Origin of the sequence: Micromonospora sp. NPDC048986 (genome assembly GCF_040649335.1) — a bacterium.
Taxonomy (GTDB): Bacteria; Actinomycetota; Actinomycetes; order Mycobacteriales; family Micromonosporaceae; genus Micromonospora; species Micromonospora alfalfae.
In genome coordinates this window covers 184,646-295,725 of record NZ_JBEZFJ010000009.1, presented here as the reverse complement: position 1 = coordinate 295,725, position 111,080 = coordinate 184,646, and the positions used below count along the sequence as shown (strand labels likewise).

Here is a 111,080-nt window from a genome sequence, read left to right as displayed (position 1 = left end):
TTTGGCCCTGCGGTTCGGGAGTGAGCAGGATAGAGCTTCGGCTCTGCGCGCGGCTGACAGCCCACGCTGACACCCCACCAGCCCGGGCGCCAGACGTTCGATGTTCGCCGATACGGCTCCTGTGCAGACGGCGGCGGGCGGCCGAGACTGTAGCGATGTCATCCGTTGGTGCGGGCGCCCCACGCAGGCAGGTCGTCACCGCCGCTCTGCTCATCGTCGTCGGTGTGCTGGTCCTCTTCGTCCCGGCCGGTGACGAGGGCAGGGTTCTCGTGCCCATCAGCGAGGGTCACGGACTGTCCGCTGTGGACGGCGTCGGTTCGGCGCTGCTGACGGCGGGCGGCACCTGGTTGGAGGTGCTGGTGATACGACGCCTGCCGTACCTCGCCCTGCCGCCACGGGCCCTGTTCACACTCGGGCTGCTGGCCGGTCTCGGCGTGGGGCTCCTGGTCGCGTCGGCCTTCTCGGGATTCTTCTGGTGGTGGGCTGTCGGCGCGGCAATGCTGGGCATCGCCGCCCTCGTGCTGGTGCCCCTCACGGCGCGCCGCTGAGGCGGACGCGCCGTCTACCGGTTACGAGACTCGCGCCGTCGGCGCGCAGGCGTCCACCGCCAGCAGGGCGCCCTTCCCGACCAAGAGCAGGACACCCGGCGTACCCCGCTGATCTGCTGTTCGACCAGACGGCGCTCGCGGGGCGGCCGGGATCAGCGACGAACAGCAACATGCCGGGTCGCGCGGAGGAACCGGGCCACGCCGTCGGCCGGATCGAGACAGACCAGACGGGTCGAGCGCTCGTGCACCGGCACACCGTCGGTGTGCTCGCCACCGCGGTCGGGCTGGCCGGTTGGTGCAGTCCGCGACGCCAGCGGATGTTGAAGATCAGCCAGCCCAACCCGGGTAAAGGCGCGGCGGACGCCCGATCACCTTGACAGTTGTCGATCTGTGCACTGGTGTAAGGACCAAGCACATCGACGTCCGTCACAGGAGGGCACATGATCGTCCGACGACGGTGGACAGCTGCCGCCACCACAGTGATCCTGTTCAGCGCAGTGTTGTCCCATCCCGCTTCCGGCGCGGCGGCACCCGCCGATCCGGCAGCCCCGATCACCCTGAGCGCCACCGAAACCGCAGTGGTCCGAGTCCAGCTGCGCGATCAGGCCCAGTTGGACCGGCTCGTGGCCACCGGCGCGGACCTGGCCAACCGGCCCCGGGCACGGGACGGCCGGATCATCGCCGACCTGGTGCTCAGCGGCGCGCAGCTCGATGAACTGACAGCGCAGGGCGCGACGGCCGTGCAGATCGTGCAGCGCGCCGGGGACGGCAACCGGCACTACGCCGACAGCGTCCGCGCGGCTCAGGCCCGCACCGCCGCCGGGCTGCGTGTGCCGGCCGCAGGCCAGCGGTCCACCGCCGCCGCCGCTGCCGTGGACACCCTCCAGGTACAGCAGGCGTACTGGTGGACCACCAACGGACAGACCTTCCTGCAGGCCCAGGTGGCCACCACCGCCACCGACGACCCGGACGTGGAGATCACCGTCAGTTGGCGGACGGCGGACGGCGTCACCGGCTCGTTCCCGCTGTACCGGTTCGAGGACTCCGGCGAGTACCAGTACCACTACGCGCTCCCCCAGCCGGTGCCGAGCCGACCGGTTCACCTGAGCGCCACCTCCAGTCTCGGCGGGGTCAGTCGGGCGATCACGCCGACGCTCTGGCCGAACGCCTCCCCACCGCCGCTGCCGGCCGGCTACCAGAAGGACTTCATCGACGCGTACCTGACGCCGGTGGACATCCAGGCGCGGATCAAGCGGCTGGCCCGCCAGTACCGGGACCTGGTGGACGTGATCGACCTGCCGAACAAGACCCAGGGGTACCGACGCAACGCCGCCGGCTACCTGGGCGACCCGACGGTCGCCGCCGTGGTGGTCGAGTCGGTCCGCTTCGGCGACCAGAACATGAACGGCGTACAGGTGCGGACTGTCGACCCGGGTCGGGCGAACCGGCCACTGACCGTCGGCTACCGCGACCGCGTCCTCACCGTGTCACTGGCCACCGACACGGCGGGCAAGACGGTGAGCACCACCGACGAGGTCGCGGCGGCGATCAACGCCCGCCAACCGGACCGGTTCCGGGCCACCGTCGAGGACGGCTCGGCCGGGCTGCCGATGCCCGTCGCCGGCCCCACCCGGCTCGACGACGGCCTGCAGGGCACCGAGGTGCCGGCGCGACCGTGGACGGTGCAGGCCCTGCGCCTCGGCGTACACCGGGACGGCTCCCGGGTCGGGGTGCTCGCGTACTCCCAGGAACACGCCCGGGAGTGGGCCACCCCGCTGGTGACGCTGGAGTTCGCCGAGCGGATGCTGGCCAACGCCCGCACCGACGCGGCCACCCGTGAGCTGCTGGAGCAGGTCGACATCTTCGTCATCCCGACGGTCAACCCGGACGGCGCGAACTACTCGTTCAACGACTTCAACTTCCAGCGCAAGAATCTCGTCAACCACTGCACCGGGGCCGCCCGCGACCCGAAGAACCGCACCTCGTGGGGCGTCGACATCAACCGCAACTACACAGTCGGGTCGTACTTCGACGGCTACGTGGGCGCCAGCGCCAACTGCCTGTCCGGCAACTTCGCCGGCACGGCGGAGCTGTCCGAGGCGGAGAGCGGCAACGTGATCGCGCTCGCCCAGGCCCACCCGAACATCAAGTTCGCGATGAACGTGCACTCCTACGGCGGGTACTTCATGTGGCCCCCGGGGGCGTACCGGGCCGACGGCAGGGTCACCCTGCCGCGACCGTCGATCGACGAGTCGACGCTGTTCCTCAACAGCGCCCGGCGGATCGTCGGCGCCATCGCCCAGGAGCGCGGCACCGTCACCTGGCCGTCGCAGACCGGACCGGTCGCCGACGTGCTCTACTCCGCCGCCGGCAACTCGGCCGACCAGCTCTACTACGAGCTGGGCATCTTCGCCTGGGACTTCGAGGTCGGCAACGACCTGTGGAACCCGGAAACCAACCAGTGGGAGGGCGTCGGCTTCCAGCCGCCGTTCGACGAGGCGCACGGCGAATCCCAGGAGTACGCCGGCGGGCTTGTGGAGATGGTCCGGGTGGCCCGCGACTACGCCGCCGCCGAGGCGGCCGCCGGCTGACCCGCGGGTCCCGTACCGCCGCCGGCAGCAGCCGGCGGCGGTACGGCCCATGACGCGACCCCCGGTGACGGACGGTAAGCCGATGGTGATCACAGACGTTGACGTGTTTTCATGTCAGCAAGCCTGCGCCAACCCGGGACATCGATGACTGAGCAACCCGCACCTGATCACCTCGTTGTGGTCGACGTGTTGACGCAGGGTCTGAGCCACCTGCTACGCGACGAGGATCCGGAACTGGCCCGATGGATCGAGGAACTGGTCGCGACACTGAAGAGTCCCCGGCAGACGACGCTGGCCGGCTGGAACAGCTTCCTCGACCCCGGCGTCGACTCCAGCTGACCCACTCGGAGTTCACCCGCCTGGCCGACGGCCGGGCTGGCCCGGCTGCCATCCGCGCTCTGCGGCGGACGCAACGCAACCGCACGATGCTCGTCCTCAAGAGCCTCGCCGACACCGACGACGCCCTGGCGGCGTCGGCGCATCTGCTCGGCCACGCCCACCGCGTCGACCCGGCCGCCGCCGACGTGCTGCTCGATCATCCGTGGCTGGCCGTCTGGGCAATCGATCGGGTCCGGCACGGCGACACCGGCCGACCCGACTACCTTTCGTTCGCGGCGCTCGCGGCGGCCGCCCTCAGCGGTCGGTCGGACGCGGCGGTGCCGGTCACGCCCCGTGCGGGCCTGGTGCCCGTGCCGGGCCTCGGGGTGCTGCGCCGCGGCGGCGGCAGCACAACTGTGACGCCGGCCGACCTGACCGGGCGCCAGTGGACGCCCACCCGCTGGTGGCGCTTCACCGACCAGTCGGTCACCCTCGACCTCCGCGTCGACGACCTGGACCCCTACCGCGACTGCTTCGGGCTACCGGTCGCGGCCCGGCTCTCCGCACCGCAGGCCGCCGAGCTGGAACGGTCCGTCGGGCACGCCTGGCACCTGCTCGTCGGGTACGCCCCGACGCACGCCGCCGAGGTGGCCGCCGGAATCAGCACCTTCGTGCCGTTGGCCGACGGCACCGAGCGCGGGCACAGTGTCACGCACGCCGACGCCTTCGGAGCGTTGGCCGCCGACGCCAACCTCGACCCGGTGGATCTGGCCGTAACGATGGTGCACGAGCTGCAACACAGCAAACTCAACGCTGTCCTCGGCCTGGTCCAGCTGCACGAACCCGCAGACCCGGTGCGGTACTTCGCGCCCTGGCGTCCGGACCCGCGTCCGATCGGCGGGCTGCTGCACGGCACCTACGCGTTCACCGCCGTCGCCGAGGTGTGGGCCGCGCTGCGCGCCCATCCGGAACTCGCGGCCCAGGCCACCGCGCGGTTCGCTGTGGTACGGGCGCAGTTGGAGCGCGCCCTGGTCGAGCTCGACCGGGCCGCGAGTCTCACCTCGGCCGGGCGGCTCTGGGCAGATCGCCTGGCCGAACGGATCGGCCAATTGGCCGCCGTGCCGGTCCCGGCGTCCGCCGACGACGCCGGGCGGCGCGAGGTGGCGGAGGCAGAACGCGCCCGCCGACACACGATCCCCAGCGGATGAACCCAAAGCTCGGTACGGCCGCTATCGGTGGACGAGGCGTCAGGTCAGCCCGACGGTCTCGATGTCGCACTCGATGCGCCGTTGACCCCGCGCGGCGTCCACCTCCGGGTGGTCCGGCCCGAACAACGCCTCCAGCGCCGCGGCAGCCTCGTCGAGCAGCTCGCGGCCCCGAGCCTCCTCGCCGACCTCGATCAGATCGACCGACGCGTTGACCGCACAGTAGAGCGTGTACGGATGCCCCGGCCCACGCAGGCGACGCGAGTCCTCAAGGATCGCCTCGGAGAGCACCTGCGCCTGCTCCAGCCGGTGTGACCGGACCAGGTTGATCGCCTGCGCGGAGCGCGCGCTCAGCAGGTACGGATGGGTGGGCGGCAACGCCTCGCCCATCGCCTGCAACGTGGCCGCGCCCAACTCCCGCGCCTCACGGTCGAAGTTGCGCGCCCGCAGGATCACCCCGAGGTTGACCGCGGCGCAGAGCGTGACCGGATGCCGCTCCCCGAAGACGGCTCGGAAGGTGGTGTGTCCCTGGGTGGCCAGGGCGTACGCCTGGGTCGCGTCGCCCGCTGCGCGCATGGCGTTGGCGCAGGTCATGCCCGCCTCCGCAGCCAGCACATGATCGGTGCCGAAGCGGCGGGTCACCAACCGGTAGTTGGCCGCGCCCTCGGTCACGGCGGCGTCGAGCTGCCCGGTCTTGCGCAGGCAGGCGATGTGGATGCAGGTGGCTCGCAGCACTGTGAGGTGCTCGGCGCCCAGCAGCAACCGCTGCACCGGCAGGGAGCTGTCCAGCAGTTCCAGCGCGTCGGCGTACCGGCCCAGGAGGTAGAGGTCGCGCGCCTGGGCCTCCTGGGCCAGCACCAGCGCATAGGTGCCGTCCTCCGCGGCCGCACCGGCGTGCCGCGCCACTTCGAGGTTGAGTTCGTACGCCCCTTCGAAGTCACCGATCAGGCGAAGGTTGATCGCCATCGAGTTCATCACCCGCAGCGTGCTCGGATGCCCGTCGCCGAGCACCCGGCGGTGCACGTCGAGGTTGCGCCGGTCCAGGTCGGCGGCGGCCGCGAAGTCGCCGAGCCGCCGCAGGTCAGCGCCGACGCTGTTCGCCGCGCCCAGGGTGTACTCGTGCTCCTCACCGAGGCTCGTCCGCATCCGCTCCAGCGCTTCGAGGCCGAACGCGGCCGCGCGCGGGTCGGCGAGCAGCCGCAGGGCGTCCGCGTACCGGCGCATCGCCAGCAGGGTCAGCGGATCGCCGCTGCGCTGGCCGTCCGGACCGGGCTGGTCCCAGGCGGCCAGGATCTCCTCCGCGAAGTCCCGACAGCCCTCGAAGTCACCCAGGTTGTAGATGTAGCGCAGTTGGTCCATAGCCGTCCGGCGGGCGTCGATGTCACCGTGGATCAGACCGGCGACACGGACGTGTGGCGCGATGTCGGCGTGGCGGGGCCAGGTGCTCCGGTCGTCGGGGAAGCCCGGGTTGGCGGCGGCGAGCAGCCGGCGGGCATTCGTCAGCGGGCCGTCGTCGCCCTGCTCGGCGAGCCCTTCCCGGATGACCGCCTGCACCAGTCGGTGCACCTGTACGTGCCGGCTGGCATTGTCCGCCTTCGCGAGCCCGAGCGACGCCAGTTGCCGGATGGCCCGGGCTATGTCGTTGCGCTCCTGGAGGCTGGTGCGCAGCGGTTCGTCCAACCCGGCGCGGCGCCCCTCCCAGAGCAGGCGCATCGGGACCGGGTCGGGGCTGAGGAAGGCGAGGAGCTGGATCAGCTGCGCGGCGGCCGGGTTCTGCTCGCGTATCGCGGCGAGTGCCATCGACACCACCGTCAACACGGTGCCCCGGTACTGCCGGGGTTGCCCCTCACCCAGCAGCTCCCGGGCGTGTTCCTTGAGGTCGACGAGGTACTCGTCGACCGACGACAGCATGGTGAGCAGCCAACTGACTGCCTGCTCCAGGGCGAGTGGCAGGTCGCCGAGCTCGGCGGCGAGCCGGCGGGCCTCCTCAGCGCTGGTCGCGGGACGCCGCTTGCGCAGCAGTTCCACGCTCTCGGCTCGGGTGAACACGTCGATGTCCAGGGTCAGGGCGCTCGCCGACCAGGCCATGTTCCGTGATGTGACGAGGACGTGGCCGCGTTCGCCGACGAGGTTCGACGAGGGCATGAGTGGAGCCAGCTCGTGCGGGTCGTCGGCGTTGTCGTAGACCAGCAGCCAACTGAGCGAACTCGTCGACAACGAGTCGAGGACCGTCCGCACGGTCTGCTCCAGGCTGGCGCTCGCGGCCAGGCCGAGCCGCTCGCCCAGGGCCGCGATCGAGCTACGCAGCGCACTGAGATCCTCGGCGGCCATCCACCAGATCAGCTGGTAACGGTCCGCGTACCGGTAGGCGAACTCGACAGCGAGCTGGGTCTTGCCGACCCCACCGACACCGCGCAGCGCCGCTTCCGGCAGCACCGAGGCCCGGTGCTGTGACGACAGCAGCTCGTCGAGCGCGACGAGCTGCTTCTCCCGGCCGGTGAAGTACAGGTTGCGCGGTGGGACGCCGCCCCGGATGAGAGTTCGGGATCGCTGGGGCGTCGTCTCCTCGATGATGATCGTCCTGCGCATGTCGGAATCAGGTTCCTCTCCACCGGTCTCGGCCGGTGCCGCCTGGTGCGGGGATCGTAGCGACGTCCAGTGCGCCTTCGCAGCCATGCGCGATTCGTCGAGATCGGCGGTGGTGAGCCGCAGGGCCGCCGCCGCGTCCCGCAACCACTGCTCGAGCGGCTTGCTGTCCGACTCGACGCCGGTGAGGACCAGGACCGCCAGCGCCACGGCGGCCGGCACCCGCCAGTCACCCACCGGTTGCCAGCCGACGGCCTCCACCAGGCCGGGCAGGTCCTCCGGTGACAGCTGATGATCCGCGACTGCCGCGACGGCCCCGGTCAACACCTCGGGCGGGACGTCGGTGAGCAACTGCGCGAGGAGCCAGGAGAGGTAGATCTGCTGGGCGGAGGTGACCGCGCTGGCACCCGGGTGGAAGTTGGCGATGACCTGCAACAGCGTCGCCATGCCCCGGGGCTCCTGGGCGCAGGTGCGCACGATGCGGTAGACGTCGTACCGGACCTCGGAGTGCCGGGGCACCGACAGTCGCTTGCGCAGCTCCCCCTCGACCTCGTCGAGGTAGAGCGAACGGGTGCTCCCGTCATTGATCGAACTCATCGAGAGCAGTGCGTCGCAGATGGCTTGCACCTGGGCGCTCGGCATCCGGGGCGTCGTCACCGATTGTCCTCCGTACCCGTCAGCAGACCGAGGCTCTCGGCAAGGTCACGGAAGGCCCGCAGTGGCCTACTCGTCGGCCCTTCCGTCAACAGCAGGACGCGATAGAGAGCAGCGATCCCGTCCTCGTATTCTAAGCCCGTCCGAATCAGGCCGAACATGTCTAGACCCAGTGGCCCGAATGGGTTCACCATCCGACCGATGTGTGGCGGCAGCGACTGAATGACCAATTGACGGCTGTCGGGGTGCCGGAGTACCGGGATTTCCTCCAACAGTCGGGCCAGCGCCATCTTCTGCGCGAATGAGAGCGTCCGGGGCGTCGCCCGGGCGACGGCCGCCAACGGGCCGGGCGGCAGCAGGGCAGGCGGCAACAGGCCGGACGGCAGCAGGGCACGCCACTGCCCGACTGGCAACATCCAGCCGACCAACTGCTGGCCGACGCTCGCGCGGGCCAGCACCATGCCCACCACGGCGCCATCCGGCGCGTACACCCCGGAACCGCTGAACCCCCTGTCGATTCCGGCCGTGGCAGAAGAAATTCGGTCGAGTTGCCGCCATCCGGTGCCGACGTCGACCGGGCCGACGGCCCGCGCCAGCACCATGACGGACGCCGGGGTGTTGGCCGGAAAACCCACGATCCGCACGTCGAACTCGTCGTCGCCACGGTCGGCCAGGGTGGCGGGGGCGGACGGCAGCGGTGTGGCGCAGCGCAGGACCGCCAGGTCGCCGTCGCCGGCCGGGCCGACACCCCGGGACCAGGTCACCGCTGCGGCGACCCGGGTGCCGGGGTGACTCGGTGTGTCGACGAGCACCCCTGCCGGGCCGCCCCCAGCGCCGTCATCGACCACATGCCAGCAGGTCAGCACCAGGTCACTTGTCAACTGGATGCCCGCGCCGACGACCGACGAGGAGTGGCCACCGAGTATCCGCACCCGGCCGGCGAGCGACCGGGTGCCGGTCATCCGTGCTCCGCCGACCACTCGGCCCGGACGGCCGGCGGCCGGATACCGCCGCTGCGGTCAGTCATGCGCGGCGGTCTCCTGCGCGGCGGCCCCGTCCTCACCCGGCGACGGCAGCGCGGGGACGGGCGAGGTCCAGATCAGCTTGACCTTGAGGTGGCCCTGCGCGCTGGTACGAGCGACGACCGCACCAGCCTCCGCGGTGAGGGTGACGCCGATCTCGACCTCCACCTGATCGGGGCGCACCGCCACCCCGCGGACCACGCCCAGCGCGGCGTCCAGCGCGGGCTTGATGTGGGCCAGTGCCATTTCCAGCGTCTGCCGGGCGGGGCGGATCCGGTCGAGCAGACCGACCCGTTCCAGATCGGTGCCAGCGTGTTCCTCGACGAGGAGGACGCCCTGATCAGTCTCGAAACGAAGGAGATCCGCCACGTGACGAATTCTCGCCGAAAGATCGTTCGGAATTGGTGTCAGATCACTGACAGGAGTCATTGCGTGCACAGTGCGCCGACACCTGACACATCTGCTTGCCATCACCACTGCGGCCTGTCAGCCTGACGCAATGCAGGACACGACGACCTTCCAGGATCTGCTCCGCGAAGGTGTCGACGCATCCGTGGACGGTTGGGACTTCTCCTGGTTCGACGGCCGCGCGACAGAACAGCGGCCGTCCTGGGGTTATTTGAAACTCATGTCAGCCCAGATGAGGGTGGCCCGCGCCGCACTGGACATCCAGACCGGCGGCGGCGAGGTGCTCTCCGAGGTGCCAGCATTCCCCCCGGTGACGGTGGCCACCGAACACTGGCCGCCCAACCTCCAACTGGCCCGGCGCGCGCTCGAACCGCGCGGCGTGCGGGTGGTCGACGTTGCCGAGGACGCTCCGTTCCCGTTTCGCGACGAGACGTTCGACCTGGTGGTGAGCCGGCATCCCAACGTCGTGCTCTGGGACGAGATCGCACGGGTGCTCACTCCCGGCGGGCGGTACCTGGCCCAGCAGATCGGCCCCGGCTCGAACCGCGAGCTGGCCCAGTTCCTCACGGGTCCCCGCGAGATCGGTGACGAACGCAGCCCGGCCCGCGCCGCCGCCGACGCGCGAGCCGCCGGCCTGGTCATCGACGAGCTGCGGCACGAAACGCTGCCGACCACCTTCAACGACGTGGCAGCGGTGGTGCACTTCCTCCGCAAAGTCATCTGGACGGTGCCGGACTTCACCGTGGACCGCTACCGGGGCCGCCTCGCCGATCTGCACGACCACATCCGTCGCCACGGTCCGTTCGTGGCCCACGCCCAGCGCATCCTGGTCCGGGCGCACAAGCCCGAGCACTGAGCGAACACCGCCGCCACCGGTGGGCCGAGCAGGTCCCACGAACGGGGACCTGCTCGCAGCGGCCGGCCACGGATGAACCGCGGCCGGCGGGGTAAGCAGCGACCTTGCCTGGTGGGGAGACGACCGGGTGCACGGGTGGGCGGTCCTGGACCGGCCCACCCGTGCACGCCTCGGTCAGTTCGAGGAGATCCAGTTCCAGGCCGAGACGACCCACTCGGTCTGCTGGAGCCACGCCACCCCGAGGCCGACGAGGAACACCGCCGTCGCCAGGTGCGCGCCTCGGGCGCTGCGCCGGACCCGGCCCAGCTGCCGCTCCAGCACCACCCTGCCGACCAGCCGGAACAGGGCGAACAGGCCGGCCGCCACCAACAGGCTGAGCACCAGCACCAGCAGCGGGCCGCTCAGGTCACCCTGGCCGGACAGCGCCCAGATCCCCCAGCACACGAACGCGAAGAGGCCTGCCGCAGCGCTCCATTCACCGCCGCGCCGCAGCTGCGCCATCCGCGAGCTGAGCGAACGGCGGGGCACCGGCTCACCGGGCCAACCGGTGCCGGTCGGCTCCTGCTCGACCACCGGGAACGGCTCCGTCCGCGGGGTGCGCGGCTCACCCACCGGAGCGACCCCCCGGCGAAACCCGTCACGCTGCGGCGGCACCCCGACGCCGGCCTGCGGTGGCACCTCCACGGTCCGCTCCGCCCACGGCTGCGTCTGGTCTGCCATCTCGTCCTCCCCCTGACCGACGGCAACAGCACCGCCTTGATTCGAGGGTAGCCAGCCGGCAAATCGGTCGCCGACCCCGGCCGGGGCGCGCGGCCCCGCGACGGTGCCGGATCGAACCCGGCCAGGGTACGGTCGGCTGATGGGTGACCCCGAGCGACGACGGCGACGGCTGCGCCACCACCCCGACACCGAGACGGCCCGACCGGGTGCGGACGGCCCGACGGTCAGCACGCCGGGCGTGCACGACGGTGACGAGCCGCCGCCGCGACGCAGGAGCACCGGCGGCGACGAGCGCGACGGTGAGCGGGGGCTGCGCGGGTTGGTCGGCTCCGGCTCGTCCCAGGTGGGACTGAGTGCCGCGCTACGGGCCCGCGACGCGGCCCGCCCCACCGACGACGACCTGGCCGAGGCGGAGGCCCGGGTGGTGGTCGTCCGGCGAAACTGGGTGCCCCGCGAGGACCTGCCCCGCTCGCCGCGCTGAACGCCGCACTGTCAGGGCAGGTCGGGCAGCTTCCGGGTCCGCTCGTACTCGGCCACCTGGGTGATCCGACGAGCGTGCCGCTCGTTGCCGGAGAACGGCGTGTTCAGGAACGCCTCGACGATGCCGGTCGCCTCGTCCAGGGTGTGCTGGCGGGCACCGATGGCGACGACGTTCGCGTCGTTGTGCTGGCGGGCCAGCTGAGCGGTCTCGACGCTCCAGGCCAGCGCGGCGCGGACACCGGCGACCTTGTTCGCGGCGATCTGCTCACCGTTGCCGGAACCACCAATGACCACTCCGAGGCCCGTCTCGTCGGCCACCACCTGGTCGCCTGTGTGCAGGCAGAACGTGGGGTAGTCGTCGTCCGGGTCGTAGCTGTGCGGGCCGACGTCGACCACGTCGTAGCCCTGCATGGCCAGGTGGTTGGCCAGGTGCACCTTCAACTCGAAACCGGCGTGATCGGATCCCAGGTAGACGCGCATACCGGGCAGTCTGTCAGGCCGCGCTCGGGGACGTCACAGCGGCGGCGTCCCCGAGCCGGGTTCGTCACACGGTCGTGGGGATGAGGCTCAACGCGGCAGCTCGGCGACGACCAGCCCGCCGCGCGCCTTCGGGGTGAACCAGGTGCTCTTGCGGGGCATCTTTTCCCTGGCCAGGTTGACGGCGACGAAATCTGCCACTGTCACCGGCGCGATCAGGATGGCCAACTCGGCCCGGCCGGCGTCGACCTCACCGGTGAGCCAGCTCGCCGGGTAGTCGCCGCCGACGTAGGTGATTCGCTTGTCGCCCGGTTCCAGACCGAGCGCGTCGCGCAGCACCAGCCGCTCGACCAGGGCGTGGTCCAGGTTTTCCAGGCGGGCGGAGGCGGTGGCGGGCAGGCGTACCGCGTACCCCTGGCCGTCGAGGCGGAGGTGCACGGTGCCGCCGGCCGCCGGGACCTCGACCGGGCCGTTGATCGGCTCGACCTCGGCGCCCGCGGCCCGCAGCCGGTCGAGCAGCTCGGCCGGGGTGGTGGTCAGCTCGCTGACCAGCCGGTTGTACGGCTGGATGGCCACCGACGCGGGGGTGGTGACAACGGCCAGGAAGCGCGGCAGCCCTCCGGTCTGCGCGGCCAGGCTGCGGTGGTTGCCGTCCGCGACGACCAGGTCCCCACCACCGGCGAGAGCCGTCAGCGTGGCCTGCTCCGGGCCGGGGCCGAGCAGCCAGATGGCGTGCGTGCGCCCCGCCTGGTCGGTGTCCGTCGCGGCGGGCGCACCGGCCGTGTCGGTCGCCGCCGCGAGCGCGGCGTGCAGCTCGTCGCCACGCCCCGTCTGAAGCAGGAGTACGGGTGAGAGCAGGTGGCCCAGCGCGTCGGCCAGCGCCACCCGCTCGCGCACCTTGGCGATGAAGACGTCCTCGTTGCGGATGACCAGGCCCGGCTCGTCCGCCCGGGTGGAGATCTGGTCGGTGTCCACCATCGCGAACAGCCCGTACGCCGGCTCCTCGCCGGGCGCGCTGATCCGGTAGAGGACCACCACCTGCTCGGCGGGGGTGTAGCTGCCGTCGGCCTTGGCCTCGGCGAGGCGGGCCACCGCGTCCGGCAGCGCGTCGAGGAACGACCTGCCCAGGCTCTGCGCGGCGCGATGCGGCATCTCGATGCCGAGAGCGCTGTGCGGGTTCGACTCGATGATCGCGGTGATCTCCGCGTCGTCGGCGAACTCGTCGTAGTTTTGCGCGCCGGTGCCGCCAGTGGTGACCCAGGCCCGGGTGATCGGATGCACGACCGTCATGCCCACTGACGCTACCGGCGACGGTGTCGCCGCCGACGGGGACCCGCGGGGCGTCCACCAGATGAAAGCGACAGGTGGGGCCCAGCCGGTCAGCCGGCGCGGTCGGAGGTGCCCCGGCGATGCTTACCCGCGCTCACCGGCCCGCCGTTGCCACGCCGACCGGTCCCGACAGGCCCGGTGTTCAGGGCGCGGCGGGGCGACGCGGGCGGCCCCGGCACGGGACGGTCGGGAGGAGGCGTGGGCACGGGCCGCGGGCTCAGCGGCGGGGTCGGCACCGGCCGCGGAGGAGCCGGCGCCGGCGGCGGAGGCGCCGGTTCGGCCGGCGCCGCCCCCGACGGCACCAGCGCCGACGCGTTGGTCGGCACCGCGTCGACGGACGACGGCAGTGGGTCGACTGCCCTGGGCGGGGTGAGCCGGGAGGTCACCGGAACCCGGGCCACGCCCACCACGATGGGCGGCGCGAGTAGATCCACCAGGTGGGCGGGCAGGTCCGGGCGGACCGTCGGCCAGCGGGAGTCGTCAACGGACCAGTAGTCAGCGCCGGGAGTCTCGATCACCCCCTGCCGGGTCAACTGATCGTCACCGGACGCACGGTGCTTGGCCATCGGGATTTGCCTCCACGAACTGCGGCGTGCGGCCCTTCGGGTCGCTGCGGCGGACACCGAGGGAAACGACGCCGCCCGCCTCCCGGTGACGCCACGACCCTGCGCCGACCTCGGCATCGGACGAGAAACGCCCCCGTCCGCGCCACTGAGGCAGGCACGGACGGGGGCGCGGTGGTCGTCGCTCAGTCGAAGATCGGGCTCTGCTCGCGGGTGCGCTTGAGCTCGTAGAAGCCCGGCGTGCCGGCGACCAGCAGCACGCCGTCCCAGAGCCGGCCGGCGGCCTCCCCCTTCGGAGCCGGAGTGATCACCGGGCCGAAGAACGCGACCGGGGCGCCGTCCGGGCCGGGCGCGTGCACCACCGGAGTGCCCACGTCCTGCCCGACCGGGCGCATGCCCGCCTCGTGGCTGGCCCGCAGCGCCTCGTCGTAGTCGGTGCTGTCGGCGGCCGCGGCCAGTGCCGGGTCGAGGCCGGCCTCGGTGAGCGCGGCCACGTACAGCTCCGGACCCCGCTCCTGCTTCTGCAGGTGGATCCGGGTGCCGAGGGCGGTGTAGAGCGGGCGCAGCACGTCATTGCCGTGCAGCTGCTCGGCGGCGATGCAGACCCGCACCGGGCCCCACGCGGTCTTCAGGAACTCCTTGTAGTCCTCGGGCAGTTCGTCCCGGCCGTCGTTGAGCACGGCCAGGCTCATCACGTGGAAGCGGATGTCCACATCCCGGATCTGCTCGACCTCGAGCAGCCAGCGGGAGGTGATCCACGCCCACGGGCAGGCCGGGTCGAACCACATGTCGGCGGTGACACGTTCGGTCACTGTGAGATCCCTTCGCGACGGGTGGCGCCGACAGGTCGGCGTCTCAGGTGAATCTTCACCCCGCAGCGCATTGACCGGCACCCGAATGAGAGCGTGACCTCGGCCACCGCGGGCTGCCCGTACATGGAAGACTCGATTCGGGCCAGCCGTCACGAGCGGTAGGCGAACGGGCGCCGCCGGGCGTACGGCGACATGTGGGATGGAGACGAACAGTGCCGGGAGTGCGCAACCTGACGCAGGTCGAGGCGACCGAGCGGGCACGCCTGCTCAACGTGACGGGGTATGACATCAGTCTGGACCTGTCCAGTGCCGTGCTGGCGGCCGACGGCCGCACGTTCAGGTCGACGACCGAGGTCCGGTTCCGCTGCTCCGAACCGGGCGCGAGCACCTTCATGGAGGTGGCCGCCGAGTCGGTGCGGTCCGCGACGCTGAACGGCACGCCCGTCGACCTCTCCGACTGGTCCGCCGAGAAGGGCCTGACCCTGTCCGGGTTGGACAGCGACAACGTCCTGGTGGTCGACGCCGACTTCGGTTACTCCAGCAGCGGGCAGGGTCTGCACCGGACAGTCGACCCGGTGGACGGCGAGACCTACCTCTACAGCCAGTTCGAGACGGCCGACGCCCAGCGGGTGTACGCCTGCTTCGACCAGCCCGACCTGAAGAGCGTCTACACCTGGCACGTCACAGTGCCGGCGCACTGGCGGGCGGTCTCCAACATGCCGGTGCAGCGGGAGGAGCCGGCGGGTGCGGCGCTCAAGACGCTGCACTTCACCGAGTCGCCCCGGATGAGCACCTACATCACGGCGATGTGCGCCGGGCCGTACCACGAGGTGCGCGACGCGCACGACGGCATCGACCTGGGGGTGTTCTGCCGGGCGTCGATGGCCCAGTACCTGGACTCCGACGAGCTGTTCCTGATCACCAAGCAGGGCTTCGACTTCTTCCACGAGAAGTTCGACGTGCGCTACCCGCTGCCGAAGTACGACCAGCTCTGGGTGCCCGACTTCAACGCCGGTGCGATGGAGAACTTCGGCTGCGTGACGCACGCCGAGTCGCACTACCTGTTCCGCTCGCAGGTCACCGACTTCGAGTACGAGCAGCGGGCCAACACGATCCTGCACGAACTGGCCCACATGTGGTTCGGTGACCTGGTCACCATGCGCTGGTGGAACGACCTGTGGCTGAACGAGTCGTTCGCCGAGTGGGCCAGCCACTGGTGCAACACCAACGCGACCCGGTTCACCGAGGCGTGGACGACCTTCCTGTCCATCCGGAAGAACTGGGGCTACCGGCAGGACCAGCTCTCCTCCACCCACCCGGTCTACACGGAGATGCCGGACATGGAGGCCGTGGAGGTCAACTTCGACGGCATCACCTACGCCAAGGGCGCGAGCGTGCTCAAGCAGCTCGTCGCGTACGTGGGTGAGGAGCCGTTCGTGGCCGGGCTGCGGGCCTACTTCGGCAAGCACGCCTGGGGCAACGCCACCTTCGACGACCTGCTCACCGAGCTGGAGGCCGCATCCGGTCGGGAGCTGCGCAAGTTCGCCGCGCAGTGGCTGGAGACCGCGCAGGTCAACACGCTGCGTCCGGAGGTGACCATCGGGGCCGACGGCACGTACGAGCAGGTGCTGGTGCGGCAGGAGGCCCCGGCGGCGTACCCGACGCTGCGGACCCACCGGATCGGCGTGGGCCTGTACGACCTGACCGACGGGCGGCTGGTCCGTCGGGAGCGGTACGAGGTGGACGTGACCGGCGAGCACACCGATCTCGCCCCGCTGCGTGGCGTCCGGGCGGCCGACGTGTTGCTGCTCAACGACGACGACCTCAGCTACACCAAGCTGCGCCTCGACGAGCGCTCGATGGCGACGGTGGTGCAGCACATCGGGGGCTTCGACTCGTCGCTGGCCCGCGCGCTCTGCTGGACCGCCGCGTGGGACATGACCCGCGACGCCGAGCTGTCCGCCCGCGACTACGTGGCGCTGACGCTGAGCGGGCTGCCCGCGGAGACCGACATCAACCTGGTCACCGCCACCCTGCGGCAGGCGACCACCACGCTCACCCTGTACGCCGACTCGGCGTGGGCGCCGACCGGCTGGGCTGACCTGGCCCGTACCGCCCGCGACGCGCTCGCCGCCGCCGAGCCCGGCAGCGGGTTCCAGTTGGCCTGGGCCCGCGCGTTCACCTCGGCGGTCCGCTCCGAGGAGGACCTGGCCACGCTGCGCGGTTGGCTGGACGGCACCGGGATGCCGGCCGGGCTGACCGTCGACACCGAGCTGCGCTGGTCGGTCCTGGCCGCGCTGGTGGCCAACGGTGGCGCCGGGGCCGCCGAGATCGAGGCGGAGCTGAGCAACGACCGCACTGCCAGCGGCGAGCGGGAAGCCGCGTACGCGCACGCGTTGGTGCCGACGGCCGAGAACAAGGCCGCCGTGTGGGCCCTGCTCACCGGCCCGGACGCGCTGCCCAACTGGCGGCACCGGGCGCTGTTGCAGGGCTTCGCCCACCCGGCGCAGGTGGAGCTGGTCACGCCGTACCGGGAGCGGTACTTCGCGGCGATCGGGCAGGTGTGGGCCACCCGGGACAGCGAGCCGGCGCAGGAGTTCGCCCAGCTGGCGTACCCGACGTACCTGGTGGATGACGACACGGTCGCGGCCACCGACGCGTGGCTGGCCGCTGACGGGCACCCGGCCCCGCTGCGTCGGCTGGTGGCCGAGGGCCGCGACGGTGTGGTGCGGGCGCTGAAGGCCCGCGCGAAGGACGCCCAGAGCGCCTGAGCAGCGTTGTCCGGCCCGGGGCCGGCGTGGGTGTGAGCCCGCGCCGGCCCCGGACCGTCGGTGGCGAAGATCGTGCTCGAACATGGAAAGAGGGGCCTCAGCCGCAGCCGAGGCCCCTCTTTCCTGGATCGGGCACGATCGTGCATGCCCGTGCGTCGTGTGTCGGTCAGCCCTTGCCGGCGTGGCTGGCGAGCTGGTCGAGGCCGTTGATGATGCCACCGGCCAGGTCACCGCCGCTGAACGCGCCGACCATGGAGAGCGCGGCCAGCTTGGCGTACGTGTCCGGGATGCGCTTGCGGGCGTACCGCCCGGTGATGATCTCCAGCTGACGCTGGTTGGGTGACACGGCGATCAGCACCGACTTGTCGGGCTCGGCGAGCTGACGGTGCAGCCGCTGGGCGTGCTCACGGATCGGCTCGTCGAGACCACCGACGAAGACCGAGAAGACCAGACCCGTGCCCTTGTCGGCCAGGCGCAACGCCTCGTCGATGCGCAGCAGCTGGCGGGTCGAGAACGGCCCGTCGAGCACCTCGGGCGGATTTTCCGACCCGGCCTGCTTCTCACCAACGGTCACTTGCGCCTCCGGTTCCACCGGCCGGCGCCTCGACGCTGGCCTGCTCAAGCTTGTGGCTGGTCAGCGCGGGCGCCTGCGCCCCCGCCGTCAGCGCGGTGCCGGCCGAGTCGGCCAGCTGCTCCGGACGGCCCAGGAACCAGACCGGAGTGAAGTCGAAGGGCCGGCCCGGCCGGTAGCGCTTCGCGCCACCGCCACCACCGGTGGCACCCCCACGGCTACCGGCGTACGACAGGCCGGCGATGACCAGCACCGCGGCCAACGGGATGCCGACGAAGACCAGCAACGTCTCGGTAACAGACAATCCCAACGCCCCCAGGCGGAAGAAGGACGACCTTGAACAACCGGGTCGGATGGACGATCACGCTGCCGACCGCCCGACTCCGTCACCATTCACGTTAGCGGAGTCGACGGCCCGCCAGATTGCGGGGTGCCGATCCCATCCGTCACTGGAGTTCTCCAGTTGCGCAGCGGTAGCGATAAGCCGCGCGTCGTCGCCGTACCGACCGGTGAGCAGCACCCCGACGGGCAGGCCGTCGGTGGTGGTACCCAGTGGCAGGGAGACGGAGGGATCGCCGGTGACGTTGAAGATGGCGCAGTAGGGCGAGAACCGGCGTTGCCTGTCGAAGTCGGCCGCCGGGTCCGCGTCGGCGGTGAACCAGCCGACGGGTGCCTGCGGGGTGGCCAGGGTGGGACAGAGGAGCAGGTCGCAGCCGGCGGTGCGGCGGGCACCGAGGCGCACCTGTGCCTGCAACTCCCCGAGGGTGGCGGACAGGGTGCCAGCGGAGAGTTCGGCGCCCCGGGCCCGGAGCAGCCGGGTCAACGGCAGCAGCTCCGCCTCCCGCTGGGGTGGCACCGGGGAGAGCGCCAGCACGTACCAGAGGATCTCGAACAGCGGCCACGCCGCCGGCCCGAGCGGCGGCGGCACCTCGACCACCTCGTGGCCGGCCGCCGTGAGCAGCGCGGCGGCCCGGTCCACCACGGCCACGCAGTCGGGATGCACCGGTTCGTCGGCGAGCATCGGCGTGGTGAACCGGCCGATCCGCAGCGGGCCGGGCTCGGCCCGGCGCGCGACGGCCAGGTAGCCGCCGGACGGCGCGGGCGGCGGCAGGTAGGGCTCACCGGGGACCGGAACGGCGATGACGTCCAGCAGTGCCGCGACGTCGGTGACCGTCCGCCCGAGCGGGCCGCTGGTGGGCAGGCCGAACGCGCCGGAGCCGATCGGCCCGCCGGAGACGAGGCCCCGACTGGGCTTGTAGCCGACCAGGCCGCACAGTGACGCCGGGATGCGCAGCGACCCACCGCCGTCGGACCCCTGGGCGACCGGGACCAGCCCGGCCGCGACCGCCGCCGCCGCGCCGCCGCTGGACCCGCCCGCTGTGTACGCCAACTGCCACGGGTTGCGGGCCGGCGGCGCGACCCGGCCCTCCGAGTAGAGCGAACAGCCCAGCTCGGAGGTGGTCGTCTTGCCCAGGCTGACCAGACCGGCGGCCTTGATGAAGCGGACCACGTCGGCGTCGACCGGCGGGACGAAGTCGAAGAAGGCGGCCGAACCGAAGGTGGTGCGAATCCCGGCGGTGAGCGTCAGGTCCTTGATCGCGGTTGGCACGCCGTGCAGCGGGCCGCGCTCCTCTTTCGGCACCGCGTCGGCGGCGCGCGCGGCCTGCCGGGCGAGGTCGGGTGTGACGGTGACGAACGCGCCCACCGTGTCGCCAAGCGCCGCCACCCGGCGCAGGGAATGCTCGACCAGGTCGACGCTGGACAGCTCGCCGCGGGTCATCGCGGCGGCCTGCTCCAGCGCGGTCAGGTCGTGCGGCTCGGCCATGCCGTCATCCTGCCGGCAGTCGGCCCTTCGCGCAGCCGACACGCGCTGGCGATCGGAAACGGGCCAACCGGACACCCGCTGCCCGCTTGCCGGGTCGAGCCGCAGATCTTGGACAGTCTCCGTTCACTGCTGACGGAAACTGTCCAAGATCTCCTCGCGCCGACGAGGCCGTGCTCAGCCGTGCAGGAAACGGAGGGCGTTGGCGGACAGCAGCTTGTCGCGTTGGCCCTCGCTGAGGAAGTCGGCCGCGTGGACCACGGCGCCGGCCGGCCGTTCACCCAGCGGGTACGGGTAGTCGCTGCCGACCAGCACCCGATCCTCCCCCAGGGTGTCGACCAACAGCCGCAGGGCGGGCGGCGCGAAGACCACCGAGTCGACGCTGAACCGGTCGAGGTAGCTGCTGGGCGGGCCGGCGGACGCGCCCCGGACCAGGTCGCCACGGCGGTGCCAGGCGTTGTCGGCGCGGCCGAGCCAGAACGGGAAACTGCCACCGCCGTGCGCGAAACAGATCCGCAGCGTCTCGGGCACCCGGTCGAAGACACCACCGAGAATCATCGCCAGCACCGACAGGTGCGTCTCGGCGGGCATCCCGGTGAGCCAACGGGCCATCCAACGGTCCAGTCGTGGCCCGCCCGGCATGTCCCACGGATGGACGAAGACGGGTGCGCCCACCTCGGCGCAGTGCTGAAGGAAGGTGACCACGCCGGCGTCGTCCAGGTCCCGGTCGCCGACGTGGTTGCCGATCTCCACGCCCACGTGCCCGGCGGCGAGGCTGCGGTCCAGCTCGGCACACGCGGCGTCCGGGTCCTGGAGCGGCACCTGGCAGAACGGCACCAGCCGGTCACCCCCGGCCGCGGTGACCTCCAGGGTCAGGTCGTTGAAGATCCGGGCGACCTTCACCGCCTGGTCGGCCGGGCGGTCGTAGCTGAAGAAGACCGGGGTGGGCGAGACCACCTGCACTGCCACGCCGTCGGCGTCCATGTCGGCCAGTCGGCGCGACGCGTCCCAGCACTCGGCGCCGACCGGGCGGAACTCCGTCTCCCCCACCATGATCATGGCGGCGCGCTCGGAGTCGACCCGCAACCACGGCCAGCCGGACCCACCGCACGCCGCGCCGAGGTCCGGCCAACCGTTCGGTACGACGTGCGTGTGCACGTCGACCACGCCTGCGGGCATCAGCCCTTGCCCGGGTGCAGGGTGCCGCAGTTGGCGCAGGTGCGTGCCGCCTCGTCGGCGTAGAACGCCTGGAACACCGGGGGCAGGTCGGCGGCGATGTCGCGGACCTGCAACTCGACCTCGTGCACCTTGCTGCCGCACTCCGGGCAGTACCACTGGAACGTCTCCAGGGTGCCCTCCTCGCGGACCCGCTCGACGACCACACCGATCGAGCCGGCCTCCGGCCGCTGCGGCGAGTGCGGGGTGTTGCGCGGCAGCATCCACATCTGCCCCTCGCGCACGTGCACGGTGCGCGGCCCCTCCGGGGTGACCAGGTTGATGTGCATGTTGCCCTTGACCTGGTAGAAGAACTCCTCGTACGGGTCCACGTGGAAGTCGGTGCGCTGGTTGGGCCCGCCCACCACCATCACGATGAAGTCGTCCCCGCCGGGGAACATCTCCTTGTTGCCCACCGGGGGCTTCAACAGGTGCTGGTTGTCGGCGATCCAGCCCGGAAAGCTGAACGGCTCGGCGATCTCACTCACGACTGACCTCCCGAGGGAAGAAGGGCCACGGCCTGGATTTCGATCAGCAGGTGCGGGTGCGGCAGCTGGTGTACCGCCACCGTCGTACGGGTCGGTCCGGAGGCGTCGAAGAACTCGGCCCACACCTCGTTGTAACCACCGAAGTCGTTCATGTTGACCAGATACGCCGTCACCTGCACCAGGTCGGTGAGGTCCGCGCCGACCGAACGCAGCAGGTCCCGCACGTTCTCGATGACGGCCCGTGTCTGCACACGGATGTCGAGGTTGGTGGTGCCGAACCCGTCCACCTCGACACCGGCGAAGGTGTTGTCCGCGCGCCGCGACGACGTACCGGAGACGAAGACGAACCCACCGGCGACCTTGACGTGCGGAAAGGCCCCCCGCGGGACGGCCTTGCCGGCCACCACCCGGGCGGTCATGACGACGCCCGCAGCGAGGCGGTTCCGAGCTTCTCGACCACGGCGCGGACGTGCGCGCCGGGGCGCAGCGGAACAGCGGCGGTGGCGGCACCGGCCAGGAAGACCCAGCCGGACTCCAGCCGCACCCCGTGCCGGCCCGCCAGCCGGATGCCCTCGTCGAGCGCCCGGCGCGGATCACCGAGGATCGCCGCCGTCGAGCCGACCTGCGCCACCCGCCCGTCGACCTCCAGCAGCACGCCCAGGTTGTCCAGCCCCGCCGGCACCGGCGACCACGGCCCGATCACGAAGGCGGCGGCCGAGGTGTTGTCAGCGACCACGTCCGGCAACGAGAACCGGAAGTCCGCGTACCGGGAGTCGATCAACTCGATGGCCGGGGCGACAGCGCGGACCGCAGTGGCGAAGTCGCCGACCGGCTCGCCCGGCTCGGGCAGCCGGTCCAGCAGGAACGCCACCTCCGGCTCGACCCGGGGATGGATGTACGCGGCCGGGTCCACGGTACCGCCGTCGGGCACCCGCATCGCGTTGGTGAGCCGCCCCCAGATCACCTCGTCCACGCCGACCTGGGCCATCTTCGCCCTGCTGGTCAGCCCCATCTTCAGCCCGACCAACCGTTCACCGGCGTTGAGCCGGCGTTGCAGCAGCGCGGCCTGCACGGCGTACGCGGTGTCCACGTCGAGGCCGGTCTCGGCGGCGAGTTGCGGGATCGCGGTGGCCGTGTCGGCCGCCGCGCCCAATTTCCCGGCGATCCCAACGATGTCCACGCCGATCATGACTGCTGCTCCTTGTCGGCCAGGTCGAGTGCCACGTCCACGATCATGTCCTCCTGACCGCCGACCATCCGGCGACGGCCCAGCTCGACCAGGATCGACCGGACGTCCACGCCGTACTTCGCCGACGCCCGCTCGGCGTGCCGCAGGAAGCTGGAGTAGACCCCGGCGTACCCGAGGGAGAGCGTCTCCCGGTCCACCTGGACCGGCCGGTCCTGCAACGGGCGGACGATGTCGTCGGCGGCGTCCATCAGCGCGAACACGTCGCAGCCGTGCTTCCAGCCGTGCAGCTCGGCCACCGCGACGAAGACCTCCAGCGGCGCGTTGCCGGCGCCCGCGCCCATGCCGGCAAGGGAGGCGTCGACGCGGACCGTCCGGCCGTGCACCGCGTCGGGGCCGACCGGCGCGGACCCGGTGACCCGGCCGTGCTCGACGGCGAGCACGCTGTTGGCCACCCCGAGCGACAGGTTGTGGTGCGCGTGGATGCCGATCTGCGTCTCCGGGGCGAGGACCTGCCGGTACGCGTCGACCCGCTGCGCCACGTCGGACATCAGCAGCCGACCGCCGGAGTCGGTGACGTAGACGCAGTGCGCCCCGTACGACTCCATGAGCTTGGCCTGCCCGGCCAGCCCGGCCGCATCGGACATGTGCGACATCATCAGGAACCCGGCCACGTCCATGCCGTTCTCCCGGGCCCAGGAGATGTGCTGGGCGGAGATGTCCGCCTCCGTGCAGTGGGTGGCGATCCGGACGCTTGTCACCCCGAGCGCCTTCGCGGCCTTCAGGTCGGCGATCGTGCCGATGCCCGGAAGCAGCAGGGTGGTGAGCTTCGCCGTGGTCAGCACCTCGGCCGCCGCGGAGATCCACTCCGCGTCGCTGGCCGCGCCGTGGCCGTAGTTGACGCTGGAGCCGGCGAGACCGTCACCGTGTGCCACCTCGATGGCGGCCACCCCGGCGGCGTCCAGCGCGGCGGCGATGGTGCGTACCTGGTCGACTGTGTACTGGTGGGCGATGGCGTGCATGCCGTCGCGCAGCGTCACGTCCTGGATGTACAGGTCGGTCATGGCGCGGCCACCTCCGAAGAACGCAGGGCGACCAGCCGCTCCGCGGTGCGCAGCGCGGCGGAGGTCATGATGTCCAGGTTCCCGGCGTACGCGGGCAGGTAGTGCCCGGCGCCGGAGACCTCCAGGAAGACCGACACCTGAAGAGCGCCGAGCCGCCGCCCGAGCGTCGGCAGGTACGCCTCGACCCGGTCGAACTGCACGTCCTGCTTGAGCCGGTAACCGGGCACGTACTCCTGCACCGCCGCCACCATCTCGGCGACCGAGGCGGCGATGGCGTCGGTGTCGGCGTCGGCGTCCGGGCAGAGGCAGTAGACGGTGTCGCGCATCAGCAGCGGCGGGTCCGCCGGGTTCAGCACGATGATCGCCTTGCCCCGTTCGGCCCCGCCCACCACCTCGATGGCGCGGGCCGTGGTCTCGGTGAACTCGTCGATGTTGGCCCGGGTGCCCGGCCCGGCGGACTTCGACGCGATCGAGGCGACGATCTCCCCGTACGCCACCGGGGTCACCCGGCGAACTGCGGCGACGATCGGCACCGTCGCCTGCCCGCCACAGGTCACCATGTTGACGTTGGGCTGGTGCAGGTGCTCGTCGAGGTTGACCGGCGGCACCACGTACGGGCCGAGCGCGGCAGGGGTCAGGTCGACCACAGTGCGGCCGAGGGCGCGCAGCACCTCGTCGTGGCGTCGGTGCGCGCCGGCCGAGGTGGCGTCGAACACCAGCTCGACGTCGGCGAACTCGGGCATCGCGACGAGCCCGTCCACTCCTTCGGCGGTGGTGGCGACGCCGAGCCGGCGAGCGCGCGCCAGGCCGTCGGAGGCCGGGTCGATGCCGGCCATCGCCACCATGCGCAGGCTGTCACTGAGTCGCAACACCTTGATCATCAGGTCGGTGCCGATGTTGCCGGAACCGAGCACCGCCACGTTGGTGGTCACTGACCGCCCCTGTCGCTGAAGGATGTCCGTACCGAACCAAGACCGGAGATCCGGGCCTCGTACGCGGCACCCGGGGTGACCGGGACCATCGGACCGAGCGCCCCGGAGAGCACCACGTCCCCGGCGCGCAGCGGGTCACCGGCGCGGGCGAGGGTGCCGGCCAACCACTGCAGGGCGTGCAGCGGGTTGCCCAGGCAGGCGGCGCCCGCGCCCACCGAGACCGGCTCGCCGGCGTGCTCCAGCACCATTCCGCACAGTCGCAGGTCCACGTCGGCGAGCCGACGCGGCGTGGTGCCGAGCACGAAGAGCCCGCTGGAGGCGTTGTCGGCGACGGTGTCCACTATGGAGATGTCCCAGGCGGCGATCCGGGAGTCGACGATCTCGATCGCCGGCAGCACGTGGTCGACCGCGCGGATCAGGTCGACTGTGGTGAGCTGCGGGTTCGGGAGATCCTTGTCGAGCACGAAGGCGATCTCCGCCTCCACGCGGGGCTGGAGCAGCCGGTCGATGGGCACCTCGACCCCGTCACCCACCGCCATCGCGTCGGTCAGCATGCCGAAGTCCGGTTGGAACACCCCGAAGGTCTCCTGCACGGCCCGGGAGGTCAACCCGATCTTCGCGCCGACCCGGCGTTCGCCGCGACCCTGCCAGGCCCGCGCCTGGAGTTGCTGCACCCGGTACGCGGCCTCGACGTCGCCCGCCGGCAACAGCCGGCCCCGAAGCGGAGCGCACGGCTTGCCGGTGCTGCGAGCGTCGGCCAACTCCCGGTTGGCGGCCTCGATGTCAGCTTCCATGCCCGCTCCCTCGCTACGGCTCACGACAGGTCCACGCAGACGTTAGTGAGTTCGGAGTAGAAGTTCAGCGAGTGCACGCCGCCCTCGCGACCGATCCCGGACGCCTTCACCCCGCCGAACGGGGTCCGCAGGTCACGCAGGAACCACGTGTTGACCCAGACGATGCCGGCGTCGAGCCGAGCGCCGGCCCGGTGCGCGACGCCCACGTCCCGGGTCCACACGGTCGCCGCCAGGCCGTACTCGGTGCCGTTGGCGAGGGCGTACGCCTCGTCCTCGGTGTCGAAGGGCGCGATGTGCACCACCGGGCCGAAGATCTCCTCCTGATTGGTGCGGGCGTCCGGGCCGAGCCCGGTGAGGACCGTCGGCTGCACGTACGACCCGCCGTCGCGGGTGTCGCCGAAGGTGGGCGTGCCGCCGCCGGTGAGCACCTCGGCGCCCTCCGAGCGGGCCAGCTCGTACGCGCCGAGCACCTTCGCCCGGTGCTGGTGGGAGATCAGCGGCATGGTGGCGGTGGCCTCGTCGGTCGGCCAGCCGTACGCCAGCTCGCCGGCCCGCTCCGCCAGCCGGGTGGTGAACTCCTCGAAGACCGGGCGCTGCACGTAGATGCGCTCGGTGCAGAGGCACACCTGCCCGCCGTTGGTGAAGCTGGACCGCACCGAGCCGGCCACCGCGGCGTCCAGGTCGGCGTCGGCGAAGACCAGGCCGGCGTTCTTGCCGCCGAGTTCGAAGCTCACCGCCTTCACCCCGTCGGCGGCGGCCCGCATGATCGCGCCGCCGGTGGCCGACTCGCCGGTGAAGGTGATCGCGTCGACGCCCGGGTGACGGGTGAGGAACTCACCAGCCGAGTCCGGCCCGAAGCCGTGCACCAGGTTGAACACCCCGGCCGGCACGCCAGCGGCGGCCATCACCTCGGCGAGCACCGTCGCCGAGGCGGGAGTCTCCTCGCTGGGCTTGACCACGACGGCGTTGCCGCAGGCCAGCGCCGGAGCCACCTTCCAGGTGAGCAGCAGCAGCGGCAGGTTCCACGGCACGATGACCGCGACCACGCCGACCGGCTTGCGCAGCGCGTAGTTGAGTGCCCGGCCGCCGGTCGCTGTGACAGTCGTGAACGACTCGGTGGGGGCGGTCGCCACGATCTCCGCGAACGCCCGGAAGTTCGCCGCGCCGCGCGGGATGTCCAGGGTGCGGGCCTGGGCGATGGACTTGCCGGTGTCGGCGACCTCGGCGGTGACCAGGTCGTCGAAGCGGCGCTCCAGCTCGTCGGCGACGCGGCGCAGCACCTCGGCGCGCTCGCGCTCCCCCATCCGGCCCCACGGCCCCCGCAGCGCCGCCCGGGCGGCGGCCACCGCGTCATCCACAGTGGACTGGGACGCCTCGTTCACCTCGAAGACCTGCTCCCCGGTGACCGGGCTGGCCTTGGCGAACGTACTTGCGCCGTCGACGAACTCGCCGGCGACGAAGTTACGCAACCGCTGCGGGCCACTCGGCGCGTGGCCGGCCATCAGCCGCGGATCCCAGTTGCCGGTCATGCCCGCCCCCCTCGGCTCAGTGCCGCACCGACCGCGCCGACCAGCAGCAGCGCCGCCCCGCCGACGACCGCCCCGAGCACCCGGTGCTGTCGGCGCACCCGGCGGCGCACCTCCGCGTACGGGGTGGTGGAGAACGACACCAGCTCGTACTGGGAAACGTACCGGCCGGGCAGGGCCCGTTCCAGTGCGTGCTCCACCCGCCGCCGGGTCTGGAAGACCGGGGAGGCGACCTTGTCCCGCATCTCCACGAAGTTGGTCAGCGCCATCGTCGCGATGGCCTCGGCGTTCTCCTGTCGGCGCCGCTGGAACAGCGGCAGCGCCGCCAACCAGTCGTCGGCGCACTCGTCCAGGCAGCGGTCCAGCTCCACCACGTCCTCGAAGGCGCAGTTGGCGCCCTGGCCGTAGAACGGCACTATCGCGTGCGCCGCGTCGCCGAGCAGGCCGACCTTCCCGTTGACCTGCCACGGGGTGCAGCGCACAGTGCCGAGCACGCCCACCGGGTTGTGCTGGTAGTCGTCGACAAGGTTCGGAGCCAGCGGGACCACGTCCGGGTAGTGCTCGGTGAAGTGCCGTTCGATCTCCGCCGGGCTGGTCAGCGAGGCGAAGCTGCCGGCGCCGTCGTTGGGCCAGAACAGCGTGCAGGTGAAGGAGCGGTCCGGGTTCGGCAGCGCGATCATCATCGAGGTGCCGCGCGGCCAGATGTGCAGCGCGTCCGGGTCCAGGGCGAAGTCCCCGCCCAGCGGCGGAATCGTCAGCTCCTTGTAGCCGTAGTCGAGGAAGTCCACGCTCTCGTCCAGCAGCCCGTACGCCAGCAGTTGCCCGCGCACCGCGGAGCCGGCGCCGTCGGCGCCCAGCACTACCGACGCCTTCGCCGCGACCGGGCCCTGTGGGGTCTCGAAGCTCAGGGCGCCGTCGGTCGGGTCGAGCCCGACCAGCCGGTGGTCGAAGACGACCCGCACGCCCGGCAGCGCTGCGGCCTCGTCCAGCAGGGCGTTGTTCAGCGCACCCCGGCTGATCGAGTTGATCGCCCGGTCGCCGGCCGCGCTGTACGACTGGAACTGCTGCTCGCCCTCGACCGGGTGGATCATCCGGCCGCGCATCGGCAGCGCGTCGGTCATCACCTGCTCGGCCAGCCCGATGCGGCGCAACGCGTCCAGGCCGCGCTCGGAGAGCGCCAGGTTGATCGACCGACCGCGTTCGGCGGTGCCGACGCGCGGGTCGGAGCGGCGCTCGTAGAGGGCCACCGGGTAGCCACGCCGGGCCAGGAAGCAGGCCGCCAGACAGCCGGCCAGCCCGGCACCGATGATCGCAATCTCGTCACGTCGCGCGGTCATGAGGTCGCCCCCACCGTGGCGGCGAGCGCGGCGGCGGCCCGCCAACAGTCGAGGTACGTGGAGTAGAGCGGCACCGGAGCGAACCGCACGACGTCGGGTTCGCGGGCGTCGGCGATGACCCCGTGTTCGTACCGTAGGCGTTTGGTCAGCTCGGCGGCGCTGCCCGAGCCGATGCGCACGGAGAGCTGGCAGCCTCGGCGGACCGGGTCGCGCGGGGTGACCACCCGCAGCGGCCGGCCGACTGTCACCTCGTCGAGCAGTGACTCCAGCCAGCCGGTGAGGCGCTGACTGCGCACGCGCAGCGCGGTCATCCCCACCGCGTCGAACAGCTCCAGTGAGGTACGCACCGGGCCCATCGCGAAGATCGGCGGGTTGGAGATCTGCCAGGCCTCCACAGTGGCCGGTGGCCGGGACACCGGCGTCATCTCGAACCGGGTGGCCGCCGCGGTGCTCCACCACCCCTCGAACCGGGGCAGGTTCGCGTCGCCGAGGTGCCGCTCGTGCACGAAGACGCCCGCCAGCGCACCCGGGCCGGAGTTCAGGTACTTGTAGGAGCACCACGCGGCGAAATCGACGTCCCAGTCGTGCAGGGCCAGCGGCACGTTGCCCACCGCGTGGGCCAGGTCCCAACCGACCACCGCGCCGGCGGCCCGGCCGGCAGCCGTGATCGCCGGGATGTCCAGCAGTTCACCGGTGAGATAGTTGACCCCGCCGAGCAGCAGCAACGCCACCCGGTCCCCCTCGGCGGCCAGGTAGTCGGTCACGTCCTCGGTACGCAGGGCGTCCTCACCCGCGCGCGGACGCAACCGGACCACCGCGTCGTCCGGGTCCAGGCCGTGAAACCGGGCCTGGCTGCGCACGGCGTAACTGTCCGAGGGGAACGCGGCGTCCTCGATGACGATGCGGGTGCGCGCGCCGGCCGGTCGGTAGAAACTCACCATCAGCAGGTGCAGGTTGACGGTGAGCGAGTTCATCACCACGGCCTCCGCGGGCCGGGCGCCGACCAGTCGTGCGGCCGGCCCGGTCAACAACTCGTGGTACGGCAGCCAGGGGCGCTCCGCCTCCAGGTGACCCTCCACGCCGAGCCGCCCCCACGCGTCCAGGTCGGCCAGGAGTTCGTCGCGGGTGGCCCGAGGTTGCAGGCCGAGCGAGTTGCCGGCCAGGTACGCCGACTCACTGTGCTCGCCGCCGTCGGCCGGCGGCACGTGGAACAGGTGCCGGTGACCGGGGTCGGCCTCGTCACGGCGGTGCGCCTCTTGTTCTGGGGTTTGCATGTCTCGCTCTCCGGTCACATCGCGGTGCGGGCCGACCACAGCTCCGGGAAGACCACCCGGGCCATGCTGCGCTGCAACCACGCCAGGCCGGCGGAGCCTCCGCTGCCGACCTTGGCGCCCATCGTCCGCTGCACCGCCTTGACGTGGTTCCAGCGCCAGTCGCCGAACTCCTCGGCGACAGCGCTCAGCGCCTCGCCGAGCAGCCGCAGGTGATTGTCCGGGCTGGCGTCGTCGTAAATTCGTACCCAGGCCGCCTCGACCAACGGGTGCGGGTCGTGTTCGACGGCAACGTCCCGGTCGAGCAGGTCGGCGGGCAGGTCGAAGCCGCGCCGGGCGAGCAACGCGAGCACGTCGTCCCAGAGGCTCGGGGAGGACAGCGCGGCGCTCAACTCGGCATGCACCTCGGCCTGCCGGCGGAACGGACGGATCAACGTCGGGTCGCGCAGCCCGAGCAGGAACTCCAACTGCCGGTACATCGCCGACTGGAAGCCGGAGGCTTCACCGAGCAGATTGCGGAACCGGTTGAAGTCGGCCGGGCTCATCCAGCGCAGGCCCTGCCAGGCGGCGTTGAGCCCCTCCAGGTGCAGCTTGGCTCGGCCCAGCGGGGCCAACGCCTCCCAGATCTGATCGGCGCGGATCAACCGCTGGGTCTCGCGCAACTCGTGGCAGGTCAGCCCGAAGTACAGCTCCATGATCTGGCTGACCATCAGGAAGGACATCTCGCCCGGGTCGCTGCTGAGCGGGTGCTGCATCTTGTGCAGGGCGCTGGCCTGCACGTACGCGTCGTACGGCACCATGTCGGCGAACTCCAGGGTCGGCTCACCGCCGGTGCGCTCCGCCTGCGCGACGCGCTGTCCGGGGGTCACCGGCTGCACCGTGGCACGGCGGTTCGGCGCCCGCCGCTCCGTCTGATCCACCATCTCGTCTCCCTCCCCCGGACTAGCCGACGTCATGATCTCGCGGCCGGATCGGCCTGCGGAATGCCGAATCAACGGCTCTCGCCGCCTTCTCCTGGCAAACCAAAGGCAACTAGGCGAAGTCGGTTCACGAAAGTAAGGTCTGAGCGTGGACGACATGGACTGGGCGCTGCTGCGCGAGTTGCAGGCCGACGCGCGGCTCTCCTTCAGCGAGTTGTCCCGCCGGGTGCACCTGTCGCCACCGTCCGTCGCGGAGCGGGTCCGCCGGCTGGAGGAGGCCGGAATCATCACCGGCTACCACGCCCACGTCGACCTGGGCCGCGCCGGCCGTACCGTTGTCGCGCTGATCCGGATGTCCTGCTACGGCGCGCGGTGCATCCTGCACGACCCGGCGGTGGCCGACTGGCCGGAGATCCTGGAGATCCACCGGATCACCGGGGACGCATGCAGCGTGCTGAAGGTGGCGGCCGGCTCGATCGGCGCGTTCGAGGGAGTCATCGACCGCCTCGCCCCGTACGGCCAACCGTCGAGCACGATGGTCCTCTCCTCCCCGCTGAACTGGCACCCCGTCACCCCCCTCCCCACCACCGGGCCCGCCCCCCGCCCCCGCTAACCCCGCCCCGCCCCCCGCCCCCGCCCCGCCCCGCCCCGCCCCCGCGATCTTGCAGTTTCTGTTGGCGAAATGTCGGCTGAGAGACGTTTCGTCAGCGCAGAAAGTCCAAGATCGCGAGGGTGGGTGGGTGGGGTGGGGCGGGTTTGCCTCCGGGCCAGCGGGAAAGCAGCGCGCGTGCCCAGGGGAGGGTTCCGGCGGTCGTCGCCGGTTGGGGGGAAATCATGCAGGCAATCCGCACGATCAACCGCGCGCTCTCGTCCGCACTGACACTGGTGGGGCTGGTCGGGGCGTTCGTCCTGTTGTCGGTCGCGCCGGCGCGAGCCGGCGAGAACGTCTTCGTCGAGGTGACACCGAACAGCGCCCAGGCCGGCAGTCGGGTCAACATCAAGGCGAGCTGCGACAACGACAACAACAACCGGCAGTCCAACGTGCACTCCGACGCGTTCGGGCACGTGATGCTCAAACCAGACAAGGGCTTTCTGACCGGGCAGGTAACCATTCCGAGGGACAAGGCGGCCGGTGACTACCCGGTCGACCTGAGCTGCGAGAACGGCCAGACGGCGTCGACCACGTTGACAGTGTTGAACATGGCCTCACCCAGCAAGGGCCCGGCGACCGGTGGCGGTGGGATGGCCGGCGGGCGTGGCACCGGCTCGCTGCTGGTGCTCGGTGGCGTGGCGTTGGTGGCCACCGCGATAGTGCTCGGGATGGCCGGCGGTCGACGTCGATCGGGGGCCGGCTCCTGAGCCGGATCACCAATGACCCGCAGATCCGCGCGTGCGCGGCCGGAGCGCCGCGCCCGCCTCCGGGCCGGGCCGGCGCTACGCGCGTCCGGCCGGCTGGTGGCCCGCGTCTCCGGGCGGCTGCGCCGGGTCGCCGGGCAGGCCGTGTCGGCCAGCGTCACCACCACCGATCCGGCCGCCGGCCCGCTGCCACCGCGGCGTCCGGCCGGGCCGTCGTCGGTCCGACACCGCTTCGGTACGAGCCCCGGTTTTCCGGTGCTGGCCATCGCCGCGCTGATGGTGCTGATCGTGGCGATGCTCGGCGTCGAGCAGGTGACCGGGATGAGCCTGCTGCCGGACCGGCTCAGCGCCGGCCTGCGACCGCCTCCGAAGAAGTTCCCGGTACTGCCGGCCAGCCATCCCACCAGCCTCACCATCGAGAAGATCGACGTGCGGGCGCCCGTACACGACGTGGGCATCGCCCCGGACGGCACGATCGCCGTGCCGGACGCGGCCCGCGCCCAGGAGGCCGGCTGGTACGACCAGGGGCCCACCCCGGGCCAGTACGGCCCGGCCGTGATCGTCGGGCACGTCGACACCACCAGCGGGCCGGCGGTCTTCCACAAACTCCGCGAGCTGCGCTCCGGTGACGAGATCGAGGTCACCCGCACCGATCAGCGCGTGGCGGTCTTCGAGGTCAACTCGGTGGAGAAGTTCGACAAGGACGGGCTGCCGGTGGACGAGGTGTACGGCGACTTCAGTCGCCCGAGCCTCCGACTGATCACCTGCGGCGGCCAGTGGGTAGGCGGCGAGACCGGCTACGCGGACAACGTGGTGGTCTTCGCCTCGCTGGTCAAGGCGCGTTCAGGCGGTTGACCGGCCTCGACGTACTCGGTGAGCCGGGCGGCCCCGGTGAGCATGGCCAGGCCTCGCTCGGTGAGCCGTTGCCGCCACTGGCGCAGCGACGCGGCGAGCGGTTCGGCACCGCCAGCGTCGCGCACTCGACGCAGCACGCCAGCGATGTGGTCGAGCCGGTACCCGCCGCGGCGCAACAGGTGCGCCAGTTCGGCGTCCCGGACGTCGTCGGGACGGTAGAGCCGGTAGTGGGTCAGCGGATCACGTACCGGTCGCAGCACCCCCGCCCGCTCCCATTTGCGCAGCGTGGCCGGCTGTAGGCCGAGCCGGTGAGCCAGCACGCTGATCGGCACGGCTTTCTGGCTCTGCGGCTGCGGTCTCGTTCCGGTGAGCGTCGCCACCGCCGTCTCGACCGCGTCCAGGGTCTCCCGATCGCGCTGGAGCAGGGCATGGCCCTGGTCGATGATGCGCAACGCCGTGTCGATCTCACCCCGGTTGACGGCCCTCATGATCTCGCCACTGGCCGCATAGCCGTGGCCCGTGATCAACGCGAGGTAGGCACGCAGCGCGTTGGCGTGCGGCTCGGTGAAGCGACGGTAGCCGTTCGGGGTGCGCTGGGCCGGAGGCAGGACGCCGTCTCGTTCGTAGTTGCGTACTGCCTGCGCGGAGAGACCGTGGGCGCGCGCGAGGTCGACCGGTCTGCGTACCCCCGTGTTTGAAGGTTTTGTGGCTGTCACCGCGCTCCAAGGCTCGTGAGTCTCAATCGCTGGTTCAACGATACGGTTCATGGAATGCCACAATTTCTCGACCTGCTGGCGGTATCCCCGGACCTGCTCGCACTCGGCGAACCGACGCACGGTGAGTCCGCCTTCCTCCAGCTCCGCAACGAGGCCTTTCTGTCACTGGCCGAGCACGGTTACCGCTCGATCGCCGTGGAGAGCGACCGGACGGCCGGGCTGATCGCCGACGACTTCGTGCAGGGCGTCGCCGCCGTGACGCTCGACCGGGCGCTCGCCGAAGGGTTCAGCCACGGATTCGGGGCGGCCCCGGCCAACCGCGACCTCCTACTGCGGATGCGGGAGTGGAACGCCGGACGGCCGGTCGCCGAGCGCCTGACGTTCCACGGCTTCGACGCCCCGGTGGAGTTGGAGAGCGCCCCGAGCCCGCGCCGTCACCTCTCCCAGGTCTGCCAGTTCCTCGACCTGGACCGGGCTGCCGAGATCGACGACCTGATCGGGGACGAGGCGCGGTGGAGCGACCCGGCCGCGATCTGGGAACCGGGGCGATCGGTCGGGCGCTCCACCGACGCCCAGCGACTGCGGGTGCTCGCCGACGACCTGCTGACCGAGCTGTACCTGCGGGCACCGTGGAGGTCAGCGGGCTGGCCGGCGGCGTTCGTGCACGCCACGGCCGCTGTCGCGTTGCTGCGTTACCACGCCGCAGCCGCCGCACCACTGGCCCAGGAGGAACGTTTCGCCCGCCTGGCCGCGGTCCGGGACGCGCTGATGGCCGAGAACCTGCTCGCGATCCGATCGGCCGAGGCACATCGCGGACCCACGCTGGTCTTCGCGCACAACACGCACCTGCAGCGGCACCTGAGCACGATGACGCTCGCCGACACCCAGGTGTCCTGGGCCGGCGCCGGCGCGATCGTCGCATCGTTGCTGGGCGACCGGTACGCGGTGATCGCCGGCAGCCTCGGCGCGAGCCCGGCACTCGGCATCGGACCGCCCGCCGCCTCGACCTACGAGGGCCGACTCCAGCAGGAGACCGACCTTCCCCGGTACCTGCCGACGTCCGACATCGCAGCGGCCGAGCAGCGGACGCACGACTACCGTTACTTCCCGCTGGACCAGGCCACCATCGAACACGCCGACGCGATCCTGCACATCCCGACCGGTGTCGACCCGGCAGTGCTCGCCGATCGGATCGCCGCACTGCCCGGCGTCGAGCAGGTAGTGGCGAGCGAGGAGAACGGATCACCCGAGCCGGCCTGGGGCGACCGGTTCTTCTCCGTCGGCCCGGACCGCCGCCAGCCGTTCGCCACCATCGTCGAGCACGACGTGCCCGGCTTCGACGAGGCCGCACAGCTTGACCGCCCCGGCGTCTTCCGTCTCAACCTGGACCTGGGCCGGGCCGAGTTCGAGCGGCTGTTCGGCTTCCCGCCCAAGGCATTCGATGAGCACCGGCACGAGTTCGACTTCGCCCGACTGGACACCCTCGTACCGCACCCGGGCTACGCACAGTACGGCTTCGCCAGCATCGTCATGCCCGGTCCGCACCTGCTGCCCGAGATCGACCGGCTACTCGCTATCGCGTACCGCCGAGCGGTCGACCGCCACGAACGCGCGGCGCGCCGGGCGATCCGCCCGCAATCCGGAACCTGACGAAGCCCCGCCGGGTCAGGCGGCTGCCTCGGGCTCCCGCAGGTCCAGCCAGTCGGCCCAGCGGGGGTCGGGGGCGCGGTGGCCCAGCACCCGCCAGGCGGTGCCCTTCGGGGCGGTCGGCAGGGCGTGTAACCGCCACCCCATCTCGGCCGGGGTCTTGTCGCCCTTGGTGTGGTTGCACCTGGCACACGCGGCGACCACGTTCTCCCAGGCGTGCCGGCCACCCCGGCTGCGCGGAAAGACGTGGTCGATGGTCTCGGCCGGGCCTCGGCAGTAGGCGCACCGCCACCCGTCCCGCGCGAAGATCGCCCGGCGGGACAGCCCGACGTGAGTTCGGTACGGCACCCGGACAAAGCGCGTCAGCCGGACCACCGATGGCACCGGGAGCGCGTCCCGGGCGCTGTGCAGGATGCCGTCACCGTCGGCGACGCAGACCGCCTTGGCGGAGAGGACGAGGATCGCGGCGCGACGCACCGACACGACACACAGCGGCTCGTAGGTGGCGTTGAGGACCAACGCGCCGGAGCCCACAGTGGGTCGTATGTCAGGCATCGCGCTCACCCTCCCGGTTCAGCGGCTGCTGGGGACCGCCGCCGACCGGGGCCGGGCACAAGGGCCCACACGGTCGACGCCGGGCCGATCACCGACGTCCGTTGCGCCAATAGTCCCTGATCGGACCCCGGATTGCACGTACTAATCTCTCTTCTGGTAAGCGGATCACCCACGCCGGGACGGGCAACTGCTCCAGCCTGGGCGGACACTGACGTGTGGCACCCCGCCGCCGGTCCCACCGGTGCCGGGCCCGCGCCGGCCGCCTGATCGCCACCGGTCTCACCAGCCACCTCGGTACGACGCTCCAGCGCTCAGCCTCGACCGATCGGCCGACAGGTCCAGCAGCCATCCACCCCTATGGTCAGCGGCATGATCGACAAGCTTGCCGACGCGATCGTGCGCCACCGGCACGTCGTCCTGGCACTTGGGCTTCTCCTGGTCGGCGTAAACGCCGTAGCCTCGGGGCCTACGTCCGTCGTGGGGCAGCGCCTGTTGATCCTCATCTCCCTGGCGGCGCTGATCCTGGCGATCGTCATCATGGGGGTCCGTCCGGCCTACTTCGTGGTGTGGACGCAGATCCCGGCCTTCGCCACACCCGGGCCCGCCTGGACGGTGCTCTTCGCCCTGGGTTACCTCGGGCCCGCGTCCACCCGCGTCGACGCGATGCTGCGCTCGTCCAGACAGGGCACCCTGTCGACGTTCGACGTGGTTCTCGATGTTCTCTGGATCGTCCTGGCCGCGCTGCTGGTGACGTGGGCGTGGCGGGGTCACGGGGTGCGGCTGCATCCGTCCGGGGTACGGCAGACCTGGCCGCTGGGCTCGCTCACCGTGCCGTGGGAGGCCCTCCTGGCCCCGCAGATCCCCCCGGCTGCTGACCGCCGCCAGTGGCTCCCGATGAGGATCACAGAACCCCGGCTGGTTCGGCGACGCGGCATTCCGCGGAGCCGGGGGGCGTTGCGGACGGACATCGTCGACGCGGGGTTCCTCGCCGCGGTCATCGGGCACTACGTCGCCCACCCCGAACACCGGGCGGCGATCGGTAGTCAGGCCGAGTACGAAAGGCTGCGCGCCGCGTTGCCCCGGAGAGGGTGAGCAACAGGCAGCGGACGTCCTGCCCTCGACGGTAGGTCTCACCCGGCCGGTGGGTCGGCGACGGGCGCTCGGGCCCCTTGCGGTACGAAGACAGGGTGAGTGCCCCCAGCGTGACGCCCCTAGCCCTGTCCGACGCCGTCTCGGTGAGCTGCCAGGGCAGCACCTCCTGCGAGTGGATCTACCGGATCACCGGGTCGGCCTGGTTCGCCGAGGGAAGCTACTGGATCCTGCTCAAACCGCTTCGGGTGCTGCTGATCCTGGCACTGGCGATGGTGGCCCGCTGGGCGCTGCACCGGACGATCGACCGGTTGGTTCGAACGACCACCGACGGTGCGGTGCCGACGATGCTGCGGCCGCTGCGCGAGCGGGTACCCACCGCCGCCGTCGACCCTGCCGAGTTCGTGCCCGAACGACGGAGGCAGCGGGCCGAGGCGATCGGGTCGGTGCTGCGCAGCCTGACCACCGCGTTCGTCTTCGGCATCGCGCTGCTGATGATCCTGCGGGAGTTCAGCTTCGACCTGGCTCCGCTGCTGGCCAGCGCGGGGATCGCCGGCGTCGCGCTGGGCTTCGGTGCGCAGAGCCTGGTGAAGGACCTGATCGCCGGCCTGTTCATGCTGATCGAGGACCAGTACGGCGTGGGTGACAACGTCGACCTGGGCGAGGCGATGGGCGTGGTCGAGTCGGTCGGCCTGCGGGTCACCACTGTGCGCGACGGCCGCGGCGTGCTCTGGTACATCCGCAACGGCGAGATCATCCGGGTGGGTAACAAGAGCCAGGGTTGGGCCCTCGTGGTGGTGGACCTGCCCATCGGTTTCAACAGCACCGAGGAGGCCACCGCGGTGCTACGGACAGCTGCCGCCTCGGTCGCGATGGACCCGGAGCTGTCACCGGAGATCGTGGAGGCGCCCGAGGTGCTGGGTGTCGAGCAGGTGACGGTGGACGGCGCGGTCATCCGCACGGTGGTGAAGACGACAGCTGACGGGCAGTTCGCGGTGGGCCGGGAACTGCGTCGGCGTCTCGCCGAGGCGCTGGAGAATTCGGGGATCACCGCGCAGATCGCCGCGGCCCGCATCTATCCCGGTCTGTCGACCCGGCCGTTGTCCGAGGGCGAGACCGGTCAGGGCGGCGCCACCTGACACCGTCGACACTGTCCGGCAATTCAGGGGTCGCGGGCCGGCCGGCCCCTCGGGTATCGTCCGTTCGTTCAGTCGGGGAGGCGACGAACGGCCCGTTCGACCTAGCTAGTTGTCAGACGATCGGGCAGAATCCGGAGCACGCGTTCCCACCAAAGCGTGATCACATCCTCGCTGATCCGTAGATCTGACGAGCGCTTCCGGCCGGGCTGCCACGAGCGGCTGAGCCGGGGCCGATGGAGGCGACGGTGCCTGACGAGCGACCTTCTGCGGAAGGCCCCGCCACATTCCGCGAAGTCTTCGCCCAGCACGAGTTTCGTGCTGTGTTCGTGGCTGGCGCTCTCTCCTGGATCGGCGACTATGTCGCGAAGGCCGCCGTCACCCTGCTCGTCTATCAGCAGACCCGGTCCGTCGCGCTGTCCGCGGCTGCCTTCGCGGTCAGCTTCCTGCCCTGGCTGCTCGGCGGTCCCGTGCTCGCCGCGCTCGCGGAGCGGTACCCGTTCCGACGGGTGATGGTGGCGTGCGACCTCATCCGGATGGCGCTGATGCTGCTCATCGCCATTCCGGGCCTGCCGTACCAGGCGGTGCTGGTGCTCATCTTCGCCTCCACACTCGCCAACCCGCCAAGCCAGGCGGCGAAGTCCGCGCTGATCCCGCAGTTGCTCACCGGGGACCGACTGGTGCTGGGGTTGTCGCTGAACAGCAGCGTCGGGCAGGCCGCCCAGGTCGTGGGGTACGTCTTCGGCGCCGCTGTCGCCGCCGTCGACCCGGAGGCGGCGCTGCTGTTCAACGCGGTCACGTTCGGTCTCTCGGCTCTGCTGGTTCGCCTCGGTGTGCGCCACCGCCCGCCGGTGATGCACCCGGAGCACCGCAGCCACCTGCTGCGCGAGACTCGGCAGGGGTTCGGCATCGTGTTCCGCACCCCGGTGCTACGGGCCATCGCGGTGCTGGTTTTCAGTTCGATGCTCTTCTCGATCGTTCCCGAGGGCCTGGCCGCGGCCTGGGCCAACGAGGAGGGCCGTGGCGCGGTGAGCGCGGGCACCGCCCAAGCGGCGATCATGGTGGCCAACCCGATCGGCTTCATCCTCGGTGGGTTGCTGGTGAGTCGGCTGTTCGGGCCGGCTCGCCGACTGAAGCTGATGCGGCCGCTCGCGGTGCTCGCCCCGTTGGTGCTCGTGCCGGTGCTACTCGACCCCCCGCCGTTGGTGGTCGCGCTGCTCGCCGCGCTCTGCGGGTTCGCGGTCGCCGGCATGATGCCGATGGCCAACGGATTGTTCGTCCAGGCGCTGCCCAACGGCTTCCGCGCTCGCGCCTTCGGGGTGATGGCCACTGGCATACAGGTCATCCAGGGCCTCTCGGTGCTGGTCACCGGGCTGCTCGCCGAACGGTTCCCCATTCCGATCGTGGTGGGGGTCTGGAGCGCAGCCGGGGTGGTGCTGATGGCGGTGGCCACGCTGCGTTGGCCGGATCGGCAGACGGTGGACGACGCGATCACCGCCGCCGCGTTGGCCAACGCCGATCCGCCGCCCTCCGGGCTCGGCGACCCGGCCGGCGACCGCCCGGCGGCGGGCGCGTCCGACCCGCATGCCGGTGACGGCCACCGCCGGCACGCTGTCACCTGAGCGTCGAACCGACCGCCAGCCGTGCAGGGCGGGTGCCCGATATTCGGGGTCGACGCGGCGTGATCCGACGCACGCCGTGCGGGTCGGGTCGGCACCTGACGCACCTGGCAGGATGGAACTGTGACTTCCGCAGGTGAATCCGACCGTCCCGGTGCGTCGATGACCCTCTTCGAAGCGGTCGGCGGCGAACCCACCTTCCGCAAGCTGGTCGACGAGTTCTACGCCGGCATCGCGAACGACCCCCTGCTGCGACCCATGTACCCGGAGGAGGACCTGGGCCCGGCCGCGGACCGGATGACACTGTTCCTGATGCAGTACTGGGGCGGGCCGAACACGTACTCCGCTCAGCGCGGGCACCCGCGGCTGCGGATGCGCCACGCGCCGTTCCGGATCGGCGCGGCCGAACGGGACGCCTGGCTGCGGAACATGCGTCGCGCCGTGGACCGGCTCGACCTTGAGCCGGAGATCGCAGGCACCCTCTGGGACTACCTGGAGCGGGCCGCGTACTTCATGGTCAACGTCGAGGACGACCCGGCCAACGGCGGCTGACCCAGCCCGCCCGCAGCGGCGTCAGAGCAGCGCGCCCTCGTCGTGCAGCCAGTCCACGAAGCTGGTGGCTACCGCCGCGCCGCAGTCGAGCATCTCGACCAGGAGCGCGTCGTGGGTGCCGGCGCCCAGGGGCACCTGAAGCTCGGCGTAGATCGGTAGCTGACCGCGCTCGGTCGGGTCACCGATGTACGCCTTGCAGAACCGGCGGGTGTGGTTCCACTCGTTGACCACCCGGTACGCCCGGTCGGCCCAGTCCGGCGGGACCGTGGCGTGCGGACGTGCCCGCATGACCAGGATCTCGTCCTCCGGCCCTTCGAGGGTGACCAGCACCGCGTGCCGCTCCCACATCGCCAGCAGGTTGCCGTCGCCGTCGGCCAGGTAACGCACGTCGAGCAGATCGAGCGCGTCACAGACCCGGCGCAGACTCACCGGCTCGACGGTGGCGGGCATCTCGGTCAGCACGGGCCGCTCGTTGGACGGGCAGTCGTCCCCCGGCTGACGGGGGCTGGGCGGCCCGATCCGGACCGCGCTATCGACTGTGACCCCGCTTCGGGTTTCCGGATCGCCGCCGTCGGCGGGACCGGGGCGCCATGACCACCACGGCATCGCTCGCGCACCTCACTCCCCAGCGGATCCAGTCGCCTACGGTGCGTTGGATCCGAGGATGGACGGTACCCGGACAGCCGGGTTGAAGCACCCCCCCAACGACCGCCCCTGACCAGAAGAATGACCCGGGGTCATCCGTTCGGACGAGCGCTCAGGGGTGTCACGGCAAGATCCGTGGCCTTCTGCAACCACGCCGCTCCGTGCGGTCCCACCAGGCCGACCCAACGACCGGCCACCCGTACCTGAACGGCGTTTCCGCCCTCGCCGGCCGGCGAGCCGTGGGCGGCGCCGAGGAAGCCCATCCGGACCACCCCCTGCACCAGCCGCTGCGGCACCTCGACCGGCGCGGCGGGCGTCCCGTCCGGGGTGATCAGCACCGCCACGTGGTCGAGCAGCGCGTCACGCAAGACCCGCTGGCCCACGGCACGGCCGGCCACACCCTGCTCGCTCGCCGTCCGCAGGGTGCCCGCCGCCGCGTCGGCGATCCGCCGCAACTCGGCGACGGGCAGCGCCTCCACCTGGCGGCTCCCCGTCGGCGGCAGCGGCCAGCGCCACTGGGCGTCCCGGCGGGTCGGCAGTGCCGCCCCGCCCCGCTCCAGCTCGGCGAGCAGCTCCGTGGCCGCCACCGTGACGTCCTCCGCGACGCCGTCGGTCGGTCCACCGGTAACAGTGCGGACCACCAGGACCTGCCACGGCAGCCGGGCCCACAGGGCGACCCGGCCCGGTGCGCCGGCCGGCCGCAGCCGGACCAGCGCGACCGGATCCAACCGGACCAGCCGGGCCAGGAAGGCGCCCGCGTCCGACACCCCGGCGACACCGTGGGTGGACGCGGCCGTCCGGCCCGGCTCGGCGGTGCCCGGCCGGGTCACGCCACACCGCCCTGCGGCGCGTACGTGAGCAGGAAGTCCCGTTCCTCGCTGGTGATCCGCCGGGGCACCTGGCGGGTCAGGTCGAACGGCACCAGCACCGAGCGGGCCCGGCTGGCCAGCACCTCACCGTCGTACAACTCGTAGGCGACGGTGAACCGGGAGGCCCGGATCTCCTCCACCCACAGCTCGATCCGCACTGTGGGTGCCGCCTCCGCGGTGGCGCGGCCGAGCGCGTAGTCGACCGGGCGCAGGTAGTCGACCTCGTGCCGGCGGATCACCACCCCGTCGGCGAACGAGCCGACGCCCCAGGCCCGGCCCCCGGCGAACATCAACGCCACCCGCGCCTCCTCGTACAGCGTGAGGAAGCGCGAGTTGTTGACGTGGCCGTACGCGTCCAGGTCGGACCAGCGCAGGGTGCAGTGGTAGACGAAGCGGTCAGACACCTTCTCGGCCGGTCAGTCGCGGGTCAGCTTGCGGTAGGTCACCCGGTGCGGCCGGGCAGCCTCCGCGCCGAGGCGGTCGATCTTGTTCTTCTCGTACGCCTCGAAGTTGCCCTCGAACCAGAACCACCGGGACGGGTCCTGGTCGTCGCCCTCCCAGGCCAGGATGTGCGTGGCGACGCGGTCCAGGAACATCCGGTCGTGCGAGATGACCACGGCGCAGCCGGGGAACTCCAGCAGCGCGTTCTCCAGGCTGGACAGCGTCTCCACGTCCAGGTCGTTCGTCGGCTCGTCGAGCAGGATGACGTTGCCGCCGATCTTCAGGGTCAGCGCCAGGTTGAGCCGGTTGCGCTCACCGCCGGAGAGCACCTTCGTCGGCTTCTGCTGGTCCGGTCCCTTGAAGCCGAACGCGGCGATGTACGCCCGTGACGGCATCTCGACCTTGCCCACCATCAGGTAGTCCAGCCCGTCGGAGACGACCTCCCAGACGGTCTTGTCGCCGTTGAGGCCTTCGCGGTTCTGGTCGACGTAGGACAGCGAGACGGTGGGGCCGACCCGGACCTGGCCGCCGGTCGGCTCCTCCAGCCCGACGATGGTCTTGAACAGGGTGGTCTTGCCGACGCCGTTGGGGCCGATGATGCCGACGATGCCGTTGCGCGGCAGCGAGAACGACAGGTTGTCGATCAACAGCCGGTCGCCGAAGCCCTTGCTGAGGTTGACCGCCTCGATCACGGTGCTGCCCAGGCGCGGGCCCGGCGGGATCTGGATCTCCTCGAAGTCGAGCTTGCGGGTCTTCTCCGCCTCGTTGGCCATCTCGTCGTACCGGTCCAGGCGGGCCTTGGACTTGGTCTGCCGGGCCTTGGCGTTGGAGCGGACCCACTCCAGTTCCTCGGTGAGGCGCTTCTTCATCTTGGCGTCACGGCGACCCTCGACGGCCAGCCGGGCGGCCTTCTTCTCCAGGTAGGTGGAGTAGTTGCCCTCGTAGCCGATGGCCCGGCCGCGGTCGAGCTCCAGGATCCAGCCGGCCACGTTGTCGAGGAAGTACCGGTCGTGGGTGATCGCCATGACGGTGCCGGCGTACTTCGCCAGGTGCTGCTCCAGCCAGGAGACGCTCTCCGCGTCCAGGTGGTTGGTCGGCTCGTCGAGCAGCAGCAGGTCGGGCGCCTCCAGCAGCAGCTTGCAGAGCGCGACCCGGCGACGCTCACCGCCGGAGAGCTGGGTCACGTCGGCGTCCGGTGGCGGGCAGCGCAGCGCGTCCATGGCCAGTTCGAGCTTGGAGTCGACGTCCCAGGCGTCGAGGTGGTCGAGCTCCTCCTGGAGCTTGCCCATCTCCTCCATCAGCTCGTCGGAGTAGTCGGTGGCCATCTGCTCGGCGATCTTGTTGAACCGCTCCAGCTTGGCCTTGGTCTCGGCGACCGCCTCCTCGACGTTGCCGAGCACGGTCTTGGCCTCGTTGAGCGGGGGCTCCTGGGCGAGCATGCCGACGGTGTAGCCGGGCATGAGTCGGGCCTCGCCGTTGCTCGGCTTGTCCAGCCCTGCCATGATCTTGAGCAGGCTGGACTTTCCGGCGCCGTTCGGACCGAGCACACCGATCTTGGCTCCCGGCAGGAAGCTCAACGTGACGTTGTCGAGCACGACCTTGTCGCCGTGCGCTTTGCGCGCCTTTTCCAGAACGTAGATGTACTGGGCCACGGTGCGGGCTACCTCCGTCGGTTGCTGTCGCTGATCGGCGGCGCGGCGCGGGCTGCGAGGACCGCCCGCCGCCGCCGGCCGGGAGCCGGCCGCGCGCACGCCATCGTCAATCCTGACAGGTACGGCGCGCTTCGCCCACATCACCCCGCCCCAGGAGTACGCGGACGCGCTTCCTTGCCCGAGCCGGTAAGGCAAATTACGGTTTAGGTATGACCAAGAAGATCACCATCAGCCTGCCCGATGATCTTGCAGATCGGCTGGCTGAGGAGCCGAACGCCTCTGCCTATGTCGCGGAATCCCTCCGACGGCGGGTGGCCGGGGAGAAGACGCGCGAGATCCTTCGGCAGGTCGGTTTTGAGATCACGGATGAGGGAGTAGCGCGGGTACACGCCGAGATGGAGCAGCTGAGGGCGAGCATCACACCCGAACTGCGCGAACAGGCGGCCCAACTCCAGGCCGAGGTCCTGGCGGCACGCGCGAGAGCCAGCCGGTGACGGACTACGGCTTGGCGTTGGATGCGACCGCCCTGCTGGCCTATTCGTCGTCGGCACGGGACGTCGGTCACCGCATCGCGGAAGCCGCCGACTATGGCGTTCACGTGCTGGTGCCGGCGCTCTGCCTCGTCCGTGCGCACCAGGAGGCCACTCCCGGCCAGTGGGAGATGCTCGAAGTGCTCGCCGCGTTGCCGCACATCCGGGTAACCCCGGTCGAGCCGAACATGTGCTCGTTTCTCGGCGGATGGTCACGCCGAATGGCCGGGCACACCGACCTAGCCCAGCTGGCGATGGATGCCGCCGCCCACCCCCTCGTGCCGATCATGACGGATCGGCGGGAGCTGCTCGGCGAGGTACTGCCGAAGGAATGGCCGATCATCGACCTCTGACCGGCGAGCTGTCGACAAGATCACCTTTAGGATTCGGTCGCGCCGAGGCGGGTAGGAGACTCCGGCACGGGGCACAAGACGCCGCAGCTACGCTCAGTACGCTCATCGCGGTGGACCCGTCAGTACCCGGAGGTAGCCGATCGTGACCGTCCGTAGCTCCTTTGTCGTAGTGGCGAACCGCCTGCCGGTCGACGAGGTGAGCACACCCGAGGGTCGGCAGTGGCGACGCAGCCCTGGCGGGCTGGTCACCGCGCTGCATCCCGTACTCGCCGAACACAAGGGCACCTGGGTCGGCTGGGCCGGTGGCACCGGCGCGGCCCCCGAGCCGTTCGACCTGGAGGGGATCCGGCTGCACCCGGTCCCGCTCAGCGCCGAGGAGTTGGAGCGCTACTACGAGGGCCAGTCCAACGCCACGATCTGGCCGCTCTACCACGACGCGGTGGAGACGCCGGCCTACAAGCGCCGGTGGCGGGAGGCGTACCGCCTGGTCAACGCCCGGTTCGCGGAGGCCGCAGCCGACGTGGCGGCCGAGGGCGCGACGGTCTGGGTGCAGGACTACCAGCTCCAGTTGGTCCCGGCGATGCTCCGCGAGCTGCGCCCGGACCTGCGGATCGGGTTCTTCCTGCACATCCCGTTCCCGCCGATCGAGCTGTTCATGCAGATGCCGTTCCGTACCGAGATCCTGCGCGGTCTGCTCGGCGCCGACCTTGTCGGTTTCCAGCAGCGGCTGGCCGCGCAGAACTTCGTCCGGCTGGCCCGGCACCTGCTCGGGCTGCGCTACGAGGGGCAGATGATCCAGGTCGACGGTCGGCAGGTGAAGGCGGGCGCCTTCCCCATCTCGATCGACACCCAGGAGATGGAGCGGATGGCCGCCGATCCGGCGATCCAGGCCCGGGCCAAGCAGATTCGCGCCGAGTTGGGCGACCCGAAGACGATAATCCTGGGCGTGGACCGGCTGGACTACACAAAGGGCATCGAGTTGCGGCTCAAGGCCTTCCGGGAGCTGCTGGCTGACGGAAAGTTGACAGTTCCCGACGCGGTGATGGTTCAGGTCGCCACACCCAGCCGCGAGCGCGTGGAGCACTACCAGGCACTACGGGTGAAGGTGGAGCGCGAGGTCGGTCGGATCAACGGCGAGTTCGGCAGGGTCGGCGTGCCGGCGGTCCATTACCTCCATCAGTCGTACAGTCGCAGTGAGCTGGCGGCGATGTACGTTGCTGCCGACGTGATGATGGTGACCCCGCTGCGAGACGGAATGAACCTCGTGGCGAAGGAATACGTAGCATCACGTGCCGACCAGGGTGGCGCGCTCGTACTCAGTGAGTTCGCCGGTGCCGCCACCGAGCTTCGCCAGGCATTTCTGTGTAACCCGCACGACCCGGACGCGGTCAAGGACGCCCTCCTCCGGGCAGTGCACGTGGAGAAAACCGAGGCACGCCGCCGGATGCGGACAATGCAACGTCACCTGCGTACCCACGACGTGGGCCACTGGGCCAAGTCTTTCCTCTCGGAGCTCGGAGTTCCCGAGGCGGAGGCCGAGTGAACACGTCCGTCAATGATGGGGCGGCAACCGCCACCGGGGTCATGGACCCCGAGTTGCGTTCCGCCATCGGCCGGATCGCCCGGGTCCCCCAGCTCCTGGTCGCCTGCGACTATGACGGCACCCTGGCGCCGATCGTGGAGGACCCGAGCACTGCCGTCCCGCTGCCCGAGTCGGTGGCAGCGGTCCGCGCGCTCGCCGCGCTGCCGCAGACCACAGTGGCTGTGGTTTCCGGTCGGGCGCTGCGCGACCTGGCCGCGCTCTCGCGGCTGCCCAGCGAGGTGCACCTCGTCGGCAGCCACGGCTCCGAGTTCGACATCGGCTTCGTCGAGCGGCTCTCCCCCGAACTGGTCGCCGTGCGGACCCAGGTCCGCAACGCGCTGCGTGAGATCGCCGCCCAGCACCCGGGCATCAGGCTGGAACGCAAACCGGCGAGCGTCGCGATGCACACCCGTGGGGTCGACCCGCAGATCGCCGCCGCCGCCATCGAGGCGGTCCGCAACGGTCCGGCCACCTTCGACGGCGTCACGGTGACCCAGGGCAAGGAGGTCATCGAACTCTCCGTCGTGGCCACCCACAAGGGCACCGCGCTCGACCAGTTGCGGACCCAGCTCGCCTCCAGCGCGGTGCTGTTCATCGGCGACGACATCACCGACGAGAACGGGTTCGCTCACCTGCACGGCCCCGACCTCGGCATCAAGATCGGCCCCGGCGACACCCAGGCCAGCTACCGGGTCGCCGACCCGCTGGAGGCCGCCCGCGCGCTGGCGCTGCTGCTGGAGACCCGGCGGCACTGGCTGTTCGGTGAGCGGGCGGTGCCGATCGAACGGCACTCCATGCTGGCCAACGGTCGTACCGTCGCGCTGCTCACCCCCGAGGCCAAGGTGAGCTGGCTCTGCCACCCCAAGCCGGACTCGGCGGCGATCTTCGCCGACCTGGTCGGTGGCAGCCCGGCCGGCCACTTCAGCGTCGCCCCGGAACGTGGCGGCATCCCGCTGGGCCAGCGCTACCGTTCCGGCACGATGACAGTGGAGACCCGCTGGTCCGGGCTCACCGTCACCGACTGGCTGGACAAGCCCGCCCGGGAGACCACCCCGGACGACAGCCCGGCGGTCATCACCGGCGACTCGACGCTGGTCCGGGTGCTCACCGGCAGTGGCAAGGCCAAGGTGGAGTTCGCGCCGAGGCCCGAGTTCGGCCAGGTGGCCGTCCAGTTGCAGCCGCTCGGCGACGGTCTGCTGGTGCTCGGCTCCAACGAACCGGTGGCGCTCTACGCCCCCGGTGTGCAGTGGGAGGTCGGCAACGACGGAGGGTACGAGACCGCCAAGGCGATCGTCGACCTCTCCGCCGCCGGTGGGCAGGTCGTGCTGGAGCTGCGCTTCGGCACGCACAGCCTGGAGCACCACCGAGTGCCGATCCACGAGCGGCAGGCCGCCGCCGAGCAGCCGTGGAAGGACTGGGTCGCCTCGCTGCGGCTGCCGTCCACCGCCCGTGACCTGGTCGCGCGCAGCGCCCTCACCCTGCGCGGGCTCTGCCACGAAGCCACCGGCTCGATCCTGGCCGCAGCGACCACCTCGCTCCCCGAGGAGCTGGGCGGCGTCCGCAACTGGGACTACCGCTACTGCTGGCTGCGCGACGCCGCGTTGACCGCCCGCGCACTTGTCGACCTGGGTTCCGTCGAGGAGGCCGAGGCGCTGCTGCGCTGGGTGGACGGCTGCATCGAGCGCACCGGCGGGCACCCGGAGCGGCTGCACCCGCTCTACACCATCGACGGCTACGAGCTGGGCGCCGAGGCGGTCATCGACACGCTGCCCGGGTACGCCGGCTCCCGGCCGGTCCGGGTCGGCAACCTCGCCAACCACCAGTTGCAGCTTGACGTCTTCGGCCCGATCGCCGACCTGATCGCGGCCGTCGCCGACGCTCGCGGTTCGGTGCGCGACGACGAGTGGCGGGTCCTGGAGAACATGGTCGAGGCGGTCCGCCGCCGCTGGCACGAGCCCGACCACGGCATCTGGGAGGCCCGGCTGCCACCTCGGCACCACGTCTTCTCCAAGGTGATGTGCTGGATGACGGTCGACCGCGCGCTGCACGTGATGCGCGAGCACGGCGGCGAGGACCGGCCCGAGTGGAAGGACCTGCGCGACCGGATCGGCGCCAACGTGCTGGAGCACGGCTGGCACTCCGACGTCGAGGCGTACAGCGTCGCGTACGGGGACGAGGACATGGACGCCTCGTCGCTCTGGATCGGCCTCTCCGGTCTGCTTCCGGGCGACGACCCGCGCTTCCTCTCCACCGTCCTGCGGATCGAGGCGGACCTGCGCAGCGGCCCGGTCGTCTACCGCTACCACTGGGACGACGGCCTGCCCGGCCGCGAGGGCGGTTTCCACATCTGCACGGCGTGGCTGATCGAGGCGTACCTGCGCACCGGCCGCCGCACCGACGCCGAGGAGCTGTTCGCGCAGATGGTGCTGACCGCCGGCCCGACCGGGCTGCTCCCCGAGCAGTACGACCCGCTCGCCGAGCGCGGCCTTGGCAACCACCCGCAGGCGTACAGCCACCTCGGGCTGATCCGCTGCGCCCTGCTGCTGGACAACATGCTCAAGCAGTAGTCGACCGACAGACCACGACGGGCCGGAGCAGCGCTGCTCCGGCCCGTCGTCCGTGCCGGCACCTCTACGCGGTTTCGGGGACACCGACCCGCTTCCTCGGGCCACACCGCCGATGTTCTGACCGGCGCTTCGCCGGAGATCACCGCCGCGCTCCGCCGCCTCAGCCGTCGAGCGCGCCCACCACGTCGCCCACCACCACGACGGCGGGCGGGCGCAGGTCGGCCGTTAGCGCGTCGGCGGCCACCGCGTCGAGGGTGGACCGCAGCACCCGTTGGGTGCCTGTCGTGGCTTCCTGGACGACGGCGGCCGGTGTCTGCGGCGGCCGTCCGTGCGCGATCAGGGTGGCAGTGATGGCGGCCAGGTTTTTCAACCCCATCAGGATCACCAGGGTGCCGTGCAGACCGGCGAGGGCGTCCCAGCGCACCAGCGAAGCTGGAGCGTCGGGTGCCAGGTGCCCGGAGACCACGGTGAACTCGTGCGCCACCCCCCGATGGGTGACCGGGATGCCGGCCGCGGCCGGCGCGGCGATCGAACTGGTCACGCCGGGCACCACTGTCACCGGCACGCCGGCGGCCGCGCAGGCCAGCAACTCCTCACCGCCGCGCCCGAAGACGTACGGGTCACCGCCCTTGAGCCGCACCACGACGGCGCCGGCCAGGGCCCGGTCGACAAGGATCTGGTTGATCTCCTCCTGGGCCCGGGACGGGCCGTAAGGGATCTTCGAGGCGTCCACCAGCTCGACGTCCGGGCGCAGCTCGTCGAGGAGCAGCCCGGGTACCAGCCGGTCGGCGACCACCACGTCGGCCTCGGTGAGCAGCCGCCAGCCCTTCACTGTGATCAGTTCCGGGTCCCCCGGCCCCGCCCCGACCAGCGCCACCCGCCCGGTCTGCCGCCAGCCGGTCGTGCCGGTGGAAGCGTCGGGCCGGCCGGCGATCCGGTCCGGCGCCACGCGCACGGCGAGGAGGTCACGGATGGCGTCGCGGACCGTCATCGCCCGGCGCGGGTCGCCGCCGCCGAGCACCGCCACGGTGACCGGGCCGTGCCGGGTCACGGCCGGGGTCCAGGCGGTGGCGGCCGTCCGGTCGTCGGCCCGGACGCAGAAGATCCGCCGCTCGGCGGCGACGGCGCTCACCGAGGCCGCCGCCATCGGGTCGTCGACAGCGACCTGAACCAGCCAGGCGCCGTCCAGGTCCTCGGGCACGAACCGGCGCGGCACCCAGTGCAGCCGACCCGCGTCGGCCCGGGCGCGCAACGCCGGAGTCAGCTCCGGGGCCACCAGCAGGACGTCCGCACCGGCGTCCAGCAGCGCGGGTACGCGCCGGGTGGCGACCGCGCCGCCACCCACCACGACCACCCGCCGCCCGTGCAGCCGCAAACCCAGGGGGTACGGATTGGCGCTCACGCCGCACCACCGGGGCGGACGGCTCGTTCGCTGCACGTGCTCACTTCTCGACCACCCCGGCCGAGTCGAAGGTGGCCACCTCGTGCAGCACCCGGACCGCGCCGGTGACCACCGGCAACGCCAGCAGCGCGCCGGTGCCCTCGCCGAGGCGCAGCCCCAGGTCGATCAGCGGGTCGAGGCCGAGGTGGCGCAGCGCGACGGTGGCGCCGGGTTCGGCCGAGCGGTGGCCGGCGACCATGGCGCAGACCGCTTCCGGGGCGAAGGCGGCGGCGGCGAGCGCTGCCGAGACCGCGATCACGCCGTCCAGCAGCACCGGCGTGCGGCGTGCGGCAGCCCCCAGGATCAGCCCGGCCAGGGCGGCGTGCTCCAGACCGCCGACGGCGGCCAGAACCCCCAGCGGGTCGGCCGGGTCGGGGGTGTGCCGGGCCAGCGCGGCCCGCACCACGGCCACCTTGCGCGCGTACGTCGGATCGTCGACCCCGGTGCCCCGACCGGTGGTGTCGAGCGGGTCGGCGCCGGTGAACGCGGCGATCAGCACGGCGGCCGGGGTGGTGTTGCCGATGCCCATGTCGCCGGTGAGCAGGATGCCGGCGCCGGCGTCGATCAGCTCGTCGGCGATCCGGATGCCGGTCTGCACCGCCGCCAGCGCCTCGTCCCGGGTCAGCGCGGCGGTCGCGGTGAGGTCGCGGGTGCCCCGGCGGACCGACGCGGCAACCAGCCGAGGCACGGCCGGGTCGCGCACCGCCGGCTCGGCGGCAGGTTCGGTGGGCAGCGGGGTGGCCACACCGACGTCGACCACTGTGACCGAGGCGCCGGCCTGTCGGGCGAACGCGTTGACCACCGCTCCACCGGCCAGGAAGTTGCCGATCATCTGCGCGGTGACCTCCTGCGGCCAGGGGCTCACCCCCTGGGCGTGCACACCGTGGTCGCCGGCGAAGATCGCCACCGCGGCCGGTTCGGGCAGCGGTGGTGGGCAGACCCCGGCCAGGCCGGCGAGGCGTACCGAAAGCTCCTCCAGCGCGCCCAGCGATCCCGCCGGCTTGGTCAGCCGGCCGTGCAGCTCCCGGGCGGCGGCCATGGCCGCTTCGTCCGCCGGGCGGATCGCCGCGACAGTGGTCTCCAGCATCATGCCTCCATGGTCTCGCGCAGCACGTCGATGAACGCGTCGGTGGTGTTTCGGTCGCGTACCGCCACCCGCAGCCAGTCCGGGCCGAGGCCGGGGAACGTGTCGCCTCGGCGCACCGCCCAGCCGCGCTCACGCAGGGCGGCCCGGATCGCTGTCGCGCCCGGCAGGTGCAGCAGGACGAACGCGCTGGCGGGCCGGCCGACGACGCGTACACCGGGCAGTTCGGCGAGGCGCGCGGCCAGGTGCTCGCGGTCGGCGGCGAGGTCGGCGGCGATCGCGCGTTCGGCCTGGACCGCGACGGCGCTGGCGCAGGCCGACGCTGCCGCCAGCGCGGGCGTGGAGACGGCCCAGAGCGGTTGGACGGCGGCCAGCCGGGACAGCAGCTCCGCGTCGCCGAGCAGGTAGCCGATCCGCAGCCCGGCCAGGCCCCACGTCTTGGTGAGGCTGCGCACCACGAGCAGCCCGGGCAGGTCACGGCGTTCGGCCAGCGATTCCGGTTCGCCGGGGTGCCCGAGAGCGATTGTGGTGTCGGCGAACGCCTCGTCGACCACCAGCACCCGGCCGGGGCGGGCCAGCGCGGCCACCGTCTGGGCGGGGTGCAGCACCGACGTCGGATTCGTCGGGTTGCCGATCATCACGAGGTCGGCGTCGGCGGGCACCCGGGACGGGTCGAGCCGGAAGTCGTCGGCGGCGTCGAGCAGGACCCGCTCGACCGGGTGTCCGGCGGCCCGCAGCGCCGCCTCCGGCTCGGTGAACTGGGGGTGCACCACAACGGGGCGCCGAACGCCGCGCAGCGCCTGGGCGATCAGCACGAACCCCTCGGCGGCGCCGGCGGTGAGCAGCACCTCGTTCGGGTGACGGCGGTGCCGGGCGGCGACCGCCGCGCGGGCCGGTGCCGGGTCCGGATAGCGGGCCAGGTCGATCAGGGTCGCGGCGATCGGGTCGGCCAGCCAGGCGGGCGGTCGCGCCCGACGGACATTGACGGCGAGGTCGATCAGACCGGCTGTCGCCTCCGCGTCGCCGTGGTGGGCGAGGTCCGGATCGCCCTCAGCGGGTGGGGCGACAGCGCTCGGCTGATCAGACATGTCCGCGATCCTGCCGGGAAGGTGGCCGGTGGGACAGTCCATCCCAGCGTAAGCCGCGTCACCACTCGCCGGTTTAAGAGTTCTTCTCATGTACGAATCGGAAATGTCATAACTTGACCAGGTGAGCAACCGACCCCTTGCTGCCGCTGGTCGACTCGTCCCTCTCCTCCGCGCCGGACTGATCGCCGGAATCGTGATCGCCGCCGCCGCCTATCCACTGGTCGCCCTCACCGGGCTCGGCGCGAAGGCCACCGCGCACGCCGTGGACCAGAAGACCCGGGTGCTGAAGACCGCCCTGCCCGCCGAGACCTCGTACGTCTACGGCCCGGACGGCAAGACCGTGCTGACCATGTTCTACGAGGAGTACCGGCAGTACACCAAGCTGTCGGACATGTCGCCGAACATCCAGCAGGCGATCGTCGCCGCCGAGGATTCCCGCTTCTACCAGCACCACGGCGTCGACCCGAAGGGCGTGGCCCGGGCCTTCGTCTCCAACGCCCGCTCCGGCGGCTCCCAGGGCGCCTCCACGCTGACCATGCAGTACGTCCGGATGGCCCTGCGGGACAGCGCGACCACGCCCAAGGAGGTCCAGGAGGCCACCCAGCAGACCAGCCTGCGCAAGGTCAAGGAGATGCGGATGGCGCTGGACCTGGAGAAGGAGATCAGCAAGGAACAGATCATGGAGCGCTACCTGAACTCGGCGTACTTCGGGCACCGGGCGTACGGCATCTACGCCGCCAGCGAGATCTTCTTCTCCAAGACCCCGAAGGACCTCACCCCGGTCGAGGCCGCCACCCTCGCCGGACTGGTCAAATCCCCCTCCGAGTACGACCCGGCCGACTCCGACCAGAAGGAGGCCACCGGGCGGCGCAACTACGTGCTGGACCGGATGAGCCAACTCGGCTACCTCTCCCCCGACTCGGCAGCCGCCGCCAAGTCCGAACCGATCCGGCTCAAGCTGACCACCCCACCGCACGACTGCGCCGCAGTGGCGGACAAGTACAACAGCTGGGGCTTCGCCTGCGACTACCTGAAGAACTGGTGGAGCGCGCAGCCCGCGTTCGGGGCGAACCGGCTGGAACGGATGGACAACCTGCGCCGGGGCGGCTACCGCATCGTGCTCAGCCTCGACCCGAAGATCCAGGAGGCCGCGGAGAAGAGCGTGGGCGCCAAGGAGGCCACCGGCAGCCCGTTCGCCAACGGCATCGTGGTCTCCGAACCGGGCACCGGGCGGGTGAAGGCCATGGCGGTGAACCGGACGTACTCGCTGGACCTGGCCGAGAACCCACAGAGCTCCAACCCGGAGGCCGGGCCGAAGGTGAAGGCCAACTACCCGAACACCGTGGCACCACTGCTCGGCGGCGGTGACCTGGCCGGCTACCAGGCCGGGTCGACGTTCAAGATGTTCCCGATGCTGGCCGCGCTGGACTCGGGCATGACCCTGTCCACCTCGTTCAACGCCCCATACCGCTACCGCTCCGAGGTCTACGACGGCTGGGCGCCCTCCAACGCCAGCGGCGCCATGACCGGTCAGCAGACCATGTGGTCCGGCTTCGGCAAATCGGTGAACACGTACTTCGTCTGGCTGGAGGAGAAGGTCGGCGCGGACCGGGCGGTCCGGTTGGCCGAACAGCTCGGGCTGCGGTGGCGCACCGACGTCGACCGGGACCACGCCTCGCCGGACAAGGCGAAGAAGTGGGGTGCCTTCACCCTGGGCGTCTCCGACGCCACCCCGCTGGAGATGGCGAACGCGTACGCCGCCATCGCCGCCGACGGCCGCTACTGCGAAGCCATCCCGGTGCAAGCGATCATGAACCGGGACGGCACGCCCGCCACCTACGCCACCCCCGGCGGCCTGCACCGTGAGGTGGCCAAGCCGCGCTGCCGGCAGGTGGTGAGCGCGGACGCAGCACGGGCGGCCACCGACGCGGCCCGCTGCCCGACCGGAGACACCCCGGCGCGCGGCAGCTGCGGCGGCTGGTCCACCGCCGACAGCGTGCGGGGCACCGTCGGACGCCCGGTGGCCGGCAAGACCGGTACGACCGACAGCACCCGGTCGGCCTGGTTCGTGGGCTACACCCCGGAATTGGCCGCGGCGAGCTTCATCTCCGACCCGGACAACCCGTTCAACGCTGTCGGTGACGGGCAGTCCCAGATCCCGATCAAAGCGGTTTCGGAGACCCTGCGCGACGGCCTGAAAGGCACCCCGACCCGCCAGTTCACCCCACCGTCGGACGCCATCGTCGGCTGACCGGCGCGGGGCTCAACGCAGGTCGGCGGCCACGAACGACCACAGCTCCAGATCCACCCGGCCGCCGCTGACGAACCCGGCGTTGCGCAGCAGACCCTCGTAGCTGAACCCGGCCTTCTCGGCGACCCTGCGCGAGGCCAGGTTGCCGGGAGCCACCCGCAACTCGACCCGCTGGAAGCCGTGCTCCAGGATCAGCGCGATGGCCACCGCGTCGACCGCCTCGGCGGCGAAGCCGAAGCCCCGCGCGTGCGCGGCCATCGCGTAGGAGATCTCGGTGAGGCGGGCACCCCAGTCGGTACGCCGGGTCCACAGCGAGCCCACCACCTGGTCGTCCTCCCGCCGGAGCACCGCGTAGTGGTCACCCTCCCCACTGTCGCGCCGCTGCCGGGCCAGATCGGTGCACCAGGCCAGCCCGTCGATCGGGCCGGAATCGTCGGGCAGCGGAAGCCACCGCCGGGTCAGTTTGTCGGCGAAGATCTCCCCGGCCGCCGCCGCGTCGGCCGCCGTGAGCTGACGCACCTCAGTACGCGGGGTGGAGACGGTCAACGCCGGGAACCGGCGCACCGCCACCTGACCGATCACACCGACACCTCGCCCGACTGCGCGGGTACCACCTCGCTCGTCGGGTCGGCCGCCGCAGCGGCGACCAACCGAGCCGCCATCTCCGGATGGCTCGCCCAGTGCAGTGTGAGCTGCGAGGCGTGCACGTTGCGCCAGACGAAGCCCTCCGGCGCGCCGCCGTCCCAGCTCCAGGCCGGGCGCTGACCGGCGCGGGGGGTGAGCACCGCACGGTGTGCCTTGTGCCCGACCAGCACCGTGCCGGTGGCGGCGACCACGCTGTCGGTCTGGGCGGTCGCCTCCCGGTAGCCGGCCACCACACCGTCGCGGCTGACGCCGACAGCGTCCAGGACACCGCACATCGGCAGCCCGTCCAACTCCCGGGCCAGCCAGAGCAACCCGGCACCCTCGGCGATCACCGGACGCCCGGTCCGCGCCAACTCGGCCACCGCGATGCAGAGCCGCCGGTTGGCAGACAACTGCTCGGCGTACGCCTCGGGCAGCGCGCCGCCGACGACCAGCGCGCGGGTGCCGACCGGCAGCGCCTCGTCGCGCAGCGGGTCGACGACGACGACCTCGGCGCCGGCGGCCCGGAGCAACTCGGTGGTCTCCGGGTGGCTGAAGCTGCCGCCCGGCCCACCGGCCACCGCCACCAGTGGGCGGTTAGCCGGGGGTGTGAACGTGCCGAGGGCCTCCTCGGGAGACCACGCCGGCGCCGGCAGCGGCGGGGCGGAGCGGGCCAGCCCGAGCAACCGTTCCAGGTCGACAGTGGCGGCGACGGCCTCGCCCAGCCGGCGGACCGCGCGGACGGCGTCGGCCGAGTCGTCGACCACCGGCGCCACCCCGTGCCGCCGCGACGGCAGCACAGCCGGCAGGTCCTGTCGACGCAGCGCGCCGTAGACCGGCACCCCCACGTCGTCCAGCGCCTCGCGCAGCATCCCCTCGTGCCGCGACGACGCCACCCGGTTGAGGATCACCCCGCCGAGCCACAACTGCTCGTCATACGAGCGGAAACCGTGCACCAGGGCCGCCACCGACTGACCCATCGCGGCCACGTCGACAACGAGCACCACAGGGCTGCGCAGCGCGGCGGCCGCAGCGGCGGTGGACTCCTGCTCGGGACGGCCACCGACCGAGTCGTACAGCCCCATGCTGCCCTGCACCACCGCCAGCCCGGCACCGGCGGCACCGTGCGCCACCAGCGGGGCGAGCCGGTCGAGGCCGACCAGTCGGGGGTCGATCACCCGACCCGGCCGACCGGAGGCGAGGCCGAGGTAGGCGGCGTCGACGTGGTCCGGCCCGAGCTTGAACCCGGCGACGTCGACCCCTCGCTCGGCCAGGGCGGCGAGCAGCCCGATCGCCAGCGCGTTCTTACCGTGCCCGGAGGACGGCGCGCTGAGCACCAGGCGCGGCACGACGGTCATCATCGACTCCTCGCGAGCGGCGGCGGGTACGCGACGGGACGACCAAGGCCGATCCGTCGGCGTGACGATACCCGCCCGGCTGAAGGCGCGAGCACCGCCAACCGGGGTGGGCGGCCCGGCCCTGGCAGCGCCCCGGAGCATCCGCCCGGCCCGGTCCGGCCCGGTCCAGGTCAGTGGCGCCGGTCATACGGGTAGCCTCGGTCGCGTGTACCGGTTCCTGCTGAGCCCACGCTGGCTGGGCGCCCTCGCGCTGACCCTGGTCGCGGCCGCCGTCATGGTGTTCCTCGGCAACTGGCAGCTGGACCGCTACCGGGGGCGCACCGAGGTCAACGAACGGATCGACGCGGGCCAGCGGATGGCGCCCGTGCCGATCGCCGACGCGCTGCGCGCCCCCACCGGCGGCGGGGGGACGGCCGGTCCGGCCCCCGCCGAGGACAAGGTCTGGACCCGGGTCACAGTCACCGGCCGGTACGACCCCACCAACACAGTGCTGGTGCGTGGCCGCACGGTGGACAGCCGGGTCGGTTTCGAGGTGCTCACCCCGCTGGTGCTCGCCGACGGCACGGCGCTGCTGGTGGACCGGGGCTGGATCCCGCCGGCGCCCGGTGGCGCGACCGCCCAGCCGTCGGTGCCGGCCGCGCCGACCGGCGACGTGACTGTGGTCGGCCGGGTGCATGAGACCGAGAGCGGCGCCGGCGCGGTGACCCGACGCGACGGGCTGTTGGAGATCCGGCGGATCGGGGTGTCGCGGCTGGCCGGCGAGCTTCCCTACCCGGTCTACGGTGCGTATCTGCTGCTCGACGAGCAGACCCCGGCAGCAGATCCGGTGTTCAGGGCGGTCCCGGTCGGGCACGCCAACAACTGGCAGAACTTCGGCTACGTCGTGCAGTGGTGGCTGTTCGCGGTGATGGCCCTCTTCGGTTATGGCTGGGTGGCCCGTCGGGAGGCCCGCCGGGCCGCCGGCATCGGCACCACCCCGGCTCCCCTGGACCGGGCCGCCGAGCCGACGCCGACCGCTTCCGCCTGACCTCGCTCGGTCAGCCGGTCACGCGGCCGGCGTGGATGGCGCGGACAGCGTCGATGGTGTCCGCCTCCGCTGCGGACTTGTCGTCGCGATAGCGCACCACCCGGGCGAACCGCAGCGCCATCCCACCGGGATAGCGCGAACTCGTCTGCACCCCGTCGAAGGCGATCTCCACCACCTGCTCGGGCCGGACCCGGACCACCCAGTCGCCGCGTTCCACGGCGAGGCCGAGGAACCGTTCGGTCTGCCACCGCAGCAGCTCGTCGGTGAGCCCCTTGAACGTCTTGCCGAGCATCACGAAGTCACCGGTGCGCGGGTCACGCGCACCCAGGTGCAGGTTGGACAGCCAGCCCTTGCGTCGGCCGCTGCCCCACTCGACGGCGAGCACCACCAGGTCGAGGGTGTGCCGCGGTTTGACCTTCACCCAGGCGGCACCGCGCCGGCCGGCGTCGTAGGGGGCGTCCGGCGCCTTGACCACCACGCCCTCCTGCCCGGCGTCGAGCGCTGCGGCGAACGCGGCGGCGGCCTGCTCCGGGCCGTCGACCTCCATCCGACCGACAAGCAGCGACGAATCCACCGAACCGGCGAGGGCGGCCCACCGCTCCCGGCCGGGGCTGTCGATCAGATCCTGGCCGTCGAGGTGCAGCAGGTCGAAGAAGTACGGGGTGAGCACCGTCGCGCCGGTGCTGGCAGCCGCCGCGAGCACCGCCGGAGCGACAGGTGTGCGCCCGGTGGTGCTGGGGGTGGTGCGTCGGGCGGCCCGGCTCGACGTCTGCTGGAACGGCAGTGGACGACCGGTCTCGTCCAGGCCGATGGCCTCGCCGTCGAGGACCAACTCCCGGCCCGGCAGGGCACGAACCGCGGCGACGACCTCGGGCACCCGGGTGGTGATCTCGTCGAGGCTGCGGGTGAACACGGCGATGTCGGTGCCGGAGCGGTGCACCTGGATGCGGATGCCGTCGAGCTTCACGTCGACTACCGCCGGCGTGCCGGTGGCGGCCAGCGCCTCGTCGACCGAAGGGGCGCTCTGCGCGAGCATCGGCGCCAGCGGACGGCCGACCTGCAGACCGAACCCGGCCAACTCGGCGGCCCCTCCGGCCAGCGCGGCCACCGCCACGGCCCGGAGATCACCGGCGAGCAGCAGCGCCCGGCGGACCGCCGCCACCGGCACCTCGGCGGCCCGGGCCACCGCGTCCGCGAGGAGACCGGCCTGGGCGCCCTGCCGTAGCTCACCGCTGAACAGGCCGGTGAGCAGCCGCTGCTCGTCGGCCGTCGCCGCCGCGTAGAGAGCGCCGAGCAACGCCCGACGCCGAGCCTGTGAGCCCGAGCCGTGCACCGCGGCGATCTGCGCCACAGCCGCGTCAACGGCGGCCACCGTCAACGTCGGCTCGGCGGCCGGTGGCGGCAGGTCACGCAGGCTCGCGTAGCCGACCCCGGTCTGCCGTTGGCGCAGCTCACCGGCGAGATAGCCGGCACCGGGCTCAACCTCGCCGGGGTCGAGCCGGCGCAGCGCGTCAGCGAGCAGCTCCACCTTGGCCCGTCGGCCGCTGGTGGCGGCGACGGCGGCGGAGGTGGCTGCCAGATCGAGGAACCGCACGCAGCTCATCCTGCCAGTCCCCTCCGACACCGCCCGGGCATTGCCGTGCCCGGGCGGTGTCGGCAGGGTGCCGCCCACTCACGCGGACGACGGTTCAGGCGGAGACGGGTTCCTCGATGCGCAAACCTCGGGCGCGGACCTCGCCGGCGACCCGGGAGAGCACCGAGTCGAGGGCGACCAGTGCGGCGGAGAGCTCACCGAGCTGTTCGTTGAGCGTGTCCTCGGACCACGCGGAGACATCGACATCTCCCAGCGCGCTGACAGCGGCCCCCAACCGGGCCATCACCTCGTTCGTACTCATGTACGAAAGGCTATAACAGCTGACCATCCGACACGCCGTAAACTCCCAGATCAGGCCCAAAGTTGCCGTTCTGACACCTAACTGCTCACCGCCGCCACGTTGCGCAGAAGCAGCGCCTCGGCGAGGCAGACCCGGGCGAACTCACCAAGGTGCAGGCTCTCGTTCGGGCCGTGCGCGCGGGCGTGCGGGTCCTCCACGCCGGTCACCAGGATCGCCGCCTTCGGGAACATCTCCTGGAAGGTGGCGATGAACGGAATCGAACCGCCGATGCCGATGTCCACCGGGTCGGTGCCGTCCCAGGCGGTCCGGAAGGCCGAACGGGCGGCGTCGAACATCGGCCCGGACGTGTCGATCACGCACGGGTCACCGTCGTGTTCGACGGTGACCGTCACCTGCGCGCCCCACGGCGCGTGCTGCTCCAGGTGCGCACGCACCGCCGCGTACGCCCGCTTGGGGTCGTCGCCCGGAGCGAGGCGGATGCTGAGCTTCGCCTTCGCGGCCGGGACCAGGGCGTTCGGCGCCTCGCCGGTGGACGGCGCGTCGACACCGAGAATGGCCAGCGCCGGCTTGGTCCAGAGTCGGTCGGTGATTCGGCCGGTGCCGATGAACCGCACACCGTCGGCGAGCCCGGCCTCGGCCCGGAATCGGTCCTCCGGATAGTCGACGGTGGCGCCCTCCCGGCCGACCAGGCCGTCCACCGCCACGTCACCGGCGTCGTCGTGCAGCGTCGCCAACAGCCGGACCAGCGCGGTGAGCGCGTCCGGCACGGCGCCACCGAACATGCCGCTGTGCACCGCGTGGTCCAGCGTGCGCACCTCGACGAAGCAGTTGACGATGCCCCGCAGCGAGGTGGTCAACGCCGGTACGCCGATGTCCCAGTTGGCGGAATCGGCGATCACGATGACGTCCGAGGTGATCACGTCGCGGTGCTCGACCAGCAGTTGCTCCAGCGAGTCGGAGCCATACTCCTCCTCGCCCTCGATGAAGAGGACCACGCCGACCGGCAGCGCGTCACCGTACGCGCGCAGCGCCGCCACGTGCGCCATGACGCCGGCCTTGTCGTCGGCCGCGCCCCGGGCGTAGAGCCGGCCGTCCCGTTCCACCGGCTCGAACGGGTCGGACTCCCACAGCGACCGGTCGCCGACCGGCTGGACGTCGTGGTGGGCGTAGAGCAGCACGGTGGGCGCGCCGGGCGGGGCGGCTCGACGGCCGATCACCGCCGGCTGGCCGCCCGATCGCACGATGTCGACGTCCAGGCCACAGCCGCGCAGCAGCTCGGCGACCGCCTCGGCCGAGCGTTCCACGTGCGAGTGGTCGAAGCCCTCGAAGGCGATGCCGGGGATGCGGACGAGGCGCTCCAGGTCGGCCCGGACGCCGGGCATCTCCCGCTCGACGGCGGCCCGCACCTCGGACTCGGACATGATCGGTGAGGTCATGACCGGCATCGTATGCCGGCCTTACCGGGGCGTGTCGGCGGAGCCCGTACCGTCACCGCTGTCGGCGGGGCCGGTGCCGGCCCGCGCGCCCGGGGCGGCCCGCCCGGCGCGGTGTGCGCGGCCCGCCGCCTCGGTGGCGGCGTCCATCCAGGAACGGGCCCGACCGGCGGTGCCGCCCACCCACTCGCCGACGTCACTCGCGCCGTCGCCGAGCCGGCGCAGCAACCCGACCAGCGGGTCAGTCGACCGGCTGAACTCCTCCCGGTACGACTCGGCAGCCGCCTTGATCTCCTCCGACACGCTCGTCGAGCTGTCATCCTCGCGGCGCGGATAGTCCCCCGCCAGCACCCGCCCGTACTCCCCGGAGTCGATCCACTGGCGCAGCGACGCCGCGCGCGCCACCGGCACCGGGTGGGTGCTCCACGCTGTCATCCGGATCTTGTGCAGGCTGTCGCGCAGGTCGCCGCCACCGGCGTACTCGGCGGCCTGCTCCAGGAAGGCGGTGGTGTCGACCTGGGACAGGTCACCGCCGCCGGCGAGCTTCATCAGCAGCCGCAGCGCGGCACCCGGGTCCTGCCCGGCGAGCAGGCCGGCCCGGTCGGCGGAGAGTTCCGCCTTGCGCCACCACTCCAGCATCGCCGCGATGATGGCGCGCAGCGCGATCGCGCCGACCGGCAACCAGCTCAGGTTGGCCGCCCACCGGGTGAGAATCATGAGCATGGTCTTGTAGACCGCGTGCCCGCTGCCCACGTGCCCCAATTCGTGGCCGAGCAGGCAGCGCAGCTCGTCCTCGTCGAGTTGCTGCACGCAGGCGGAGTTCAGCACGATGAACGGCCGCTCCAACCCGACCGCCTCGGCGCCCAACCAGGGCGACTGCGTCACGTACAACTCGGGCAGTTCGGCCACGTCGAGCGCCGCCGCGGCCTCGGTGTAGCGCTGCCACACCGCCGGGTACTGCCTGTGGTCGACCCGGATGCCGGAGGCCAGCACGGACAGCCGGAAACCCCGCTCGTTCCACATCCCGAAGAACGCCCGCAGCACATCGTCGAAACCGCGCAGCTCCCGCAACGCGACCAGGGCACCCCGGTCGGCCGGATGCTCCCAGGCCCGCGAGCTGATGCCGGTGAGGGTGATCCGACGCCGCGCTGGCGCGTCCGCTGCCGTCATTGTGGCTCCCCGTTCGCCGTGGCTCTCCGCATCGTGCCGCAGTCGGTGGCCCACGTCCATGCCCCGCTCATCGGAGCCGCACGTAGTACCGATCCGCGTCGTACGGCAGTGTCGGCGCGCCATCCACCAGCAGGTCGGCGTGGACAGCGGTCTCGTCGACGGCGAAGTGCGCCCGCTCCCCGTCATGCCAGCGGCGCAGCTCGGGCAGGATCTCCGGGCCGTCCCGGGCGACAGCGCGAGCCAGCCGCAGCGGCGCGGGCGCGGTGACGAACACGGCCAGCGTCAGCTCCGGCCGGACGACCGCCCGGGCGGCGCTGACCCCCTCGACCACCAGCACCGGAGCCACCGGCACCGGCACCGGCCGGAGCAGGAAGCACCGCCGGACCCAGCTGTACCGCCGGTAGGCGCCCGGCTCCCCGTTACGCAGCGGGCCGAGCACCCCCTCGTCGAGCCGGGGCCAGAAGGTGACCTGGTCGTCCCACCCGTCGAGCAGGTCGTCGGTGTGCACCACCGGCGGTGGGCCGCCGAGCGGCCCCGCCAGGGCATCCGCGAGCTGCGCGGCGAACCGGCTCTTACCAGCGCCACTCGGCCCGTCGACGGCGACGAGCCGGGTCCGCCCCAACCGCGCCGGGCCCGCGAGCACCCGACGAGCCAATTCGGCGTACGCCTCGACAACCGCCACCGTCGGTCGGACAGTTCCCGGGTTCAGCGCAGCCTCCCGTGGTGCATGACCGAAGTATGCCGCCACCGCTGGTGGGCAGGGTGATCGACTCGGGTTCATCGAAGTCGCGGTATCCCTGTCGGCTCGTGTCGATCGTGCCGGTTGCGGGGTCGGCGTGGGCCACGTTGACACGTCCGGCTGACCGCCCCGGCCGGCCACCGTCACGTCCGGGGGAATTGGGGCGGCGACGGGTGACGGGCGGCCCGTTCGCCGCCCGGGGTGCCACCGAATCGGCATGATCGGGTGGTGCTCCGAGACGTGATGAGCCCCGGTATAGACGCCCTACTCGAACAGGCCCGCGCCGGGCTGCACCGACTGACTCCGCAGCAGACCGTCGAGGCGGTCCGCGGCGGCGCGTTGCTGGTCGACACCCGTACCGAACTACAGCGCCGCGAACAGGGCGACCTGCCTGGCGCGGTCGTCATCGACCGGACCGTACTCGAGTGGCGCCTCGATCCGGCCAGCGCCTGGCGGATCCCGGAAGCCACCGGGTACGACCGGGAGATCATCCTGGTGTGCCGACAGGGCTACAGCTCCAGCCTGGCCGCAGCCAGCCTGCAGACCCTCGGGCTACGCCGGGCCACCGACATGATCGGCGGCGTGGACGCCTGGCTCGCCGCCGGCCTGCCCACCACCGACCGTCCCGCCGACATCCGCCCCTGACTGCCCCGACCCTGCCCCGCAGGTTCCAGTCCCTGAGCGGTCGGTCCTCGCGAGATCGTGCTCGAACCAGTGGACAGCCCCTCCTTGCGGGGACCACACGATCACCCTCCCCAGGGGACGGCGCACCGGTCAGGAGGGTGGAGGACCGGGTGGGATGAAGGGCAGGTCGGCGGGTGGACCGGCTTCGATGAGACGCCAGAGGGCATCGGTGTCCAGGTGTTCCTCGACCAGGTCGCCGAGCAGGTCCAGTGAGCGTTCCCGGGCGGCGGCGAAGCTGGTGGCCGGGGCCACCCGGAACCCACTGCGACCGGCCAGGCGAGCCGCCTCGGTGAGGAACCAGCGGCGGAACTCGTCGGACTCGAACGCCCCGTGCCAGTGGGTGCCGTGCACCGCGCCGAGCACGGCACCCTCTCCGACACCCTCGTCGCTGGTCAGCAGCGGGGTCAGGCTCGGGTCGGCCTGTGAGACGTACCCGTGGTGGATCTCGTAGCCGCGCACCGGGAGGCCACCGTGGCCGGTGCCCACCGACTGGCGGACGGTCTTGCGCGGGTCGAAGGTGATGTCCATGGGCAGCAGCCCGAGCCCCGGCACGCTGCCCTGCCGGCTTTCCACCGGATCGTGGATGGCGCGGCCGAGCATCTGGAAGCCGCCGCAGAGACCGAGCAGCGGCTTGCCTGCCGCCACATGGGTGACTACCGCGTCGGCGAGACCCGTTTCGCGCAGCCACCCGAGGTCGGCGACCGTGGATTTGGAGCCGGGTAGGACGACCAGGTCGGCGGCGGCCAGTTCGGCCGGTTCGATGGTGAGGCGTACCCGGACGCCCGGCTCGGTGGCGAGCGCCTCCACGTCGGTGGCGTTGCTGATCCGGGGTAGGCGGACGACCGCCACGTCCAGCCATTCAGTGCCGTGCGGGGCGGCGGGCCGGCCGAGCACCCGACCATAGGCGAGTGAGTCCTCCGCGTCGAGCCACAGGTCCAGTGCCCAGGGCAGCACCCCGTACGTGGGGCGGCCGGTGACCTGACGCAGCATGTCCAGACCCGGCTGGAGCAGCCCGAGGTCGCCCCGAAACTTGTTGATCACGAATCCGGCGATCAGCGCCTGGTCGGCCGGGTCGAGCAGGGCCACGGTGCCGAACATCGAGGCGAAGACTCCACCCCGGTCGATGTCGCCGACGACGATGGTGGGCAGGTCGGCGTGCCGGGCCAACCCCATGTTGACGTAGTCACCGGCCCGCAGGTTGATCTCCGCTGGGCTGCCGGCACCCTCGCAGATCACCACGTCGTACGTCTCGCGTAGCTCGGCCAGTGCGGCGTAGGCGGTCTCGGCGAGCCGGGGACGTAGCTGCCGGAAGGTGCCCGCGGTGATGGTGTCGACCGCCTCGCCCAGCAGCACCACCTGACTGGCCAGGTCGCTGCCCGGCTTGAGCAGCACCGGGTTGAACCGCAGGTCGGGTGCGATCCCGCACGCCGCGGCCTGCATGGCCTGGGCGCGCCCGATCTCGCCGCCGCGCCCGTCCGGCCCGACGACCACCGCCGAGTTGTTCGACATGTTCTGCGCCTTGTACGGCGCCACCTTCACGCCCTGCCGGTGCAGCCAACGACAGATGCCGGCGGTGAGCACGCTCTTGCCGGCATCTGACGTCGTACCGGCCACCAGCAGCCCGCCGCTCACCTCCCACTCCCCCGCCGCACCCCGACGCCCCCGGCCACCCCGACAGCCCTGCCCATACCGACGCCCTCCAGCCCATGCTCACCGGCACCGCCCAGCCGCAGGGCACCGGCCACGCCGCCCAGCCCGCGCCCGCCGGCCGCACCTGCCGGCCCTCGCCGGCCCACGGCACCGATCAGCGCACGCCTGCTCACCGCGCCCACCAGCCGGCCGAGCGTCACGGGGTACGCGGCGGCCAGCCCGACGGCGGCCAATCCCACCGCGCCGGAGATCCGGGCGGCCCGCTTCAGGTGCCGCGCCTCCGGGCGGGGACCGTCGCCGAGGAACGGCCGCACCTCGGAGCGCCCGAAGTAGACGTTGCGACCACCGAGGCGGACCCCTAGCGCACCGGCCATCGCCGCCTCGCACTGACCGGCGTTGGGGCTCGGGTGGTCGTTGCGGTCCCGCCGCCACACCTGCCAGGCACGCCGCCGGTCCCCGTGCGCTACCGGCGCGACGGCGATGGTGAGCAGCCCGGTCAGCCGGGACGGCACGAGGTTGAGCGCGTCGTCCAACCGAGCGGCCGGCGTGCCGAACCGCGCGTAGCGCGTCGACCGGTGCCCGACCATCGCGTCGAGCGTGTTCGCCGCGCGGTAGCCCAGCAGCCCGGGCAGACCAGCGACCGCACCCCAGAGCAGCGGAGCGACCACCGCGTCGGAGGTGTTCTCCGCGACCGACTCGACTGTGGCGCGGGCCAGCTCCGACTCGCCCAGCGTCGACGGGTCCCGCCCGCAGAGGTGACCGAGGCGTCGCCGGGCAGCGGGCAGGTCGCCGTCACGCAACGTACGACCCATGACGGTCGCCTCGTGTCGAAGCGTGCGGCCGCCCAGCACGGCCCACGTGCCGGCCGCCACCAGCACCGCCCGGGTCACCGGCCGGTGCCGGGTAGCCACCGCGGCGACCGCCCCGAGCAACACCGGCCCGCCCACCGCCAGCGCGGTGAATGCCGTGCCCGCCGTTCGGTCCGGGCGGTAGAGGCGGCGCTCCAGCGCGCCCGCTGCCTGCCCGAAACCGGCCACGGGGTGCCACCGGCGGGGGTCGCCGAGCGTCCTGTCCAGCGCATACCCGGCCAGCAACCCCACCGCGTTCGCCATCGGCGCTGTCCGTCGCACCCGCACCACCTCCGGCCGGCCAGCCTAGACGAGCACGCCGTGAACCAGCCCGACCCACTGTCGCGCACCGGCATCGAGAACCCGTGGAGCGAACAGGTAGGCCAACCTGCTGACACCTGTCACGCGGGGTGACGACGCTTGTCGCGCCGTCACCCCGCCCCCGTCGTGCCGCACCACACCGCACCGGCCGGGCCGCACCGGCCGGTCAGGCTGGTTGCGGCATCCGGCCCCGACCACGCCGCAGTCGACCGGGCTGCGCCGGCTGCGGCTGCCCCTCGTCGGGCACCGGCCCCAACTCGATGTCCAGGTCACCGTCGGCGTTGTCGTCGTCCGCCTCGGGCGGAGGGGCCAACTCGTCGTCGAGCTCCGGCGGAACGTCGGCCTGCCCGCTGCTCGGGAGCGCTCCGCCGTCACCGAGGACCCCGCCGCTCGGGGAGTTTTCGTCCGCCGGGACGTTGCCGAACGGGCTGGTTCGCAGCTCCGCGTAGTCGGGCAGCTCGAAGTCGTCGTCCAGCGGACTGTGGTCGGGCAGCACTGGCGCCTGCCCGGCCGGCACCGGCTCGGTGGGCTCGCCGTGCACCCGGCTCTCGGCCTCCGCGTCCTCCACGGTGCTGGTCGCCATGCTCGGCCGGTTGCGCAGGAAGCGGGCGCGACCCCGGGACAGGTCATGGCCGACGGCGACCGCCTCCAACTCGTAGAGCGTGCGGTGGTTACCGCCGTCGTCGGTCCAGTCGCGGGTGTAGAGCCGCCCGCAGACCACCACCGGATCGCCGACCATGACGGAGGCGGCCACCCCCTCGGCGAGTTTGCGCCAGCAGTTGACGCGGACGCGGAGCGAATTTCCGTCAACCCACCGGCCGGTGTCCCGATCGAGTCGGCGGGCGGTGGAGGCGACCTTGAAGTTGGCCACCAGAGTGTTGCTCTGGGTCGTACGCCGCCACTCGGGCGTAGTCAGCACATTGCCGACGATTGTCACGTAAGTGTCGAACATCGTCCCTCCAGGGGGATCGGGGCCTGCCAGCGCGAGTCGACTCGACTCCGAGCATCGACACTGAGGACGCACTTCGTGAGCGCCCATCCCCGACCTGTGGATGACGAACCCACCTGTGGACAACGCCCTGATCAAGCCCGGATGTGGTACGCCCGACCCAGCCGACCCGCCGTCCACGGTTTCCCAGGCCGCCCGAACTGGGTAAGGACTTGATCAACGCACCACCGACAGCTCCACGTCGACGAGAGGTCAGCGCCATGATGATCACTACCATCGGCTCCGCGAACGCTTTCGAGGCGCAGCGATGAGCGCCGTGGCGAACCCGGCCACGGTGGCTGAGTGCCTGCGGGTGGGCGCCGGGTTCTCGCAGGGCGATCGCAACTGGATCGCCGAGCAGTTCGGCACCCTCGACGCCCGGCTCGCCAGCTTCCACGCCGACGCCACCGAGTTGGAGGTGTCGGTGAAGGACCGGGAGGCGCGTGGTCAGAAGGTCACCCTGGAGTGCTGGATCGCCGGCCGGCAGAAGATCGTCACCACCTCCGCCGAGGAGGACCTGCACGCCGCGCTCAATGACGTCCGTGACGACCTGCGTCGGCGGCTCAACGACGCCAAGACCCGCCAGGAGCCCCGGCACAACAAGCACCTGCGCGACCTCCCCCAGCCGCAGCTGGAGGCCGACGAGTCGGACAACCCGGCCCCCCGCGCCGACGCGGAAACGGCCTGACCCACGCCCCAGCCCCGCGATCTTGCACTTTCGGCTCCCCGTCAGCGGCTATTGCCCCTTTTTGTCGGGACAGAGAGTGCAAGATCGCGGGGGTGAGTCGGGCCCCGGGACGGGCGCGGCGTGGGCTACCGCTGGGTAGGTTGGCGGCGTAGCGTCGCGTTCGTGGAACCGGACGTGTTGGGGCCGCCGTACGAGCGGCAGACGATCGACCTGGGCACCGACGACGAGGGCCCCGTTGTCGCGACAGTGGTCCGGCGGCGAGCCGAGCGCCCCACCGGGCGGGCCGTGCTCTACGTGCACGGCTTCGTCGACTACTTCTTCCAGACCCATCTGGCCGACTTCTTCGCCGAGCGAGGCTGGGACTTCTACGCGCTCGACCTGCGCAAATACGGTCGCAGTCTGCTCCCGGGTCAGACCCCGAACTTCTGCCGCGACATCAGCGACTACTTCCCCGAGCTGGACGCCGCCGCCGAGATCATCCGCTCCGACGACGGGCACGACACCCTGCTGGCGATGGGCCACTCCACCGGCGGCCTGATCATCTCGCTCTGGGCGGATGCCCGCCGCGACAGCGGCACCGTCGACGGCCTGGTGCTCAACAGCCCCTTCTTCGACCTGAACGCCCCCTGGGCGGTCCGCCGACCCCTCGCGGCCGCCGCGTCCCGGCTGGGCCGCAGGGCGCCGCACCGCATCCTCCCGTTCGGGTTGGGCACCGTGTACGGCGAGAGCCTCCACTCCGACCACCGTGGCGAGTGGACCTACGACCTGGCGTGGAAGCCGCTGGCCGGGTTCCCGGTCCGGGCCGGCTGGCTGAACGCGATCCGCACCGGGCAACGCCGGCTCCGCGCCGGGCTGGACATCCAGGTGCCGGTGCTGCTGGCCTGCTCGACCCGCTCCTTCCGTGGCACCAGGTGGCACGACAACGCGACACTGGCCGACGCCGTGCTGGACGTCGAGCACATGATCCGCTACGCGCCCCGCCTCGGCCGCCACGTCACAGTGGCCCGCTTCGACGGCGGGTTGCACGACCTCACGCTCTCCGGCCCCGCCGTACGGACGAAGGTCTTCGACGAGGTGGGCCGCTGGGCCGAGGCGTTCCTCGCCGCCGGCCCCACCGCCCCGGCCGACGCAGCGCCGACCGATACCGCCCCTACCGACGCCGCACCATCAGACACGGGCCCTGCTGATGCCGCGCCTACCGACGCCGACCGCGCTGCGACTGCGCCGCCCAACGCGCAGACCGCCGACACGGCCGGGGCGGCGACGCCCACCGGCTGACCAGCCCGGACGGCGCGCGGTTCAGACGTCGCCTGGCGTTACCGGGAGGACGGCACGGATCCGGTCGAAGGTCGCCACCGGGTGCGCGCCGACACCGGGTAGGACCAGGCCCAGGCAGTACGGGGAGACCTCACCGGTGGGCTCAGCCTGGACGATGAAGACCGGCGCGCCGACGTACCCCGGTGGCAGTTCGGTGGTGATCAGCACGGCGTCCCCGTCGCGGACCACCCGCTCGATCGCGACCTCCAACGGCCGCGACCCGTCTTCGCGTACCCCATGGGCCAGCACGAAAGCGGAACTGGCGTCGGCGCCGAGGCGGGCGATGACCCCGGGCCCGGCGGCGATCCCCGCCGGCACCGGCTGGACGCGCCAGCGCCAGCCGCCGTCGCCGGCGTACCGGTGCAGGCCAGCGGTCGGCAACACCGCGACCCCGTCGCCCGCGAAACGGGCCCAACCGGGCACGATCTCAGCCTCGGAAATCACGGCCGGGGCCACCCCCGCCGGCTCGGTGACGCTCGCGCGCAGGCCCAACTCACCACCCGAACCGCTCACCAGGTCGGCCGCCGTCAGCAGCGACTCTCCCACCGGGTCGTCGCCGCCCTGGAAGAAGAACGCGGTACCGAAATCGCCCGATGACCGGTACGGCAGGATGGCGCGACCGACGACCTGGCACAGCTCGTAGGCGACGTCGCTCTCGGCGTCGGAATCCAGCAACACCAGCCAAAGGTACGGTCCACGGCCGGGCCGGTCCGCGGTAACCCGGATGCCCGCCACGAGGCGGACGTGAGACTCTGCTCGGCAACGTGGACGCGGGCACCCTTTTCGCCGTCGGGCAGTGGGACGGCGGTACCCTCTGGGCGCGACATCCACGCCACACGCGCCCGTAGCTCAGCGGATAGAGCAGGGGACTTCTAATCCCAAGGCCGCAGGTTCGAATCCTGCCGGGCGCACAGGTACTTTGCCGGTCCGGCCGGTTCGCGTGGGGCCATTCGTGGTGCGAGCGCGCTACGGCGGCGCCGCGGCAGCCTCGAACAGACGCACCAAGCGCCAGCGCGGCGAGATCGAAAACCTCCCCAGCGGGTCACTGCGGGTCACCGTCAACGACCGGCTGTGGATGGCCACCGGCAAAAACCTGCAAGTCGGGGGGACATGGCTTCCCGCACCGTCACGAGCAGGTGCCGCAGGACGGTGAGTTGGTTTGCCGGGTCGGTGATCCACTGGTCCAGGTGTGGAATGCCGAACCCGCGTTGGTCGCGCAGTTCGGGGCGGGGCCTGTCCGAATCGAGACGCACACCTCGGGTGTCGGGGTCGTCGACGCGGAGATGACCCCTCACCACCTCCGACCAAATCCGCAAGCATGTGCCCAGTTCCCAGGCAGGTTGCGGAGATGCGGAGAGGGTTCAGCCGCCACAACCAGCGTCGACCAGCGCGACCCGACTCGCGCAGACCAGCCCGCTGAGCCCTGAGGCGAAGCGGCTCCATGCCCTAGCCCAGCGATGACCAGCGTTACCGGGGCACTCCTGAACATTCAGCCAGTTGCGCCTTGGCTGAACCTGCCTTTTCAAAGACTGACCGTCATCACTGAACACGAGCTTTGGGGGGTCGCGGACTAGGCCTAGCCGGCCTACGATGCCCCCTATGGACGTGGGGAGCATGGTCGATATCGACTCGGTTGTTACAGAATACCGCGCAAGTCGCGGAACATTCGAGTCACTCACCTTCAGAGTGACAACCTTAATTAAAGATCTGCTTGCCCGCGAGAAGATAGATGTGATTCAGGTCGAGTCGCGCACCAAGGATGTGGAAAGCTTTCGGGATAGGCTAAGCCGTAAGGGGGACCGATACACCGACCCCCTTCGCGAAATTACAGACCTAAGCGCCGTTAGAATTATCACCTACTACCAGAAGGATGTCGACACTATTGGAACCCTGATCGAAAAAGAGTTCGAGATCGACACCGATAATTCCATCAATAAGGGCGCGGAGCTTGATCCGGACCGGTTTGGGTACATGTCGGTCCACTATGTGGCATCGATCTCAGATTCTCGCGGCCAGCTACCCGAGTGGCTGACGTTCCAATCAATGAAGGTCGAAATACAGGTACGGACCGCCCTGCAACATGCGTGGGCTGCGGTAAACCACAAGCTTGACTACAAGTCGGCTGACGAAGCCCCTGCCGAGCTGCGCCGCAAGCTGTTCAGGCTCAGCGCCTTGTTCGAGCTCGCCGATGAGCAGCTATCCGACATCCGAGAGGCTCGCTCGCAGATCACGCAGGAATATGTTTCCGAGGTTCAAGAAGGCAACTTCGACATGCCTTTAAACCGGACCTCCCTGCGCGCCTATCTGATCACCCATCCCTACATGAAGGAAATTCTTAGTTTCACAAAGTCAGACCTTGGCCGGAATGTAGTCGGCCTATCCGATCCGCACCCCAGCAGGTCCAGGGACCTAACCGACCTCTTGGCCACGCTGCGGCACTGCGACATCGACAGCATCTCGGCATTCGACACACTGATGCGACGCCTGATGAATCGGGCAGCCGACATCAAGAGCATTTTTGCGGGGTCGAGCGACCTCACTCCCGAGGATTCTCCAACTTTGGAGAACTTCCTGACGTACTGGATACTTCTCGATGCGGATATCGACAAGAAGTTCTTTGTATCAGTGTACGGTGATGACGCTTGGGATGACTTCGCGCAAGACGTACGCACTTATCGCCAGCCATAGGCGAAGCCGAGGGATCCAGGAATCGGCCACACGTCATTCGATGCCCTATGGATTCCAGGCTGTTGGCCGCCCGAGGGCGGGCGAGCTTGGTTCCTCTCGGCGCAGAGCAACTCGGAGCCGGTCCATGATCTGGTTGGCTGCGCCCCACGTGGCGTAGTCGTCGATCGGGCGACGTGCAGCCGCTGGGTGGGGCTGGAAGTCGGCGATGTGGTGAGGAGAGCCGTGGCTGAGCCGGTACGCCAACCAGTCGAGCCCTTGGGCCGGGTCGGTTGTCTCCTCGGCTGATCGCTCCGGGAGTTTCCAGAATTCCGCCATGTTCGGGCGTCTGAACTGGAAAAAGGCCCTGCCGAGATGCACTGATGGTTTAGCCGTGCCTTTTTGATTCCGGCTGCGCCGGCGGTGGCTCAAATCGAGTCGCCCGGCCTCAACGAGGCCTGTCAAACGGTTGAGCGCAAGGTGTACCAGGACATCCGCGAGCTTGTCACCATCGACCTGGATACCGCCATTGATCAGGAGATACGGGTGTTGACCGCCCAGATCCTGGCTGCGGCGAACGCCGACTCGTTGCCCGTACTGCCGGACGCCATTCAGGAGGCGCTGGAGGGGACTCCGGACGAGCTCCGCGCATTCCTCAAGACGGGCGTACAGAAAGCCTGGTCAACCGCTCTGCGGATCACTGCGCGTCACAGCCCACACCGACGCCGACGTCTCAGCCCACACCGAGCGTCACGCCCAGCGCCACGGCGACCGCCGCACCGGCTCCCACCGTCTCCGCCAGCCCGGGCGCCCCCGGCGACAGCGAGGGTGGCGAGGGCGGTGGGCTGCCCGTGACCGGTGCCGGCACCACGACCGTGGCCGGCGTCGGCGCTGTGCTCCTGCTCCTCGGCGGCGCGGGCTACCTGATCGGACGCCGACGCCGTTCGCGCTTCGTGGCATAGCTCACCTGACGCGCCCGGCTCGATACGTTGTCGAGCCGGGCGCGTCAACGCTGTACATGGCCGTCGCGGACGCAGCGGAGTCGCGCTGGGCGGACGCGCTAGCGGAAGTGTGTCGGACCTGCCCGCGTAGCGAACAGTCGCCGCACTGATAGCGTCGAGCAGTGTCGATGTTCCGCAGCCCTCAGGTGATTCTCTTCAGCGAGGACGTCTCCCGCGCCGCCGAGTTCTACGCCGGTCTCGGCTTCACTGAGACTTTCCGGGTGCCGGCCGAGGGCGAACCGATCCACATCGATCTTGCGCTCGATGGCTACAAGATCGGCATCGCCTCGGTGGTGTCCACCCGCGACGATCACGGGCTCGACCCGGTACCCCAGGGTCAACGAGCCGCGGTGATCCTCTGGACCGACGACACCACCGCCGCGTACGCCGAACTGACGGCGAGCGGCGCCCCCGCTCTGGCCGCACCGCACCGGTGGCTCGATCGCCTGCTGATCGCCTGGACGGCCGACCCGGACGGCAACCCGATCCAGATCGTCCAACAGCTCTAGAGGTCGCGGCGCGGCACCTGCGTCAGCGACGGGTAGGCGCGGCACGACGGCCCTGCTTCGCACAAAGCGCCCGGCAGGTGTCTACGCACGGGCCAGCCTGCGGCGTTAATAGGGCGTGACGTTCGAGGAGTACGCGTTCGCTCGCACTTCGGCGCTGGTGCGGCTCGCCCGGCTGCTGACCGGTGACGAGCACCGAGCCGAGGATCTAGTTCAGGATGTCCTCGCGCGGGCGTACGCCCGGTGGGGGCGCATCTCGCGGACGGACCGTCCTGATGCCTATGTCCGGCGCATGCTCGTCAACACCCACAACTCGTGGTGGCGGCGGCTCAGCAGCCGGGAGATCTCGGTTGCCGCAGTGCTCGATCGGGCGGGCGAGGTGGACGAGGCCGCCGGGGTCGCCGAGCGCGACGCGCTGTGGCGGTTGGTCTGTGCTCTGCCGGCGCGTCAGCGCACAGTGATCGTCCTGCGCTACTACGAGGATCTGGACGACACGTCGATCGCCGAGATCCTCGCCTGTTCGACCGGGACGGTACGCACACACGCGAGGCGGGCCCTGGCGGCGCTGCGTCAGCGACAGGTTGCAACAACCCACGCATGGGCGGGAGAGCTCTGATGTTCAGTGACCTCGATGAGCAGCTCGCCACCACGCTCAAGCACCGGGCGGGCGGTGACATCGATCCGACGCCGATCGTGCAACAGGCCCGGCATCGCGGGCGGCGGTTCCGTCTGCGGCGACGGGGACTGATCGCCGGCGGTGTGGCAGCGGCGTGTGCCGCTGTCACCTCGGTGGTTCTGGTGATCCCGGGCGGCGCGACCACCGATGATCCGACCATGCCACCCGCGGCGCTGATGCTGCCGGAGGCACGAAGCGATGGGACCGTACGCCCCGAGGAGGTCGGCGCCGATCCCGCGACCGTGCACTTCACTACCGACGCCCTGGTGAGCGGTGCCGACTTCGCGACGTGGCGCACCGGGCGCGGCATCGAGAGCGTCGAGTTCCGGGGCCCGAATAGTCAGGCTCGTTTCGCGCTGGCCCGCACCGAAGCGTTGCTGGATGGGCTCCAGCAGACGTTGTCGTCGGCGGGGCGACCGCAGGCACGGACCGAGGTGCGGGTCGGCGACCGCGCGGGGGTCGCCTGGTTCGATCCGTCCGGTGACGGGAAGTTGTGGTTCATCCGCTGGCAACCCGCCGACGGGCTCTGGGCCCAGGTGGACACGTACGCGACCACCCTCGACGAGGCGGCCGGCACGGCCGGCCGGGTCCGGTTCGACGGTGCCCACCGCTGCGTCGTGCCGTTCCGCCTGGAGTCGCTACCACCCGACGGGCGGCTGCTGGAGTGCTCGGTCACGCTCGGCCGGTCGGCGCGGGACTTTTTCGTCGAGGGCGCTCTGGTTGTCGGTGACGCATCCGGTCGGTGGCTGACCGTTCGGGCCCAACCCGCCCCGGCCGGCGACGACGCCCGCCGCGGGGATCTTGTCGCCGGGCCGTACCGGGTCCGCCGGCAAGGCAGTGACGTGCTGGAGATGGTGGTCAAGCCCTGCCACGTCGAGGCGTTCCGCAGGGGTTGGGGGAACGGTTACACCGAGGCGGAGGGCTTGGCGATCCTCGGCGGGTACCAGCCGGCCCGCGATCTCGACCGCCCAGACACCTGGTGAGGCCACCGCGTGGCGGAAGGGTGGTTCACGAACTGCGCATCAGCCGAGCCGCGCGGCTGGGCCGGTGTCTTGTTCGGGGCCCAGGAGCTGGCGCTCCACCCCGGTGATCCGCAGCACCCGCTGGGTGATTCCCCCGGCGCCCCGGATCGAGAAGCGGGAGCCGACCTGGTCCGCCCGGTCCCGCGCCAGCAGGAGGACGCGCACACCCGCGGCGCTGAAGAAGCCGACGCCGGTCAGGTCGCAACAGACTTCGGGATGGCTGTCGATCGCGTTCATCAGGGTCGTGGCCAGGCGTGGCGCGGTGTCCATGTCGACGTACCCCACCGGGGCGACGATCATCCGGTCGGCCGAGATGGTCGCGGACAGGTTGGTGGGCTCGGTGTAGCGAGTCACCCGGAACGACGGCCCGGAGGAGTCGTCGTCGATACGCCCGTCGCGCTGGCTGCCGGCGAGCGCCGCTGGCCTGACCCGCCCAAGGTCGACTGCTGTCGGGGAACTGTCGAAGTGGCTCTGGAAGAACCAGGAACGCTCAGGCATAGGGGCACACGCCTCCTGTGGAAATGCGAACAGGATTGGCGCATGGCTTGACCAACCTCGACGATAATGGGCTGCGCAGCCGGCCGCCAGTCGGCGCGTCCGCTGCTGGCCGAGGTCAGCCGACGCTGCGCTGGCGGGCCACCTCTCCTCGCCGCAGGGCAGCCCGCTGCCGAACGCTACGGCAGGTTGCCCAATCCACCGCGATCACGTTTGAGACCCGGCGGTCGGGTGGCCCTTTCCACAAGGGCGGCGGCGACCTCCCGCAGTTTGCGGTTGGAGTCCTGGGAAACCTTCGCGAGGACGGCGAACGCCTCGTCGGGGGTGCAGCGGCGCTCGCCCATGATGATGCCCTTGGCCTGCTCGATGACGGCCCGGCTCTGCATTGCCAACTGCATCTGGGCGGCCAGGGTGGCGGTGGCGTCGTAGAGGTGGGCGTTGGCGAGGGCGACGGCGGCGTACCCCGCGAACGTCTGTGCGAGGGTGACCGCGTCGTCGTCGAAGGCACCCGCCTTGGCCCCGTAGATGTTCAGCGCACCGAGCACTGACTCCTGGATCGGAAACCCGATCGACAGTGAACTGTGAGCGCCGCCCTGCACGGCCTCGGCCGCCCACCGCGGCCAGCGGACTTCTTCGGACATGTCGGGGACGGACACGACAGCGGCGTCTCTGGCCGCCTGCAGACACGGACCCTCGCCCTGCTCGTACTGCAGTTCGTCGAGTCGCAGCGCCATCTCCCCGCTGAACGCGGCGGTGTGCGCACCCTCCCGCTTGATCAACGTCACCGACACCTCCTCCACACCGGGGATCGTGCGTCGTGCCAACTCGGAAACCTGGGTCAACACTCCAGACAGATTGGTCTCGCCGAGCTTGATCTGGCCGAGTTCGGAGATCGCCACATTGGGATCAATGGGCTGCTGTGCCATGACTTCAAGGTCCTCGTGCCCGGGGCGCGTACCGGTTGCAGGAAGGCGACGGCAGCGCGCGTGGTGATGGCGCTCCGCGAGCACGGGGCGCCGCACGGACTCGCCAATCGGAGCCCGGGCGCCCGCTGCTGGACGCTGACTGACCGACGCCCAGGCGTCGGCTGCGGCGACAACTATACGACGCCGAGTCGAGCGTCCCCGAAGGCGCAGCCGGATCAGCTCGGGTGCGCTCGTTTGACGGCCCGGACGGCGGGGCATGGTGCTCAGACAGCGTGAACACCACGCCCCGGCTCGACATGTGCCAATGTCGGCTCAGCAGCGCGCGAGCCGGGCCTCGACCGCACCCGACAGCGGAGGTGGGAGGCACCGATGCCAGCAGGATCCAACCCGAAGAGAGAACGACAGTACGAGCACATCAAGGAGAGCGCGCAGCAGCGGGGCGCCTCCTCGGGGCGGGCCAAGGAGATCGCGGCCCGCACTGTCAACAAGGAACGGGCCCGCTCGGGTGAGTCCCGAACGGCGAGCCGGTCCTCCCGGAACGACGTGTCGTCCGGGCACCGTGGCGGTAAGCGCTCCCACAGCGGCGCCCAGGGTCGCACCAAGGAGCAGCTGTACAACGAGGCGAAGCAACGCGGCATCAAGGGCCGCTCGTCGATGTCGAAGAGCGAACTCGAGCGGGCCCTGTCGAAGTAGCGACCGGTCGGGCGTCGGGATCCGCCGAGCCGGCTCAGACGGGCCCCAGCAGGGCGACCAGCGTGTCGTCACCCTGGCCGAGCCGTGCACCGCCGGTCGCTGGTGCGATCAGGAACCGGCGGCAGCCGTCGAGTTCCACGTACCGGTCGGGGCCTGCGCCTTCGAATGGGCGTAGCACAGCGAAGCGGGTCGCCGGGGTGGCACAGTCGACCACTGCCCGCCGGTTGGACAGCGCCCGGAACACGCCCGCCTGGCGCTCGGTTGGCAGTGGCCCGCCGTACACGAAGTCGCCCGCGGGTTTCTCGCCTTCCTGAAGCGACGCGGGAACCTGGTAGACGCAGAGGCGCAGCGGCCCGGCGGCCGGCGGTAGCCCCGGCCCGGGCGGCCCGGGGCTACCGTTCCGGGTTTCCACCCACACCATGTCCGTCCACTGCTGCGCGCATCCGGCGGCCTGGGCCGCCGCGGATTCGATTTGCCGGATGGTACGGGTGTCCACAGTCGTCCACTGCGGCCCGGCCAACGCGGCGATCACCTCGGCGCGAGGCTTGCCGCAGGAGTCCGTGGGGATGTGGGGCCGCAGCCAGCGCCCCCGGTCGTCTAGCACCGCCAACCACGGCGGGACGACCATCTCGAGGGTGCAGGCGACCTCCCCGCCGGTCTGCTCGCTGGGCAGGCGCAGCGCGGCGAGCAGCGGGCCGATCTGCTCGGCGCGTCGCTCGATGGCGACCTGCTCCTGACCGCCGTTGCGGCCCGGCCGAATCTCGCGCCCGCAGATCACTGCCGCGACCGGGGTGAACGCCGGGTCGATGCGACCGACGGTCGGCTCTTTGACGGCCGGCGGCGACGTCTCAGTGGTCGGCGCCGTGATGATCTCGCCGGCCCGGGGTGCGGCCTCGGCACAGGAGGTCCATCCGTCGACGATCTGTGCCGCGCCGGGCTCTCTCGGATCGCCCGGCCTGATCACCGTGCCACCGCAGCCACCCAGCGCCATGCCGAGCAGTGCCACCGCCAGTACCGTCCGGGACGAGCGCATCCGGCTCACCACCCTTCCACCCGGGGATGAGACGGACGACAGACGCGTCCGGTTCCGGCCGGGACCATGCCCGGATGGTGGCGGCCGGGGTGCGTTTGTCTGGAGGAACCGCGGCACGAGGCGTACGGTTCGGTAGCGGAGTTCGTCGATATCTACGGCAACCGCTGGGGCCTTCGTCAGCTCCGCAGCACAGAGTGACACATTAGCGACACTCCGCACGCAAAGGATCACTCGGTAACGGTCCCCATGCTATTGTCCGATGTCGATCTACGCCGTGTGGACCCGGACCGGGTCGTTGTCGGAAGGACACTTCCCGATGCCGGCCGTTGCCACCCCAACCGTGCCGCCGCCCACGCTGGACAATCCGGCCGGCGGGGCCCTGGGCCTCATCTTCACCACGTTGCCAGCGCTGCTGCGGCTGAGCTGCGGGCTGTTCGGCGCGGCGGTGGCCGTGTCGGTGCAGACCCCGCCGGTGCGGCAGGCGGTGTTGCTGCCGGCGGTGGCAGTGCTGACCGGCTGGTCCCTCTGGTACGCACACCGCGCGTTGCGCCACGGCATCGGCCCCGTCCTCGTCGGCGGCGACGTGGCGGTCACCGCACTGACCTGCCTGCTCATCCCGGTGTTGGTGGCGCCCGAGGTGCTGCCCGGCGAGGGCAGTTGGATCGCGGTGCTGGCCAGCACCACAGTGATCAACACACAGGCCACGACCTCGGCACGCTGGTCGATCCCGGCCGGGCTACTGGTGATAGCCACCTACGTGACCGGGGCGCAGGCCGCCGGCAACCCCACCGAGGCTCGGGCGCACGCGGCCACGCTACTGGCGCAGACCGCCTGCACGGCGATGATGGCGGCGGTCATGCGCCGACGCATCGGCCGGGCGGACCGCGCCTTCGTCGAACACCAGCGGCTGACCCGGGAGGCGTTGGTCGCGCGCGCCGCCCGCGAGGCCGAACGCCAGCAGAACCGCGACCTGCACGACACAGTGCTCGGGACGCTGACCATGGTGGGGCTGGGCGCGGTGGCTGGGCCTTCGGCCGTCTTCCGGGACCGTTGCGCGGCCGACCTGCGTACCCTCGTCACGCTCAGCGACGTCGGCCCGGTGGCCGGCGACGGCCCGGTGCCGCTGGACGGGCGGTTGCGGTTGGTGGTCGGCCGGCTACCCGAGCTTGAGGTACGGCTGGACCTGGCCTCCTGCGCCGTCCCGGTTGGCGTGGCGGACGCGATCAGCGAGAGCGCCTACGCGGCGCTGTCCAACGTGGTCCGGCACGCGCCCGGCGCCGGAGTCACGCTGCGGCTGACCCGCGACGCCATCGGCGTCGTGGTCGAGGTCGCCGACGACGGTCCCGGCTTCGACCTGGCCACCGTCCCACCACACCGGTACGGGTTGCGCGAGTCGATCCGTGGCCGGATGGCCACGGTCGGTGGCCGGGCCGACGTGCACTCGGCCGTCGGTTCGGGCACCCGGATTCGGCTGGAGTGGCCCGGTGTCGGCTGACCTGAACGCCCCGGCGCACCCCACCGACGCGCCGGAGACACCGCATCGGACCACCGTTCCGACGCCCCGGGAGCCGGACTCCCCCGCGACGCTCGCCGCGCCGGCCGCCGTGGCGCACGCGTCCGACCGGGGTGCCCGGATCGCCGCCGTCGCCATCGCGTTGGCCTGGCACGTCGCGATCGCGCTGCCGGCGGTGCTGTCCGCCCGTGCGGAGTTCGCCGCGCCAGCGGTGGTGCTCGGCGCCTGGATACTGGTCGCCGTGACCGGCGCGGTGGCCGGGGTACGGCTGCTGCAAGGCTCGCCGCTGCCGCCGTGGCCGCTGGCCGGGCTGCTGCTTCTCGTCGACGCGGCCGTCTTCGCCGCGGCCGGTGAGCGGCAGTTGTTCACCGCCGCCAACTGGGTGTGGGGCACGCTCGGCTGGTTCTTCGTGCTGGCGGTGTGGGGTCGGCGCGTCGTGGGGCTGATCGCGCTCCTCAGCACCCACGCGTTGATCGCCCTGGTCGCCGTGCTCGGGCACGGCCCCGACCCGGCCGATATGGCCCGCTACGTGATGTACGTCTATGGCACGTTCTCCCTGCCGGTGGCGGTCTTCGTGGGCAGCACCGTCATCGTGGGCCTGGCTCGGGAACGGGCCGCCGTCTCGGCCGCCGGTCACGCGATGGCGGCGGAGCGGGATGCCGCCGAGCAGGGCCTTCGGGAACGCCGGGACCGACTCGCCCTGGTCAGCTCGGCGGCCGGGCGGGTCCTCGGGGACCTGGCCGCCGGCCAGGCCGACCCGGACGACCCGGAGGTGCAGCGCCTGTGCATGCTGGCCGCCGCCCGGCTGCGCCGGCTGATCGCCGAGTCCGACGATGTGCCCGACCCGCTGTTGCACGAGTTGCGAGCCGCCGCCGACGTGGCGGAACGCAACGGCCTTCCGATCGACCTGGTCACCATCGGCACCCCGCCGCCGCTGCCGGTGGAGGTCCGCCGCCGGCTGGCCGACCCGCTCACCGGCACCCTCGCCGACGCCCGGGGGTGGGCGCGCCTGACAGTGGTCTCCGGCTCGGACGAGGTGGTGGTCAGCCTTGTCACACCGGACCGGGAGGGGCCGGAGTCGACCGGCCCGCCTCCCGGGGAGCACGACGACGGGCCGGTGCAGTACCTCTACGAACGGGACGGGAACATCAGATGGGCGCAGACCCGGTGGCGGCGGTGACCGGCGATCGACCGGTCGGGGTGGCGATCGTCGACGACCATCCGGTGGTGGTCGAGGGGGTCCGCGCCTGGCTCGCCACCGAACCTCGCCTGACGGTGCTCGCCACCGGCGACGACCCGGACGCGGTGCTGCGGGCGGCACCGGGCGCCGACGTCATCCTGCTCGATCTGCGACTGCACGGGCGGATGGCACTGGACAAGTTGGCCGAGCTGAGCGCAGCCGGCCGGCGGGTGGTGGTCTATTCGGAGCACACCGACCCGCAGACGATGCTCGCCGCGCTGGACGCCGGGGCTGTGGCGTTCCTCGCCAAGCACGAGGGCCGGGAACACTGCGTGGAAACGGTGCTGGCCGCCGCGAGCGACCGCCCGTACGTGCCGCCGGCGCTGGCCGGTGCGATGGTCGGCGACCCACGGCCGGACCGGCCGATGTTGTCCGACAAGGAGCGTGAGGCGCTGCTGCTCTGGTTCCAGTCGATGTCCAAGGCGTCGGTGGCCCGGCGGATGCAGATCAGCGAGCACACTGTGAAGCAGTACGTCGACCGGGCGCGGATCAAGTACACCCGGGCGGGGCGACCAGCCGCCACAAAGGCGGCACTACTCGCCCGTGCGATCGAGGACGGTCTCGTCCGCCCGGAGGAGATCGGCATCTACCGGTCACAGGCGACACACGACCGGCCGACCCCCTAACAGGCGTCATGACAGGGGCGCTCCGGTCCGGAAGGCTTCAGTACACAGCCAGCTGACCGGAAGGTCGTGACGATGCACGCCGACGCGTCCCCCTTCTTCATCGGTCCCCACCGGTTCGACGCCCCCGACGACGACGTGGGCCCGACCCTGGACCGCCGCTACAACCTGCGCCCGACGCCCGGCGAGCGGTTGCTCGGGCGGCACCGGCTGCTGGTCGCGGGCTACCTGCTCGGGCCGAGCGAGGTGCGACGCCGTTGGCAGTTGCCCGAGCCGGTCGCGGTGACCGTCACCGACCAGCGGATCTGCTGGGTGGGCAGTGGCTCGCAGCTGTCGCTGGTCGCCGACGGCACCCACCGGGCCCGGCCGCCGGCTCGACTGAACGGCCTGATGAGCGGTCAGATCCGCTGGCAGTGGCCGTCCCGGTTGGAGCTGCCGACGAGCGCGCCGGACGCCCCGGCGCAGTTGCTGATCGTCTGCGACGCGCTGCGCACCATCCAGCAGCCGGCGTTGGCCCTCAGCGGAACGACCGCCGAGGTCGTGGCGCTGGCCCGGCAGGTTCGCCGGGCGGTTGCCATGTTCCGGCTCAACCGTCCACAACTTGTCGACCTCTCGGCCCAGGAGCGCGACGTGCTGCTGCTGCGGGCCGGCCCCGGCCTGCTCGCCGGCGACACCCGGATCACGCTGCCCGGCTCGTTGCCTGTGGAGTTCCACTCCCGGGACGACTACTACCGATCAAGACCGGATCCGACCTCGTGGGGCGGGCTCGCAGGCGGCGCAGCATCCGGGCATCGGTGAAACCGACAGTCGGGGCGGCCGCTTCCACTGCGGTGCCATGCCCGATCAGGTGCTCGGCCCGCTCCACCCGGAGCAGCTGCTGGTAGCCGCCCGAGGGCGGGGTCGAACAACCCGCCGGTGCCGGGCTCGGAGTGCAGGACCCGGACCACAAGGTCGCCGCGGCCCCGGGCGGCGGTCACCAGTCGGTCGACCTGGCCGAGGACTTCGACACACGCCTTCACCGTCAGGCGCTGGGCGCGCGGTGTTCGGCGGCGGCGTCCAGAGCGGCGGCCTCCTCCGGTGTGGGCGCGCTGCCGCCCAGGTGCGCGGGCTGCCACCAGGTGTCGTCCGGGCCGGCGGGGGTGTCCGGATAATTCCGCTGCGCCCGCTCGACGAGGGCGCTGAGGCGGGTGGTCAACTCGGCCGCCAGCACGTTCGGGTCCGGGAAGTCCGCCGGGTTGATCGGCTCGCCGATCAGGATGGTGATCGGCGTGTGCCGACGGGTCAGAGTGCGCGGGCGGCCCTTGGTCCAGAGACGCTGGGTGCCCCACAACGCGACAGGTAGCACCGGCACCTTCGCCGAGCGTGCCATCCGGACCGTGCCGCTCTTGAGCTCCTTGACGGTGAACGACCGGCTGATCGTCGCCTCGGGGAAGACGCCGACGACCTCGCCCCGCTTGAGCGCGCCGACGGCGGCCCGGAACGAGGCCGCGCCGGCCTGCCGGTCCACCGGAATGTGCCGCATCCCGCGCATCAGCGGGCCGGAGATCTTGTGGGTGAAGACCGAATCCTTGGCCATGAAGCGGACCAGCCGGCCCGACGCGTTCGCGCCCAGACCGGCGAAGATGAAGTCGAGGTAGCTGACGTGGTTGCTGGCCAGCACCGCCCCGCCCGTGCGGGGTACGTGGTGGGCGCCCTCGATGGTGATCTTCAGGTCGAGGACCCGGAACAGCGTCTTGGCGGCGGCGATAACGGGCGGGTACACGAGCTCCGGCATTCGCAGAATCTACCCTGACCGGCTGGGGATCGGCTGGGTGGAGAACCGGCGGCGACGCGGGTGGCGCGCCACCGCCGGCTCGACGGCCGAATCGGTCAGTCGCCGAGGTTGTGCAGGTCCAGTCGACCCCGGGCGAACGCGTCCACCCGGCCCCACCGACCGGGAATGTCCAGCACCTCGATGCGACCCATCCCCACCGGCAGCCGTGGCTCGACCGCCAGGTGACCCTCGTGCGGCTCCAGGCCGAGCATCGTGCGCAGCAGCAACAGCGGCGTACCGGTCGACCATGCCTGCGGACTGCACGCCGTCGGATACTCCACCGGGAACTTGGTCAGCTCTCGCGGATAGCCGCCGAACGCCTCCGGCAACCGGCCGTCGAAGTACGTGGCCGCGTCCAGGATGCCGTTGGCGATGGTCGCGGCCTCCTCGGCGAAGCCGTAGCGGCGCAGGCCCCAGGCGATGAACGAGTTGTCGAACGGCCAGATCGTGCCGTTGTGATAGCCGATGGGGTTGTAGCGGGCCTCCCCCTCGGCGAGGGTGCGCACCCCCCAGCCGGAGAAGAGCCGCGGTCCGACCAGGTGCGCGGCGAGCTTCTCCGCCCGCTCGGGTTCGACGATGCCGCTCCACAGCAGGTGGCCGATGTTGGAGCTGAGGATGTCGCACTGCCGGCCGTCCGGGTCCAGGGCCAGGGCGAAGTACTCGCCGTCGTCCACCCACCAGTCCCGGTTGAACCGCTCCTTCAGCTCTGCCGCCTCCCGCTCCAACTGGTCGGCGAACCCCGGGTCACCCCAGAACTCGCGCGCCAGTCGGGCCGCGCGGACCTTCGCGTCGTACGCGTACCCCTGCACCTCGCAGGTGGCCCGTGGGAACGGTGGCAGCGTGCCGTCGGAGTAGGAGATCGAGTCCCAGGAGTCCTTCCAGCACTGGTTCTCCAGGCCGGTGTCGGTGTTGCGTCGCTCGTACCAGATGTAGCCGGTGCCGACCAGGTCGGCGTAGTTGTCTATCCACCTCAGCGCCGCCCGGGACTCCTGCTCCAACTCCTTGACCAGCGCTACGTCCCCGCTCCACCGCTCATACTCGTCGAGCAGCACGATGAACAGCGGCGTCGCGTCGACCGAGCCGTAGTACGGCGAGTGTGGCTGCTCCTCGAAGGCCGCGGTCTCGCCGTAGCGCATCTCGTGCAGGATCCGCCCCGGGTCCTCATCCCGGAAGTCGTCGAACCGGCTGCCCTGCAGGGACGCCAGGATGCGCAGCGTCGTCTTCGACAACTGCGGGGTGAACGGCAGTGTCTGCAGGCAGGTGAGGATGCTGTCCCGGCCGAACATGGTCATGAACCAGGGCAGACCGGCGGCGGGCAGGGTGGCGCCGCCCAGCGACAGCGGCGAGAAGCGCAGCGCCGCCAGGTCGATCAGACTGCGCCGGTACGTGCTGGCCACCCGGCCGTGCTCGCTGTTGACCTTCGGTGCGTCGGCGATCCACTTCTCCAGGTCGTGCTGGAGGGCGAGCCGCTCGGTGCCGTGCATGCGCAGCCCGAACCGCAGGTCCCGGCCGCCGGGCCCGACCGCGTGGGTCTGGACGTCGATCGAGGCGTCCCACTGTTCGTTGGGCTCCAGGTGCACCGTGTACACGAAGCCCTTGCTGTCGTACCTGGCTCCCATCGACGACGAGATGACCGTCTCCCGCCGGAAGTTCCCCCGCCGGTACCCCAGCCGCAGCCGGTCCGACTCCACCTCGGTGTAGATCTCGCCCTTCTTGTTCAGGATCTCGTCCTTGACCTGGAACAGGTCGGCGAAGTCCGACGCCGCGTCCATTCGGACTTCCAGGTCGACCGGCTTCTCGTCGTGGTTGAGGATGGTCAACTGCTCACAGAAGCTGCCACCCACGGTGCGCTCCCGGATGATCGACAGCTTCGCGTCCACGTAGTGCGTGGCCATCCCCGGGACCAGGAAGAATCGCGACTCGAAGTACTGCAGGTCGTCGTAGGAGAGCGAGTTGAGTCGCTCGCCGTTGACGGTCAGCACCCAGGTCGACAGGAACCGGGTGTCGATGGAGAAGAGTCCGGTGGGCTCGCTCGGCGTCGCCTCGATGTCACCGGTGTCCTCGCAGACGACGAACGTGTTGCCGTCCAGGATCCGGATCGTGTTGCTCTGCCCCATCAGTGCACCTCCCCGGCGAATCGCCGACGCGGCCCCCGGGCGTCCGGGGAACCCGGAAAGATCCGCTCCACCTGGACGACCAGACGAGCGTCACCGGACACCGTCATGTCCCCCCGCAACAGCGCGGCCAGGCCGTGCTCGCGCCCCGAGGCGATGTCGTCGAAGAGGACCGGGCTCGCCCCGATCACCGTGTCGGCCTCCTGGTCCTCCTGACTGACGTTCAGCCGGCCGTGGTCGATCCGCAGCAGCCAGTGCCGGGTCTGCGCCCCCTCGTGCAGGTCGATCCGCAGCGTCCCGGAGGTCTTGGCCAGCAGGGGTTCGTACCCCCGCCGGTCCAGGTCCTCGAAGAACCTCGTGGTCGCGTCCACCATCGGGTCCACTCCTCCCAGTTGCCGGGCCGGGGATCCCACCCACCGCGCTCGCGTCGCACGGACGGCCGGCGTTGCACGTCCCCGCACGGGTCCCCGCCGCTGCCCCGCTCAACCTCGCCCAATTCGGGTGACCCGTCACCCACCCCGCCGCTGCCCCCGCCCTGCCCCTGCGGCGGTGATCAAGAGCTTTGCGTCATCGCTTTCGGCGTGTCCGGACGCGGACCTCTTGATCACCGAGGGGTGATGACGCCACAACGCCGGCCCTCCCGCTAGGGAGAGCCGGCGCGCGCCGCGGCGGACGGGTCAGTTGTTCGGGTCGTCGGCGCTGATGTCGGCCAGGACCGACTGCGGTTCGCGCTCGACCGCGAGGTCACCCATCGACACCAGGCCGATCAGGCGCCCGTCGTCGATCACCGGAAGTCGGCGTACGGCGTACGTCCGCATCAGGTCCGCGGCGGCCACGGCATCGTCGTACTGACTCACCGTGATCACGTCGCGAGTGGTGATCTGGCTCAACCGGGTCGAACCCGGGTCCATGTTCTCCGCGACACCGCGGACCGTGATGTCCCGGTCCGTGACGATGCCGACCACACTGTCGCCGTCGGTCACCACCACATCGCCGATCGCGCTGTCACGCATCTCCTGCGCGGCTGCGATGAGCGTGTCGTTGCCGTCCATCGTCACCAACCGGGTCGTCATGAACTCTCCGACCGTTGTCATGGTGCTCCCCTCTCGGTGTCGGCACGGCCCGTCTACCCGCCGCCCGGGAGCGGGTAACGCCGACGGCCCCGGCCTATCCGCGCGGGTGTCGCAGGCGTCGCAGTTCGTAGAGGCCGCTGCTGGTCAGGCTGTAGAACGCCGGCAGCAGGAGGAAGATCACCAGCGCGAACGGCGGGCCGGTCAGGAATCCGACCAGGATCGCCAGCGCGTACCCCAGGAGACCGATCGCGGCCCGGGCCCGTTCGGCCGGGAAGAACCGGGGCGGCACCGTCTGGTCGAGCAGATCGTGGTGCCGGGCGAGGTAGTGGTACAGCCCCAGCCAGCTCACCGATACCAGCACGCCGACCAGACCGTAGACGACCACGCCGGTGCGCTGGTCCGCCTGGTCGCCGTCCCGCATGGCCTGCGAGACGACCGAGGTGGCGAACGGCAGCAACGCGGTGCTGAACAGCACCGCGAGGTTGTACCACTGGAGTGCCTTTCCGCTGTTCACCACCCGGTTGAAGGCGGCTCGGTGGTTCAGCCAGCCCACCGCCACGTACACGTACGACGTGACATAGGCGAGGTACGCCGGCCACTGCTCGACCAGCGCGTGCAGAAGCTGACCGCGGCCGACCCGAGGCGGCTGGAGGTCGAGCACCAGCAGCGTGATGATGATGGCGAAGACCCCGTCGCTGAACGACAGCAGCCGGGAGGTTTCCCGCCGCAGGGTCGGGCCAGCGGGGCCCGTCCCTGCGCTGCTCGTGTCGGCTCCCATCGCCCGCCCCCTCCCCGACGTCCCGCGACGGCGAAGTGCCGCGGTATACCCGTCGACGGGCGGCACACCCGCCCACCGGCGGCGCGCGTCGACTCCGCTGCCTACCGTGGGCGGATGATGACGGGCGAGAAGGAACTGCGGGAACTGGTCGCCGGCAGCAATTGGCTGACCCGGGCGCTGACTGTGGTGCGTGACTCCGGGCTGCCGGACGCCTGGATCGGCGCGGGCGCACTGCGCGACCTGGTCTGGGGCGAGCGGTACGGCGACGGGTTCGACCCGGCGCGGGTCCGCGACGTGGACGTGGTCTTCTTCGACCCGGCGAGGCTGAGCCGCGTCGACGACGACCGGGCCACCGCCCGGCTGGCGGGGCTGTGGCCACAGCCGCCGTGGCAGGCGCGCAACCAGGCGGCGGTGCACACCTGGTACGCGGCCACGTTCGGCGGCGACCCGATCGAGCCGTACCGGAGCGTGGCCGAGGCGGTCGCCACCTGGCCGGAGTACGCGACGGCGGTGGCCGTCCGGCTGGACCCCGCCGGCCGGCTCAAGGTCTGCGCACCGTACGGCCTGACGGATCTGCTGGGTGGGGTGTGGCGGCACAACCCGGCCCGGGTGGACGTGGCCCGGTCGCGGCAGCGGTTGGCCCGGCACCGGCCGGCGCAGCGTTGGCCCGGCGTGACAGTGATCGAGCCGGGCTGATCGGCTGTGAGCGGGTCAGCCTCGAGGCGGCATGCCGTAGAGCCGCTCGACGTGCAGGCGTAGCACGATGCGTCCCTCGTCGACCATGGCCTGGCGGTACTCGTTCCAGTCGGGGTGTTCGCCGCTCAACCCCCGGTAGAGCGCCACCAACTCCTCGACTGTCTCGTCGCCGAGTTCGGTGGCCGGCGGGGACAGTTCGGCGCGACCCTCGACCACCGCGTACGCCCACCCGTCCGCACTGCCGACGTGGAAGCTGGCACGCGGGTCGCGGCGCAGGTTGGCGGTTTTGGCGCGGCCGTCGGTGACCGAGACCCGGATCAGACCCGCGTCCCGGTCGAAGGAGTAGAGCACCGTGGACAACTGCGGACGCCCGTCCCGCTTGATGGTGGCGAGCACGCCCATCGAGCGGCCGGCCACCAGATCGGTCAACGCCTGCTGGGTGTGGTCATCCGGCATGGTGTCCTCCAGGTTGGACGATCGTCTCCGACCCATCCAAGCACGACCTGCCGGCCGCCGCGGGCAACCACCCGGAACGGCAGGGCGACCACCCGGAACGCCACCGAGCCCGCACCGACGGACGGCGCGGGCTCGGCGGTTGGGTGACCGTGCCGGTCAGCGGCGCTCGGCGGCGACCAACTCGGCGAGTTGCACCGCGTTCAACGCGGCGCCCTTGCGCAGGTTGTCGTTGGAGCAGAACAGCGCCAGCCCGTACTCGACGGTCTCGTCGGCGCGGATCCGGCCCACATAGGTCGGGTCCTGGCCGGCGGCCTGCAACGGCGTGGGGACGTCGGTCAGTGCCACACCGGGCGCGTCGGCCAGCAGTTCGTGGGCGCGCTGCGGGGTGAGCGGCCTGGCGAACCGGGCGTTGATCTGGAGCGAGTGCCCGGTGAAGACCGGCACCCGGACACAGGTGCCGGAGACCTTCAGGTCCGGGACCTCCAGGATCTTGCGGCTCTCGTTGCGGAGCTTCTGCTCCTCGTCGGTCTCGAACGAGCCGTCGTCGACTATCGAACCGGCCAGCGGGAGGACGTTGAAGGCGATCGGCTGGGTGAACGAGCGGGGCGCGGGGAACTCGACTGCCGACCCGTCGAAGGCCAGCCCGGCGGCGTGCTCGGCCACCTTGCGGACCTGCTCGTCCAGCTCGGCGACGCCGGCCAGCCCGGCGCCGGAGACCGCCTGGTAGGTGGAGACGACCAGGCCGACCAGGCCAGCCTCGGCGTGCAACGGACGCAGTACCGGCATCGCGGCCATCGTGGTGCAGTTCGGGTTGGCGATGATGCCCTTGGGTCGGTCCAGTGCGGCGTGCGGGTTGACCTCGGCGACCACCAGCGGCACCTGCGGGTCCATCCGGAACGCCGACGAGTTGTCGATGACCACGGCGCCGGCGGCGGCGACCCGGGGCGCCAACTCGCGAGCGGTGCCCTTACCGGCCGAGAAGAGCACGATGTCCAGCTCGGAATAGTCAGCGGTCGCGGCGTCCTCGACGGTCACCTCGCCGTCGCGCCACGGCAGCGTTCGTCCGGCGGACCGCGCCGAGGCGAACAACCGCACCTGCTCCGCTGGGAACTCCCGCTCCGCCAGCACCTGCCGCATCACGCCACCGACCTGGCCGGTGGCCCCCACAATGCCGATCCTCATGCCCGCGAGGCTACCGACCCCACCACCGATACCGGGACCCCTTTCCCACCCTCCGGGTCCCACCTCACACCCCACCCCCCACCCCACCCCCGCACCCCCGCACCCCTCCCTCCCACCCACCCTCCCTCCCGTCGATCATGAAGTTATTGCCACGACACGCCGTGTCGAGTGACAACAACTTCATGATCAACGGCGCGGGAGGGCGCGGGAGGGCGCGGGAGGGCGGCGCGGAGGGGGTGGGGTGGGGTGGGGTGGGGTGGGGTTAGGGGAGGAGGTCTCCTAGGGCGGTGGCCTCCAGGTCGGCGCGGATCACTGCGGCGTCACCCTCGATGACCAGGGTGAGAGCTTCCGGGTGCAGGTGGGTGGCTGCCGCCGCGGAGACCTGGTCCACGTCGGCGGAGAGCAGCGACTCGCGCAACCGCGCGTGGTAGTCGTCCGGCAGGTCGTGCACCACCAGGGTGGTCAGCGCGGAGGCGATCGCCCGAGGGCTCTGCAACTCGACCGAGAGCTGCCCGGCCCGCCAGGAGCGGGCCACCTCCAGCTCGTCCTCGGTCACCCCGGTGGCCTGGGTACGGGTGATCTCGCCCACCGCCTCGACCAGGGCCGGCGCGGTGACCGCCGTCTGCACTCCGGAACTGACCGCGAACCGACCGAACCGCCGCGACGCGGCGAAGTCGCCCCGGATGCCGTAGGTGTAGCCGTGCACCTCCCGCAGCAGGTGGTTGAGTCGGGAGGTGAACGCCCCACCGAGCACCGTGCCGGCGAGCGTCATCGGCACGTGGTCGGGGTGCGCCCGGTGTGGTGACGGGTGGCCCAGCCGCAGCGTGGACTGCACCGAGCCGGGCCGGTCCACCAGGATGATCCGGCGACCGCTGTGCAGCGGCACCTCGACCGGGCCGCCCCGCTCGGCGGGGCCACCACCGGTGCCGGCGAACGCCGCAGCGGCCAGCGCGTCAAGGTCGATCCGGTCCAGGTCACCGGCGACGATGAGGGTGCCGGGGCGCAGGAACCACTCCGAGTGGAAGACGGTGACGTCCTCCACGTCCAACCCGGCGACCGACTCCGGGTCGCCGTGCATCGGGCGTCCCCAGCGGTTCTGCGCGCCGAACAGGTCGGCGCGCAGCGCGGCGTCGGCGCGCGGGCCGGGGTTGGCCCAATCCATCCGGAGCGCTGTCGCCTCGTCGTCGCGCACCCGGCGTACGTCGGCGGGATCGAGCCTGGGCGTCCGGACCGCCTCGGCGAGCAGTTCCACGGCCGCGCTCAGCCGGTCCACCGGGATCACCACGCTGGCCTGGAACGAGTCCCAGTCCAGACCGGTCGACAGAGCGGTGCCGAGCCCTTCGACGGCGAGCGCGTACGCGGCGGCGTCCCGCTGCGCGGTCCCCTCCTCCAACGCCTTGGCCAGCACGCCGGACAGACCCTCCTTGCCGACCGGCTCCTGGCCCGCGCCCACGTCGAGCAGCAGCAGGGCCACGGCGAGGTTCTGCCCCGGCAGGTGCGCGGCGACGACCTGACCACCGGCTGCGGTGCGGCGGACCACCGGCGGGAACCGGTACGGGCGGGCGGCGCCCGGGCCGGGACGGTCGGCGATCAGCGTCATGAGGTCTCCTCGGGCAGGTAGGTCAGGGTCACCCGGTCGGTGGCGAGCACGTCGGCGGCGGCCTCGGCGATCTGCTCGGCGGTGACCGCGAGCAGGGCCGGCAACTGCTCGGCGATGCGGGCCGGGTCACCGAACTGTGTGGTGTACCGGCCGAGCAGGTCCGCGCGGCCGTCGACGGTGGACAGTTGACGCCACCACCCGGTGCTGAGCAACGCCTTGGCCCGGTCCAGCTCGGCGGCGGTGACCGGCACGGTGGCCAGCTCGTCGACGACCTCGGCCAGCCCTTCGGCCAGCCGCTCGGCGCTCACTCCGGGGCGGGCGGTGGCGGTGGCGATCAGCGGTGCCGGGGCGTGTGCGAGGTCCACCCCGTACGCCCCGACCAGGTCCGGTTGCGCGATCCGCTCGCCATCGGCGAGGCGCTGGTAGAGCCGGCTGCCCCGGCCGCTGCCCAGGATGGTGGCGAGCACGGTGATCACGTTGTATCCCGGGCTGCCGAACGGGTAGCTGCGGTGGGCGATGTAGACCCGTGGCGCCGGCACGTCGGCGCTCACCGACTCGACAGCCGTCTGCCCGGTGGCGGGGACGTTGCGGCCGTCCGGTGCCGGCGGGATGTCGTCGCGGGCGGGCAGCGCGCCGAAGTACTTGTCCGCGAGCGCGAACACGTCGGAGGCGGTGGCGTCGCCGACCACTGTGAGCACCGCGTTGTTCGGCGCGTAGTAGGTCCGGTGGAACGCCTGGAAGGTGGCCAGGTCGGCGGCGTTCAGGTCGGCCATCGAGCCGATCGTCGCGTGATGGTAGGGGTGCCCCGGCGGGTAGAGCAGCGGCAGCAACCGCAGCCAGGCGTCGCCGTACGGCACGTTCTCGTAGCGCTGCCGGCGCTCGTTCTTCACCACGTCCCGCTGGTTGTCCAGCGTCTCCTGGGTGAGGGCGGGGACCAGGCCGCCCATCCGGTCGGCCTCCAACCAGAGCGCCAGCTCCAGGTGCTCGGCCGGGACCGTCTCGAAATAGTTGGTCCGGTCCGGGTTGGTGGTGGCGTTGAGCGAGCCGCCGGAGCCCTGAATCAGCTTCATGTGCTCGGTCTTCGCCACGTTCACCGAGCCCTCGAACATCAGGTGCTCGAAGAGGTGGGCGAAACCGGTCTGCCCGGCCGGCTCGTGCCGGGAGCCGACGTCGTACCAGAGGTTGACGGCCACGGCGGGCGCGGTGCGATCCTCACTCACCACCACGCGCAGGCCGTTGTCCAGTCGGGACGTCTGAATGGGCCAGGGGTAACCGCTGTCGGGCATGCCCCGACGCTATCCGATCTCGGAGGCGGAAAGGTGACGTGCCGTCGGTCGGCGAGCCGACCCGGGCGGCATCGGAGCCGCCGCGCGGGGTACCGGAGAGCAATGACCGTCACCCCGCCTCCGTCCCGGTCCGCCGGCCGGGTCGCCACCGCCGTCGAACACGCCAGCACCGCACTCGGCCGGCTGCGCCGTGGCCGACTGCTGCATCCGGCCGGTCGCTCGTTCGTCGGCGAGACGGTGATCTGGGGTACGCCCGGACCGCCCAGCGGGGTCGCTCTGCTGGACCACCCCGGCCGGTACCGGACCACCGCCCGGCTCTCCAAGGGAACGCCCACACCGGGCAGTTGGCCCGACGTCCTGGGCCTCGCGCTGCGCCTGCACCACGACGACGGCCGGCCGTTCGACCTGCTGGTCAGCTCCAGCGGCGCGGCCCCGGGGCTGCGGAACCTGCCGCTGCCCAGACGCCGCTTCACCGGCACGTACAGCACGATCACGTGCTACCGCGCGGGTCGGCGTCGCCTGTGGCTGGCCGCGCTGGCCGACCCGGACTCGGTCGACCTCGGTCGCAGCCTGGCCACGGCGGTCGCCGCGACCCGGACGGACACCCCGCGCCTGGTGCTCGCTGTCGCGTCGGCGGTGGGGCCGTGGCGACTGGTCGGGCAGGTCAGCCTCGGTGCCCAGCTCAGCGCCGAGGAGGACGCGGCGCTCGCGTTCGATCCGGTGCGCAACCTGCCACCCGAACTGCGGGTGGCAGGTCCGCTGGCCTGGCTGCGCGACCAGACCTACCGGGGGTCGCGCCGGGCACGCGGGGCGACCGCTCAGTCAGGCGGTTCGACCGCCACCACTGTCTGATCCGAGGTACGACGCTCCAGCACCGTGTCCGGTGCCGCGTTCTGGTCCGCAGCGCGGATGTCCGACTCGGCGAGGATGGCCTCCGCCTGCGCCTCCGGGTCGTCGCTGCCCACCGCCTCCTCCTCGGGCAGGAGGTGGTGCGCACGGGACTCCACCCGGTCCTGATCGCTCTGCTCGTGTGTCATGGCACCCCTGTTACCCCGACCGCGCCCCCGGCACGCGATCTTCGCCCCGCATCTTGGGACGACGGGACGGGTGACCGCGTCCGGTCGGGTACGCTGGCCCGGTGACGCGTTCCTATCGATGGTTTAGGCAGCCGGCTCGCACGCCGGTGACTTCACCATGAACTGACGTCACCACGGACCGAGCCGGCTGGGCAGGAGCTGTCGTTCCTGCCCTTTTGCGTACGAGCAGCCGGCTCGTCCCGGGCACCGGCCCCGGGCACTGTCGGCGGAAGGATGCCCACCGTGACGACCCCGGAGACCGATCGGGTCAGCGATCAGCGGATCGACCGTGTCGTGCCGCTGACCACGCCCGCCCTGCTGCACCACGAGTTGCCCCTGGACGCCCCGCTCGCGTCGGCCGTGTTGACCGGCCGCCGCGCTGTCGGTCGCGTGCTGGACCGCGAGGACGACCGCCTGCTGGTGGTGGTCGGTCCCTGCTCGGTGCATGACCCGGCCGCCGCCCTGGACTACGCGCAGCGTCTTCGGACGGCAGCCGACCGGCTCGCCGACGACCTGCTGATCGTCATGCGGGTCTACTTCGAGAAGCCACGTTCCACTGTCGGTTGGAAGGGCCTGATCAACGATCCCGGCCTGGACGGCAGCGGGGACGTCAACACCGGTCTGCGGCTGGCCCGGGCGCTGCTGCTCGACGTGCTCCGCCTCGGCCTGCCGGTGGGTTGCGAATTCCTGGACCCGATCACCCCGCAGTACATCGCGGACACGGTGGCCTGGGGCGCGATCGGTGCCCGCACTGTGGAGAGCCAGGTGCACCGCCAGCTCGCCTCCGGGCTGTCCATGCCGATCGGCATGAAGAACCGCCCGGACGGCAGCATCGGCACGGCGGTGGACGCGATCCGCGCCGCCGGGGTGCCGCACGTCTTCCCCGGCATCGACTTCTCCGGCACCCCGGCGATCATGCACACGCGGGGTAACACCGACGGGCACCTCGTGTTGCGCGGTGGGGGTGGCCGACCCAACTACGACGCCGAGTCGGTCGCCGGGGCACTCGACCTGCTCCGCGCCGCCGACCTGCCGGAGCGGCTGGTGATCGACGCCAGTCACGCCAACAGCGGCAAGGATCACCGCAACCAGCCGCTGGTCGCCGCGGACGTGGCCGCCCAACTGGCCGCCGGCCAGCGTGGGATCACCGGCGTGATGCTGGAGTCGTTCCTGCTGCCCGGCCGGCAGGAGCTCGACCCGACCCGGGAGTTGGAGTACGGCCGGTCGGTCACCGACGCCTGCCTGGGCTGGGACGACACCGCTGAGGTGCTCGACCACCTCGCCTCGGCCGTGCGGGCCCGTCGGGCCACCCTCCCGACGACTGTGTGACAGCCGACACCACCACCCGCGGAACACGAGCGGGGGTCGGCTCGTTGACTGGGGTGTCGGTGTGTCCAGTGTCCCCGGGCCTCACCTAAATAGCCTTCGCGGAATACCGTCCGGCTGGAGCCGCGTAGTGCCACTCGCCGAGAGGCGACCTGCACACCGACACCAGCGCCGCCCCCGGCCGACGAGGCCGGGGGCGGCGCTGGTTGTATTCGGCGAACTCCGGCGCAGCCGCCCGGGCCGAGAGTCCTGAGGAGGGCTCGCGGGGCCGTCGACCGAGGGCGTAGGCCGACGCCGGGGTGACGTTTGACCGATTCCGCCCCGGGTAGCTGATCGACGTGACCGACGACGCACCCGTGGCCGGCGAGCCGGACAACACCCAGGCCCTCGACGACCTGCTCGACGACGTCTTCCGGGCGCAGGAGCGGGTCGAGCAGGGGGAGATCTACCGCCGGGCGGTGGCCGCCGAACTGCCGCCGGACCTGCTCGCCCGCATCGACGCGCTCCCCGAGGGTGAGTACTCGGTGGACGAGGCCAGCGATCTGCTGGGCGGCTCCCTCGGATGAGTGAGCGCAGAAGGGACACCGACATGACCAACCACGAGGACCACGACGAGAAGGTGCCGGCGCTGGGTCAGCCCCCGAAGGGCAGGGACACCACGCCCGAGCCGGACTTCGCCAACGAGCACGACCGCACCGCGGTGGATCGGGACATCATCACCGGGGCGGACGAGGACGAACGGGAGCCGGAGTCGCCGCACGGTTGGTCCGGCATGCAACGTTGAGGCGTACGCGAAAGGGGGCCGGTGTCTGCCGGCCCCCTTTCGCGTCCTGCTCGTCAGTCGTCCTGGTGCCCACCCTCGGCGGCCTGCTGCGCCGTCGCGTAGGCCATCTGGAGGAAGTCGGACGCGGCGACCGCCGTCAGCGCGGTCGCGACCAGGCGGGTGAGCCGGGGCGCGAGCACCAGGCCACCGGTCAGCCCGGTAGCCACCCAGACCGCCAGGCAGAACGGGCAGCTCAGCAGCTCGCCGATGGCGTGCCGGGTGGGGCTGCCCGAGTCGCGGACCTGCTCCATCACCTCGCCGCTGCCGATCGGACGGTCGTAGCGGGTGAACGGCGCCCGCAACGGGCTGGTCACCGCGTCCTTGGACAGCAACCGGCTCAGCTTGTGCGTGGCGATGGAGAGCAGCACCACGTCGGACGGCGCGGGACGCTCCGGCACCGGTCGGCCGGTCGCCTTGACCAGGCCGGCGAGAGCCCCGGTCACCCCGGCGTAGGCGCCCATCGCCACCAGGTAGCCGCCGAGCGGCCGGTGCTCGTGCGGCGCGTACGCCCGGCGCAGCCGGGCCGCCTTGTGTCGCAGGCCAGTGTCGCTCACCCGATCTCCTCACGTGTGTCGTGGTGGTGCGGGAACGGTGTCCCGCGCGGCCGGCTCAGCCGGCCTGGAGGTTGTCGGCGACCTCGCGTGCCAGGTTGGTGAGCGCCTCGTCGGCCAGCTGGTCCGGACCGGGCCCGCCGGACCCGTCGGCCAGGTCCAGCTGGATCCGGGCGCCACCGGAATCGGCCGGCTCCACCCGGATCTCGGCGGACCAGTCGTCGGCGTCGACGTCGCCCCAGCGGGCACGCAGCTCCTCGCCGCTGATCTCCGCGGCGGGGCTGCCGTCGCCGCGCAGCGGCTCCGGCAGCCAGGCCGAGGCACGGTCGGGGTCGGTGGCGGTGCTGAAGACCACCTCGGGTGGCGCGGACATACCGCGCACGGCGCGCGCCGGCATCACGCGTCCCGCAGGCGGCTGGGGTCGACCTCGCGGCCCGGGTGTCGGGCCAGGTACTCGGTCTCCAGCTCCGCGGTGCGCCGGAGGTGATTGGCGAGTGCGGAGTCCGCCGCGTGCCGCAGGGTGTCCAGGCGGGTTCGGTGCAGGCTGTGCATCTCGCGGATCAGGTCCTCGTCGGTCAGCTCCGTCGGGTCGATGCCGAGCAGGTCGCCGTCGAGGCCGGGAGCGCCGGCCGGGTCGTCGAGCTGATCGCCGCCCCACTCGGGCACCCGCTGCTCCGGGCTCATATCCGCACTGCCGCTGGACGCAAAGCCGTCCTCACGTACCGATCCGGTCATGATCGCCCCCCTTGATCTCGTTTGGGCTGGCGTCTAGACGATTGCCCAGGCGCGGTGTTGCCAAACCAAGCCGGTGGGGCGACGACTACGACACGGTGTCGGAGACCGGTGGCGCCCCCGGTACCCTCAATGTCATGAGGCGGCTCTGGACCCCGGCGTGGATCGCGCGCCACGTGGCCATGGTCGTGCTGGTCGTGGGCTTTTTGGGGCTGGGCTGGTGGCAGATCAGCCGGGCCGCCGCCGGCAACAGCCTGAGCTGGGGGTACGCGGTCGAGTGGCCGATCTTCGCCGGCTTCGTGGTCTACGTCTGGTGGCGTGAGGTGAAGCTGGCCCGCCGCAAGGCGGCGGAGGCTGATGCTCCGCCTGCGGATCCGGCCATCGAGCCGGCGCCTGCGGTCAGCACCGGGTCCCGACCGGCGGTACGCCGCCCGGTGCGGGTGTCCCGGGTGCCGGCCAGCGGCGATGTCGTCGAGGACACCGACCTGGCCGCCTACAACCACTACCTGTCATGGTTGAACGCCAATCCGGGCGCCCGGCCCGGTGACTATCCCGGCTGAGCCGGGCTCGGAAGGACGGACGAAGGTGGGCGCTGCCCTTACCCGGTACCGCGTGATCGCCTGGATCGTGGGCGTGGTGCTGATCCTGCTGGTCGTGATCGGCATGCCGCTGAAGTACGCGTTCGACAACCCGGTCGTCGTGGAGACGATCGGGCCGGCGCACGGCTTCCTCTACATGATCTATCTGGTGGCCGCGTTCGACCTGAGCCGCCGAGCTGACTGGCCGCTGAAGCGGATGCTGCTGGTGATGCTGGCCGGCACGGTGCCGTTCGTCTCGTTCTACGCCGAGCGCCGGGTCAGCGCCTGGGTGGCCGCGCCGCAGGAGGAACGGGCTCCGGAGCCGGTGGCCGGCTGAGTTCGCTGAACGGCCGGTGGGCCGACACGGCTCCGGCCCACCGCCAGCGGGTCATCGGTTGGGCCGCCACGGGTCCGCTTCGGCGAGCGGGTCTACCCAACTGCCGTAGCGGTTGACCTCCCGGGCCCGCAGCAGCGACCGGGTGACCTGGCCGAACTGCCGTTCGTCATCGGCGCTGAACAGCAGCACCTCCGAGCCCTGGTGCCACCCCCACAGCTCGTGCGGCGGCGGGCGCCAGCGATCGCCGACCACTGCGAGAGCGGCCGGCAGCAGGAACACGGCGCCGAGGATCAGGTACGCCCCTGCGGTGAGGCGGTGCAGACCGCCGGTGAAGCCGAGGAGCACCCCCACGCCGCCGAGCATGCTGGCGGTGATGACCACGGCCCGGACGGCGATCCGGTCGTGCGGACCCCGGGTGGTACGCAGGTGGGTCAGGTCGGCGACCCGGTAACTGTTCCGACCGACGGTGAACCGGTCGACGGTCACGATGATGCCGGGCCGCGCGTACAACAGTGTCGACCGGGCGCCCGGCACCGTTCGCGGCGGTCGCGTCTTTGCGCCTTCACGATTCACGGTTCCTCCCGAAGGGGACGGTTGGCCGGGTGGTCCGCCGGCGACAGTCATCGCTGCCTGTCGACGGGATTCCCGGCTCCGGACTTCATTGTGTTGCGGCGTCGCCAGTCGACCTGGGCATTTACCGGGTAACGTCGGACCGCCACGACCGGGTGACATCGCCGAGAAACAGCATCCATTTCGGCTTTTATCGGTTATGGCGACCAGGGATACCACGGCATACGCCCGGAACGACGAAAGTCGTATATCCGTCAGCACGCCGCGAAAAGGGCGATGTTCCCTCGTTCCCAGGCGTCATCAGCCACGATGGCGACACCCAGCCCACGTGCCCGACCCGCAACTCTCCCAACTTTCGCCACTGCTTCAACTGCGAGCGACATCCGTCCCGGGTTAGGTTGGGCGAGCCGGTCCGGCCCAGTGCCGTCCGCCCGGATGGCCCCGGCCGGTGTCGTCGAGGGCGTCAGCAGCCCCGGCGGCCGTGGGAGAGGGGCCTTCCGCTCTTGTCATCCCTGAGAAATCTGCTGCGCACAGTGGCGCTGGTCGGCATGTCGGCCGCGCTGATCGCCCCGACGGCGGTGGCCCAGGCCGAGCCGTCCCCCGCCGACCTGACCCGCCGGATCGAGACGTCCTCGGCCGAGTTGGAGCGGGTCGTCGAGTCGTACAACAAGTTGCGTGAGGAGATCAAGACAAACGAGGCCGCAGTGGCCCGATTACAGACCCGCATCGGCCCGCTCGAGCAGCAGGTCGAACAGAGCCGGGCCGACGTGGCGGAGCTGGCCTCCACCGCGTACAAGAGTGGCGGCCTGCGCACCGCGGACGCCCTGCTGCGTCCGGGTGGCCCGGCCGCGTTGCTGGACCGGCTCGGCACGATCGAGCAGCTGACCCGCCAGCGGCAGGAGCGCATCTCCGGTTTCACTGCCGACCAGCAGCGGCTGCTCGACGAGAAGGCCCGCCTGGGCGCGACCTTGACCCGGCAGGCCGCACAGGCCCGTCAGCTCGCCGCGGGTAAGAAGCAGATCGAGCAGGATCTGGCCAAACTGTACGAGCTGCGCCGGCAGGCGTACGGGGCCGCCACCGAGCGACCCGAGCCCAAGGCGGCGACGACCGAGGCCAAGAACGTGCCCGCCGTGTCCGGTGCCGCCGGCACTGCTGTGCGTTACGCGTTCGGCGCGATCGGCAAGCCGTACGTCTGGGCGGCCGACGGGCCGAACGGCTACGACTGTTCCGGCCTGACCTCGGCCGCCTGGCGGGCGGCTGGGAAGTCCCTGCCGCACAACACCCGGATGCAGTGGAGCGCTGTGGCCCACATCGGGCGGGGCGAGCTACGCCCCGGCGATCTGGTCTTCTACAGCGGGCTCGGGCACGTCGCCCTCTACGTGGGCGACGGTCAGGTGATCGACGCGCCCAGCGCCGGTCGCAACGTGCTCAAGCGTGGCATGAACATGATGTCCATCCAGGGTTACGGCCGGGTGCGCTGACCACTGTCGAAAACGGCGAACGGCCGGCGTCCCCCTATCGGACGCCGGCCGTTCGCCGTCATTGCTACCAGGTCAGGCCGCTTGCAGCCCCTCCGCCCGAGCCAGCTCGCGGAGCCGGCCGAGGGCCTGGATCTCCAGCTGCCGGATGCGCTCGCGGGACAGCGAGAAGCGGGACGCGACCTCGGTGAGCGAGTGCTCCCGGCCGTCCTCCAGCCCGTAGCGGGCCCGCATGATGCCGGCGGACCGGTCGTCGAGGTGGTTGAGCAGCCCTTCGATGCGCTGCCGCTCCAGGCCGCTGAGGACGATGTCCTCCGGCGACGGCGCGTCGCTGTCGGCGACCAGGTCCCCGAGGTTGGTGTCGCCGTCGTCGCCCACCGGGGTGTCCAGCGAAACGGTGTCCTGCGACCAGCGGCGCAGCTCGTTCACCCGCTCGACGGTGACGCCGAGGGCGTTGGCGATCTGCTCCGGCTCCGGGTCGCTGCCCAACTCACGGGTCAGCTGCCGGGCCACGTTGCGCATCCGGTTGACGTCCTCCACCAGGTGCACCGGTAGACGGACGGTGCGCTCCTGCTGGGCGATCGCCCGGCTGATCGCCTGCCGGATCCACCAGGTGGCGTAGGTGGAGAACTTGTAGCCGCGCTCGTAGTCGAACTTCTCGACCGCCCGGACGAGGCCGGTGTTGCCCTCCTGGATCAGGTCCAGCATGGGCATCCCCGAGCGCACGTAGCGCCTGGCGATCGACACGACCAGTCGGAGGTTGGCGCGGATGAAGAGGTCCTTCGCCCGCTCGCCCTCGACGACCAGCCACTCCAGGTCGGCCCGGTCGACACCGGCGGGAACGGCTTCCTCACCGAGCAGGTGCTCGGCGTAGAGGCCGGCCTCGATCGCCTTGGAGAGATCGACCTCCTTGGCGGCGTCCAGCAGTGGCGTCCGGGAGATCTCGTGCAGGTAGACGCCGACCAGGTCGCGCTCCTCGGCAACCTCGTCGGTTCGCATGCCGATGTTCTTGTCCACGTTGCCCACGGTCCCCTCGCTCGCGCCGGTTGCCCGGTTCCTTGCCATTCCCCACACCTGTCAGCCCCTGGTAACTTCTGCTGTGCCCATCGGTGCTGACACCTACACAACAGATGAGACGTGTCGGGGATTCCTCGTCGTGAGTCGAAAGTGTCACGAATGCCTGAGTAGTAGCTGAGAGCACGGTCCATGTTTGCTGTCAGCACCCCATCGGGTGGCTCGCCAGTGGGCACCACATACCGGTTACCGCACCATGGCAACACCGCCCGCCGCGGGGGCACAGCGACCCGGGTCACCACCGCGATGCGATCCTGGTCACTGCCAGATACGCACCGGTGAACCGGTCGGTTCATTCACGGGGGTGTTATTACCCTCCGGCCAGATGAACAATCCGAGGGCCCGTTCGCTTCCCGGTGTGTGGGTGGGGCTAGGAGGCGAGCAGGGCGAGGGCGCCGCGTACCTGGTCGGCCGAGCGGGCCAGCGCGGCCCGGGCAGCGTCGATCTCAGCGCCCGAGACGAGGGCGACGAGCGCCGTCTTCAGGTCCCCGTCGGCCTCGGTGAGGGCCTGCCGGGAAAGCTCCTCCGAGCAGCCGGTGGCCTCGACCAGAATCGAGATCATTCGTCCGCGGAGTTTCGCGTTGGTGGCCACCATATCGATCATGAGGTTCGAGTAGACCCGACCCAGGCGCACCATGACGGCGGTCGAGAACGTGTTGAGCACCAATTTCTGCGCTGTGCCCGCCTTCATCCGGGTCGACCCGGTGACCACCTCGGGTCCGGTGTCCACCCCGATGAACACGTCGACCGACCGGGCGGCCTCCGCCTCCGGATTGGCGCAGAGCAGCACCGTCGAGGCGCCCTTGGCGCGGGCCGCGGCAAGCGCCCCGAGGACGTACGGGGTGCGTCCGCTGGCCGCCAGACCGACCACCAGGTCCCCGGCCCGTACGCAACTGGCCGCTTCGACCGCGCCGCCCCGGTCGTCGTCCTCGGCGTCCTCGACGGCCCGCCACATCGCGTCCGGGCCGCCCGCGAGGTGTGCGCAGAACCAGTGTCGGGGCGAGTTGAAGGTGGGGGCCAGTTCGGCGGCGTCGAGCACGCCCAGCCGGCCGGAGGTGCCGGCCCCGAAGTAGTGCACCCGGTGACCGCCGCGTAGCGCCGCGACCGCCAGGTCGACGGTGGTGGCGATCTCGTCGAGCACCGCGGCAACCGCAGCGGGCACCCGTCGGTCCGCCTCGTTGATCACGGTGAGCACGTCCCGGGTCGACATCAGGTCGAGGTCGACGCTGAGTGGATTACGTCGTTCGGTGGGGGCACCCACCCGGACCGTGGGGCGTGCGGGCCGTGCGGGCATCTCCGCACCGGCCGTCATGCCCGCCTCCGGTTGGCACCCACCCGGTGCGACTGGACCGCCTCGGCGGTCGCCTCCAGGGCCTTGCGGGCCCGGGCCCGGTTGCGGGCGGCCACCCCGACGAAGAGGCAGTCGACCACTGTGAGCTGAGCCAGCCGGCTGGCCGTCGCGCCGGAGCGGTAGGTGGTCTCCCGGGCCGCCGTGGTCAACACGAAGTCCGCCACGTCGGTGATCGGTGAACGCGGGAAGTTGGTCAACGCCACTGTCGCGGCACCGCGGGTACGGGCCTGCTCCAGCACCTCGATCACGTCGGAGGTGGTGCCCGTGTGCGAGATGCCGATCGCCACGTCTCCCCGCCCCAGCAGGGCCGCCGACGTGAGCGCGGTGTGCACGTCCGGGAAGTAGAAGGCGATCCGGCCGATGCGGTGCAGCTTCTGCTGGAAGTCCGAGGCGACGAACCCGCTGGCGCCGGCGCCGTAGATGTCGATCCGAGCGGCACCGCTGATCGCCTCGACCACCTGCTCGCAGACGGCGGGGTCGAGTTGCTCGGCGGTCTCCTCGACGGCGCGGGCGTCGTTGAACGCGATGGTGGCGATGATCTGGGCGAGGTCGGCGCCGGGCGGGATGTCGCCGCCGACCACCCGGGCGTCCGGTGGCTCGATCCGGCGGGCGGCCTCGGCGGCGAGGCGGATGCGCAGTTGGGGGTAACCGTCCATGCCCACCGAACGGCAGAACCGGATGACTGTCGCCTCGGATGTCTCGGCTGCGGTGGCGAGATCGGTGATTGTCCGCCGGGCGGCGGCCGCTGGGTCGGACACGACCAGCCGGGCGACCCGCTGCTCGGCGGGCGACAGCGATGGCAACAGCCCGCTGATGTGGACGATCAGCCCACCGGGCTCGTGACTCGCAGAAATCTTCGGACTCTTCGCCACGGATGAAACTTACTTTCAGCAGGCGTGAGCGTCAACTATGACTGTCCGAGGTGGGGGAAACTTCGATCGCCGGGATCACCGGTCCCGTACAGCCTGCCACTTCCCCAGGATCGCCGCCTCCTCCGCCGGGTCGAGTCCACCCTGCCGGACGGCCGCCGGGTGCGCGGCCATCCACGACGCGGTCGCCCGAACGGTATCCGCCAGCGGACGGACCGTCAGACCGGCGCCCACTGCCGGTCGGACGTCCCGGTCCATCAGGCCGGCGGTCTCCGGCAACCGAACCCAGAGCGGCAGCGCCCGCTCCCCCGACCACTCGCGCACGTCGTGGGACAGCAGGAACTCCTGGTCGACCCAGGTGAGGGCCGGATCGGCGACGCCCAGCCCGGCGGCCACCCCGGCCAACAGCTCGGCCCGGGACATCGCCGGAGCGGTGCCGTCGTACGTGCCGCCAAGGCGGGTGCCGGCGGCGTGCAACAGCCAACGCGCCAGATCGGCGACGTCCACGAACTGCACCCGATCGGTCGGCTGCCCGGGGGCCAGCACCTCGCCACCGGCCGACAGCCGCCGCACCCAGTACGGGAAACGGTCGCTCGGATCCTCCGCGCCGACGATCAGCCCCGCCCGGCAGATGAACGAACGCTCCACGCCCACCCGCTCCCGGACCAGTGCCTCGATGCTCACCTTGCACTCGCCGTACCAGTCGTGGTCCGGGCCGACCGGACCGTCCACGTCCGCCGGGGCCGGCGGCAGGATCGGCGCGTCCGCGGCGGTCTGGCCCGGGGTGGTGTGGTCCGCGTACACCGAGATCGTCGACACGAACGACCAGTGGTCGACGTGGTCGGCGAGCGCGGCGAGCGCGTGCCGGGCGTGGCTGATCTGGCGGGTCACGTCGACCACCGCGTCGAAGCCCTCGGCGGCGAGCGGGACGAGCGACCCGGGATCGTCGCGGTCGGCCGCCACGAACCGCGCCCCGGCCGGCACGGCGCCGGACACGCCCCGGGCCGCGCAGGTCACGTCGTGACCCTGTTCGACGGCGAGCCGTGCCGTCGCCCGGCCGAGGAACTGGGTGCCACCGAGAATGAGGATCCGCATCCGCCGATCCTGCGCCCCCGAGCTCCTGACAATCCAACCAATCTGCCCACGGCAGACCGTGATCATGAAGCTGTTGCCATTCAGGTCGGCGTGTCACTGCGACAACTTCATGATCGACGGAAGGGGTGGAAGGGGTGGGGCACTAGCGTGGGGCCCATGGGAGAGCGCAGCGTGTTGGTGACCGGGGGTTCCGGCGGGCTCGGCGGGGCGGTCGTCGCCGCGTTCGTCGAGGCGGGCTGGCGGGTGGTCGTACCGGAGCGGAAAGCCCGGCCCGGGTCGGAGCCGGCGGCGGCCGGACTGGTCCGGGTGGTCGCGGACCTTGGCGAGCCGGCGGGCGCGGCGCAGGCGGTCGAGGCCGCGGCCGGCGAGCCGGCGGCGCCGCTGCGCGCTGTGGTCAACCTCGTCGGTGGGTACGCCAGCGGCCCGTTGGTGCACGAGACACCGGTCGAGGAGTTCGAGCGGATGCTCACCGTCAACCTGCGGCCGACCTTTCTGGTCACCCAGGCAGCGCTCCCGCACCTGGTGGCGTCCGGCGGCGGCGCGGTGGTCTGCGTCTCGGCCCGCGCGGCGGTCACCCCGTTCCGCGGCGCTGCGGGCTACTCGACGGCCAAGGCGGCGGTGCTGGCCTTCGCCAACGCTGTCGCTGTGGAGTACCGGTCGCAGAACGTGCGCTGCAACACGGTGCTGCCCAGCGTCATCGACACCCCGGCGAACCGGGCCGCGCAGCCCGACGCCGACCATTCCCGCTGGGTCACCCCGGCCGAGATCGCGCCGGTGATCCGGTTCCTCGCGTCGGCGGATTCCGCCCCGACCAGTGGCGCCACAGTGCCGGTCTACGGGCGGGCCTGAGCCACCACCGGGCCGAGGTCCTCGCCGCCCGAGGCGGACGGCGGTAGCCAGGTTTCCAGGTGCGCCTGGATCTGCTCGGTCACCTCCTCGGCCGGGCGGCCCGCGTCCACAAGCACGAAGCTGGGGTACTCGGGCAACGCCCGGTAGGCGGTGTCGGCGGCGGTCAGCCACCCCATCGTCTCGTGGTCGGTGCCGCGTTCCTCGATGCGCCGGTACGCCTCCGCCGGGTCGACCGCGAGCAGGAAGGTCACCTGCGGTGTCGGGAACAGCCGGTAGCCGGCCCTGGCGAGCCGCTCCCAGCGCTGCCCGCCGTGCGCCCTGATGCTCGCGTACTGGCAGGCCGAGTAGCGGTCCATCACCGCCGTCCGACCGGTGAGCAGACAACTGATCAGGGCGATGGCGATGGCCAGCCAGCGCAGCACCGACTCCACGGCCAGCACGCCGTCGCGGCCGACGAGCCGTTGCGCGTCCGGCCGACCGAGGCGATGGGCGAGCCGGCCGAGCCAGCGGCGGCCACTGGCGTTGCGGCGGTAGGTGGCGGGGCGTCCGGCGGCGGTCAGCGCGTCGGCCAGCCGGTGTGCCTGCGTGGTCTTGCCCGAACCGTCGATCCCGATCAGGGCGACGGTGCGCAATCGGGCCTTGCGTCGTCGCATCCCCGATGATCTGGCCACTCTCCACAGGTTATCCGACCTGTGCACGTGGTCCGTGAGGTTTGTGGTGCTTCATCCCTGTTGACGCCCTACCGAGACCCCAGCAGGTGTGGACGACCGGAATGCCGGGTACCGGAGTTTGAAATCCAACCGCCGGTCCACCAACACGACGACGGAGGAACCAGATGGCTGAGCGCGGAGACGAGAGTCTGGTGCACACCCTCAAGAAGGTCGCCGCCGTGCTCAAGCAGTCCGAGATTCCGTTCGCCCTGGGCGGCAGCTTCGCGGTCTACGCCCACGGGGGCCACTCCAGCGATCACGACGTCGACTTCCTGATCCGGGAGGCCGACGTGGAAGCGGCACTGGAGGCCCTGGTGGCCGCCGGCTTCGTCGCCGAGCGTCCACCGGAGGACTGGCTGGTGAAGGTCTTCGACGACGGCCGGATGGTGGACCTGATCCACCGGCCGATCGAGACCCCGGTGACCGAGGAGACGTTCGCCGACACCGTCATCCGACCGGTGGACGCGATTCGCATGCCGGTGCTGTCCGCGACCCAGCTGATGGTGCACAAACTGCTCAGCTTCTCCCAGCACTACTGCGACTTCGCCCGCGGTCTGCCGCTGGCCCGCTCGCTGCGGGAGCAGATCGACTGGGAACGGGTACGCAAGGAGACGCAGCACTCGCCGTACGCAGAGGCGTTCCTGGTGCTGCTGGACCGGCTGGAGGTGGTGCCGGACGCCGGCACCCAGCCAGGAGAGGGGACATCGTGACCCACCATCGCGACATCGACTCCGGGCCACCTGACGAGTACGTCGAGGCGGAGATCCAACGGTTGCTGGTCGAGGACCCCGCCGTCGCCGAACAGGGGATCACAGTGGTTCGACGGGAACGCACCCTCGTGCTCTACGGCGAGGTGGAGAGTCCGCACCGGCGGGAGGAGATCCTGCGTCGGGTGTCCGAGCGCTTCCCGGACGTGCCGATCACCAGCGACATCGGGGTGATCCGCACCCAAGCGCCCACGGAGATCGAGCAACTGCCCTGAGGGAGGTTCCATGGTGATCCGGATTGCCGCTGTGGGCGACGTACATCTGGACGAGGACGTGGTCGGTCGATTCCGGCCGGCACTGGAGGAGTTGCCGGAGTGCGCCGATGTGCTGCTGCTGGCCGGGGACCTGACCCGGCACGGCACCGAGGCCGAGGCGCGCTGCGTGGCAGAAGAGTTCGGTGGGTTGGCCGTACCTGTGGTGACGGTGCTGGGCAACCACGACCACCAGTGCGACCAGGTGCCACAGGTGGTCAAGGTGCTGGAGGACGCGGGCATCACGGTGCTGGAGGGCAACGGCGTCGTGCTGGACTGCGCTGGTGGCCGGCTCGGCATCGCCGGCGTCAAGGGCTTCGGGGGCGGGTTCGCCGGGCGGTGCGCCAGTGACTTCGGCGAGCCGGAGATGAAGGCCTTCGTGCGGACCACCACCGACAGTGCGGACCGGCTCGGTGCGGCGCTGCGCTCACTGGACTGCGACATGCTCGTCGCGCTCACCCACTACTCGCCGGTGCCGGACACACTGGCCGGCGAGCCGTTGGAGATCTACCCCTTCCTGGGGTCGTACCAGTTGGGGCAGGCGATCGACTCGGCGCCCACGGCGCTGGCAGTGCACGGGCACGCGCACGCCGGCACCGAGCGCGGCACGACCCCCGGCGGGGTACGCGTCCGCAACGTCGCGCACCCGGTGATCAAGCAGGCGTACAGCGTCTTTCACGTTGGCGATCAACTCGACACCGATCAGGTTTCCCGGATCGGCCAGTCGGGTAGTCAGAGGTCATGGAGCTGATTCTCTGGATTCTCGCAGTCGTACTCGTGGTCGCCGGCATCCTCGCGCTGTTCCGCCGGCAGATCCTGTGGGGCATCGTCCTCATCGTCGTCGGGCTGTTGGTCGGCCCGGGTGGTGTCAGCATCTTCAATTAGCGCTCACACGTTCAACACCGGGACCCGCCGGGGTCGCCGCGACCGAAGCTTCGTCCTCCCGACAGAAGCATCGGTCATGGCGATCCCGGCGCTTTTTCGTGGCTGGCCGGCCCCGTGACCCACCCTCCCCGGCCGGTGGTTTGAGCCGCCCCCGAGAGGAAATATCTCGACCATGGAGATATCTCAGGACGCGCCGGCGACCTCCGGGCGGCGAGCGTGGTGGGCCCTCGCCGGTTTCGCGGCGGCGGTCTTCGTCGCGGCCGCGATCGGCGGGCTGGGAGTGCAGGGCACCACCGAGGAGTACGCGAACCTGCGGCAGCCCGGCTGGGCCCCGCCCTCGTGGCTCTTCGGCCCGGTCTGGTCGCTGCTCTACGCGCTGATCGCGGTGGCCGGCTGGCTGGTGTGGCGCCGGGTCGGCTTCTCCCCCGCCCTCTGGGCGTGGACCGCCCAACTGGTGCTCAACGCGATCTGGACCCCGCTGTTCTTCGGCGCCGGGCTGTACGGGCTGGCGTTCGCGGAGATCGTGCTGATGTGGCTGGCGATCGGCCTGACCGTGGTGCTGTTCGCCCGGGTGTCCCGGGTGGCGACGGCGCTGCTGCTGCCGTACTGGGCCTGGGTCACCTTCGCCGCGGCGTTGAACCTGTCGATCTGGCGGCTGAACGCCTGACCCGTCGGTTCCCCGACGGCGGCGACCGCCGGGGACCGTGGCCGTTGCCGGATCAGCAGCGGGGGACGTTCGGGATGTAGCCGTCGTGGCCGGTGTAGACGTACGCGTCGGCGATGAAGCGACCGGAGCCGATCCGGTCCCAGATCGAGCTGGTGCCGTACGTGCCGGTGACAGTGGTGCCGCTGGTCTGGCAGGCGATGGTCACCCGGGTGCCGTCGGCGACGGTGCCCACCGAGGCGTACCCGGTGCCGGGGCCGGAGCGGACGGTCAGCGGCGTGCCGCTGGTGTCGACAGTGCCGTTGCCGCTGCCCGAGGAGCACCCGTTGCCGCTGGTGTAGCTCTTGGTGCCCCAGTAGAGCGCGAGGCTGCCGTTGAAGCGGACCTGGATGTCGGCGCCGTTGAGGCGCTGCTCGTAGTGCAGGTGCGGGCCGGTCGACCCCCCGGTGCTGCCGACCCAGCCGATCACCTTGCCGTACCCGACCGTCTGCCCGACCGAGACGTTGAAGCCGCTGAGGTGCGCGTAGTAGGTGCTGTAACCGCCCCCGTGGTTGATTCGGACGTACTTGCCGTAACTGGTGCCGCCGAGGTCGGTCACCCGGTCGACGGTGCCCGGGGCGCTGGCGACCACCGGGTCGCCGGCGTCGTCGGTGCGGTTGAAGTCGACGGCGTACGCCGGGCTGTGGTCCGACCGGGTCTGCCCGGACCAGGACTGCCCGCACGGGAACGGCACCTTGAAGGTCGGTGCGGCCATCGCCGGGGTCGCCGGCACCAGCGCTCCCCCGACGAAAAGACCTGTCACCAGCAGGCTGATCCACCGCTTTCGCATACAGCTCCTCCTATGTCGAAAACCTTCGATCCGGTGCGCCCAGCCTGACAGATATCGTCAATCTTCGAAAGAGTCCCCAGCGTGTCCCGGGAGCGCGCCCACCAGGCAGCCCGCAGGTTTCCGGATTGTTACTCGCTCGTGTCTGACAGGGGGTGGACCGCGCCGGATGCAAGCGCTTACATGTGTGCACGCCCAATCGGACCGGCGACGGGTCACCAGCACGACCGCGCCGGCTAGGAAGGAGGACGGCATGGCGGTCTTTACCAGACCACGCCAGGCCTTCGTGATCGCCGGCGTACTCGGGCTGGCGCTCAGCGCCACCGCCTGCGGTACCGGCGACGACAAGAAGAGCAGCAAAGCGGGCTCCGCGGAGTGCGCCGCATACGACAAGTACGAGGGCCACGACGGCAAGAAGGTCTCCATCTACGCGTCCATCCGTGACGCCGAGGCCGACCTGCTGGAGCGGTCGTGGTCGCAGTTCACCGAGTGCACCGGCATCGAGATCGACTACGAGGGCAGCGGCGAGTTCGAGGCGCAGCTCCCCGTCCGGGTCGACGGTGGCAACGCCCCCGACATCGCCTTCGTGCCGCAGCCGGGTCTGGTGAAGCGTTTCGCGGACGCCGGCAAGCTGAAGTCCCTCAGCGCCGACACCAAGGCCCTCGCCGAGCAGAACATGCCGGCCGACTGGCTGAAGTACGGCACCGTGAACGGGACGCTCTACGGCGTGCCGCTCGGCGCCAACGTGAAGTCCTTCGTCTGGTACTCGCCGAAGACGTTCAAGGAGAAGGGCTGGGAGGTTCCGACCACCTGGGACCAGCTCATCGCCCTGAGCGACAAGATCGCCGCCAGCGGCGTCAAGCCGTGGTGCGCGGGCGTCGAGTCCGGTGACGCCACCGGCTGGCCGGCCACCGACTGGATCGAGGACTTGGTCCTGCGGACGCAGGGTCCCGACGTCTACGACCAGTGGACCACCCACGCCATCCCGTTCAACGACCCGAAGATCGTCGACGCGGTTGACCGCGCCGGCAGCATCCTCAAGAACGAGAAGTACGTCAACGGCGGCTTCGGCGGCGTCAAGAGCATCACCACCACCGCCTTCCAGGAGGCGGGCCTGCCGGTGACCACCGGCAAGTGCGCGATGCACCGACAGGCGTCGTTCTACGCCAACCAGTTCCCCGAGGGCACCAAGGTGGCCGAGGACGGCGACGCGTTCGCCTTCTACTTCCCGGCCATCGACCCGGCCAAGGGCAAGCCGGTGCTGGGCGCGGGCGAGTTCGTCGTCGGCTACGCCGACCGTCCCGAGGTCCAGGCCGTGCAGACCTACCTCGTCTCGGCGGAGTACGTGAACAGCCGCGCGAAGCTCGGCAACTGGGTCACGGCGAACAACAAGCTGGACATCGCCAACGTCGCCAGCCCGATCGACAAGCTCTCCGTCCAGATCCTCCAGGACAAGACGGGCACCTTCCGCTTCGACGGATCCGACCTGATGCCGGCCGGCGTCGGCGCGGGAACGTTCTGGAAGGGCATGATCGAGTGGCTGAACGGCAAGGCGACCGCCCCGGTGCTCCAGGGCATCGAGAGCAGCTGGCCTAAGTGATCCCGGCGGTGGCCCGGTCCGCGTTCGCGGGCCGGGCCACCG

At 71.3% G+C, this 111,080-nt stretch carries 112 protein-coding genes, 1 tRNA gene and 3 pseudogenes; 50 read left to right on the top strand and 66 right to left on the bottom strand.

Annotated features, from left to right (window positions below; all coding sequences use genetic code 11):
* The first annotated feature begins 155 nt into the window (after window positions 1–155).
* The 4 genes from AB0B94_RS20525 to AB0B94_RS20510 all read left to right on the top strand — a co-directional run bounded on the left by AB0B94_RS20525 (window position 156) and on the right by AB0B94_RS20510 (window position 4,665).
* On the top strand, window positions 156–548 hold the full coding sequence (locus AB0B94_RS20525) for a hypothetical protein (RefSeq protein ID WP_357282128.1): 393 nt from the start codon (window positions 156–158) through the stop codon (window positions 546–548).
* Window positions 549–988: 440 nt separating this feature from the next.
* Entirely contained in the window at window positions 989–3,139 is a 2,151-nt protein-coding gene (locus AB0B94_RS20520) for a M14 family zinc carboxypeptidase (RefSeq protein WP_357282126.1), read from the top strand.
* Window positions 3,140–3,283: 144 nt separating this feature from the next.
* Window positions 3,284–3,478: a hypothetical protein gene (locus tag AB0B94_RS20515; protein ID WP_238669031.1), complete on the top strand. Its 195-nt coding sequence runs from the start codon at window positions 3,284–3,286 to the stop codon at window positions 3,476–3,478.
* An 86-nt stretch (window positions 3,479–3,564) separates the two neighbouring features.
* The gene (locus AB0B94_RS20510; RefSeq protein WP_357282122.1) at window positions 3,565–4,665 is read left to right on the top strand and encodes an HEXXH motif-containing putative peptide modification protein; all 1,101 of its coding nucleotides are present in this window, start codon (window positions 3,565–3,567) and stop codon (window positions 4,663–4,665) included.
* 39 nt (window positions 4,666–4,704) lie between these two features.
* On the opposite strand, the gene fxsT is transcribed toward AB0B94_RS20510, so the two are convergent.
* From fxsT to AB0B94_RS20495, 3 genes are read right to left on the bottom strand one after another with little or no spacing between them, the layout of a single operon-like run.
* Window positions 4,705–7,905 (bottom strand): FxSxx-COOH system tetratricopeptide repeat protein, encoded by a 3,201-nt coding sequence (gene fxsT / locus AB0B94_RS20505; RefSeq protein ID WP_357282119.1) that lies wholly within the window; start codon window positions 7,903–7,905, stop codon window positions 4,705–4,707.
* The gene (locus tag AB0B94_RS20500) at window positions 7,902–8,864 is read right to left on the bottom strand and encodes a trypsin-like peptidase domain-containing protein (protein ID WP_357282116.1); all 963 of its coding nucleotides are present in this window, start codon (window positions 8,862–8,864) and stop codon (window positions 7,902–7,904) included. The genes fxsT and AB0B94_RS20500 overlap by 4 nt, the downstream gene beginning before the upstream one ends.
* A gap of 57 nt (window positions 8,865–8,921) precedes the next feature.
* Window positions 8,922–9,293 (bottom strand): CU044_2847 family protein, encoded by a 372-nt coding sequence (locus AB0B94_RS20495; RefSeq protein ID WP_357282113.1) that lies wholly within the window; start codon window positions 9,291–9,293, stop codon window positions 8,922–8,924.
* 130 nt (window positions 9,294–9,423) lie between these two features.
* Between AB0B94_RS20495 and AB0B94_RS20490 the strand changes: the two genes are divergently transcribed.
* On the top strand, window positions 9,424–10,188 hold the full coding sequence (locus AB0B94_RS20490; protein ID WP_357282111.1) for a class I SAM-dependent methyltransferase: 765 nt from the start codon (window positions 9,424–9,426) through the stop codon (window positions 10,186–10,188).
* Between the two features lie 174 nt (window positions 10,189–10,362).
* On the opposite strand, the gene AB0B94_RS20485 is transcribed toward AB0B94_RS20490, so the two are convergent.
* Window positions 10,363–10,908 (bottom strand): hypothetical protein, encoded by a 546-nt coding sequence (locus AB0B94_RS20485; protein ID WP_238669038.1) that lies wholly within the window; start codon window positions 10,906–10,908, stop codon window positions 10,363–10,365.
* A gap of 139 nt (window positions 10,909–11,047) precedes the next feature.
* Between AB0B94_RS20485 and AB0B94_RS20480 the strand changes: the two genes are divergently transcribed.
* Window positions 11,048–11,389 (top strand): hypothetical protein, encoded by a 342-nt coding sequence (locus tag AB0B94_RS20480; RefSeq protein ID WP_357282106.1) that lies wholly within the window; start codon window positions 11,048–11,050, stop codon window positions 11,387–11,389.
* 11 nt (window positions 11,390–11,400) lie between these two features.
* On the opposite strand, the gene AB0B94_RS20475 is transcribed toward AB0B94_RS20480, so the two are convergent.
* From AB0B94_RS20475 to AB0B94_RS20460, 4 genes are all read right to left on the bottom strand, one after another.
* Complete coding sequence (locus AB0B94_RS20475) at window positions 11,401–11,868, bottom strand: ribose-5-phosphate isomerase (RefSeq protein ID WP_238669040.1); 468 nt, start codon at window positions 11,866–11,868, stop codon at window positions 11,401–11,403.
* An 87-nt stretch (window positions 11,869–11,955) separates the two neighbouring features.
* Window positions 11,956–13,155 (bottom strand): DUF1015 family protein, encoded by a 1,200-nt coding sequence (locus AB0B94_RS20470; RefSeq protein WP_357282101.1) that lies wholly within the window; start codon window positions 13,153–13,155, stop codon window positions 11,956–11,958.
* An 89-nt stretch (window positions 13,156–13,244) separates the two neighbouring features.
* On the bottom strand, window positions 13,245–13,760 hold the full coding sequence (locus AB0B94_RS20465) for a hypothetical protein (protein ID WP_357282098.1): 516 nt from the start codon (window positions 13,758–13,760) through the stop codon (window positions 13,245–13,247).
* A gap of 182 nt (window positions 13,761–13,942) precedes the next feature.
* Window positions 13,943–14,569, bottom strand: coding sequence for a disulfide bond formation protein DsbA (locus AB0B94_RS20460; RefSeq protein ID WP_328652478.1), 627 nt, complete (start codon window positions 14,567–14,569; stop codon window positions 13,943–13,945).
* A gap of 221 nt (window positions 14,570–14,790) precedes the next feature.
* On the opposite strand from AB0B94_RS20460, the gene pepN reads away from it, so the two are divergent.
* The gene (pepN, locus tag AB0B94_RS20455; RefSeq protein ID WP_357282094.1) at window positions 14,791–17,340 is read left to right on the top strand and encodes an aminopeptidase N; all 2,550 of its coding nucleotides are present in this window, start codon (window positions 14,791–14,793) and stop codon (window positions 17,338–17,340) included.
* Window positions 17,341–17,506: 166 nt separating this feature from the next.
* Here the strand turns inward: pepN and AB0B94_RS20450 are convergent, their stop codons facing one another.
* The 14 genes from AB0B94_RS20450 to AB0B94_RS20385 form a co-directional block, all read right to left on the bottom strand.
* A complete protein-coding gene (locus tag AB0B94_RS20450) occupies window positions 17,507–17,914 on the bottom strand; it encodes a DUF5130 family protein (protein WP_124856680.1) in 408 nt (135 codons plus the stop codon).
* Window positions 17,901–18,197: a hypothetical protein gene (locus tag AB0B94_RS20445; protein ID WP_112584149.1), complete on the bottom strand. Its 297-nt coding sequence runs from the start codon at window positions 18,195–18,197 to the stop codon at window positions 17,901–17,903. Before AB0B94_RS20445 ends, AB0B94_RS20450 begins: the two co-directional genes overlap by 14 nt.
* A 75-nt stretch (window positions 18,198–18,272) precedes the next feature.
* The gene (locus AB0B94_RS20440) at window positions 18,273–19,736 is read right to left on the bottom strand and encodes an amidase (protein WP_357282092.1); all 1,464 of its coding nucleotides are present in this window, start codon (window positions 19,734–19,736) and stop codon (window positions 18,273–18,275) included.
* A gap of 174 nt (window positions 19,737–19,910) precedes the next feature.
* The gene (locus AB0B94_RS20435) at window positions 19,911–20,912 is read right to left on the bottom strand and encodes an amidohydrolase family protein (RefSeq protein WP_357282089.1); all 1,002 of its coding nucleotides are present in this window, start codon (window positions 20,910–20,912) and stop codon (window positions 19,911–19,913) included.
* Complete coding sequence (locus AB0B94_RS20430; protein WP_030488252.1) at window positions 20,912–21,436, bottom strand: 3-hydroxyanthranilate 3,4-dioxygenase; 525 nt, start codon at window positions 21,434–21,436, stop codon at window positions 20,912–20,914. The genes AB0B94_RS20435 and AB0B94_RS20430 overlap by 1 nt, the downstream gene beginning before the upstream one ends.
* Entirely contained in the window at window positions 21,433–21,855 is a 423-nt protein-coding gene (locus AB0B94_RS20425; RefSeq protein WP_238669047.1) for a RidA family protein, read from the bottom strand. Before AB0B94_RS20425 ends, AB0B94_RS20430 begins: the two co-directional genes overlap by 4 nt.
* Complete coding sequence (locus AB0B94_RS20420; protein WP_357282083.1) at window positions 21,852–22,625, bottom strand: fumarylacetoacetate hydrolase family protein; 774 nt, start codon at window positions 22,623–22,625, stop codon at window positions 21,852–21,854. The genes AB0B94_RS20425 and AB0B94_RS20420 overlap by 4 nt, the downstream gene beginning before the upstream one ends.
* Complete coding sequence (gene dmpG, locus AB0B94_RS20415; protein WP_357282079.1) at window positions 22,622–23,686, bottom strand: 4-hydroxy-2-oxovalerate aldolase; 1,065 nt, start codon at window positions 23,684–23,686, stop codon at window positions 22,622–22,624. Before dmpG ends, AB0B94_RS20420 begins: the two co-directional genes overlap by 4 nt.
* Window positions 23,683–24,618 carry an acetaldehyde dehydrogenase (acetylating) gene (locus tag AB0B94_RS20410; RefSeq protein WP_357282076.1) on the bottom strand — a complete coding sequence of 312 codons (936 nt, stop codon included), beginning with the start codon at window positions 24,616–24,618 and terminating at the stop codon, window positions 23,683–23,685. The genes dmpG and AB0B94_RS20410 overlap by 4 nt, the downstream gene beginning before the upstream one ends.
* A complete protein-coding gene (locus AB0B94_RS20405; protein WP_357282074.1) occupies window positions 24,615–25,412 on the bottom strand; it encodes a fumarylacetoacetate hydrolase family protein in 798 nt (265 codons plus the stop codon). Before AB0B94_RS20405 ends, AB0B94_RS20410 begins: the two co-directional genes overlap by 4 nt.
* A 20-nt stretch (window positions 25,413–25,432) precedes the next feature.
* On the bottom strand, window positions 25,433–26,914 hold the full coding sequence (locus tag AB0B94_RS20400) for a 2-hydroxymuconic semialdehyde dehydrogenase (protein WP_357282184.1): 1,482 nt from the start codon (window positions 26,912–26,914) through the stop codon (window positions 25,433–25,435).
* A gap of 23 nt (window positions 26,915–26,937) precedes the next feature.
* Complete coding sequence (locus tag AB0B94_RS20395) at window positions 26,938–28,275, bottom strand: NAD(P)/FAD-dependent oxidoreductase (protein ID WP_357282070.1); 1,338 nt, start codon at window positions 28,273–28,275, stop codon at window positions 26,938–26,940.
* On the bottom strand, window positions 28,272–29,549 hold the full coding sequence (gene kynU, locus AB0B94_RS20390) for a kynureninase (RefSeq protein WP_357282067.1): 1,278 nt from the start codon (window positions 29,547–29,549) through the stop codon (window positions 28,272–28,274). Before kynU ends, AB0B94_RS20395 begins: the two co-directional genes overlap by 4 nt.
* 14 nt (window positions 29,550–29,563) lie before the next feature.
* Window positions 29,564–30,466, bottom strand: a complete 903-nt coding sequence (locus AB0B94_RS20385) for a tryptophan 2,3-dioxygenase family protein (protein WP_357282182.1) — start codon at window positions 30,464–30,466, stop codon at window positions 29,564–29,566.
* 148 nt (window positions 30,467–30,614) lie between these two features.
* Here AB0B94_RS20385 and AB0B94_RS20380 point away from each other — a divergent pair, with 148 nt between their 5' ends.
* From AB0B94_RS20380 to AB0B94_RS20370, 3 genes are all read left to right on the top strand, one after another.
* The gene (locus AB0B94_RS20380; RefSeq protein ID WP_357282064.1) at window positions 30,615–31,079 is read left to right on the top strand and encodes an Lrp/AsnC family transcriptional regulator; all 465 of its coding nucleotides are present in this window, start codon (window positions 30,615–30,617) and stop codon (window positions 31,077–31,079) included.
* 221 nt (window positions 31,080–31,300) lie between these two features.
* Window positions 31,301–31,825 carry a hypothetical protein gene (locus tag AB0B94_RS20375; protein ID WP_357282061.1) on the top strand — a complete coding sequence of 175 codons (525 nt, stop codon included), beginning with the start codon at window positions 31,301–31,303 and terminating at the stop codon, window positions 31,823–31,825.
* Window positions 31,826–31,837: 12 nt separating this feature from the next.
* Window positions 31,838–32,677, top strand: a complete 840-nt coding sequence (locus AB0B94_RS20370; protein ID WP_357282058.1) for a class F sortase — start codon at window positions 31,838–31,840, stop codon at window positions 32,675–32,677.
* On the opposite strand, the gene AB0B94_RS20365 is transcribed toward AB0B94_RS20370, so the two are convergent.
* Window positions 32,620–33,393 (bottom strand): MerR family transcriptional regulator, encoded by a 774-nt coding sequence (locus AB0B94_RS20365; RefSeq protein WP_357282056.1) that lies wholly within the window; start codon window positions 33,391–33,393, stop codon window positions 32,620–32,622. The two genes, AB0B94_RS20370 and AB0B94_RS20365, sit on opposite strands and share 58 nt — an antisense overlap.
* A 54-nt stretch (window positions 33,394–33,447) precedes the next feature.
* Between AB0B94_RS20365 and AB0B94_RS20360 the strand changes: the two genes are divergently transcribed.
* Window positions 33,448–35,043 (top strand): DUF6194 family protein, encoded by a 1,596-nt coding sequence (locus AB0B94_RS20360; RefSeq protein ID WP_357282055.1) that lies wholly within the window; start codon window positions 33,448–33,450, stop codon window positions 35,041–35,043.
* Between the two features lie 15 nt (window positions 35,044–35,058).
* On the opposite strand, the gene AB0B94_RS20355 is transcribed toward AB0B94_RS20360, so the two are convergent.
* Window positions 35,059–35,595 (bottom strand): HNH endonuclease, encoded by a 537-nt coding sequence (locus tag AB0B94_RS20355; protein WP_238685452.1) that lies wholly within the window; start codon window positions 35,593–35,595, stop codon window positions 35,059–35,061.
* Between the two features lie 369 nt (window positions 35,596–35,964).
* On the opposite strand from AB0B94_RS20355, the gene AB0B94_RS20350 reads away from it, so the two are divergent.
* The 4 genes from AB0B94_RS20350 (at window position 35,965) to AB0B94_RS20335 (ending at window position 39,991) form a co-directional block, all read left to right on the top strand.
* Complete coding sequence (locus tag AB0B94_RS20350) at window positions 35,965–36,687, top strand: hypothetical protein (RefSeq protein ID WP_357282052.1); 723 nt, start codon at window positions 35,965–35,967, stop codon at window positions 36,685–36,687.
* A gap of 125 nt (window positions 36,688–36,812) precedes the next feature.
* On the top strand, window positions 36,813–37,823 hold the full coding sequence (locus AB0B94_RS20345) for a mechanosensitive ion channel family protein (RefSeq protein WP_238669081.1): 1,011 nt from the start codon (window positions 36,813–36,815) through the stop codon (window positions 37,821–37,823).
* Window positions 37,824–38,056: 233 nt separating this feature from the next.
* Window positions 38,057–39,442 (top strand): MFS transporter, encoded by a 1,386-nt coding sequence (locus tag AB0B94_RS20340; RefSeq protein ID WP_357282048.1) that lies wholly within the window; start codon window positions 38,057–38,059, stop codon window positions 39,440–39,442.
* A 159-nt stretch (window positions 39,443–39,601) separates the two neighbouring features.
* Window positions 39,602–39,991 (top strand): globin, encoded by a 390-nt coding sequence (locus tag AB0B94_RS20335; RefSeq protein WP_357282046.1) that lies wholly within the window; start codon window positions 39,602–39,604, stop codon window positions 39,989–39,991.
* Between the two features lie 21 nt (window positions 39,992–40,012).
* On the opposite strand, the gene AB0B94_RS20330 is transcribed toward AB0B94_RS20335, so the two are convergent.
* From AB0B94_RS20330 to ettA, 4 genes are all read right to left on the bottom strand, one after another.
* On the bottom strand, window positions 40,013–40,597 hold the full coding sequence (locus AB0B94_RS20330) for a YbjN domain-containing protein (protein WP_238669065.1): 585 nt from the start codon (window positions 40,595–40,597) through the stop codon (window positions 40,013–40,015).
* 131 nt (window positions 40,598–40,728) lie between these two features.
* Window positions 40,729–41,466, bottom strand: coding sequence for a hypothetical protein (locus AB0B94_RS20325; RefSeq protein WP_357282040.1), 738 nt, complete (start codon window positions 41,464–41,466; stop codon window positions 40,729–40,731).
* Window positions 41,463–41,909, bottom strand: coding sequence for a thioesterase family protein (locus tag AB0B94_RS20320; RefSeq protein WP_357202341.1), 447 nt, complete (start codon window positions 41,907–41,909; stop codon window positions 41,463–41,465). The genes AB0B94_RS20325 and AB0B94_RS20320 overlap by 4 nt, the downstream gene beginning before the upstream one ends.
* Window positions 41,910–41,921: 12 nt before the next feature.
* Window positions 41,922–43,598 carry an energy-dependent translational throttle protein EttA gene (ettA, locus tag AB0B94_RS20315; protein WP_179783536.1) on the bottom strand — a complete coding sequence of 559 codons (1,677 nt, stop codon included), beginning with the start codon at window positions 43,596–43,598 and terminating at the stop codon, window positions 41,922–41,924.
* Window positions 43,599–43,807: 209 nt separating this feature from the next.
* On the opposite strand from ettA, the gene AB0B94_RS20310 reads away from it, so the two are divergent.
* From AB0B94_RS20310 to otsB, 4 genes are all read left to right on the top strand, one after another.
* Entirely contained in the window at window positions 43,808–44,092 is a 285-nt protein-coding gene (locus tag AB0B94_RS20310) for a hypothetical protein (RefSeq protein WP_357282037.1), read from the top strand.
* A complete protein-coding gene (locus AB0B94_RS20305; protein ID WP_357282034.1) occupies window positions 44,089–44,481 on the top strand; it encodes a hypothetical protein in 393 nt (130 codons plus the stop codon). The genes AB0B94_RS20310 and AB0B94_RS20305 overlap by 4 nt, the downstream gene beginning before the upstream one ends.
* 142 nt (window positions 44,482–44,623) lie before the next feature.
* Window positions 44,624–46,024, top strand: coding sequence for a trehalose-6-phosphate synthase (locus AB0B94_RS20300; RefSeq protein ID WP_030333449.1), 1,401 nt, complete (start codon window positions 44,624–44,626; stop codon window positions 46,022–46,024).
* A gap of 41 nt (window positions 46,025–46,065) precedes the next feature.
* Window positions 46,066–48,630, top strand: coding sequence for a trehalose-phosphatase (gene otsB, locus AB0B94_RS20295; RefSeq protein ID WP_238669082.1), 2,565 nt, complete (start codon window positions 46,066–46,068; stop codon window positions 48,628–48,630).
* Window positions 48,631–48,790: 160 nt separating this feature from the next.
* On the opposite strand, the gene cobA is transcribed toward otsB, so the two are convergent.
* From cobA to cobC, 3 genes are read right to left on the bottom strand one after another with little or no spacing between them, the layout of a single operon-like run.
* Entirely contained in the window at window positions 48,791–50,032 is a 1,242-nt protein-coding gene (gene cobA / locus AB0B94_RS20290) for a uroporphyrinogen-III C-methyltransferase (RefSeq protein WP_357282031.1), read from the bottom strand.
* 40 nt (window positions 50,033–50,072) lie between these two features.
* A complete protein-coding gene (cobT, locus tag AB0B94_RS20285) occupies window positions 50,073–51,158 on the bottom strand; it encodes a nicotinate-nucleotide--dimethylbenzimidazole phosphoribosyltransferase (RefSeq protein WP_238669083.1) in 1,086 nt (361 codons plus the stop codon).
* Window positions 51,158–52,243, bottom strand: a complete 1,086-nt coding sequence (gene cobC, locus AB0B94_RS20280; RefSeq protein WP_357282029.1) for an Rv2231c family pyridoxal phosphate-dependent protein CobC — start codon at window positions 52,241–52,243, stop codon at window positions 51,158–51,160. Before cobC ends, cobT begins: the two co-directional genes overlap by 1 nt.
* A gap of 121 nt (window positions 52,244–52,364) precedes the next feature.
* On the opposite strand from cobC, the gene AB0B94_RS20275 reads away from it, so the two are divergent.
* Window positions 52,365–54,494, top strand: a complete 2,130-nt coding sequence (locus AB0B94_RS20275) for a transglycosylase domain-containing protein (RefSeq protein WP_357282026.1) — start codon at window positions 52,365–52,367, stop codon at window positions 54,492–54,494.
* Window positions 54,495–54,506: 12 nt separating this feature from the next.
* Here the strand turns inward: AB0B94_RS20275 and AB0B94_RS20270 are convergent, their stop codons facing one another.
* Both AB0B94_RS20270 and AB0B94_RS20265 read right to left on the bottom strand, forming a co-directional pair.
* Complete coding sequence (locus AB0B94_RS20270; protein WP_091405515.1) at window positions 54,507–55,076, bottom strand: GNAT family protein; 570 nt, start codon at window positions 55,074–55,076, stop codon at window positions 54,507–54,509.
* On the bottom strand, window positions 55,073–56,476 hold the full coding sequence (locus tag AB0B94_RS20265; RefSeq protein ID WP_357282021.1) for a cobyrinate a,c-diamide synthase: 1,404 nt from the start codon (window positions 56,474–56,476) through the stop codon (window positions 55,073–55,075). Before AB0B94_RS20265 ends, AB0B94_RS20270 begins: the two co-directional genes overlap by 4 nt.
* Window positions 56,477–56,681: 205 nt before the next feature.
* Here AB0B94_RS20265 and AB0B94_RS20260 point away from each other — a divergent pair, with 205 nt between their 5' ends.
* Entirely contained in the window at window positions 56,682–57,503 is an 822-nt protein-coding gene (locus AB0B94_RS20260; RefSeq protein ID WP_357282018.1) for an SURF1 family protein, read from the top strand.
* A gap of 10 nt (window positions 57,504–57,513) precedes the next feature.
* On the opposite strand, the gene AB0B94_RS20255 is transcribed toward AB0B94_RS20260, so the two are convergent.
* From AB0B94_RS20255 to AB0B94_RS20235, 5 genes are all read right to left on the bottom strand, one after another.
* A complete protein-coding gene (locus AB0B94_RS20255) occupies window positions 57,514–59,106 on the bottom strand; it encodes an ATP-dependent DNA ligase (RefSeq protein ID WP_357282016.1) in 1,593 nt (530 codons plus the stop codon).
* 85 nt (window positions 59,107–59,191) lie between these two features.
* A complete protein-coding gene (locus AB0B94_RS20250) occupies window positions 59,192–59,398 on the bottom strand; it encodes a hypothetical protein (protein ID WP_030333429.1) in 207 nt (68 codons plus the stop codon).
* A gap of 77 nt (window positions 59,399–59,475) precedes the next feature.
* Window positions 59,476–60,819 carry a dipeptidase gene (locus AB0B94_RS20245; RefSeq protein ID WP_357282176.1) on the bottom strand — a complete coding sequence of 448 codons (1,344 nt, stop codon included), beginning with the start codon at window positions 60,817–60,819 and terminating at the stop codon, window positions 59,476–59,478.
* A gap of 36 nt (window positions 60,820–60,855) precedes the next feature.
* The gene (locus tag AB0B94_RS20240; protein WP_238669075.1) at window positions 60,856–62,001 is read right to left on the bottom strand and encodes a M48 family metallopeptidase; all 1,146 of its coding nucleotides are present in this window, start codon (window positions 61,999–62,001) and stop codon (window positions 60,856–60,858) included.
* A 67-nt stretch (window positions 62,002–62,068) separates the two neighbouring features.
* On the bottom strand, window positions 62,069–62,782 hold the full coding sequence (locus tag AB0B94_RS20235) for a hypothetical protein (RefSeq protein WP_357282012.1): 714 nt from the start codon (window positions 62,780–62,782) through the stop codon (window positions 62,069–62,071).
* A 201-nt stretch (window positions 62,783–62,983) separates the two neighbouring features.
* Here AB0B94_RS20235 and AB0B94_RS20230 point away from each other — a divergent pair, with 201 nt between their 5' ends.
* A complete protein-coding gene (locus tag AB0B94_RS20230) occupies window positions 62,984–63,385 on the top strand; it encodes a rhodanese-like domain-containing protein (protein WP_112584171.1) in 402 nt (133 codons plus the stop codon).
* Window positions 63,386–63,514: 129 nt separating this feature from the next.
* Here AB0B94_RS20230 and AB0B94_RS20225 read toward each other — a convergent pair whose 3' ends face one another.
* From AB0B94_RS20225 to AB0B94_RS20215, 3 genes and pseudogenes are all read right to left on the bottom strand, one after another.
* On the bottom strand, window positions 63,515–65,056 hold the full coding sequence (locus AB0B94_RS20225; protein ID WP_357282009.1) for a cobyric acid synthase: 1,542 nt from the start codon (window positions 65,054–65,056) through the stop codon (window positions 63,515–63,517).
* Between the two features lie 191 nt (window positions 65,057–65,247).
* Window positions 65,248–66,186 (bottom strand): annotated as a pseudogene (locus tag AB0B94_RS20220) (cobalamin biosynthesis protein); the annotation flags it as partial.
* Window positions 66,187–66,409: 223 nt separating this feature from the next.
* Window positions 66,410–67,195 (bottom strand): single-stranded DNA-binding protein, encoded by a 786-nt coding sequence (locus tag AB0B94_RS20215; protein WP_357282006.1) that lies wholly within the window; start codon window positions 67,193–67,195, stop codon window positions 66,410–66,412.
* Window positions 67,196–67,499: 304 nt separating this feature from the next.
* Here AB0B94_RS20215 and AB0B94_RS20210 point away from each other — a divergent pair, with 304 nt between their 5' ends.
* Together AB0B94_RS20210 and AB0B94_RS20205 are read left to right on the top strand one after the other, a co-directional pair.
* The gene (locus AB0B94_RS20210; RefSeq protein WP_238670420.1) at window positions 67,500–67,919 is read left to right on the top strand and encodes an HPF/RaiA family ribosome-associated protein; all 420 of its coding nucleotides are present in this window, start codon (window positions 67,500–67,502) and stop codon (window positions 67,917–67,919) included.
* 162 nt (window positions 67,920–68,081) lie between these two features.
* Window positions 68,082–69,197: an alpha/beta fold hydrolase gene (locus AB0B94_RS20205; RefSeq protein ID WP_357282003.1), complete on the top strand. Its 1,116-nt coding sequence runs from the start codon at window positions 68,082–68,084 to the stop codon at window positions 69,195–69,197.
* Between the two features lie 21 nt (window positions 69,198–69,218).
* Here AB0B94_RS20205 and AB0B94_RS20200 read toward each other — a convergent pair whose 3' ends face one another.
* Window positions 69,219–69,914, bottom strand: a complete 696-nt coding sequence (locus tag AB0B94_RS20200) for a hypothetical protein (protein ID WP_357282001.1) — start codon at window positions 69,912–69,914, stop codon at window positions 69,219–69,221.
* A 160-nt stretch (window positions 69,915–70,074) separates the two neighbouring features.
* Between AB0B94_RS20200 and AB0B94_RS20195 the strand changes: the two genes are divergently transcribed.
* Window positions 70,075–70,147 (top strand) — tRNA-Arg (locus tag AB0B94_RS20195).
* A 688-nt stretch (window positions 70,148–70,835) separates the two neighbouring features.
* Window positions 70,836–71,924 (top strand): hypothetical protein, encoded by a 1,089-nt coding sequence (locus AB0B94_RS20190; protein WP_357281999.1) that lies wholly within the window; start codon window positions 70,836–70,838, stop codon window positions 71,922–71,924.
* 45 nt (window positions 71,925–71,969) lie between these two features.
* Here the strand turns inward: AB0B94_RS20190 and AB0B94_RS20185 are convergent, their stop codons facing one another.
* Window positions 71,970–72,239, bottom strand: a complete 270-nt coding sequence (locus AB0B94_RS20185) for a DUF4240 domain-containing protein (protein WP_357281996.1) — start codon at window positions 72,237–72,239, stop codon at window positions 71,970–71,972.
* 63 nt (window positions 72,240–72,302) lie between these two features.
* Between AB0B94_RS20185 and AB0B94_RS20180 the strand changes: the two are divergent.
* The 4 genes and pseudogenes from AB0B94_RS20180 to AB0B94_RS20165 all read left to right on the top strand — a co-directional run bounded on the left by AB0B94_RS20180 (window position 72,303) and on the right by AB0B94_RS20165 (window position 75,066).
* A pseudogene (locus AB0B94_RS20180) lies at window positions 72,303–72,862 on the top strand (ALF repeat-containing protein).
* Window positions 72,863–73,029: 167 nt separating this feature from the next.
* On the top strand, window positions 73,030–73,410 hold the full coding sequence (locus AB0B94_RS20175; RefSeq protein ID WP_357282172.1) for a VOC family protein: 381 nt from the start codon (window positions 73,030–73,032) through the stop codon (window positions 73,408–73,410).
* A 115-nt stretch (window positions 73,411–73,525) separates the two neighbouring features.
* The gene (locus AB0B94_RS20170) at window positions 73,526–74,023 is read left to right on the top strand and encodes a SigE family RNA polymerase sigma factor (RefSeq protein ID WP_357281994.1); all 498 of its coding nucleotides are present in this window, start codon (window positions 73,526–73,528) and stop codon (window positions 74,021–74,023) included.
* A complete protein-coding gene (locus tag AB0B94_RS20165) occupies window positions 74,023–75,066 on the top strand; it encodes a hypothetical protein (RefSeq protein ID WP_357281992.1) in 1,044 nt (347 codons plus the stop codon). Before AB0B94_RS20170 ends, AB0B94_RS20165 begins: the two co-directional genes overlap by 1 nt.
* 39 nt (window positions 75,067–75,105) lie before the next feature.
* Here AB0B94_RS20165 and AB0B94_RS20160 read toward each other — a convergent pair whose 3' ends face one another.
* Both AB0B94_RS20160 and AB0B94_RS20155 read right to left on the bottom strand, forming a co-directional pair.
* A complete protein-coding gene (locus tag AB0B94_RS20160; protein WP_357281989.1) occupies window positions 75,106–75,603 on the bottom strand; it encodes an STAS domain-containing protein in 498 nt (165 codons plus the stop codon).
* 176 nt (window positions 75,604–75,779) lie between these two features.
* Window positions 75,780–76,526 (bottom strand): GAF and ANTAR domain-containing protein, encoded by a 747-nt coding sequence (locus AB0B94_RS20155; protein ID WP_357281986.1) that lies wholly within the window; start codon window positions 76,524–76,526, stop codon window positions 75,780–75,782.
* Between the two features lie 369 nt (window positions 76,527–76,895).
* Here AB0B94_RS20155 and AB0B94_RS20150 point away from each other — a divergent pair, with 369 nt between their 5' ends.
* Entirely contained in the window at window positions 76,896–77,219 is a 324-nt protein-coding gene (locus tag AB0B94_RS20150; protein WP_357281984.1) for a plasmid stabilization protein, read from the top strand.
* 34 nt (window positions 77,220–77,253) lie between these two features.
* Here AB0B94_RS20150 and AB0B94_RS20145 read toward each other — a convergent pair whose 3' ends face one another.
* Window positions 77,254–78,252, bottom strand: coding sequence for a hypothetical protein (locus tag AB0B94_RS20145; RefSeq protein ID WP_357281982.1), 999 nt, complete (start codon window positions 78,250–78,252; stop codon window positions 77,254–77,256).
* A gap of 316 nt (window positions 78,253–78,568) precedes the next feature.
* Between AB0B94_RS20145 and AB0B94_RS20140 the strand changes: the two genes are divergently transcribed.
* The 4 genes from AB0B94_RS20140 (at window position 78,569) to AB0B94_RS20125 (ending at window position 82,426) form a co-directional block, all read left to right on the top strand.
* Window positions 78,569–79,747 carry an ATP-binding protein gene (locus AB0B94_RS20140; RefSeq protein WP_357282169.1) on the top strand — a complete coding sequence of 393 codons (1,179 nt, stop codon included), beginning with the start codon at window positions 78,569–78,571 and terminating at the stop codon, window positions 79,745–79,747.
* Window positions 79,737–80,945, top strand: coding sequence for a hypothetical protein (locus AB0B94_RS20135; protein ID WP_357281979.1), 1,209 nt, complete (start codon window positions 79,737–79,739; stop codon window positions 80,943–80,945). The genes AB0B94_RS20140 and AB0B94_RS20135 overlap by 11 nt, the downstream gene beginning before the upstream one ends.
* Window positions 80,918–81,631 (top strand): response regulator transcription factor, encoded by a 714-nt coding sequence (locus AB0B94_RS20130; protein WP_357281976.1) that lies wholly within the window; start codon window positions 80,918–80,920, stop codon window positions 81,629–81,631. Before AB0B94_RS20135 ends, AB0B94_RS20130 begins: the two co-directional genes overlap by 28 nt.
* A 72-nt stretch (window positions 81,632–81,703) precedes the next feature.
* Entirely contained in the window at window positions 81,704–82,426 is a 723-nt protein-coding gene (locus tag AB0B94_RS20125; RefSeq protein WP_357281974.1) for a hypothetical protein, read from the top strand.
* Between the two features lie 223 nt (window positions 82,427–82,649).
* Here the strand turns inward: AB0B94_RS20125 and AB0B94_RS20120 are convergent, their stop codons facing one another.
* The 5 genes from AB0B94_RS20120 to AB0B94_RS20100 form a co-directional block, all read right to left on the bottom strand.
* Window positions 82,650–83,402 (bottom strand): lysophospholipid acyltransferase family protein, encoded by a 753-nt coding sequence (locus AB0B94_RS20120; RefSeq protein WP_357281972.1) that lies wholly within the window; start codon window positions 83,400–83,402, stop codon window positions 82,650–82,652.
* Between the two features lie 95 nt (window positions 83,403–83,497).
* Window positions 83,498–85,558 carry a glycogen debranching N-terminal domain-containing protein gene (locus AB0B94_RS20115; RefSeq protein ID WP_357281970.1) on the bottom strand — a complete coding sequence of 687 codons (2,061 nt, stop codon included), beginning with the start codon at window positions 85,556–85,558 and terminating at the stop codon, window positions 83,498–83,500.
* Window positions 85,558–85,929, bottom strand: a complete 372-nt coding sequence (locus AB0B94_RS20110) for an SCP2 sterol-binding domain-containing protein (protein WP_091405597.1) — start codon at window positions 85,927–85,929, stop codon at window positions 85,558–85,560. The genes AB0B94_RS20115 and AB0B94_RS20110 overlap by 1 nt, the downstream gene beginning before the upstream one ends.
* Window positions 85,930–86,232: 303 nt before the next feature.
* Window positions 86,233–86,649, bottom strand: coding sequence for a CBS domain-containing protein (locus tag AB0B94_RS20105; RefSeq protein WP_091405600.1), 417 nt, complete (start codon window positions 86,647–86,649; stop codon window positions 86,233–86,235).
* Between the two features lie 73 nt (window positions 86,650–86,722).
* Window positions 86,723–87,406 carry a TMEM175 family protein gene (locus AB0B94_RS20100; protein WP_357281966.1) on the bottom strand — a complete coding sequence of 228 codons (684 nt, stop codon included), beginning with the start codon at window positions 87,404–87,406 and terminating at the stop codon, window positions 86,723–86,725.
* Window positions 87,407–87,520: 114 nt separating this feature from the next.
* On the opposite strand from AB0B94_RS20100, the gene AB0B94_RS20095 reads away from it, so the two are divergent.
* Complete coding sequence (locus AB0B94_RS20095; protein WP_357281962.1) at window positions 87,521–88,102, top strand: nucleotidyltransferase family protein; 582 nt, start codon at window positions 87,521–87,523, stop codon at window positions 88,100–88,102.
* A gap of 15 nt (window positions 88,103–88,117) precedes the next feature.
* Here AB0B94_RS20095 and AB0B94_RS20090 read toward each other — a convergent pair whose 3' ends face one another.
* The 4 genes from AB0B94_RS20090 to AB0B94_RS20075 all read right to left on the bottom strand — a co-directional run bounded on the left by AB0B94_RS20090 (window position 88,118) and on the right by AB0B94_RS20075 (window position 92,626).
* Window positions 88,118–88,558, bottom strand: a complete 441-nt coding sequence (locus AB0B94_RS20090) for a PPOX class F420-dependent oxidoreductase (RefSeq protein ID WP_357282167.1) — start codon at window positions 88,556–88,558, stop codon at window positions 88,118–88,120.
* Window positions 88,559–88,714: 156 nt separating this feature from the next.
* Window positions 88,715–89,740, bottom strand: coding sequence for an aspartate-semialdehyde dehydrogenase (locus tag AB0B94_RS20085; RefSeq protein WP_357281959.1), 1,026 nt, complete (start codon window positions 89,738–89,740; stop codon window positions 88,715–88,717).
* Window positions 89,741–90,002: 262 nt separating this feature from the next.
* Window positions 90,003–91,340, bottom strand: coding sequence for a pitrilysin family protein (locus AB0B94_RS20080; RefSeq protein WP_357281956.1), 1,338 nt, complete (start codon window positions 91,338–91,340; stop codon window positions 90,003–90,005).
* Window positions 91,337–92,626: a pitrilysin family protein gene (locus AB0B94_RS20075; RefSeq protein WP_357281954.1), complete on the bottom strand. Its 1,290-nt coding sequence runs from the start codon at window positions 92,624–92,626 to the stop codon at window positions 91,337–91,339. Before AB0B94_RS20075 ends, AB0B94_RS20080 begins: the two co-directional genes overlap by 4 nt.
* Before the next feature lie 102 nt (window positions 92,627–92,728).
* On the opposite strand from AB0B94_RS20075, the gene AB0B94_RS20070 reads away from it, so the two are divergent.
* Window positions 92,729–93,478 (top strand): phosphodiesterase, encoded by a 750-nt coding sequence (locus tag AB0B94_RS20070; protein WP_357281951.1) that lies wholly within the window; start codon window positions 92,729–92,731, stop codon window positions 93,476–93,478.
* Here the strand turns inward: AB0B94_RS20070 and AB0B94_RS20065 are convergent.
* Window positions 93,445–93,663 (bottom strand): hypothetical protein, encoded by a 219-nt coding sequence (locus AB0B94_RS20065; protein WP_238670446.1) that lies wholly within the window; start codon window positions 93,661–93,663, stop codon window positions 93,445–93,447. The genes AB0B94_RS20070 and AB0B94_RS20065 overlap by 34 nt on opposite strands.
* A gap of 273 nt (window positions 93,664–93,936) precedes the next feature.
* On the opposite strand from AB0B94_RS20065, the gene AB0B94_RS20060 reads away from it, so the two are divergent.
* The 3 genes from AB0B94_RS20060 (at window position 93,937) to AB0B94_RS20050 (ending at window position 95,812) form a co-directional block, all read left to right on the top strand.
* Window positions 93,937–95,031 (top strand): 3-deoxy-7-phosphoheptulonate synthase, encoded by a 1,095-nt coding sequence (locus AB0B94_RS20060; RefSeq protein WP_091405633.1) that lies wholly within the window; start codon window positions 93,937–93,939, stop codon window positions 95,029–95,031.
* A 335-nt stretch (window positions 95,032–95,366) separates the two neighbouring features.
* Window positions 95,367–95,594: a hypothetical protein gene (locus AB0B94_RS20055; RefSeq protein WP_357281946.1), complete on the top strand. Its 228-nt coding sequence runs from the start codon at window positions 95,367–95,369 to the stop codon at window positions 95,592–95,594.
* 23 nt (window positions 95,595–95,617) lie between these two features.
* Window positions 95,618–95,812, top strand: coding sequence for a hypothetical protein (locus AB0B94_RS20050; RefSeq protein ID WP_238670449.1), 195 nt, complete (start codon window positions 95,618–95,620; stop codon window positions 95,810–95,812).
* A gap of 53 nt (window positions 95,813–95,865) precedes the next feature.
* On the opposite strand, the gene AB0B94_RS20045 is transcribed toward AB0B94_RS20050, so the two are convergent.
* Genes AB0B94_RS20045 through AB0B94_RS20035 form a run of 3 tightly spaced genes read right to left on the bottom strand, consistent with a single transcriptional unit; the run spans window position 95,866 to window position 97,137 of the window.
* On the bottom strand, window positions 95,866–96,405 hold the full coding sequence (locus AB0B94_RS20045) for a DUF1360 domain-containing protein (RefSeq protein ID WP_357281943.1): 540 nt from the start codon (window positions 96,403–96,405) through the stop codon (window positions 95,866–95,868).
* Between the two features lie 55 nt (window positions 96,406–96,460).
* Window positions 96,461–96,799, bottom strand: a complete 339-nt coding sequence (locus tag AB0B94_RS20040; protein ID WP_357281941.1) for a hypothetical protein — start codon at window positions 96,797–96,799, stop codon at window positions 96,461–96,463.
* Window positions 96,799–97,137 (bottom strand): DUF6158 family protein, encoded by a 339-nt coding sequence (locus tag AB0B94_RS20035; RefSeq protein WP_357281939.1) that lies wholly within the window; start codon window positions 97,135–97,137, stop codon window positions 96,799–96,801. Before AB0B94_RS20035 ends, AB0B94_RS20040 begins: the two co-directional genes overlap by 1 nt.
* 134 nt (window positions 97,138–97,271) lie before the next feature.
* Between AB0B94_RS20035 and AB0B94_RS20030 the strand changes: the two genes are divergently transcribed.
* Together AB0B94_RS20030 and AB0B94_RS20025 are read left to right on the top strand one after the other, a co-directional pair.
* A complete protein-coding gene (locus AB0B94_RS20030) occupies window positions 97,272–97,694 on the top strand; it encodes a hypothetical protein (protein WP_357281936.1) in 423 nt (140 codons plus the stop codon).
* 25 nt (window positions 97,695–97,719) lie between these two features.
* A complete protein-coding gene (locus tag AB0B94_RS20025) occupies window positions 97,720–98,049 on the top strand; it encodes a DUF3817 domain-containing protein (protein WP_238670454.1) in 330 nt (109 codons plus the stop codon).
* Between the two features lie 51 nt (window positions 98,050–98,100).
* On the opposite strand, the gene AB0B94_RS20020 is transcribed toward AB0B94_RS20025, so the two are convergent.
* Window positions 98,101–98,622, bottom strand: a complete 522-nt coding sequence (locus tag AB0B94_RS20020; RefSeq protein ID WP_357281932.1) for a DUF6232 family protein — start codon at window positions 98,620–98,622, stop codon at window positions 98,101–98,103.
* Window positions 98,623–99,122: 500 nt separating this feature from the next.
* On the opposite strand from AB0B94_RS20020, the gene AB0B94_RS20015 reads away from it, so the two are divergent.
* Window positions 99,123–100,100 (top strand): NlpC/P60 family protein, encoded by a 978-nt coding sequence (locus tag AB0B94_RS20015; protein ID WP_357281929.1) that lies wholly within the window; start codon window positions 99,123–99,125, stop codon window positions 100,098–100,100.
* Between the two features lie 72 nt (window positions 100,101–100,172).
* Here the strand turns inward: AB0B94_RS20015 and AB0B94_RS20010 are convergent, their stop codons facing one another.
* From AB0B94_RS20010 to AB0B94_RS19995, 4 genes are all read right to left on the bottom strand, one after another.
* Window positions 100,173–101,162, bottom strand: coding sequence for a sigma-70 family RNA polymerase sigma factor (locus tag AB0B94_RS20010; protein ID WP_091405669.1), 990 nt, complete (start codon window positions 101,160–101,162; stop codon window positions 100,173–100,175).
* A 379-nt stretch (window positions 101,163–101,541) separates the two neighbouring features.
* Window positions 101,542–102,483 (bottom strand): N-acetylmuramic acid 6-phosphate etherase, encoded by a 942-nt coding sequence (murQ, locus tag AB0B94_RS20005; protein ID WP_210784546.1) that lies wholly within the window; start codon window positions 102,481–102,483, stop codon window positions 101,542–101,544.
* Entirely contained in the window at window positions 102,480–103,394 is a 915-nt protein-coding gene (locus tag AB0B94_RS20000) for a MurR/RpiR family transcriptional regulator (RefSeq protein WP_238670458.1), read from the bottom strand. The genes murQ and AB0B94_RS20000 overlap by 4 nt, the downstream gene beginning before the upstream one ends.
* Window positions 103,395–103,469: 75 nt before the next feature.
* Window positions 103,470–104,486, bottom strand: a complete 1,017-nt coding sequence (locus AB0B94_RS19995) for an NAD-dependent epimerase/dehydratase family protein (protein WP_357281924.1) — start codon at window positions 104,484–104,486, stop codon at window positions 103,470–103,472.
* 156 nt (window positions 104,487–104,642) lie between these two features.
* Between AB0B94_RS19995 and AB0B94_RS19990 the strand changes: the two genes are divergently transcribed.
* Window positions 104,643–105,335, top strand: coding sequence for an SDR family NAD(P)-dependent oxidoreductase (locus tag AB0B94_RS19990; RefSeq protein WP_357281921.1), 693 nt, complete (start codon window positions 104,643–104,645; stop codon window positions 105,333–105,335).
* On the opposite strand, the gene AB0B94_RS19985 is transcribed toward AB0B94_RS19990, so the two are convergent.
* Window positions 105,320–106,006 carry a dTMP kinase gene (locus tag AB0B94_RS19985; RefSeq protein ID WP_357281919.1) on the bottom strand — a complete coding sequence of 229 codons (687 nt, stop codon included), beginning with the start codon at window positions 106,004–106,006 and terminating at the stop codon, window positions 105,320–105,322. The two genes, AB0B94_RS19990 and AB0B94_RS19985, sit on opposite strands and share 16 nt — an antisense overlap.
* 161 nt (window positions 106,007–106,167) lie before the next feature.
* Here AB0B94_RS19985 and AB0B94_RS19980 point away from each other — a divergent pair.
* From AB0B94_RS19980 to AB0B94_RS19960, 5 genes and pseudogenes are all read left to right on the top strand, one after another.
* A pseudogene (locus AB0B94_RS19980) lies at window positions 106,168–106,755 on the top strand (nucleotidyltransferase); the annotation flags it as partial.
* Window positions 106,752–107,027 carry a hypothetical protein gene (locus tag AB0B94_RS19975; RefSeq protein ID WP_357281916.1) on the top strand — a complete coding sequence of 92 codons (276 nt, stop codon included), beginning with the start codon at window positions 106,752–106,754 and terminating at the stop codon, window positions 107,025–107,027. The pseudogene AB0B94_RS19980 and the gene AB0B94_RS19975, both read left to right, overlap by 4 nt.
* Window positions 107,028–107,037: 10 nt before the next feature.
* A complete protein-coding gene (locus AB0B94_RS19970) occupies window positions 107,038–107,814 on the top strand; it encodes a metallophosphoesterase (RefSeq protein ID WP_357281914.1) in 777 nt (258 codons plus the stop codon).
* Window positions 107,805–107,948, top strand: coding sequence for a GPGG-motif small membrane protein (locus AB0B94_RS19965; protein ID WP_007464364.1), 144 nt, complete (start codon window positions 107,805–107,807; stop codon window positions 107,946–107,948). Before AB0B94_RS19970 ends, AB0B94_RS19965 begins: the two co-directional genes overlap by 10 nt.
* Window positions 107,949–108,120: 172 nt before the next feature.
* Window positions 108,121–108,615 (top strand): TspO/MBR family protein, encoded by a 495-nt coding sequence (locus AB0B94_RS19960; protein WP_357281911.1) that lies wholly within the window; start codon window positions 108,121–108,123, stop codon window positions 108,613–108,615.
* A gap of 52 nt (window positions 108,616–108,667) precedes the next feature.
* Here AB0B94_RS19960 and AB0B94_RS19955 read toward each other — a convergent pair whose 3' ends face one another.
* Window positions 108,668–109,441: a peptidoglycan DD-metalloendopeptidase family protein gene (locus AB0B94_RS19955; protein ID WP_357281908.1), complete on the bottom strand. Its 774-nt coding sequence runs from the start codon at window positions 109,439–109,441 to the stop codon at window positions 108,668–108,670.
* 250 nt (window positions 109,442–109,691) lie between these two features.
* Between AB0B94_RS19955 and AB0B94_RS19950 the strand changes: the two genes are divergently transcribed.
* On the top strand, window positions 109,692–111,038 hold the full coding sequence (locus AB0B94_RS19950; RefSeq protein WP_357281905.1) for an ABC transporter substrate-binding protein: 1,347 nt from the start codon (window positions 109,692–109,694) through the stop codon (window positions 111,036–111,038).
* Window positions 111,039–111,080: the final 42 nt, after the last annotated feature.

Coding starts and splice junctions, on each gene's coding strand:
- AB0B94_RS20525 (WP_357282128.1), top strand. CDS start 156: ATGTCATCCGTTGGTGCGGGCGCCCCACGCAGGCAGGTCGTCACCGCC.
- AB0B94_RS20520 (WP_357282126.1), top strand. CDS start 989: ATGATCGTCCGACGACGGTGGACAGCTGCCGCCACCACAGTGATCCTG.
- AB0B94_RS20515 (WP_238669031.1), top strand. CDS start 3,284: ATGACTGAGCAACCCGCACCTGATCACCTCGTTGTGGTCGACGTGTTG.
- AB0B94_RS20510 (WP_357282122.1), top strand. CDS start 3,565: ATGCTCGTCCTCAAGAGCCTCGCCGACACCGACGACGCCCTGGCGGCG.
- AB0B94_RS20500 (WP_357282116.1), bottom strand. CDS start 8,864: ATGACCGGCACCCGGTCGCTCGCCGGCCGGGTGCGGATACTCGGTGGC.
- AB0B94_RS20490 (WP_357282111.1), top strand. CDS start 9,424: ATGCAGGACACGACGACCTTCCAGGATCTGCTCCGCGAAGGTGTCGAC.
- AB0B94_RS20485 (WP_238669038.1), bottom strand. CDS start 10,908: ATGGCAGACCAGACGCAGCCGTGGGCGGAGCGGACCGTGGAGGTGCCA.
- AB0B94_RS20480 (WP_357282106.1), top strand. CDS start 11,048: ATGGGTGACCCCGAGCGACGACGGCGACGGCTGCGCCACCACCCCGAC.
- AB0B94_RS20475 (WP_238669040.1), bottom strand. CDS start 11,868: ATGCGCGTCTACCTGGGATCCGATCACGCCGGTTTCGAGTTGAAGGTG.
- AB0B94_RS20470 (WP_357282101.1), bottom strand. CDS start 13,155: ATGACGGTCGTGCATCCGATCACCCGGGCCTGGGTCACCACTGGCGGC.
- AB0B94_RS20465 (WP_357282098.1), bottom strand. CDS start 13,760: ATGGCCAAGCACCGTGCGTCCGGTGACGATCAGTTGACCCGGCAGGGG.
- AB0B94_RS20440 (WP_357282092.1), bottom strand. CDS start 19,736: ATGGCCGAGCCGCACGACCTGACCGCGCTGGAGCAGGCCGCCGCGATG.
- AB0B94_RS20435 (WP_357282089.1), bottom strand. CDS start 20,912: ATGCCCGCAGGCGTGGTCGACGTGCACACGCACGTCGTACCGAACGGT.
- AB0B94_RS20425 (WP_238669047.1), bottom strand. CDS start 21,855: ATGACCGCCCGGGTGGTGGCCGGCAAGGCCGTCCCGCGGGGGGCCTTT.
- AB0B94_RS20420 (WP_357282083.1), bottom strand. CDS start 22,625: ATGATCGGCGTGGACATCGTTGGGATCGCCGGGAAATTGGGCGCGGCG.
- dmpG (WP_357282079.1), bottom strand. CDS start 23,686: ATGACCGACCTGTACATCCAGGACGTGACGCTGCGCGACGGCATGCAC.
- AB0B94_RS20405 (WP_357282074.1), bottom strand. CDS start 25,412: ATGGAAGCTGACATCGAGGCCGCCAACCGGGAGTTGGCCGACGCTCGC.
- AB0B94_RS20400 (WP_357282184.1), bottom strand. CDS start 26,914: ATGGCCGGCCACGCGCCGAGTGGCCCGCAGCGGTTGCGTAACTTCGTC.
- AB0B94_RS20395 (WP_357282070.1), bottom strand. CDS start 28,275: ATGACCGCGCGACGTGACGAGATTGCGATCATCGGTGCCGGGCTGGCC.
- kynU (WP_357282067.1), bottom strand. CDS start 29,549: ATGCAAACCCCAGAACAAGAGGCGCACCGCCGTGACGAGGCCGACCCC.
- AB0B94_RS20375 (WP_357282061.1), top strand. CDS start 31,301: ATGCAGGCAATCCGCACGATCAACCGCGCGCTCTCGTCCGCACTGACA.
- AB0B94_RS20370 (WP_357282058.1), top strand. CDS start 31,838: ATGACCCGCAGATCCGCGCGTGCGCGGCCGGAGCGCCGCGCCCGCCTC.
- AB0B94_RS20360 (WP_357282055.1), top strand. CDS start 33,448: ATGCCACAATTTCTCGACCTGCTGGCGGTATCCCCGGACCTGCTCGCA.
- AB0B94_RS20355 (WP_238685452.1), bottom strand. CDS start 35,595: ATGCCTGACATACGACCCACTGTGGGCTCCGGCGCGTTGGTCCTCAAC.
- AB0B94_RS20350 (WP_357282052.1), top strand. CDS start 35,965: ATGATCGACAAGCTTGCCGACGCGATCGTGCGCCACCGGCACGTCGTC.
- AB0B94_RS20340 (WP_357282048.1), top strand. CDS start 38,057: ATGGAGGCGACGGTGCCTGACGAGCGACCTTCTGCGGAAGGCCCCGCC.
- AB0B94_RS20335 (WP_357282046.1), top strand. CDS start 39,602: ATGACCCTCTTCGAAGCGGTCGGCGGCGAACCCACCTTCCGCAAGCTG.
- AB0B94_RS20330 (WP_238669065.1), bottom strand. CDS start 40,597: ATGCCGTGGTGGTCATGGCGCCCCGGTCCCGCCGACGGCGGCGATCCG.
- AB0B94_RS20310 (WP_357282037.1), top strand. CDS start 43,808: ATGACCAAGAAGATCACCATCAGCCTGCCCGATGATCTTGCAGATCGG.
- otsB (WP_238669082.1), top strand. CDS start 46,066: ATGGACCCCGAGTTGCGTTCCGCCATCGGCCGGATCGCCCGGGTCCCC.
- cobT (WP_238669083.1), bottom strand. CDS start 51,158: ATGCTGGAGACCACTGTCGCGGCGATCCGCCCGGCGGACGAAGCGGCC.
- cobC (WP_357282029.1), bottom strand. CDS start 52,243: ATGTCTGATCAGCCGAGCGCTGTCGCCCCACCCGCTGAGGGCGATCCG.
- AB0B94_RS20265 (WP_357282021.1), bottom strand. CDS start 56,476: ATGACCGTCGTGCCGCGCCTGGTGCTCAGCGCGCCGTCCTCCGGGCAC.
- AB0B94_RS20255 (WP_357282016.1), bottom strand. CDS start 59,106: ATGAGCTGCGTGCGGTTCCTCGATCTGGCAGCCACCTCCGCCGCCGTC.
- AB0B94_RS20250 (WP_030333429.1), bottom strand. CDS start 59,398: ATGAGTACGAACGAGGTGATGGCCCGGTTGGGGGCCGCTGTCAGCGCG.
- AB0B94_RS20245 (WP_357282176.1), bottom strand. CDS start 60,819: ATGTCCGAGTCCGAGGTGCGGGCCGCCGTCGAGCGGGAGATGCCCGGC.
- AB0B94_RS20240 (WP_238669075.1), bottom strand. CDS start 62,001: ATGACGGCAGCGGACGCGCCAGCGCGGCGTCGGATCACCCTCACCGGC.
- AB0B94_RS20235 (WP_357282012.1), bottom strand. CDS start 62,782: ATGAACCCGAGTCGATCACCCTGCCCACCAGCGGTGGCGGCATACTTC.
- AB0B94_RS20230 (WP_112584171.1), top strand. CDS start 62,984: ATGAGCCCCGGTATAGACGCCCTACTCGAACAGGCCCGCGCCGGGCTG.
- AB0B94_RS20215 (WP_357282006.1), bottom strand. CDS start 67,195: ATGTTCGACACTTACGTGACAATCGTCGGCAATGTGCTGACTACGCCC.
- AB0B94_RS20210 (WP_238670420.1), top strand. CDS start 67,500: ATGAGCGCCGTGGCGAACCCGGCCACGGTGGCTGAGTGCCTGCGGGTG.
- AB0B94_RS20190 (WP_357281999.1), top strand. CDS start 70,836: ATGGACGTGGGGAGCATGGTCGATATCGACTCGGTTGTTACAGAATAC.
- AB0B94_RS20185 (WP_357281996.1), bottom strand. CDS start 72,239: ATGGCGGAATTCTGGAAACTCCCGGAGCGATCAGCCGAGGAGACAACC.
- AB0B94_RS20175 (WP_357282172.1), top strand. CDS start 73,030: ATGTTCCGCAGCCCTCAGGTGATTCTCTTCAGCGAGGACGTCTCCCGC.
- AB0B94_RS20165 (WP_357281992.1), top strand. CDS start 74,023: ATGTTCAGTGACCTCGATGAGCAGCTCGCCACCACGCTCAAGCACCGG.
- AB0B94_RS20160 (WP_357281989.1), bottom strand. CDS start 75,603: ATGCCTGAGCGTTCCTGGTTCTTCCAGAGCCACTTCGACAGTTCCCCG.
- AB0B94_RS20155 (WP_357281986.1), bottom strand. CDS start 76,526: ATGGCACAGCAGCCCATTGATCCCAATGTGGCGATCTCCGAACTCGGC.
- AB0B94_RS20150 (WP_357281984.1), top strand. CDS start 76,896: ATGCCAGCAGGATCCAACCCGAAGAGAGAACGACAGTACGAGCACATC.
- AB0B94_RS20145 (WP_357281982.1), bottom strand. CDS start 78,252: ATGCGCTCGTCCCGGACGGTACTGGCGGTGGCACTGCTCGGCATGGCG.
- AB0B94_RS20140 (WP_357282169.1), top strand. CDS start 78,569: ATGCCGGCCGTTGCCACCCCAACCGTGCCGCCGCCCACGCTGGACAAT.
- AB0B94_RS20130 (WP_357281976.1), top strand. CDS start 80,918: ATGGGCGCAGACCCGGTGGCGGCGGTGACCGGCGATCGACCGGTCGGG.
- AB0B94_RS20125 (WP_357281974.1), top strand. CDS start 81,704: ATGCACGCCGACGCGTCCCCCTTCTTCATCGGTCCCCACCGGTTCGAC.
- AB0B94_RS20120 (WP_357281972.1), bottom strand. CDS start 83,402: ATGCCGGAGCTCGTGTACCCGCCCGTTATCGCCGCCGCCAAGACGCTG.
- AB0B94_RS20115 (WP_357281970.1), bottom strand. CDS start 85,558: ATGGGGCAGAGCAACACGATCCGGATCCTGGACGGCAACACGTTCGTC.
- AB0B94_RS20110 (WP_091405597.1), bottom strand. CDS start 85,929: ATGGTGGACGCGACCACGAGGTTCTTCGAGGACCTGGACCGGCGGGGG.
- AB0B94_RS20105 (WP_091405600.1), bottom strand. CDS start 86,649: ATGACAACGGTCGGAGAGTTCATGACGACCCGGTTGGTGACGATGGAC.
- AB0B94_RS20100 (WP_357281966.1), bottom strand. CDS start 87,406: ATGGGAGCCGACACGAGCAGCGCAGGGACGGGCCCCGCTGGCCCGACC.
- AB0B94_RS20095 (WP_357281962.1), top strand. CDS start 87,521: ATGATGACGGGCGAGAAGGAACTGCGGGAACTGGTCGCCGGCAGCAAT.
- AB0B94_RS20090 (WP_357282167.1), bottom strand. CDS start 88,558: ATGCCGGATGACCACACCCAGCAGGCGTTGACCGATCTGGTGGCCGGC.
- AB0B94_RS20085 (WP_357281959.1), bottom strand. CDS start 89,740: ATGAGGATCGGCATTGTGGGGGCCACCGGCCAGGTCGGTGGCGTGATG.
- AB0B94_RS20080 (WP_357281956.1), bottom strand. CDS start 91,340: ATGACGCTGATCGCCGACCGTCCCGGCCCGGGCGCCGCCCGCCCGTAC.
- AB0B94_RS20075 (WP_357281954.1), bottom strand. CDS start 92,626: ATGCCCGACAGCGGTTACCCCTGGCCCATTCAGACGTCCCGACTGGAC.
- AB0B94_RS20070 (WP_357281951.1), top strand. CDS start 92,729: ATGACCGTCACCCCGCCTCCGTCCCGGTCCGCCGGCCGGGTCGCCACC.
- AB0B94_RS20065 (WP_238670446.1), bottom strand. CDS start 93,663: ATGACACACGAGCAGAGCGATCAGGACCGGGTGGAGTCCCGTGCGCAC.
- AB0B94_RS20060 (WP_091405633.1), top strand. CDS start 93,937: ATGCCCACCGTGACGACCCCGGAGACCGATCGGGTCAGCGATCAGCGG.
- AB0B94_RS20050 (WP_238670449.1), top strand. CDS start 95,618: ATGACCAACCACGAGGACCACGACGAGAAGGTGCCGGCGCTGGGTCAG.
- AB0B94_RS20040 (WP_357281941.1), bottom strand. CDS start 96,799: ATGCCGGCGCGCGCCGTGCGCGGTATGTCCGCGCCACCCGAGGTGGTC.
- AB0B94_RS20035 (WP_357281939.1), bottom strand. CDS start 97,137: ATGACCGGATCGGTACGTGAGGACGGCTTTGCGTCCAGCGGCAGTGCG.
- AB0B94_RS20030 (WP_357281936.1), top strand. CDS start 97,272: ATGAGGCGGCTCTGGACCCCGGCGTGGATCGCGCGCCACGTGGCCATG.
- AB0B94_RS20010 (WP_091405669.1), bottom strand. CDS start 101,162: ATGGCAAGGAACCGGGCAACCGGCGCGAGCGAGGGGACCGTGGGCAAC.
- murQ (WP_210784546.1), bottom strand. CDS start 102,483: ATGACGGCCGGTGCGGAGATGCCCGCACGGCCCGCACGCCCCACGGTC.
- AB0B94_RS19995 (WP_357281924.1), bottom strand. CDS start 104,486: ATGCGGATCCTCATTCTCGGTGGCACCCAGTTCCTCGGCCGGGCGACG.
- AB0B94_RS19990 (WP_357281921.1), top strand. CDS start 104,643: ATGGGAGAGCGCAGCGTGTTGGTGACCGGGGGTTCCGGCGGGCTCGGC.
- AB0B94_RS19970 (WP_357281914.1), top strand. CDS start 107,038: ATGGTGATCCGGATTGCCGCTGTGGGCGACGTACATCTGGACGAGGAC.
- AB0B94_RS19965 (WP_007464364.1), top strand. CDS start 107,805: ATGGAGCTGATTCTCTGGATTCTCGCAGTCGTACTCGTGGTCGCCGGC.
- AB0B94_RS19960 (WP_357281911.1), top strand. CDS start 108,121: ATGGAGATATCTCAGGACGCGCCGGCGACCTCCGGGCGGCGAGCGTGG.
- AB0B94_RS19955 (WP_357281908.1), bottom strand. CDS start 109,441: ATGCGAAAGCGGTGGATCAGCCTGCTGGTGACAGGTCTTTTCGTCGGG.
- AB0B94_RS19950 (WP_357281905.1), top strand. CDS start 109,692: ATGGCGGTCTTTACCAGACCACGCCAGGCCTTCGTGATCGCCGGCGTA.